Origin of the sequence: Mycobacterium sp. (assembly GCF_004298145.1) — a bacterium.
Lineage (GTDB): Bacteria > Actinomycetota > Actinomycetes > Mycobacteriales > Mycobacteriaceae > Mycobacterium.
The window spans coordinates 1-115,343 of record NZ_SCRH01000017.1 but is presented as its reverse complement, the minus strand read 5'-3'; the positions used below and the strand labels follow the sequence as shown (position 1 = coordinate 115,343).

The following is a 115,343-nucleotide window of genomic DNA, read 5'->3' as shown; positions in this document are numbered from 1 at the left end:
GCCGTAGCCGCCGCGTCCGGCGGTGGCCATCGAGGGCAGGCCGCCCGGCACGGCGGTCACCGGCGCGCCGTGGGGTGCGGCGCTGGTGAAGCCCGCGCCGACCAGCTGCGCCGGGGCCGGGTTCACCGACGGAACACCACCCGCCGCCCAGCTGGGTGGCACCGACAACGCGCCGATCGACGGCCCGCGACCCATGCTCGCCAGCACCGGCGCCGCACCCACGGCCGCGGGCGCCGCCGGCGCGGGCGCGGTCGCTGAGGTGAGACCCCCGGTGAAATTGGGGATCCCGGCCGCGCCGGGGACGGGAGCGAATTGCCCCTCGCCCAAGGTGATGAAGTCCGACGCCGCGGCGCCGACGCTCTGCCCCCACCCGATCCCGGTCCCGAGGCTGGTGGTTCCCGCGGGCGGCGCGGCGGCCGCCGCGCCCGGTGCGGCGTTGGGGGTGATTGCCTGCAACGTTGCGGCGCTGGTTGTCATCCTGTTCGCGGTTTCCGTCGCGCCATAGGAACCGGCGCTGGTATTCAGGTTCTTCACCATCGTCTGGTGGATCGCGCTCGCCTGCCTGCTGACCTGCTGGTATAAGACGCCGTAGGCGGAAAACTGTGCGGCCTGCAGCGCGGAGACTTCGTCGGCGGCCGCCGGAGCGATGCTCGTGGTCGGCGCTGCTGCGGCGGCGTTCTGCGCGTCCATCGACGAGCCGAGCGCTTCGAGCACGCTCGCCGCGGCCATCAGCGCATCGGGCCGAGTGGTGACAAAGGACATGGTTTTCTCCTTCTCTAAACGAGCCGGCCCCTTGCGGACCCGCGACGTTGGCTCTGCGCAACGCCCAGGACATGACCAGCCGATCCCGGGAGCGAGGTACCCCGAAACGGCAAGGTTCACGCGGTTGACCTGGCAAGACGGCTGACCTAGAAACGCACGATGCAGCGGATGCGCAGCGAGGGCCGAGTCACGTTGCGCGGGTCAGCTTTTCATATGCGGCCGCGCGGACGGTCCGTCGCCCCGGTGTGTCGGCCCACAAAAGCGCAGCTGATCGCGGCGTTTCGCGCGTCCCCCCCACCGGGGCGACGGACCCGCGGCGCAGGCCGGCAAGTACCCTGACCGCCGTGACAAGAGCAGCAGGTGCCGAAGGGATAGGCCTGGCGACGCTGGCCGCCGACGGGTCGATCCTCGACACATGGTTTCCCGCACCGGAACTGGCCGAATCGGGCACCGGTGCCACGTCGCGACTCGTGCTGTCCGACGTCCCGCCCGAACTGACCGCACTGATCGGCCGGGACGACGACCGCGGCACCGAGACCGTCGCCGTGCGCACGGTCATCGGCTCGCTGGACGACGTGGCCGCCGACGCCTACGACGCCTACCTACGGCTGCATCTACTGTCGCACCGGTTGGTGGCGCCGCACGGGCTGAACGCCGGCGGCTTGTTCGGGGTATTAACCAATGTGGTGTGGACTAATCGCGGGCCCTGCGCCGTCGAGGGGTTCGAGGCTGTCCGCGCCCGGCTGCGCCGCCACGGGCCGGTGACGGTTTACGGCGTCGACAAGTTCCCGCGGATGGTCGACTACGTGTTGCCGACCGGGGTGCGCATCGCCGACGCCGACCGGGTGCGGCTCGGTGCCCATCTGGCCCCGGGCACGACGGTGATGCACGAAGGCTTTGTCAACTACAACGCCGGCACGCTGGGGGCGTCGATGGTGGAGGGTCGCATCTCGGCCGGCGTGGTGGTGGGCGACGGCTCCGATATCGGTGGTGGGGCCTCGATCATGGGCACGCTGTCCGGCGGTGGCACCGAAGTCATTTCGATCGGCAAGCGTTGCCTGCTCGGCGCCAACGCGGGCCTGGGCATCTCACTGGGCGACGACTGCGTCGTGGAGGCCGGCCTCTATGTCACCGCGGGCACCAAGGTCATCACGCCCGAGGGTAAAGAGATGAAGGCGCGCGAGTTCTCCGGCGGCAACAACCTGTTGTTCCGGCGCAATTCGCTGAGCGGGGCAGTCGAGGTGGTGGCCCGCGGCGGCCAGGGCATTGCCCTCAACGAGGACCTGCACGCCAACTGAGGATCAAAGCGCCGTGCCGTTGGTTTCGGGCAGTAGATAGGTGCACACCACGCTGACCGACGTGAGGGCCGCCAGCATGAGCCCGATCGCCCAGCTGCCGTAGGTCACCAGCAGGGCCCCGGCGACCAGCGGCGGCGACGCGCTACCAACGATGCCGGCGAGGTTTTGCGCCAGCGCGGTTCCGCTGTAGCGGTAGCGGGTGGCGAACAGCTCGGGGATGAACGCCGCCGTCGGGCCGGAGCCGATCGCCGCGACTGTGCACATCCCGACGATCGCCACCGCATAAAGGACCGGTTGGCCCGTATCCAACAGCGGCATCACCAGAAATGACCACAGCAGACAACACGTCCACCCCACCAGCATGATGCGACGGCGCCCGAGCCGGTCGCACAGAACGGCCGAGGTCACCATGAACGTCATGCTTGCGAGCCCGCCCAGCGCGCCGACGAACCAGATGAAGTTGCGCGAATACCCCAGGTGGGAGTGCGCGTACATCGCCAGGTAGGTGTTGGCCATGTAGATGAACCCCAACGCGCCGAGGATGCTGCCCGCGGCCAGCGCGATCTCACGGCGTTGCAGGCGCAGCAGCTCCGCGAGCGGTGTTTTGGGTATCAGCTCACGCGCCTTCTCCTCCGCGAACACCGGGGTCTCCTCGATGTTCAGGCGCACATACAGGGCGAGCGCGACCAACACCGCGCTGAGCAGGAAAGGCACCCGCCAGCCCCACTGCAGAAACGCCGGACTGCCTTCACCGACGGTGACGTTCACCCCGAGAAAGGTTGCGCTGCTCAGCACGGCCGCGGTGCCGCCACCCAGCAACGTGAACACGCCGTAGCGGCCACGCTGGTCGGCCGGCGCGTATTCGGCGCTCAGCAACGCCGAGCCCGCCCATTCGCCGCCGACGGCGAACCCCTGCAACAGCCGAAGCGCCACCAAGATCAGCGGCGCCGCGGCACCGATCGCCCCGGAGCTGGGGATCAGGCCCACGCACACCGTCGACAGGCCCATGATCAGCAGCGTGGAGACCAGGGTCTTCTTGCGCCCCAGCCGGTCCCCGAAGTATCCGAACACGGCCGCGCCGAGGGGCCGGGACAAAAACGCCGTCGCAAACGTTCCCATCGAGGCAATCGTGGCGCCGGCAGTGCTCAGGTGCGGGAAGAACACCGTCGGGAACACCAGCGCCGCCGCGGTGCCGTAGATGAGGAAGTCGTAGAACTCGATCGCCGAGCCGACGAAACAGGCGGCCGCGATCCGCCTCATCGGCGTGGGCCCGATCACGACGGTCGTGGCGGCGCCACCCGGTGGTCGGTTCCGTCCTTGCACTTTTACGACGGTACCTGCCGCCCGTTGGACCGCGAGCGTATCGCGACTGCGAAGAATCGAGCTGGGTTTCGCAGTGTGGTTACGCCCGCGCGGAACGACGCTCAGCCCTCGGACAGCAGCTGCTTCTTGAGGACCTTGCCCATGGCATTGCGGGGCAGCGCGTCGACGACGCGCACCTCACGCGGCCGCTTGTGCACCGAAAGTTGTTGCGCGACATAGTCGATCAGTTCGTCGGCGCTCAGCTCCGCCGCTCCGACGATGTACGCGACGATGCGCTGCCCCAGGTCCGCATCGGGCATCCCCACCACCGCGGCCTCCTGCACGCCCGGATGCCCGAGCAGCACCGTCTCGATCTCGCCCGCGCCGATGCGGTAGCCACCGGACTTGATCAGATCGACCGACTCGCGCCCCACGATGCGGTGCATCCCCGCGGCGTCGATGACCGCGACGTCACCGGTGCGGTACCAGCCGTCGGCGTCGAACGCCTCGGCGGTGGCGTCCGGTCGATTCAGGTAGCCGTCGAACATCATCGGACCGCGAACGTGGAGCTTCCCGACGGTTTCCCCGTCGTGCGGCACCGGCCCGCCGTCGTCATCGAGCACCCGGGTCTGCACCCCGGCGAGCGGCAGACCCACCCACCCCGGGCGCCGCTCGCCGTCGGCCCGCGTCGAAATGGTGATCAGCGATTCCGAGGCGCCGTAGCGTTCGACGGGCTGATGCCCGGTCAACGCCGCCAACCGGTCGAACACCGGAACCGGCAGCGCTGCGCTTCCCGAGACCAAAAGCCGCGCCGGGCCCAGCGCCCGGGCGGCCGCCTCGTCGGCCACCACCCGCGACCACACCGTCGGCACGCCGAAAAACAGCGTGCCGCCGAAGTCGGTGCGGGCGTGGGCGTAGCCCGCCGGCGTCGGCTTTCCGGTGTGGATGAAGCGATTTCCGATCCGCAGCGAGCCGAGCAGGCCCAACACCAGGCCGTGGACGTGGAAGAGCGGCAACCCGTGCACCAAGACGTCGTCGGCTGTCCATTGCCAGGCTTGCGCGAGCGCGTCCAGGTCGGCGGCGATCGCTCGCCGGCTCAGTACCACCCCTTTGGGCAGCCCAGTGGTGCCGGAGGTGTAGATGATCATCGCGGTGGCGTCGGGCGACGGCTCGGGGTAGCGGTGCCAGGAGCGGGCGTGCAAGCGGACCGGGATGTGCGGCAGCCCTTCGGGCTTGTCCGGAGCCGCCCCAAGCCAGGCGTGCGCTCCGGAATCGGTGAGCATGTGGTGGCGTTCGGCCGCGCCGACGTCGGCGGGCACCGGGACGAAGGGCACTCCGGCGATCAGGCACCCGGTGACCGCCAGCACCGTCTCGGCGGTCGGGGCGGCCAGGATGGCGACCCGGCCCGCGCCGCCCACCCGCTCGGCCACCGAGGTGGCGGCACCGACCAGGTCGCTGCGGCTGAGCACGGTGCCGTCGATGCGCACCGCATCGTCGATATCGGTGGCGGTTACGACCGAGGGATCAAGGGACGCCAGCAGCACGTCAGCAGGCTACCCGGAGCCCGAAGGGTCAGTTCTGCTCGTCCCAGATCTTGATCAGGGTGGACAGGATCTCCTCGCCGCGACCCAGCCCGGCGAGGTGGCTTTCGCCGGGCAGCACGAACAGCTCGCAGTCGGGCAGCAGGGACACCACGTGCTCGCCATGGGCGAACGGCACGATGTGGTCACTGTCGCCGTGCCACCAGCGGACCGGGACCCTGACCTCGTCGAGCCGGAATCCCCAGTCCCGGGTGAACAGGATGATGTCGTTGAAGGGGGCCGCCAGCTGCTTGCGGCTGCCGTTGAGCAGGTCGTCGAGGAACATGGCTCCGAACTCGGGGCGGGTGAGCAGGCGCCGATCGGCCTCGGGCGATACCGCCGCGTACAGATACAGCGCGGTATTCGCGACCGGTCGGATCGCCCGGACCACCAGGCTGGCGCCGATCCGCAGCGGGTCACCGCCCAGCCGCAGCAGCGGCGCCACCCGCTTGCCCAGGTTCATCAGACCGCTGGTGATCCCCTCGTCGCCGAGGAACGGTGCGACACCGCCGAGCACGCCGGCCGCCACGACCCGGTCGGGCAGGACCGCGGCCGACGCGAGCGCGTACGGACCGCCGCCGGACAGGCCGATGACGGCCATTTTGTCGATGCCGAGCGTGTCCGCGATGGTCCGCAGGTCGTCGGCGAAAGCCCGGATGTTCTCGTACCGATGGGGTGTCGACGAGCCGATCCCGGGACGGTCCAGCCCGATCAGCCGGATCTTGTTGGTTTCGGCGTAGAGGCGCGCTTCGGTGGGAATCTGGCGGCGGGCGCCGGGGGTGCCGTGCAGCCAGAAGACCGCGCGGCCCTGCGGGTCCCCGAATTCGGCGAAGCCGATCTGGCGGTCTTCACCGACGGCGACGTTTCCCTCGAGTTTGGGGCGGGCGATCTCGATGGCCATGGCGAGCAGCTTGGCATGTCGTGCACGGTTTACCAAAGCGCAGTTACGCGTTGAGCACCCGCTCACCGATGACCCGCTGGTGACGCAGGTCGGTCACTTCAGCCCCGGACAAACCCAGCTCGCCCAGGATCTCGTCGTTGTGCTGGCCAAGCGTCGGCGGGGCGCTGCGGTGGTGGCGGTGCGGTCCGGGCGTGATGCGAAACGGCCAGCCGGGGTAGCGGTGCGGCCCGGTTACGGGATGTTCGAGCTCCTCGTAGTAGTCGCGGGCGTCGAGCTGGGCGATCTCATACATCTGGTCTCCGGTAATCACGCGCTCGGCCGGGATCCCTTGTGCGTGAAGGGCTTCCATGACAGACGCGGCGGTCTGCGTGCGGGTCCACCGGGCGACCATCTCGTCGAACGCGTCGTGGTCGATTGGCTGATCGGGCACGGACAGCGCCACCCACACCTCGTCGTCGGCGGTCGGGTAGACGCCTTGGAGATAGCCGCGCCGGCGGTTGCCCTCGCGCGGCCGCACCGCGCCGTTCATCGAGTATTCGATCACCGGCTCGGCGGTGACACAGGCGGCGACTTCGACCTGGGCGATCTCGATCAGTTGCCCGACCCCGGTGCGGGTGCGGTGCTCGAGGGCGGCCAGCAGCGCGACGCCGGCGTGCACGCCGACGATCGGATCCGCGGGCCCCTGCGGGTTGCACGGCGGGCCGTCGGGATAGCCGGTGATCGCCGACATTCCGGAGGTCTGCTCGAAGTTCAGGGCCCAGCCGACGTAGTCGCGCCACGGGCCCCGCAGGCCGTATCCCGGCATGCGGACCACGATGACGTCCGGCTTCAGCGCCACCAGGGAGTCGTAGTCGAGGCCGAACTGTTCGACCACGCGCGGCGAGAAGTTCTCCACCACGATGTCGGCCTGCGCGGCCAACTTTCGGGCGATGTCCAGGCCGCGTTGCGACGTCAGGTCGAGGGTGAGGTCGCGCTTGTTGAGGTTGGTGCCCTGCCAGATGGGGCTGCGCTCATACCAGTCGTCGCCCTCGTAGGCGAATGCCCCCGAGTAGCGGTGACCGTCGGGCCGCTGGATCGACTCGACCTTGACGATATCGGCGCCGAACGCGCCGAGGTAGCACGTCAGATACGCCCCGGCCCAAAACGTGGTCAGGTCGAGCACCCGCAGCCCGGCGAAGGGCAGCGATGCCGCTGCGGCCGAAAGCGACTGGCCGCCACCCGTCCAGGACCGGGCACGCGTTCCCAGGTGAGGCGCCCGATATGGCTGTGCCACAGGGGTTTTCGATAGCCTGAATGGCGGGCCGGGGCGCTGAAACGACCATCCGGGCCCACCGGCCGCCACGAAGAATCCGCGGGTGGCGTATTGCGGACAGTCGAGCACGGTGGCGCCGTCGTTGACCGGGGCGGCCGGAATCCGCAGCGCCTGACCGAGTTCCACGATCTCGGCGACGGTCTGGCCGGCCAGCCACGCCCCGGCCCTGGCGAAGAATTCGTCGCGCTGCGGACCGCCCATCATGATCGCGAGTTGGTGTTCGGCGAATTCGGGCAGACCGAGCATCGCGCACACGTCGAGCCAGTGCTGGCCTGTAAGACAGTTGATTCCCACCCAGCCGTCGGCGGCACGCACGACGCCCAGCATGGGCCCCGATCGCAGGTTGGCGGGCAAGCCGAGCCGTCGCATCCGCTGTGCCATCAACATCGGATAGGGCAGCGTCGACAACAACGATTCCAACTGCGAGACATCCACTTCCCTGATCCGCCCGCACGGCCGCAGCCGCAACGCGGTCAGCGCGCCCAGCGCGCCGTAGCCGCCCGCGACGTACTCGGCGATCCGGGCGCCGACCTGAACCGGCGGGCGCTGCGGATCCCGGGAGCTGATCCAGCCCGATGCCGCCTGCAGCGTCAGCGGTGTGGCCTGCCGACGATGCCACGGCCCCGATTGACCGAACGCAGAGATGCGCAGCAGCACCAGGTTTGGGTTGAGGTGCTGCAGGTTGTCGAGGTCGAGTCCCCATCCCCGCAGCGTCCCGGGCACGAGATCCTCTACCAGCAGGTGCGCCTGCCCAATAAGCTCGCGGGCGACCGCGAGGTCACGTGTTGTCGAGAGATCAAGTGTGGCACCGCGTTTGCCGGCGTTGAGATACTCGAACAAGCCGCAGCGATGCGGGTCGGCGACGCCTGAGGGGAACGGTCCCCACCGTCGCAGCGGGTCGCCGGCGGGCGGCTCGATTTTGATGACCTCGGCGCCCAGGTCCACCAGGAGCTTGGCGGCGTAGGGACCGGAGATCTCGCTTGCGATTTCGACGACGTGGAGCCCCGCAAGGGGTCCCGTCACGCGGGAACTCCGATGGCCATCGGCTCCATGTACTGGTGTATTCCGGCGATTCCCCCGCCCTCACGGCCCAAGCCGCTGAGCTTGAAGCCGCCGAACGGCGCTCCGCCGGGGCCGCAGCCGTTGACCGCGATCTGGCCGGTACGGATGCGGCGCGCCACGCCGACGGCACGGTCCACGTCGCCGCCCCACACCGCACCGGAGAGGCCGTATCGCGAGTTGTTCGCGATGGCGACCGCGTCGTCGTCGTCGCGGTAACGCAGCACCGTCAACACCGGGCCGAACACTTCCTCTTGCGCGATGGTCGAATTCGGCTCCACGTCGGACAGAATCGTCGGCTCGAAGTAGAAGCCGACGTCCAATCCGGCCGGGCGGCCACCGCCGGTCACCAGCGTCGCCCCGTCGTCGAGCGCACCGGCGACATGCGCCTCGACCCGATCCCGTTGCGCCGCACTGATCAGCGGACCCATCTGCACCTCGGGATCGGTGGGATCGCCCACCTTGACCTCGCGGGCCAACGCGGCGAGCCGGTCGACGACGTCGTCGTGCAGCGAATCGGGCAATAGCAGCCGGCTGTGCAGGATGCAGGCCTGTCCGGCGTGCAGCGAGCAGCAGTCGAACAGCATCTGCTGCAGCATTTCGTCGGTGACCTGCGCGTCGTCGAGGACGATGCTCGCGGACTTGCCGCCGAGCTCGAGCAGGATCCGCTTCATCGTGTCGCCGGCGGCGGACATGACCTGGCGGCCGACGACCGAGCTGCCGGTGAAGCTCACCATGTCGATGCGCGGATCGGTGGTCAGCAATTTGGCCGCCTCGACGCCGGACGGGGTGACGACGTTGACCACGCCGGGCGGGATATCGGTGTGTTCGTCGATGATTCGCGCGAGCGCCAGGCCTGCCAGCGGGGTCAGCGGCGAGGGTTTGAGCACGACGGTATTGCCCGCGGCCAGAGCATGATTCAACTTCATCACGTTGAGACAGTGCGGGAAGTTCCACGGCGTCAGCACCGATACGACACCCAGCGGCGCATGACGCAACAACGTGGTTCCGGCGCCCATGCCGGTGACCTCTTGGTCGGTCAGCTCGGTGGCGAGCTGCGCGGCGTGCAGGGACATGAAGCCGGCGCCGTCGATCTGCATGATGCGTTCGTTGGCGATGCAGCCCCACTCCGCCTGGGACAGTGCGAAGAAGTCGTCGGCGTGCTTCATCAGGGCGTCGCCCAGCTGACCCAGGCACCCGGCGCGCTGCTCGGCGCTCATGGTCCGCCAGGGTCCGCTGTCGAAGGCTCGGCGGGCGGCGGCGATCGCGTCACCGACCTGGGCGACGCTCGCGTCGGGTGCGGTGGCGATGACGGTTTCGGTGGACGGGGAGAGGTCGTCGTATCGGCCGTCCTGCGGCTCGACCCAGTTCCCATCGATGTAGAGCTCATAGGTCTCGACTAGCGCCTGTGAATCGGCCATGTGCTTCCTCCGGTCATCTGATCACTTGGTGTACACCCCGGTCACTTTCCCGTCAATCATCAAGCACGTGAATTCCAAGCTATTCAAGTATTTTGGCTTCGTATTGACAGTGCGCTGGGGTCCGAGTAGACACATTCCACAAGACAGATTGCCCTAATCTGTCGGATCGGGTGTCCTGCGAGAGGGGCTTGCCGTGCGAACTCATCCGCCGCTGCGCTCGCCGGAATTCCCGTTGCACTCCCCCGACTTCTACGCGGGCGACCCCTACCCCGCCTACCGGGAGCTGCGCGCCACGCGGCCGGTGTGCTGGAACGACGTCACCAACTTCTGGGCGCTGTTGAAGTACGAGGACATCCGGTACGTGTCGAGCAACCCCGCGCTCTTCTCTTCGACGAAGGGAATCACCATCCCGGACCCGGCGATGCCCAGCCCGGTGCAGGAGGGCAACCTCATCTTCAGCGACCCACCGCGACACCGCCAGCTGCGCAAGCTGATCAACTCGGGCTTCACCCGGCGACGGGTGGCCGTGCTCGAGCCGAAGATCCGCGAGATCGTCCGCGGCATTCTCGACGGCATCGAACCCGGTTCGGTGCACGAGTTCGCCGAAGAGATCGCGGCGCCGCTGCCCACCCGGATGATCGCCGAACTGCTCGGTGCCCCGCCCGACGACTGGGAGCAATTCCGGGCGTGGTCGGACGCGGCCACCGGAACCGCCGACCCCGAAATCGAACTCGACTCGTTCGTGGCCATGGGACAGCTCTTCGAATACTTCCAGAAGCTGATCGCCGCCCGCCGCGCCCAACCGCGCGACGACCTGCTGTCGGTGCTGGCCGAAGCCGAGATCGATGAGCACCGGCTGACCGACGAAGACCTGCTCAACTTCGCCTTCCTGCTGCTGGTGGCCGGCAACGAAACCACCCGCAATCTGATTGCGTTGGGCACCCTGGCGCTGATCGCGCACCCCGACCAATGTTGTTTGCTCATCGAGGATCCCGCGCAAATCCCGCTCGCCGTCGAGGAGATGTTGCGCTGGAACAGCCCCGTGGTGCACATGGCGCGCACCGCGACGGCCGACGTCGAGATCCGCGGTCAGCAGATCCGCGCCGGCGAGGTGGTGGTGATGCTCTACGGGTCGGCCAACCGGGATGAAGACATCTTCGGCCCCGACTCCGAGGAGTTCAGGATCACCCGCCACCCAAACCCGCACATCGCCTTCGGCTGTGGCGAACACTCCTGTGTGGGAGCACAATTGGCGCGCCTGGAGGCGACGGTGCTGTTTGAGGAGCTGCTGCGCCGCTTCCCGCGGCTGGAGCTGGTGGGCGAGGTGGACCGGATGCGGGCTACCATGGTACCCGGGGTCAAGCGCATGCCGGTTCGGCTGGGAGCCTGAGCCGATGGACCTCGAATACACGCCGGAACAAGAACGGTTACGCGCCGGGATGCGCGCGACCCTGGAAAAGGTGATGACGCCCGAACGCGTCGCCGCAGTCAGCGAGCACATGGAGGGCGGCCCCGCGGTGCGCGAATGCGTCCGCGCTTTGGCCGCGGCCAACCTGCTGGGGGTTGGGTGGCCCAAAGAATATGGTGGGCAGGGGTTCTCGGCGATCGAGCAATTCATCTTCTCCGAAGAGGCGCGCCGGGCCAGCGCTCCCATCCCGCTGGTGACACTCAATACCGTCGGGCCGACGTTGATGCACTACGGCACCGAAGAGCAGAAGCAGGCGTTTTTGCCGGCGATTCTCGACGGCAGCGTCGAGTTCGCCATCGGTTACTCCGAGCCGGCCGCGGGCAGCGACCTCGCCTCGGTGCGCACCACGGCCGTCCGCGACGGTGACGAGTATGTGATCAACGGCCAGAAGATGTTCACCAGCGGTGCGGCCTACGCCGATTACATCTGGCTGGCCGTTCGGACCGATCCGGATGCCAAGAAGCACAAGGGCATTTCGATCCTCATCGTGCCGACCTCGTCACCCGGATTCTCCTGGCAGCCGCTGCACACCATGCCGGGCGTCTCGACGTTCTACACGTTCTACGACGACGTCCGGGTCCCGGTCAGCGCGCTGGTGGGTGGCGAGAACCAGGGCTGGCAGCTGATCACCACGCAGTTGAACTTCGAACGCGCCGCCCTGGGCAATCTGGGCGCGCTCGAGCCGCTGTTCGAGAAGACCCTGGACTGGGCCACCACGACCGAGCTCGACGATGGTCGTGTCATCGACCAGCCGTGGGTGCGGCTGGCTCTGGCCCGGGTCGAAGCCCAAGTCGCCGCATACAAACTCGTCAATCTGCGGGTGAATGCGGCGATGACGAAGGGGGTCCTCAGCATGGGGGAAGCGTCGGCGGCGAAGGTGTTCGGCACCGAGCTCACCGGGCAGGTCGCCCGCCAGCTGCTCGAGGTGCTGGACGGCAACGGGGTGCGGCGCGGCGCCGACGCGCCGCTGCGTGGCGCGCTGGAATCCGCCTACCGGCAGGCCGTCATCAACACCTTCGGAGGCGGGGCCAACGAAATCCAACGTGACATCATCGCCATGGCCGGGTTGGGCATGCCCCGCGCCCCCCGCGACCTTCGGGCCGCGACATAGTCAGGAGGACAGAACCACGTGATTGACTCAGAGACCGTCAGCGCCAAGGTGCGGGCCCTCGTCGGTCAGCCGACCGGCGGCACCGGAAAACCGTCACTGGCGCCGGACCCGGTGAATCAGCCGATGATCCGGCACTGGGCGTATGCCATGGCCGACATGAACCCCGTTTACCTCGACCCGGAGTTCGCCGCCACGTCACGCTTCGGCGGCATCGTGTCGCCGCCGGTGATGCTGCAGACCTGGACGATGCCGTCGCCGAAACTGGAAGGGATCGGGGAACGAGGCGGGGCGCCTATCGAGATCCACAGCAACCCAACGGCATTCCTCGACGAGGCCGGCTACACCAGCACGGTGGCGACCAACTCGGAGTTCGAGATCGAACGTTACCCGCGCCTGGGCGACGTGATCAGCGCGACGACGGTCTACGAGTCGGTCTCCGACGAGAAGAAGACGGCGCTGGGCACCGGCTTCTTCCTGACCTGGCTGACGACCTACACCGACCAGAACGGCGAAGTGCTGGGCCGACAACGATTCCGGGTGCTGCGATTCAGGCCGGAAAACTGATGGCGGCCCGTTTGGCGCCGGCGATCACGCCGGACACCGAGTTCTTCTGGAATGGATTGCGGGAGAACAAGCTCCTGATCCAGCGCTGCGGTGGATGCGGGCAGCTGCGTCACCCGCCTCGCCCCATGTGCCCCAACTGCCGTTCGCTGGACTGGGAGGCGATCGAGTCGTCGGGCCGCGGCACCGTCTACAGCTACGTGCTGCCGCACGAGCCCCAGTTCCCTTTTTTCGACTACCCCTACGTCGTTGCGCTGGTGGAACTCGAGGAGGGGGTGCGACTGGTGTCCAACCTGACCGGCATCGACCCGAGCGAGGTGACACCCGGAATGCCCGTGGAGATTTACTACCAGACCTTCGATGACGACCTGGTGCTGCACCAGTTCCGGCCGAGCGCTTGAATCATGGACTTCACCTTCACCGAAGAGCAAGAGACGATCGCCAAACTCGCCCGCGACCTGTTCGAGCGCCGAGCCACACCCGAACGCCTGACCGAGATGGAGGCCGGCGATATCCGCTACGACGACGCGCTCTGGAGCGAGCTCGCGGCCGCCGACCTGCTGGGCACCGCGCTGCCCGAGTCGGTGGGCGGTAACGGCGGTGGCTTCCTGGAGCTCGGGGTGTTGCTGGCCGAGGTCGGCTTCAGCGTGGCACCGGTGCCGGCCTACGCGACGCTGGTGCTGGGTTCCGACCCGATCGCGCGGCACGGCAACCACGAACAGCAACAGCGGTTCCTGCCCGGCGTGGTCGCCGGAACCCACATCCTGACAGCCGGATTGGCCGAACCCGGCCGCTCCGACCCGGCGCGCCCGGCCACCACCGCCCGCCGCGACGGACCGCGCTGGCGCCTCGATGGCGCCAAAGAGCTGGTGCCGGCCGCCCAGCTCGCCGACACCATGCTGATTCCGGCCACCACTGCCGACGGTGACGTGGGCGTGTTCCTGCTGGGCCGCGACGCCGATGGCGTCGAGATTCGCCCGGTGGCGACCACCAATCGTGAACCACACGCGGACGTATTTCTCGATGGCGCAACCATTTCCGAGGCGGACAAGATCGTCGGCACCGGTCTGGTCGAATCGTTGTACACGCGCGCGCTGGTCGCACTGTGCGCGATCCAGCTCGGTGTCGCCGAGCGCGCTCTGCGCATCGCCGCCGAATACACCACGGGCCGTGAGCAGTTCGGCCGTCCGATCGGCAGCTTCCAGGCCGTGCAGCAGCGGATGGCCGATGCATTCATCGATGTCGAGGCGATCCGGTGGACCACCTGGCAGGCGGCATGGTTGATCGCGCGAGGAAGGCCCTTGGACGAGGCCCGCCGAGCCGCCCGAATCGCGAAATTCTGGGCGGCCGAGGCCGGCGCCCGTGTCGCCGCCACCGCCCAGCACGTGCACGGCGGCATCGGAATCGATATCACCTATCCCCTGCACCGCTATTTCCTGTGGGCCAAGCACAACGAGCTCACCCTCGGCCCGGCTGCCGCGCAACTGGCCCACCTTGGCGCAACCTATTCGGAAGGACTCTCATGACGACCACCGCCGGCCGGACTTCCCCGTCTAAGAAAACCCTGCGTTGGCGCGACATCGCGGTGGGAGACGAGGTCACGCCGCTCGAAATCCCGATCACCACCACGATGATCGTCGCCGGCGCGATCGCCACCCGTGACTTCATGCCGGTGCATCACGACCGTGACTACGCCAAGAAGCAGGGCTCGCCGAACTTGTTCATGAACATCTTGACCACCAACGGCTACTGCGTGCGCTTCCTCACCGACTGGGCGGGGCCCGAAGCGATGGTCAAGAACCTGTCGATCCGCCTGGGCGTGCCGTGCTTTCCCGATGATCCGCTGCGCTTCACGGGCAGCGTCACCGGCAAGAGTGAAGGCGTGGGAGGCGAGAACTTCGTCGAGGTGAGCTTGACGGGCGCCAACAGCCTCGGCGACCACGTTTCCGGCAGCGCGGTGCTCAGCCTGTTCGACGGTTCCGGCGCATGAGCAGGACGCTGCCGGGAGCCGCGGCCATCGTCGGGATCGGCCAGACCGAGTTCTCCAAGGAATCCGGGCGCAGCGAACTGCAATTGGCATGCGAGGCGGTCAGCGCCGCACTGGACGACGCCGGCCTGACGCCCGGGGACGTCGACGGCATGGTCACGTTCACCATGGATTCCAGCGATGAGATCGACATCGCCCGCAACGTGGGCATCGGCGACCTGAGCTTCTTTTCCCGCGTGCACCACGGCGGCGGCGCCGCCGCCGGCACCGTGGTGCACGCGGCGATGGCGGTCGCCACCGGCGTCGCCGACGTGGTGGTGTGCTGGCGTGCCTTCAACGAACGTTCCGGCTTCCGGTTCGGCGGCAGCGGACGCAGCATGGCGGAAACACCGGTGTTCATGGCGCACTACGCGCCGTTCGGACTGCTCACTCCCGCGGCCTGGGTGGCCCTGCACGCCCAGCGCTACATGTCGACGTACGGGGTCACCAATGAGGACTTCGGCCGGATCGCGGTCGTCGACCGCAAGCACGCGGCGACCAACCCCGATGCCTGGTTCTACGAGCGCCCGATCACGTTGGAAGATCACCAGAATTCGCGCTGGATCGTGGAACCGGTACTGCGGCTGCTGGATTGCTGCCAGGAGAGCGATGGCGGTGTCGCGCTCGTCGTCACCAGTGCGGAACGCGCCCGGGACCTGCGGCAGCCCCCGGCCATCATCACCGCGGCCGCGCAGGGAGCCGCCCACAACGGCGAGATGATGACCAGCTACTACCGCGACGACATCACCGGGCTCCCCGAGATGCAGGTGGTGGCGCGCCAACTGTGGCGCGATTCCGGCCTCAAGCCGCAAGACATCCAAACCGCGTTCATCTACGACCATTTCACGCCGTTCGTGTTCACTCAGCTCGAGGAGCTCGGATTCTGCGGGCGCGGGGAGGCCAAGGACTTCGCCACCGTTGAGCGGTTGTCGCTGGGTGGTGATTTTCCGATCAACACCAATGGCGGCCTGCTGGGCGAGGCGTACATCCACGGTATGAACGGCATCACCGAAGGGGTGCGCCAGGTGCGCGGCACCTCGTACAACCAGGTCGACAACGTCGAGCATGTGCTGGTCACCTCCGGAACCGGCGTGCCGACCAGTGGTCTGATCCTCGCACCGGCCGGCTGAGGGGACCCATCATGCCGAGGCTCGCGCTCCTGACCGCCCACGGCGGGCCCATTGAGCTGGCCGAATTCCCGCTGTCCACACCGGCACCGGGCACCGCGGCGCTGCGGCTGCGGATGGCCGGCATCTGCGGGTCCGACCTGCACATCTTTCGCGGTGAACTGCCGCTACCATGCCCGTTCGCCATGGGCCACGAAATGGTCGGCGAGATCGCCGAACTGGGTGAGGGACTGACCACCGACGCGACCGGTCAGCCGCTGACGATCGGCGATCGTGTTGTGGCACCGTACTTCTGGTTCTGCGGCCGTTGTCACGCGTGTGCGCGGGGACGGTCGTACGCGTGCCAGAACCTGATGGCCGGGGAATACCGCACCCACGAGCAGGCCCCGCACTTCGTCGCCGCCTACGGCGAGTACTACTACACCAGCCGGCGACAACCCCTCTATAAGGTGCCCCAGGACCTACCCGACGAGGCCGTCGCCCCGTTGAATTGCGCACTGGCTCAGGTGTTATTCGCGCTGCGCGATGTCCGGCTCGGTGACACCGTCGTCATCCAGGGCGCCGGCGGACTGGGCATCAACGCCGCGGCGGTCGCGCGGACGGCGGGTGCCGCCGCGGTCATCGTCATCGACAAGATCGCCGAACGCCTCGATGTCGCGGCCGATTTCGGCGCCACCCACTGCATCGACGCCGGCGGAATCTCGACCGCACAGGTCACCGAGCAGGTACACAAGCACACCGAGGGCGTCGGTGCCGACTGGGTGCTCGAGGTCGTCGGCGTACCGGGCGTCATCCCGGAGGGGATCGGGTTCCTCAACAACGGCGGGACGTTGCTCGAGGTCGGCAACGTCGGCATGGGACGCACCTTCGAGCTCGACCCGAGCGCGTTGGTCTACGGCAACAAATCCGTGCGCGGCGTGATGCTCTACGACCCGGCCACCCTGGCCACCGGCCTATCGTTCCTGCAACACACCGGTTTTCCGTTCGAGCGGCTGATGCCCAAGCCGTTCCATTTGGCCGACGTCAACGCCGCGTTCGCCTCGGCCGACGCCGGGCTGGTCCCTCGGGGGGCGTTGATTCCGTGACGACTCAGGCTTCTGTCTCCCATCAGGAGACCTCCACCCGCGAGCTCATCGTGGAGTCCGCGTTCGCGTGTTTCGGCAAGCAGGGATTGCAGAAGGCGACCATCGTCGACATCGCCAAGCGGGCCGGCGTGTCCCGCAGCACCATCTATGAATACTTCAGCGACAAGGCGGCGATCGTGGAGGCGTGTGCCGAGCACGCGTCCGAGCGCTTCTATCGCGAGATGGCCAAGGCGATAGATCGGGGCAGCAGCCTGGAGGACAAGCTGTGTTCGGCGGCGGTGTTCGTCACGCAGGCGCGACGAGTCATCGCTTCCGAGAAGTACTTCGACGAAGACGCGATCAGCCTGCTGCTCACCAAGGACGCCGCCGTGCTGCTGCGCGAATGCGTCGAATTCTTCGCCCCCTACCTTTCGGCCGCCAGGCTCACGGGTGAGGTGCGCAAGGATCTCGACGTCGATGCCGCCGGCGAGTGGTTCGCCCGCATCCTGTTCTCGCTCTTCAGCACGCCGTCCTCGACCCTGGATATGGACGATCCCGACGTGGCGGCGGAGTTCGTTCGCGCCCATGTGGTGCGCGGCTTCGCCAGCGACCGGCCGCGGCCACGCCGCGCTCAGTGACCCCGCTGGGCCAGGGCCCGCAGAAAGAACGCCAGGTTGGCCGGTCGTTCGGCCAGTCGCCGCATGAAGTATGCGTACCACCGGGTGCCGAAGGGGACATATACCCGCAGCTGGTTACCGGCCTCGGCGAGCCGTCGCTGCTCGTCGTCACGAATGCCGTACAGCATCTGGTATTCGAATTCACCGGCGCCGCGGCCCGATTCACGCACCAAATCGGGGACCGCGTCGAAGATCGCCGGGTCGTGGGAGGCCACCATCGGATAGCCGGACCCGGCCAGCAACACCCGAAGGCACTCCAGGTAGGAATGGGTGACCTCGGCGGGATCTCGATACGCCACCGATACGGGCTCGTCATAGGCGCCCTTGCACAACCGGATCCTGGCCCCGGCTGCGGCGAACTGTTCGCAGTCACCCAGCGTGCGCCGCAGGTAGGCCTGCAAAGCCACTCCCAGCCAAGGAAATTCGGCGCGCAGGTCACGCACGATCGAAAGCGTCGACTCGGCGGTGGTGTGGTTCTCGGCATCCACCGTCACCCACACGCCTGCGCGCTGGGCGGCGTCACAGATCGACCACGCGTTCTCCCGCGCGATCTTGTGCCCATCACGCCCCAGCGCCTGCCCCAGCGCCGTCAACTTGACCGAGACTTCCAGCGGCCGGACACCGTCACGCCCGGCATCGGGGCGGCCCAACTCTGCGATCAGATCCAGGTAGGTCTGCACCGCCGCATCGGCGTCGTCGGCGTCGGAGGTGTCCTCACCCAGGCAGTCGATACTGACGTATCGGCCCGAATCACGCAGCACAGCAACGCTATTCATGGCAGACTCGATGGTCTCCCCGGGAACGAAGCGGCGCACCACCCGACGGGTGACCGGTAAGCGCTCGGCGGCGCGACGCAATGCCTCGCCGCGTCCGGCGGCCAGGATCACCGGGCGCAGGGTGCTGGCGAACAGTCCGGCCATCAGTCGGCGCCCATATGCGGATAGGTGTGCTGGGTAGCCGGGATGAAGGTCTCCTTGATGGTGCGAGCCGACGTCCAGCGCAACAGGTTCAACATCGATCCGGCCTTGTCGTTGGTGCCCGAGCCACGCGAGCCCCCGAACGGCTGACGCCCGACGACCGCGCCGGTCGGCTTGTCGTTGATGTAGAAGTTCCCGGCGGCAAAGCGCAGCCGGTGCTGCGCGGCCAGCACGGCGTCCCGGTCGTCCGCGATGACCGCGCCGGTCAGCGCGTACCGCGAGCCGCTGTCGACGACGTCGAGGATCCGTTCGTAATCGTCGTCGGGGTACACATGCACCGAGAGCAGCGGACCGAAGTATTCGGTGGTGAACGACTCATCGGTCGGGTCATCGGACAGCAACACCGTCGGGCGCACGAAATAGCCTTCGCGGTCGTCGTATTCGCCGCCGACGGCGATGGTGACGTGCGGCGCGCCCTTCGCCCGCTCGATGGCGTCGACGTTCTTGATGAAGGCGCGGCGGTCAATCAGCGCGCCACCGAAGTTGGTGAGATCGGTGACATCGCCGTAGCGCAGCGCGGCCGTCTCCCCCAGGAAGCCGTCACCCATTCGGCGCCACACCGACTGCGCGATGAAGGCCCGCGACGCCGCCGAGCATTTCTGCCCCTGGTAGTCGAAAGCCCCGCGAATCAGCGCCGTACACAACACATCCGGGCGAGCCGAGGCATGGGCGACGACGAAGTCCTTACCACCGGTCTCGCCGACCAGTCGCGGATAGCTGCGGTAGTGGCCGATATTAGTGCCCACCTGGTACCACAGCCGCTGGAAGGTGGCCGTCGACCCGGTGAAGTGGATGCCTGCCAGCCGCCGATCGGCCAGCGCCATATCCGAAACCGCGAAGCCGTCGCCGGTGACCAGGTTGATCACCCCGGGCGGCAACCCCGCCGCCTCGAGCAATTGCATGGTCAGATAGGCCGACAGCGTCTGGGTGATGGACGGCTTCCACACCACGGTGTTGCCCATCAGCGCCGGCGCGGTCGGCAGATTGCCGGCGATGGAGGTGAAGTTGAAGGGCGTGATCGCGTACACGAAGCCGTCCAGCGGGCGGTATTCGCTGCGGTTCCACTCCCCGGGCCCACTGATCGGCTGCTGCGCCAGGATCTGTTGTGCGAACGCCACGTTGAATCGCCAGAAGTCGATCTGCTCGCACGGCGAGTCGATCTCGGCCTGATAGGCCGACTTGGATTGACCGAGCATCGTTGCGGCGGCGACTTTCTCCCGCCAGGGCCCGGCCAGCAGGTCGGCGGCGCGCAGGAACACCGCCGCCCGCTCATCGAAGGGCATTGCCGCCCAGCCGCTTTTCGCGGCCATCGCGGCCTCGATTGCCGCCGTCGCGTCGGCGTGTACGGCGTTGGTCAACGTGCCCAGCCTCGCGGCGTGCCGGTGCGGCTGGACGACATCGATGCGCTCACCATGGCCCATCCGGTGGGTGCCGCCGATGACATGCGGGAGGTCGATCGGGTGATCGGCCAGCGCGGTCAGTTCGGCGCGCAGCCGGGTGCGTTCCGGCGATTGCGGCGCGTAGTCATGGACTGGCTCGTTGGTCGGCGTCGGGACCTGGGTTATCGCGTCCATACCGCCAGGATCCTCGCGGCGACCCCGCATGGAATTAGCCGATCGGACAGGTCCCGCCCGTCTTCGTAGTAAAATCGGACAATATGACCGGTGTGGGGCTGGGTCAGCTGCTGCTCGCGTTGGACGCGACGCTGGTCAGCCTGGCCGACGCCCCCCGGGGGCTGGACCTCCCGGTGGCTTCGGCGGCGCTGATCGACTCCGACGATGTGCGCCTGGGGCTCGCGGCCGCGGCGGGCTCGGCCGACGTCTTCTTCCTGTTGGGGGTCGCCGACGACGAGGCGATGCGGTGGATGAGCAGGCAGGCGCGCGACCGCGTGCCGGTCGCCATCTTCGTCAAAGAACCCTCCGACGCGCTGGTGTCCACGGCCGTCACGGCGGGCTCGGCGGTGGTGGCCGTCGATCCGCGCGCCCGGTGGGAACGCCTCTACCAGTTGGTCAATCACGTCCTCGAACATCACGGCGACCGCGCCGACGCGATGGACGACTCGGGCACCGACTTGTTCGGACTGGCGCAGTCGCTCGCCGAGCGCATCCACGGCATGGTCAGCATCGAAAACGCGCAATCCCACGTCTTGGCCTATTCGGCCTCCAACGCCGAAGCCGACGAATTGCGCCGCCTCTCCATCCTGGGCAGGGCCGGGCCGCCCGAGCATCTCGAATGGATCGGCCAATGGGGCATCTTCGATGCGCTGCGATCGGGCACCGAGGTGGTGCGCGTCGCCGAGCGGCCCGAGTTGGGGCTGCGGCCTCGGCTGGCCATCGGGATCCACCAGCCCGCCGCCGACGCCCGGCGACCACCGGCGTTCGCCGGAACCATCTGGGTCCAGCAGGGCTCACAGCCGCTGGCCGACGACGCCGACGACATGTTGCGCGGTGCCGCCGTGCTGGCCGCCCGCATCATGTGGCGGCTGGCGGCCCGGCCGTCCATCCATGCCCGTCGGGTCCAACAACTTCTCGGTTTCACCGAGGCGGAAGGCCTTGCGCACGCCGACGTGGCGGCGGTTGCCGCCGAACTCGGTCTGGCCGCCGAGGGCACCGCGGCCGTGATCGGTTGGGATGCGGCCGACGGTTCGGCCCGTCATGCGCGGCTCGCCGACATCATTGCACTGAGCGCCAGCGCTTTCCGGCGCGACGCCCAGGTGGCCTCGAACGGTTCACGAACCTACGTGCTGCTCCCCCAGCCCCAGACCCAGACCCAGAGCCGGTCGGTCACCTCCTGGGTGCGCGGCACCATCGGCGCCATGCGCACCGAGCTCGGGGTGCAGCTACGGGCGGCCATCGCGGCGCCGGTCGCGGGCCTGGCGGGGGTTGCCGCGGCGCGCCTGGAGGTGGACCGGGTGCTGGACAGCGCTGAGCGCCACCCCATTTCGTTCGGGCAGGTGACGTCGCTGGACGAAGCGCGCACCACCGTCCTGGTCGACGAAATCGTGACCCTGGTCGGTGGCGACGAGCGCCTGATCGATCCGCGGATCGTGCGGCTGGGTGACGAGGATCCGGTGCTGGCCAAGACCCTGCGGACCTACCTGGATGCCTTCGGCGACATCGCCGCGGCCGCCCGGGCGTTGCAGGTGCATCCCAATACGGTTCGCTACCGCATGCGGCGGATCGAGAAGGTGCTGTCGGCGTCGCTGGCCGATCCCGAGGTCCGGCTGCTGTTCTCGCTGGGACTACGGATTCTGGAACGCCGCTAGCGGAAGAACATGGCGGTCGTCACCAACGGCCTTCGGTCGGTATGCCGACATTTGCTCCGAGTGGATGCAACAATGTCACCTCGTAAGGTGATGACGATGCAGGAAGCCGGTGCGAATCCGGCGCGGTCCCGCCACTGTCATCGGGGAGCGACCCTCAACGGCCACGGCTGAAAAGCTGGAAGGCGAGGCGAGCAGCGATCCGAGAGCCAGGACACTCGCGTCATCGCATCCTGCGACCCGGGGCGGGTGTACCCCGAGAGAGCTGTCAACGTCCATGTTTCGTCCGGCATGGGTGGCCGTCAACGCTGCCACCGATCTGGCGCCCAGCTGCCGCGCCTACTTCTTTCACACCGACACACGCACCCCGGTGCGGGCCCACCGAGAGCTTGGTATCTCGGGCCGGCACGATCCCATCCGATTAGCCGTTGCGGCAACGGATTTCGTCACGCCCGCCGGGAGCCATCGATGACCGCCCCGGTCTGGATGGCCTCGCCTCCGGAGGTGCATTCGACGTTGCTCGGCGCCGGGCCGGGGCCCGGCCCGCTGCTGGCGGGTGCGGCGACGTGGAGCTCGCTGAGCGTGGAATATGCCGAGTCGGCCCACGAGCTGGCCGCGTTGTTGGGCGCCGTACAGGCCGGGAGCTGGGACGGCCCTGCGGTCGTGGCATACGTGGCCGCGCATGCGCCCTATCTGGAGTGGCTCGTGCAGGCAAGCGCCGACAGCGCGACCATGGCCGCCCAGCAAGACGTCGTCGCCGCCGCTTACACCGCGGCGTTGGCGGCCATGCCGACGCCACCCGAGTTGGCCGCCAACCACGCCGCCCACGCCGCGTTGACGGCGACGAATTTCTTTGGCATCAACACCATCCCGATCGCGGTCAACGAAGCCGACTATGCGCGGATGTGGGTGCAGGCCGCCACCGTGATGAGCACCTACGACGGCGTGGCGACCGCCGCGGTGGCCGCCGCGCCGCCAACCGAACCGGCGCCGCAGGTCATGAAGGCCACCGCGCTGGCGGCCACGTCGGAACAGTCGTCGTATCCCCCGGACACGCAGAACCAGTGGCTGGACTGGTTGCAGCAGACCGGGTTCGTCGATTTCTACAACAGATACATCCAGCCGCTGATCGACCAGTTGATGAACAACCCGTTCTTCCAGTCGCTGTTTTCCGGTTTCGACCCATGGCTGCCGTCGCTCGGCAATCCATTGAGCTTCCTGAACCCGTTCAACATCGCGTTCGCCCTCGGCTACCCGATGGATTTCGGTTCGTATTTCGGCTATCTGGCGCAAATGTTCAGCTTCGTCGCGGCGGATCTTGCGGCGGCCTTCGCCTCGGGTAATCCCGCGACGATCGCGTGGACCCTGCTGTTCACCACCATCGAAGTGATCGGCACCATCATCACCGACACCATCGCGTTGATCAAGACGTTGCTCGAGCAGATGATCGTGCTGATCCCGCTCATCGTGCCGCTGCTGACCGTCGCCGTGGTTCCGGTGGTCGTTCCCGCCCTGGTGGGGGGTTTGGCGGGCCTGACGGGTCTGGCGGGGCTGCACGCGGTCCCGGTGGTGCCGTTCGTCCCCGCCCCGGCGCTCGTCCCGGTGGCACTGGCACCCACCCCGCCCCCCACGCCGGCCCCGGCGCCGGCTCCCGCGCCGGCCCCGGCCTCCGCGCCGGCCGCCGCACCCGCACCGGCCGCGCCCGGGGCTCCACCGCCCACACCGGCGGGGCCGCCGGCGGCCGCCATGCAGGGCCTCGGCTACATGGTCGGTGGCCTGGCCGCGGACGCGCGCAGGGCCGCGAGCACCAGCGCCCGCGCGAGGAGGGCGGCCGCGGCGGACATCGTCGAGGCCGAGGCGGTGGCACAGCCGGAGGAAGAGGAGACGACGAGGCGCCGGCAACGGGTCAAGGCCACCCAACCCGGCCGCGGGTACGAATACATGGATCTCGAACCCGAGCCCTCGACGACGGCCTCGGATCGGCCCGCGCCGACGATGGGGTTCGCCGGAACCATACCCACGAAGGCCGCCACCGCACCGGCGGGACTGAGTGCGCTGATCGCCGACGATGGCCCGCGCATGCCGATGATGCCGGGAACGTGGGATACCAATCCGACGTCATCGAAACCATAAGGGGCATAAGTTTTTTGGCCCGTGACGATTTCTCGCGTGCACGGCCGCCCGGCCGCCCCGCACGACCGGCATGCGCGAAATGCCCGAAGCGGTAACCTGGCCCGCATGCACCATTCGTCGGTTGTCTCGCTGCTGCGGGAACGCGCCGGTCTGCAGCCCGACGATTTAGCGTTCCGCTATACCGATTACGAGCAGGACTGGATGGGCGTCACCGAGTCTCTGACGTGGGCGCAGCTGTACCGGCGGACCCTGAATGTTGCGCACGAGATCAAGCGGCACGGCAGCACCGGGGACCGGGCCGTGCTGCTTGCGCCCCAGGGCCTCGCCTACATCGTGGCGTTCCTCGGTGCGCTACAGGCGGGGCTGATTGCGGTTCCGCTCTCGGTCCCGCAGCCCGGTACGCACGATGAGCGGGTCAGTGCCGTCCTGGCCGACACCAGGCCCACCGTCGTTCTCACCACCTCCGCGGCCGCCGCGACCGTCGGTGATTACCTGCAGCGGCCGGACGGAGCGGCCCCGGCCATCGTCGAGGTCGACGCACCCAGGCTCGATTATCCGAATCCACCGGGGATCCGCGTCAGCGGCGATCCGAGCACCGCTTATCTGCAGTACACGTCGGGCTCCACTCGTCTTCCGGCCGGAGTCATGATCTCGCACCGGAACCTTCACGTGAATTTCCAGCAGCTGATGGCCGCCTACTTTCCGGACTTCAATGGCGTGGCACCGCGCGACAGCGTCTGCGTGTCGTGGCTGCCCCTCTACCACGACATGGGTTTGATGCAAGGCGTCATCGCTCCGATCCTGGGCGGCTACCCCGGTGATCTGACGAGCCCGGTCGCGTTCCTGCAACGGCCGGCACGGTGGATCCAGGCGATGGCCCAAGCCAATCCGGTCTTCTCCGCCGCACCCAACTTCGCCTTCGAGCTGGCCGTGCGCAAGACAACGGACGAGGACATGACCGGACTCGATCTGGGCAACATCATCAGCATCGTGAGCGGTGCCGAGCGGATCCATCCCGCAACGCTCGACCGGTTCTGTAAACGGTTCGCCCCGTATAACTTTCGCGAGGACATGATGCAACCCTCCTACGGTCTGGCGGAGGCGACCGTCTACGTGGCCAGCCGCGCGCAGACCGGGGCCCCGAAAGTCGTTCACTTCGAACCGGAGAAGCTGTCGGAGGGCAGCGCCCAACGGTGCTCGGCAGAGACCGGCTCACCGCTGCTGAGCTACGGCACGCCGAAATCGCCGACGGTGGCAATCGTGGACCCCGACACCAGCACGCAGTGCCCGGACGGAACGGTCGGTGAAATCTGGGTCCACGGCGACAACGTGGCCGACGGCTACTGGCAAAGGCCGGAGGAAACTCAGCGCACCTTCGGCCGCGTCTTGACCGACCCGGCGCCGAACACGCCCGAGGGACCGTGGCTGCGCACCGGCGACCTCGGCTTCGTCTGGAACGGAGAGATGTTCATCGTGGGCAGGATGAAGGATCTGCTGATCGTCTACGGGCGCAACCACTATCCCGAGGACATCGAGTCGACGGTGCAGGCGATCACCGGGGGCCGCGTCGCGGCGATCTCGGTTCCGGTGGACGAGACCGAGAAATTGGTGACCATCATCGAACTGAAGAAGCGCGACGATTGTGGCCAGGACGCTCCGCACCGGCTCGACATCGTCAAAAACAATGTCACCGCGGCGATTTCGAACTCGCACGGACTCAACGTCGCCGACCTGGTGGTGGTGCCACCGGGATCGATTCCCACCACGACGAGCGGCAAGATCCGGCGGACCGCGTGCGTCGAGCTGTACCGACGGCAACAGTTCACCCGGTTGGACGCCTGAGGCGGCAACGGTATCTACGATGTTGTTCACCATCGGTGTGATCGCCATTGCCGTGAGCCTGGAACCCTTCCGGATCGGCATGACGGTGCTCATGCTGAATCGACCCAGGCCGTTGCTGCAATTGCTCGCGTTTTTGGCGGGCGGGTTCGCGATGGGGTTGACGGTGGGGGCGGCCGTCTTGTTCCTCTTCCGGCGCATCCTGCTGGGCTCGACATACTTCACGTTGCCTCGGGTGCAGATCCTCATCGGCGCACTGGCGCTGGTGGCCGCCGCCGTGCTGGTGGCGAAGATCGTCGCGGACCGGTTGAGCGGCCGCGACCCCGCCCCTCCCGACGACGACCGCCCCGGCCCGGGAAGCCTGATGACGCGGACCCGGCGGCGGCTGGACGGACAGTCGCTGTGGGTCGCCGCAGCCGCGGGGCTGGGGATTGCGCTGCCGTCAGTGGATTATCTGGCCGCGCTGGCGGTCATCCTGGCGTCCGGCGCGCCAGTCGCGACCCAAGTGGGAGCGCTGCTGATGTTCAATGCCATCGCGTTCTCACTCGTAGAGATTCCCTTGGTGGCTTACCTGTTGGCGCCGAAGGCAACTCACGCGGTGATGACCGCGCTGCAGAACTGGATCCGGGCGCGGCGTCGTGTCGAGGTCGCCGCATTGCTCGCGGGGGTCGGCGCTGTCCTGGTCGCGGTCGGCGGAGCGGGCCTGTGAGCGGGGCAGCCCACAGCGAAGGTTGAGCTGCGGCAAGCTCATTCGCCGCGCGAAAGAGCCACCCATCACTGGGCGATCCAGTAAGCTGAGCGGGTGCTCAAGCAGTTGATCGCCGGAGCCCTCGCCGCGTTGCTGGTGGGTTCGGTGGGCGGATTCGGACCCCACGTCGCGACCGGCGACCCCGGGTTCGGATGGCTGCCCCCGGTTCCGTCCCCGGTGGGCGGCGCCTCGACCACGAAGGTCGTCTACGCCGTCGGCGGCGCACGGCCGCCCGGCCTCGATTGGGCGTTCTACACCAACAAGGCCGGCGAGAACTTCTTCCCGGGCGCCCAGCGTGAGCTCATCGACTACCCCGCCGGGGCCATGTTTTCCTGGGTGCCGACGTTCGTCTTGCCCGGGCCCAGGGACATGACCTCGATCGGCAACGCCGCCGACGTGGCCGTGAACAACCTCGACACGACCGTTCACCACGGATCCGAGCCGGCCGCCGCCGTGGGCCTCTCCCAAGGTGGCCTCGCCTTGGACAAAGAGCAGGCGCGGCTCGCCAACGACCCGACGGCGCCACCGCCCGACAAGTTGACCTTCACCACCTTCGGTGACCCGAGCGGCACGCAGGGGTTCGGAACGAGCTTCCTGGCGAGCTTCTTCAAGCCCGGCGATTACATTCCGATCGTCGACTACACGATGCCGCAGCGGCCGGACAGCCAGTACAACAGCAACCGCGTGTTCGCCGCCTACGACGGCTTCGCCGACTTCCCCGACCGGATGGACAACCTGTTGGCGTTGATCAACAGCGCCTTCGGGGCGGCCATCGGTCACACCCCGGCCGCGTTCGTGCGGCCCGACCAGATCCCGCCGCAGAACATCAGGACCACGGTCAACTCCCGGGGAGCCACCGAGACGACGTACATGATTCCGTTGAATCATCTTCCGATGACCTTGCCGCTACGCTACCTGGGCTGGTCCGATGCGAAGGTGGACCAGATCGACGCGATCCTGGCGCCCCAGATCGATGCGGCCTATTCGCACAACGACAATCCGGCCACCAAGCCGATTGCGATGGATCCGGTGAACGGCCTGGACCCGTTAGGACCCGTGGATCCGGCTTTTCGTGACTCCATCCTGAATGCGTTCGCCCAGCTCCGGGCGATATTGCCGCCCCCGCCCTGAGCCGGCCCTACCCGTTGCCGTTGGCCGACTGCGTCTCCTCGAGAAAGCGGCCCATCACGTCGGGACCGGTGGAATGCATCGCGATGGACAGCTCTAAGAGCCTGTCCTTCGCCTTCTTGGGCAGCAGCTCGATGGACCGAGTGGTGGCGGAATCGTATTTCGACCCCGGATACCGTTGCAGGACAAGGTTTTTCTGCTCTTCGGTGGTGTAGATTTCCAGCAGCTTCATGCCTGCGAATGCCTCATTGGCCAGGTCCGCCATCCCGGCGTTCGCCAGCGCTTCCAGTCGCTCCTCGTTGATCCAGACGTTGATCTTGATCGTTTTCTCGTCGCTGCTCACGAACCCTCCCATTGGTTGAGCGTGAAGACGGGCCGTCTGTCCCTCAAATATTCCTCGGTGACGAACGGCGAGCCCTGACCATGCTCGGCGGCACACTCCATCACGACTTCGAACACCTCATGCCGCATCACCTTCTGCGTCGGCTTGACTTCGTCCGTCAGAATGCTTCTGATCAGGCTGCCGCTGAAACTTTGGGCTTGTGAATCATGGCCGCACAGAGCCGAGTTGGTGACTTCCAAACACACCGGGCAATACCAGTTTTCCCGCAGGAACACCGGCTTGATGTCCAGCTGGCTCCGGTATTGCTTGAGGATGTTCTGGGAGTCGTAGGGGTGATAGAAGTCGCCCACGCCCGCGTGGTCGCGCCCGAACATGTGATGTGTGCAGCCCAGGTTCGTTCGCAGGATCGCGTGGAAGATTGCCTCGCGGGGCCCCGCATACCGCATGTCCCAGAGGGTGAAAGACACCATGTGCACGTTCTCGCGGAAATATCCACTGGTCCGTAGCGCGTTTTGCGCCAACAGTATTGCCTCGTCGATGTAATCGCCCACGCGCTTTTGGCCGATGATGGCGTTCACCAGCACGCCGGTGTTCAGGTTGTCGACGGGCTGGTCCTCGTTCGCGGCCAGCCACGCTTGCTTCATCAACGCCTCGTGGCCGGTGTGCGGAACGTTTCTGGTCTGGTGAGCGACGACGCGCTGCCAATCCCGCTGGGCCAGCGCGTCCTGGTGCTGCTTCGGGGTGAGCCAGAAGCCCTTGAACGGCTCGTTGAAAACGGGTTCGTTGATCAGCGTGACATCCCCGCCGATGAAGCGGTTTTCATAGCCCAACGTCTTCTTGACGCCCGGATGCCGTGGATCGGTTGTGCCGTATGTCTTTTCGGCCATGCGCTCGAGGTCGTATTCGTAGATCTCGGTGACGTCGAAGATGGCCATGGGGGCATCGAGATAGTCGAGGACCACGCTGGCGCCCTCTTTGACATCGAACTTCGCGATGTCGTCCGCGGAGATGTCGAAGACGATCGGAATGCTCCACAGCGTCCCGTCCGGCAGCGCGAAGTCGTCCAAGGTGCCATCGACTTCGCGACGGCCCATGAATCCGGTCAGCGGGGTGAAGAACCCGTAGGAAAGGCTGATGACTTCGTGCGCGGTGGCCTTCGATATCGGAACCCGCGGCAGGCCCTCGATCCGGCCCGCCCCATCGTCGGTGGACACCCGTTCCACGATCGGCTTTCCGTTGTGACCCGTGTAGTTCATGCCGTGACCTCGTTACTCTCCAGGTTCCTTTCCCGGCCCTCGTGATCTCGGTCCGGGGTGCGGATGACGCCTGCCCGCTCGAGGTGGGCGATCACTTCCTCGGCCAGCGTGTCCGCGTCCTTCGTTCCGCCATCGAGCCGCAGTTCGGGGCGCGCCGGAGCTTCGTAGGGATCGTCGATCCCGGTGAATCCCTTGATTTCGCCGGCCCGGGCTTTCTTGTAGAGCCCTTTGGGATCGCGCTGTTCGCATACCTCAATGGGGGTGTCGACGAAGATCTCCTGGAAATCGCCATCGCCGAGCGTGGCTCGAATCGCGTCGCGATCACGGACGTAGGGGCTGATGAAGGCCGTCAAAACGATGACACCGGCCTCGCAGAACAGCTTCGCGACCGCGCCGATCCGGCGAATGTTCTCCTCCCGGTCCGCGGCGGAAAAACCCAGCCCGAACCGCGTGGCGAACTCGGGTCCATGGCGCTGTTCGAGCAGCTCCGGACCGGCGTTGAGCCCGTAGCGGACGTTGTCGCCGTCCAGGAGATAGCTTCGGATGCCCCGCTCGTAGAGCTTTTGCTCGACGACGTTGGCCACCGTGCTTTTGCCACTGCCGCTCAGCCCGGTGAACCAGACGACACAACCTTGGTGACCATTGAGTTTCTCGCGCTCGAAGCGGCTTATCTTGTGTTCGTGCCAGGTGATGTTGTTCGACATTTCCAGCTCCCGTTCACCATTTCTCGGCCGCGCGTCCACAGGTGCGGATGGGGTCGGAAGCGGCCGGCCATTGCATCCGTTCGGCGGCGACGCTCGCCTGCCGGGTCGATGCGCAGCTAGGGGCGCAGCGGCCACTGACCTTTCACCATGTTGTTTATCAATCAAACCGGATTAGAACCAGCCTACAAGTAAAGATGGCCAACTTAGGGGTGTTTTCTCGTGGGGCCGTCCCCGGGGCGGACCGGCGCCGGGCTAGCCGGAGTCGCCGGCCACCGCTTCGAACACCGTCTTCTTCTTGGGTGCGGCCTGCGGCGGGGCGGTGAGCCACGGTCGGGCGGGCCACCAGCTTGCCCGGCCCAGCAGCGCGGCGAGGGCGGGCACGGTGATGCTGCGCACCACGAAGGTGTCGACCAGGATGCCGACGCCGATCACGAAGCCGGACTGCACCACCGCCCCGATGCTGGAAAACAGCAGCCCGAACATCGACGCCGCGAAGATGAGACCGGCCGCGGTGATGACTCCCCCGGTGGAACGCACGGTGCGGATGACGCCGGTGCGCACACCGAACGGAGATTCATCCCGCAATCGCGACGCGAGCAGCATGTTGTAGTCCGCGCCCACCGCCACCAGCACGACGAAGGTCAATCCCGGGACACTCCAATGCAATTGCTGCCGCAGAATCACCTGGAACAGCAAGACTCCGACACCGACGGCGGAGAGATAGGACAAGATCACGGAGCCGACCAGGTACAGCGGCGCGACGATCGCACGCAGCAGAGCGATGAGGATCAGCAGCACCACGATGACGGTGAGGAACACGATGAGTCCGATGTCGCGGTTGTAGTAGTCGCGGGTGTCGCGCAGCGTGACGGGATACCCGGAGATCGAAATCGAGGCGTCCGACAGCGTGGTGTTCGGCTGCGCACCCTTGGCGGTGGACAGGATGGTGTTGACCTGATCCATGGCCTCGGTGCTGAACGGGTTCAGATCGGTTTGAATGAAGTAGCGCACCGAATGGCCATCCCGCGAGATGAACGTTCGCGCAAGCCTTTTGAAGTCCTGCGTGTCGAGCGCGCCGGGCGGGACGTTGAATCCGGCCATCGAAGGCTGCGAGGCCTCCTGCCCCATCTCCATCAGGAAACTCGACGCCTGGCCCAGGCCGAGCCCCATCCGCTTGACCTGGTCGACCAGCTGCTGCACCCCGTCGGCCACCTGACGGCCGGCGCCGGCGAGGTCGTTGGCGCCCTTTTGCACGACGGCGATCTGCGTGCGCGCCGCACCCGGGTTGTCCAGCCCCAGTCGGTGCAGCGACGCCGCCGCACCTTGCAGCGCTCGCTCGAGACCGTTCACGGTGGACGCCAGGGTCTGCGACGACTGCGTTGACTGCAGCTGCCGGAAGAGATCGCTGATCCGGCCCAGGGTGCCGTCGTCGCGGGCGGTGATCAGCCGGTGGAACTGGGTGCGCGCGCCGCTGCAGATCGAGCTGGCGTCACACACCGCGCTGGTGTCCAGCGCCGCGACCACGGCGTCGATCCACTCGAAGTTGTCCAGCATGGTGGAGAAATTGATCTGCAGGGTGTTACCGAGCACCCGGACGCTGCTGACAAGCTTTGTGGCGGTGTCTATTTCACCGATCGTTTTGCCGCCACCGAACGTCGCCGAAACCGTGGCCAGGGCGTCGACCAGGCCGCTGACACCCCCGATCGCCTGGCCCACCTGCGTGCGTATGTCGCCGAGCTTGTCGGCCAACAGACCCGCACCCGAGGACAACCTGTTGAGGTCACCGGTGCGCCGGCTGATCAGGTCGGACGCGCCGCCCAGCTCCTTGCCGACCTGACCGGCCTGATATGTCGCCTTGGCCTCTTCCAGCGACTGTCCGGTGGGCCGGGTGACGCCGCGGATCATGGCGACTCCCGGGATCTGGCTCACTCGTTGCGCCATCTGCTCCAGGTCGGCAAGGGCTCGCGGCGTGCGCAGGTCCTGCGGAGACTGGATGAACAGATACTCGGGAATCGTTTGATTCACCGGGAAATGGTGTTCCAGCGCGGCGTATCCGAGCGAGCTACCGGCCGAGGCCGGCAGCTGTTTGCGGTCGTCGTAGTTGAACCGGACCAGGGTCGCGCAGGTGCCCAGCGCGATCAGCACGACCAGGCTGGCCGCCAGATAGCGCGCGGGCCGCCGCACGATCCGTACCCCGATGCGCCGCCAGAACAGGGCGGTGCGCTCCTCGCGCGGCGCCACCCATCCGCGCGGCCCGGCCACCATCACGATGGCCGGCAACAGGGTGACCGCGGCCAGGAACGCCACCGCGATCCCGATCGCCAGCGCGGGGCCCACCGTCGAAAACACACCCAATTTCGCGAAGCCCATGCCCAGGAAGGTGATTCCCACCGTCCCCGCCGATGCCCCGATCACCTTCCCGATGGAGGCCATGGCCCTTTTGACGGCCCGCTGCGGATCCTCCCCGCGCCGGACGTAGTCGTGATAGCGGCTGATCAGGAAGACGGCGTAATCCGTTCCCGCCCCGGCGATCATCGCGGACAGCAACACGATCATCTGGTTGGAGACGGCCATCCCGGTCAGCATCGAAACACCGGAGACCACCGCCTGCGCGGTCAGCAGGGAGGCACCGATCGTGATCAGCGGCAAGAACATGGTGACCGGATTGCGGTAGATCACGACCAGGATGACCAGCAGGAGCACGGCGATCGCCAGCTCGATGGAAACCCGATCCTTCGCACCGGCGACGGTCAGGTCGGCAACCGTGGACGCGGGTCCGGTCAGATCGGCTTTCAGGGTGGACCCCGCCAAGGTTCGGTGCACGATGGCCGCGACGTCGTTGTAGGCGCGGTAGGACTGCGGGGTGCCCAACTCCCCGGCGAGGCCGATCGGCAGGATCCACGCCTTCTGGTCCTTGCTGCTCAGTACCTCCCGCAGTGCCGGCGTGCTTAGGAAGTCTTGCAGCATCACCACGTCTTTGGTGTCGCGCCGCAACCGGTCCACCAGTGCGCTGTAGACGTTTTCGTCGCCGGGCCCCAAGGCCTTGGCCCCGTTGTCCTTGGTCAACAGCACGATCAGCACGTTTTCCGAGCCGGCCTCGTGGAAGGCCGCGTTGATCTTCTTCGCGGTCACGGCCGACGGTGCGTCGGCGGGAAGGATGGCCACGGGGTGTCGCGCGGCCATCTCGGCCAACGACGGCACCGTCATGGGCAACACAACGGCGAACGCGGCCCAGCAGCCGATCACGATCAGTGGCCACCGCGCGACGAGCTCGCCTAGCCGGCCGAAGATGAGTTCATCTCCTCACCGCGCCCGCCATGCGTGCCATGAATCGGGCGACATTGCGCCAGTGCCCGCTTCGGCGACACGCTCGAACGCCGATGTCAGCGCCGCCAGGTACCACGTGACGGATTCGTGCGCCGCGGGGTTGCCGGGAAAGTTCGGCCGCGGTTCACCCAGCGTGGGCACCGCCTCGACCACCCGGTCGTCGGGCACTTCAGCCAATTCAACGCCCCTGTCGAAGGAAACCCGTGCGGCGCGCGCGACATCGGGAAACGACGAGCCGGCGATGGGCACGGTGACCGGAATCATGCCGGTGAACCGACCCTGGGTCAACGCGTCGGCCGGCGCTTTGCGGGTGTCGCGCGGGGTCCGAGCATAGTACGTTTGCACCCCGTCCAGGTCGTGTTCGGTCAGGCCGAAGCAGGCCGGTACCCCACCGATCAAACCGGGCGCCCGCCGCACGCCGGCTCGACGCGCGCGGTCTGCCGCTCGTCGAGCATCGTCGTGGAGCCGGTTCCCAGTCGAACAGCGTCCCCACACCCAACAGCCCGAGGTCAGGAAGCTGACGGTGCAGCGTCCAGGTCAGCCAGCTCGTCACACAGATGGTCCGCCAAACCGCGGACCGTGGTGATCCTGGTGGGACTGATGCGCACACCCGTTTCGGTTTCGATGCGGGTCCGCAGCTCCAGGTTCCCCAGCGAATCCAGACCGTAGTCCGATAACGGGCGATCAGGGTCGATTGTGCGCCGCAGCAAGAGGCTGATTTGACCCGATACCAGGCGCCGGATCGCCGACGGCCATTCCTCGCGCGGCAACGCCCGCAGTTCGGCGAGGAACTTGCCCGTGTCCGGTTTGCCCTGCCCCACCGATCCGAACGCCTCGGCGAAGCGGCTGCGTTGCGCGAAGGACGTCAACCACGGCGTGCCCATGATCGGCGCGTAGCCGGAGTACGGGCGGTCGTAGCGCAGCAGCGTCTCGAATGCGCGGAAACCCTCGGCCGGGTTGATCGCGATGCCGGCGTCTTCGGCCAGGGCGGTGGCACGGCCGACCTCCGACCACGCCCCCCACGCGATCGCGGTGGTCGGCAGGCCCTGGGCGCGCCGCCAGTAGGCGAACGCGTCCAGCCAGCTGTTGGCCGCGGCGTAGGCGCCCTGCCCCGGCGAGCCCACCAGCGCGGCGGCCGACGAGAAGGAGCAGAACCAATCCAGCGGCTGCCCCAGGGTGGCTTGGTGAAGATTCCACGCGCCGTACACCTTTGGCGCCCAACACCGGTCGATCAGTTCATCGGTGACGTTCGCCAGCGTGGCATCCTCGACGACGGCCGCCGCGTGCAGCACGCCCCGCACCGGTAGCCCGGTAGCCGTCGCGCATGCCACCAGGCGCTCGGCCGTCCGCGGCTCGGCGATGTCACCGCACTCCACCGCGATATCGGCCCCCGCGGCGCGCAGGCGCTCGATGGCTTGACGCGCCTGCTCGGTGGGTTGCGAGCGGGAGTTGAGCACGATCCGCCCACAACCCGCTCCGCCGCCCCGCGAAGCCATCTCACCGGCGAGGAACAGACCCAGGCCGCCGATACCGCCGGTGATGATGTACGCGCCGTCGGCGCGGAACGGCCGGGCCTTTTCCGGTGCCACCACCGCCACGCTGCTGCCCGCGCGGGGCACGTCGAGCACCACCTTGCCGGTGTGCCCGGCGGCGGCGACCAGACGCACCGCGGCGGCCGCGTCCTGGATCGGATAGCGCGTGGTGCGCGGCAATGGCAATTCGCCGGCGGCGGTGCGTTGGTACACGGTGGTCAGCAAGCGCCGAACGGTTTGCGGGTGGCTGAAGGTCAGCAGGGCCAGGTCGACGGCGAACAGCGAGAGGTTGCGGCGGAACGGGAACAGACCGAGATGGCTGTCGCCGTAGATGTCGCGCTTGCCCAGCTCGATGAAGCGCCCACCCAACGCCAGCAGGTCGATGCCCGCGCGTTGCGCGGCGCCGGGCAGCGAGTTGAGCACCACGTCGACGCCGTACCCGTCGGTGTCACGGCGAATCTCGTCGGCGAATTCCGTGCTGCGCGAGTCGTAGACGTGCTCGATGTCCATGTCGCGCAACAGTTGCCGGCGCTGCGGGCTGCCCGCGGTCGCGAAGATCTCGCAACCCGCGGCCCGGGCGATCGCGATGGCCGCCTGCCCGACACCCCCGGTGCCGGAGTGGATCAGCACCTTGTCGGTGGGTGCGATGCGGGCCAGATCATGCAGGCCATACCAGGCGGTCGCCGCAGCGGTCGGCACCGCGGCGGCGTCGTCCAACGGCACCTCGGCAGGCAGCGTGACCGCGTGCCGGGCGTCGGCGATGACGAAGGTGCCCCAACATCCGTTACGGGACATCCCGCCGACATGGTCGCCGACCTTGTGCTCGGTGACGCCCGGCCCCACGGCGGTCACCACACCCGCGAAATCGCCGCCCAACTGCTGCTGGTAACCCTCGAACGTCGGGTAGCGCCCGAAGGCGACGAGCACATCGGCGAAGTTGACGGTGGACGAGGTGACCGCCACCTCGATCTCCCCCGGCCCGGGCGGAACCCGGTCGAACGCGGTGAACTCCAGCGACTCCACGTCACCGGGAGTCCGGATCCGCAGCCGCATGCCGTCGCGCTCATGGTCGACGACGGTGGTTCGCCGCTCGGCCGGACGAAGCGGACCGGGCCGCAGCCGGGCGGTGTACCAGTGGCCGTCGCGCCAGGCGGTCTCGTCTTCCTCGGAGCCGCTTTTCAGTTGCAGCACAACCTGTCCGGGGTCGGTGGTGTCATCGACATCGATCTGGGTGGCGCTCAGATGCGGATGCTCCGAATCGATCACCCGCATCAGCCCGCGCAGCCCGGCCTGCGCCAGGTTCACCACATCGCCGGTGGTCACGCTGGCGGCGTGGCGGGTCACCACGAACAGCCGCGGTGATTCCCCGGGAAGCTCCGAGAGCTCACGGGCGATGGACGCGAGGTGCGACACGTAGTCCCGGCCCCGCCGGCGCCCGTGCGGGTCGTGCGAGCGGTCGTCGGAGGCCGCGGTCACCACGACCACGCCGGTGAGCCCCATCGGAACCCCGTGGACCCCCGGACCGCCGCCGGACAGCAGCGAACCCAGCCGCTCGGTGTCCACCGACCCGAGTGGCAGTGACGTCGTGTTGCATTGCGCGCCATCGGAATTCAAGATGTCGGCCAGTTGCGCCGTCAACCGGTCGCGGCCGTCGGAGCCGTCGTCGGACGCGCTGAGCAGCAGCCAGGATCCCGGCTCGCTCCCCGTCGCCGCGGGCAGTTCGCGGGGCTCCCATTCGATGGTCAACAACCGCTCGTTGAGCAGCCGATGGGCGTGTTCGTGTTCGGAGGTTCCGCCGGCCAGCCGCAGCCCCTCGATCCTCAGCAGCACCGTCCCGGAGTGGTCCAGCACGTCGAGGTCGGCCTCGCACTCGCCGGGGCGCGAGGCCGTGACCCGGGTGAGGCAGTATCGCGCGTTGCGCGTCGAGTGATAGTTGCGCAGCCGGCGCACCCCCACCGGCAACAGCAGACCGCCGGCGCCGGCCGTTTGCACCTCGGGTGCGACGATGACCGACTGGAAGCAGGCGTCGAGCAGGGCCGGGTGCGTGGAGTAGGCCGGCTGCTGCGATCGGATCGCCCCCGGCAACGCCACCTCCGCGAGCACCGTCGTGATACCCACGTCGCCGACCAGCACCGCGGCCAGACCCGAAAACGCCGGGCCGTACTGAATACCGGCCGCGTCGAAGGCCTTTCGCAGCTCGGCACCCTCCATGCGGGACGGATGGTTGGCGATCAGCGCGACCAGGTCGTGCGCGGGCGGCTGGTGCGGCTCGGGTCCGGCTTCTCCGTCGGAAGCGTGCAGGACCGCGCCGGCCCGGCGGATGCGTTCGCCTTCCTCGTGGGTGTCCACCGCGAAGTCGAGGACCCCGGGTGCGGTGACCGTCGCCGTCGACGAAGCCTGCGTCCGGTCCTCCAGTAACAACGTGCGCTCGAACTTGACGTCGCGGACCTCGGCGCCCTCACCGAGCGCCGCGCCGGCGGCCGCCAGCGCCATCTCGCAGTAGGCGGCGCCGGGAAACGCTGCCACGCCGTGAATTTGATGGTCGGCAAGCCACGGGTGGGCGTCGGTGCCGACCTCCCCTTGCCACACGTGGCGCTCGGGCTCCTCGAGTAGATGCACATGCGCCCCGAGCAGCGGGTGAACGGCCAGCAGCGAGGCGCCGTGCGCCTGCTCCACCGACTCGCGGCTGAGCATCAGCCGGCGGTGTGCCCATGTCGGCAGCGGCGCATCCACCAACCGCCCTGCCGGGTATTGGACGGAGAAGTCCACCAGCGCTCCGGCGCTGTGCACGTCGGCGACGAAGCCGCGCAAGCCGACTGGCAGCTCCTGCTCTCTGCGCATGGCCGCCAGCGCGGCGATGGGCATGTCCAGGCTGGCGGCGTTCTGCTCGACGGCGTGGGTGAGCAGCGGATGCGGTGCCAGCTCACCGAATACGCGGAACCCGTCCTTGAGGGCGGCTTGTACGGCCGCCGCGAATCGCACCGTGTACCGCAGGTTTTCGGCCCAATAATCGCCGGTGAACGACGGTCGCTCGCGAGGGTCCCACAAGGTTGCGGAGTAGTACGGAACCTCGGGCTCCCTGGGCTGCAGGTCCGCGAGGGCCTCGACCAGCTCGTCGAGGATGGGCTCCACCTGCGGTGCATGCGAGGCGACATCCACCGCCACCTCGCGCGCCATCACGTCCTGCTCCTGCCAGGCCGCGACCAGGTCGCGGATCGCCTGGGCGTCACCGCCGATGACCGTCGACGTCGGCGAGGCGACCACGGAGAGCACGACGTCGGAGATGCCGCGAATGGACAGTTCCGAAAGCACTTGTTGGCCCGGCAGTTCCACCGATGCCAGGGCACCGCTCCCGGCGATCCGTGCCATCAGCCGCGACCGGCGGCAGATCACCTTGACTCCGTCGTCGAGCGATAACCCACCGGCGACCACGGCCGCGGCGGATTCGCCGAGCGAATGCCCGATGACGGCGCCGGGGCGCACCCCATAGGACTTCATCGTCTCGGCGAGCGCGACCTGCATCGCGAAGATGGTGGGCTGGACTTTGTCGATGCCGGTCACCGTCTGCGGTGCCGACATGGCCTGGATCACCGAAAACCCTGATTCTCCGGCGATCAACGGCTCGAGGGCGGCGATCGTGGCGGCGAACACCGGTTCCTTGGTCAGCAGTTCGGCGCCCATCTGCGACCATTGCGAACCCTGCCCCGAGAACACCCACACCGGCCCGAGATCGTCGTGTCCCACGGCCGGCTCGTACGGGATGTCGCTCTCGGCGACCGCGCGCAGTCCCGCGCTCAACTCGTCAAAGCTGTTCGCCGCGAACACCGTCCGCACCGGCCGGTGCGCTCGGCGGCGCGCCAGCGTGTAGCCCAGATCCCGTAGGGCGGAGCCGCTTTCGCCGTCACGGGAAACACTGGGGTGCTCGTCGGCGCCGCGCCCCTCGAGCCAAGCCCCCAGGCGGGCGGCCGTGACGCGCAGCTGCTCGGCCGACGTGGACGACAGGGGAAACAGCAGTGGCCCATCGGCTTCGGGCGCAGCCGATCCATCGCGGGCCTGTGCCGGGGCTTCTTCCAGAATGGCGTGCACGTTGGTGCCGGACATCCCATACGACGACACCGCGGCGCGCCGCGGATGGTGGCCGTTGCCGGGCCACGGCGTATTAGTCTGCGGTACAAAGAGGTTCGTCTTGACCCGGGCCATCTCATCGGGCAACCGAGTGAAGTGCAGATTCTGCGGCACCACGCCGTGCTGTAGCGCGAGGATCGCCTTCATCAACCCCAGCGGCCCGGACGTCGACTGCATGTGGCCGAAGTTGGTCTTCACCGACCCCAGCACACAGGGCCCGTCGTTTCCATACACCGCGGCCAGGCTGGAGAATTCGATCGGGTCGCCGACGGGGGTGCCGGTGCCGTGCGCCTCGACGTAGCCGACGGTGCACGCGTCGACGTCCGCCACGCCCAATGCCGTTCGGTAGACGTCGATCTGAGCCGTCTCCGAGGGCGCCGCGATGTTCACGGTGCGGCCGTCTTGGTTGGCCGCGGTGCCACGCAGCACCGCCAGGATGCGATCGCCGTCGCGTTGCGCGTCATCGAGCCGCTTGAGCAGCAGCATGACGCAGCCCTCGCCAGACACGAAGCCGTCGGCGTGCACGTCGAAGGCGTGGCAGCGACCGGTCGGGGACAACATGCCTTGCAGCGAACCCGAAACGGACTTCCGCGGTTCCAGGGTCACCACCACGCCACCGGCCAGGGCGAGGTCGCTTTCGCCGCTGCCCAGGCTGCCGCACGCTTGGTGGACGGCCATCAGCCCGGACGAGCACGCCGTGTCCACCGTGACTGCCGGGCCGTGCAGCCCCAGCGTGTAGGCGACCCGCCCGGACGCGAAGCTGTTGCTGGTGCCGGTGAATCCGTACGGTCCTTCGGCCGCGCCGCAGTCGGCGGACAGCAGTTCGTAGTCGCCGTGCGTCAGGCCGACGAACACGCCGGTCTGCGTCTCGGACAGCGACGCGGGGTCGAGGCCGGCATGCTCGACGGCATCCCACGACGTTTCCAGCAGCAGGCGGTGTTGCGGGTCGATCGCGGTGGCCTCGCGCTCGGTCATCCCGAAGAAGTCGCAGTCAAATCCCCCGACATCGTCGAGGAACGCCCCCCACCGGGTCACCGATCGGCCGGGGACGCCGGGCTCGGGGTCGTAGAACAGGTCCGCATCCCACCGGTCGGTGGGGATCTCGCCGACGAAATCGTCGCCGCGCAACAACGCCTCCCAGAGGAGTTGCGGGGAATCGATCCCGCCGGGAAGCCGGCAGGCCATTCCGATGACGGCCACGGGTGTGGCGTTCGCGGCACGCAATGTGCAGCCCCCTGTCCTCGCCCGACGGCCCGTGAGCAGCGGCGCGCACCATCTCTTCTCACGTTGTTCGGGCGTAATTGTGCAGGCGTCAGTTTACCTACCCGAACCACGTCAGTTAGCGGGATTAAACAATTTCGTCCCGGTGCCGGAAAGATACCGGCAGGGCACCAGAAGCACCCCGGTGTCGTGAAACCCATGCCGTGACTTCGTAATTGCACAATTCTCACCCGCGTCTCACCTGCGCCGGCGCGGCACGACACCCAGCATCGCCCCGCGCCGGCCCGCCCGGACACGGGACATCGGGCGCGCGATTCAGCGATGCACCAGCCCGATGCGGCGCGCCCGGCCCCCGGAACCCTGCGCCATGGACGCGCACGTCCACGCTGAGGTATCGAAAACCCTTGGCTTCCAACGCATGCCACGCCGTATCCGCTCCTCATACGGATCGGCGGGAGGCGCTACGACTTGTCGGCCTGTTCGGCGTCCCCGGACTCGGCTTCCTTCGCCGGATCCTCGATGACCTGATAGGCCGGATCGACCATCGACAGGGAACGCTGGCCGGCCTGGCGGGCCTTACCGCTGATCCGCAAGAGTTGACCGGGCTGGATGTCGCCGCCCCCGCGTCCGGGGCGGAAGGTGACGGTGATTTCCCCGCTGCTGTCCCCCACGACGATCTGTCGCCGGGTTCGCCCGCGTTCGCTGACGTCTTCGACCTCGCTGACCCGTCCTTCGACGGTGGCGCGTTGCCCGGAGATCAGGCCGGCCACCATGATCACCGACGGCGGCCGTTCGGGGTGTTCGTAGGCGTCGACGTTCTCGTCCTCGTCCTGGGACACCCAGGCCTGGATCTTGTCAATTTCCTGCCCGATGCGCTGCTCGAACGAGTCGGGGTAGGCCTCCCTGATCCGCGATTCCACGTCGTAGGGCACGATCGTCGCCGCGGCGTCGGGGATGAGGCTGACGGCTTGGGCGATCTTGTCCGCGGTCCGGTCGTGCAGCAGCCGACCCAACAGCCGCGCGAATGTCCGGCGCGGCAGGAGGACCGTCACGTTGGTGTTGGGGTGTTCGGCGCGCGCCTTGGCGACCAGCAGCTGGGCCGACCTGCTGATCCGCCGGTCGGGGCAGTCCACGATCCGTAGCGGAGTGTCGAGAGTGAAGTGGTCCCAACGGTTTCGCAGTTGCGCGGCGTGGGCCGGGTCGACCATGAAGTGCACGGCAACCAGGTCGTCGGCCCGCAGCCCCCGGCCGTAGCGCAACGCTTCGATCACCGCCAGATCGACCGAGTCGACGAACACCAGCACCTTGTGTCGCGCATACTTCACCAATTCGGGGCGATCGGTGCGGAACATCTCGAGAATGGCTGCCTCGGCCCGGTATTCGCGGTTCAGCCGCGTCAGCACGAACACCAGTAGCGGGAACACGACGACCACCAGCCAGGCGCCCTCGGTGAACTTCGCCACCGCGAAGATGCCCACCACGATCGTCGACAGGATCGCCGCGGACAGGTTGATCGCCAGCCGGTGCCGCCATCCCGATTCACGATGCGTCAAATGGTGTTTGGTCATGCCGTAACCGGCCATCGAGAATCCGGTGAACACGCCGATCGCGTAGAACGGGACCAGCGCGTTGACCGAACCGCCAGTTACCACCAGCAAGGCCACCGACAGCGCCGTGAGGGTGATGATCCCGTTCGAAAACACCAGGCGGTGACCGCGTTTGGTCAGCTGCCTGGGCAGGAAGCGGTCTTCGGCGACGAAGCTCGCCAGCGCCGGGAATCCGTTGAAGCTCGTGTTCGCGCCGGTGAACAAGATGGCCGCGGTCGACGCCTGGACCAGCACAAAAAATACGTCGCCGACCATGCCGTTGCCGTAGACGGCCCGGCCGATCTGCGACAAGACCGACGGATATTCGGTCAGATACGGCGTGGCGTGGGTGACGTGGGCCAGATAGGCGACACCGGCCAGCAGGACGCCCAGGATGCTGGCCATCGCGGTGAGCACCCGACGCGCGTTGCGGCCCTGGGGCTTTCGGAAATAGTCGACCGTGTTGGAGATGGCCTCGACTCCGGTCAGCGAAGAACCTCCGTTGGCGAACGCACGCAACAACACCAGAATCGTCGCGCCCAGCACCAACCCGTTGCCCTGATGAACGGGCACTGCCCCGGGCGTGTGCGCGGAATCGTATACCGGTAAACCCCCGACCAGTACGCGGACGACGCCGACCAGGATGGTCAGTCCGACCATGGCGATGAAGGAGTAGGTCGCCACCGCGAACGGCATTCCCGCTTCGCGCAATCCACGCAGGTTCGCATAGCAGATGATCAGCACCACACCGACCGTGATCGCCAGGCTGTAGGGACCCAATGCGGGGATCGCCGAGACCACCGCGACCGTCCCGGCCGCCGATTGCACCGCAACGGTCACCACGTAGTCGATCAGCAGCGCCGCGGCGGCGATCTGCGCGACCCGGGGGCCGAAGTTGTCGCGCGCGACGATGTACGAGCCGCCGGCCCGGGTGTAGGCCATCACGACCTGCCGGTACGAGGCGGCCACCAACACCAGGATGAGCAGGATGACTCCGGTGATGGGAAGCAACAGGAGGAAAGCCGCCAACCCCGCATGGGGCAACAGTTCGATCAGGATCTGCTCGGGGCCGTAGGCGACCGATGACACCGCATCGGGCGAAAGCGCGCCCAACGCCACGCCATTGGACAATTTCTCGGCGGCGATGTCCTCGGTGATCAGTGGCTTTCCCAGGAACACACGCTTGGCGACGTCCCCGACCGAGAGCGGGATGCGCGGCTTGCCGGTCGAACTGGTCACGAGCACCGTCCTTACCCGAGATTCGAGAACGTGAAACGCCTCCCGATGCATTGTGCACGTTCGCCCACGTCGGGCGGCGCGCATCGTCACCGGGCTAGGCGAGATCGCCCGCCTCCTCCTCGCGCCACAAAGCGGCGCGCATCGTCACCGGGCTAGGCGAGATCGCCCGCCTCCTCCTCGCGCCACAAAGCGGCGCGCATCGTCACCGGGCTAGGCGAGCCGTCGCACCGCGGCGGCTATCCGCTCATCGCTGGCCGTCAGCGCAACGCGCACATGCTGTGCGCCGCGCGGGCCGTAGAAATCACCGGGCGCCACCAGGATGCCCCGCTGCGCCAGCCAGGCAACGCTGTCGTGGCACGGCTCGCCGCGGGTGACCCAGAGATAGAGGCCGGCTTCGGAATAGTCGACCGTAAAGCCGGCCGAACGCAGCGCAGGCAACAGGACGGCCCGGCGCCGCTCGTACCGCTGCCGTTGCGCCAGCTCGTGGGCGTCGTCGTCCAGGGCGGCCACCATGGCCGCCTGCACCGGCGTCGGCACCATCATCCCGGCGTGCTTGCGCACGGCCAGCAGCTCGGCGATGAGCTCGGAGTCGCCGGCGACGAAGCCGGCCCGATACCCGGCCAGCGACGAGCTCTTCGACAGCGAATGGATCGCCAGCAGCCCGGTGTGGTCGCCGTCGCAGACCGAGGGATGCAGGATCGACAGCGGCTGCGCATCCCAGCCCAACCCGAGGTAGCACTCGTCGGAGGCCACCAGGCAGCCCCGGTCGCGGGCCCATCCGACCACTTTGCGCAGGTGATCGACGCCCAGGACACGTCCGGTCGGATTGCTCGGGGAGTTCAAGTAGTACAGCGAGGGCGATTGCGGGCCCAGCTGCGTCAGCGAATCCGCCCGCAGCACCCGCGACCCGGCCAGGCGCGCCCCGACGTCATAGGTCGGGTACGCCAGCTCGGGAACCACGATCGTGTCCGCGGAGCCCAGACCCAGCAATGTCGGTAGCCAGGCGATGAGCTCTTTGCTGCCGATCACCGGGAGCACGTCCGACTCGGCCAGCCCGGCGACACCGAACCGGCGGGCCAGGGCGGCGACCGCCGATTCGCGCAGCCGGGCAGTGCCCGCGGTGGCCGGATACCCAGACGCCGAACCGGCCGCGGCCAGCGCGTCGGAGATCACCGGCGCCACCGGGTCGACCGGGGTGCCGACGGATAGGTCGACGATCCCGTCCGGATGGGCGCCGGCCCGCGCTTTCGCGTCGGCAAGCGTGTCCCAGGGAAACTCCGGCAGGGACGCCGACACGGCCGGCCGGTGCTTCCTGAGCTGGTGTGGCACCGGGCCGCTCAGTCGCCTTCGCCCTGGGGTGGCAGATCCTTGACCACCTGCGGGTCGTTCTCGGTCATGCCGACCTTGGCCGCGCCGCCGGGCGATCCCAGCTCGACGAAAAAGTCGGCGTTGATCTGCGTGTACTGGCTCCATTGGTCCGGTACATCATCTTCGTAATAGATCGCTTCGACGGGGCAGACCGGCTCGCACGCCCCACAGTCGACGCATTCGTCGGGGTGGATGTAGAGCATCCGGGCACCCTCGTAAATGCAGTCGACCGGACATTCCTCGACACAGGCCTTGTCCTTGACGTCGACACAGGGTTCGGCGATCGTGTACGTCACAGACGTCTCCTCCATGTAGTACTCAATGTGGGCTGCTGTTCAGCTCGCACCGACGCGTCCGACCGCTTCCGGTGAAGCTTTCGGTTACTGATACTAGACGTTGCAGATACAGGTCAACCATTTGGCGCGCCTGTCTGAACACAGATTTAAGACTGACGGTCTCGGACCCCGCGAACGGCCCCCGTTTCACCGAGGGCGAACACCGCGAATAACCCGCTGACCTGCGTAGAGTCACAACCCGGCGGTGGCCTCCGATATCTGTTGTGTTGCGAGTACGTTCACGGGGCCTGGTAATCTCGATCGGGAAGACGGCAACCGCTGGGCAGACGTTCTCGCCGTAATAGCGGTGCATTAACTGGGGAAGGTGTCCACACATGAGGGTGTCGTTGAGCAAATTGGGCGTTGCGGTCGGCAGCGCGGCAGTGGCGTTGACCGCAGCGGCCGGGATCGCAGCCGCGGATCCCACGGACGCGATCATCAACACGACCTGCAACTACGGACAGGTGATTGCGGCGCTCAACGCGACCGACCCGGCAGCTGCCCAGCAGTTGAACTCGTCGCCGATGGCGCAGTCCTACATCCGCAACTTCCTCGCCGCCCCGCCGCCCAAGCGCGAGCAGATGGCCCAGCAGATCCAGGCCATGCCGTCGGCGCAGAAGTACTACACCACCATCAACCAGGTTGCGGTCACCTGTAACAACTACTGAGCCGGTCGCTTCGCACGAAGCGGCTCAGTAACCGCCGAGCAGGCGGCGCACGCGTCCCAGGGCCTCCGGTCCCGCGCGGCTGCGAATGCGTGATGGATCGGCGGGCCTGCGCCCCCACAGCAGCAGCACGCGCGCGGCCGGGTCGGTTTCCAGGGTGGCCGGGCTGTCCGGCTCGGCGAACCCGATGGTGATCTGGTCCGGGTCGGCGGCCAGGGCAATGTCGTCGGTGCCGTCGGCTCGCAGCCGGGCCTCGAGCCGCTCGCCGGGCGCGAGCTGCGTGGCTCCTTTGGCCAGCAGCGGCCGGCCGACCGCGAGCACGCTGTGCGTCGTCATCCACGGCTGGGCCAGCCTCGCCTGGGCGGCCGGCTCGTCTCCGGTGATGTCCCACCCGTGCAGGACGAGTTCTTCGCGCATGTGCTCGGCGAACCAGGGCACCTTCATGGTGCGGCCGGTCCAGGCGACATCGGTGTCCGCGGGCACCCCGTCGGCCGCGACCGCGACATCGGCGAGGGTGCCCATCCGGTCCCACAGCGCGTCCCACAAGTCGGCATCGTTCAAGGCGCGCAGCGGGTCTTCGCGCTCGGCAAAACCCCGGGTGGCGACGGGGTGGCCGGCCAGGTGCGCGCCGAGCACCCGGGCGAGTTCTTCGGCATTTCCGGCCTGGTGGACGACGATATCGCGCACCGTCCAGGCCTCACACCAGGTTCCGGCATCCGGGCCGTGCCGTTGCGCGGCGTCCACGAACGGCCGCCACTCCGGGAAGCGGTCCTCGTCAATTCGTCGCTTCACGGCGTCGGGTATACCCGCCGCCCCTGACAAGCAAGCGGCTACACGGCCAACGAGGTGTAGTCGGTGGTGCGTTGGCGTGCGGGGCGCCCGATGCCTTCGGCGATCGCGGTCAACTCTGCCACCGTCTTGGCCGACCCGTGTTCCGAGCCGGCCATCCGCGAGATGGTCTCCTCCATCAGCGTGCCGCCCAGGTCGTTGGCGCCGCCGCGCAGCATCACCTGTGTGCGCTCGACACCGAGCTTGACCCAGCTGGTCTGGATCTGGGAAATGCGGCCGTGCAACATGATTCGCGCCAACGCGTGTACCGCGCGGTTGTCGCGATGGGTCGGCCCGGGCCGGGACGCACCGGCCAGATACAGCGGCGAGCTCTGGTGCACGAACGGCAGCGGCACGAACTCCGTGAAACCTCCGGTGCGGTCCTGGATGTCGCGCAGCACGTTGAGGTGACCAACCCAATGCCCCGGGTGATCGACGTGGCCGTACATCATGGTCGAGCTCGACCGCAGTCCCACCTCGTGTGCGGTGGTGACGACCTCGATCCACAGCGAAGTCGGCAACTTGCCCTTGGTCAGCACCCAGCGCACCTCGTCGTCCAGGATCTCGGCGGCGGTGCCCGGGATGGTGTCCAGGCCCGCTTCGCGCAAGCTGATGAGCCAGTCGCGAATGCTCAACCCGCTCTTGGTCACACCGTTGGCGATCTCCATCGGAGAAAACGCGTGCACGTGCATCGACGGCACCCGCGCCTTGACCGCGCGGACCAGGTCCGCGTAGCCGGTGACCGGCAGTTCGGGGTCGATGCCGCCCTGCATGCACACCTCGGTGGCCCCTTGCACGTGCGCCTCCCAGGCGCGGTCGGCGACCTCGTCGGTGGACAGCGAAAACGCATCGGCGTCGCCCTTGCGCTGCGCGAACGCGCAGAACCGGCACCCGGTGTAGCAGATATTGGTGAAGTTGATGTTGCGATTGATCACGAACGTCACGTCGTCACCGACCGTGTCGCGACGCAACGAATCCGCCAGTGCGGTAACCGCTTCCAGCGCCGGACCATCGGCGGTGGCCAGTGACAGATATTCGCTGTCGGTGCAGCCGGCGGGATCGCGTTCCGCCGAGCGCAACGCGGCAAACACATCGGTGTCTAGGCGTTCTGGCGCTTTGGCGCCTCGGGCGGCCAGCTCGCCCACGTGCGCGCGGATCGACTCCCAGTCCCCGAAAGCACTGTCGATGTCGCTGCGGGTTTCGGTGTTGCGGCCCTCGCTGTCGATCGCCGCATTGAGGTCGACCCGGCCCGAGGACCCTACGTCGTCCGGCTCCTGCCAGGGCAACCCCACGGGGTTGACATCGCGCGCCAGACCGGTCGCGGGATCGGCCAGCGCCCGCACATGTCCGGACACCCGCGGGTCGATCCAGGCCGCGCCGCCCAGCACGTATTTGGGTTGCGCGGTCAGCCGCTGGACCAGCTCGTAACCGGCTTCGGCGGTGACGGCGGCCAGCTCATCCAACGCCGGCCACGGCCGCTCTGGGTTGACGTGGTCGGGTGTGAGCGGCGATACGCCGCCCCAGTCGTCGACGCCGGCGCCGGCCAGCGCCAGGCACTCCTCACGCGAGACCAGGTTCGGCGGTGCCTGGATACGCATCCCGGGACCGAGCACCAGCCGCGCAACCGCCACCGTCGCCAGGTAATCCTCGATGCCCGCGTCGGGAACCGCGGCCATGGCGGTGTGTTCCTTGGCCCGGAAATTCTGCACGATCACTTCTTGCACATGGCCGAACTCCTTGTGCGAGCGGCGGATCGCGTGCAAGGTGTCGGCGCGCTCGGCGAGCGTCTCGCCGATACCGACCAGCAGACCGGTGGTGAACGGAATCGACAACCGGCCCGCGTCGGTCAAAGTGCGCAGCCGGACCGCCGGGTCTTTGTCCGGGCTGCCATAGTGCGCAAGGCCTTTCGTTTCGAACAGCCGCCGTGACGTGGTCTCGAGCATCATCCCCATCGACGGCGCCACCGGCTTGAGCCGCGCCATCTCCGACCAACTCATCACACCGGGGTTCAAGTGCGGCAACAATCCGGTTTCTTCGAGCACCCGGATCGCCATCGCCCGCACGTAAGACAGCGTCGAATCATAGCCCCGCTGATCGAGCCATTCGCGCGCTTCCGGCCAGCGATCCTCGGGCCGATCCCCGAGGGTGAATAGTGCTTCCTTGCAACCAAGTTCACCGCCGCGGCGGGCGATGTCGAGTATCTCGTCGGGCTCGAGGTACATGCCGGCGCCCTCGGCACGCAGCTTGCCCGGGACCGTGACGAAGGTGCAGTAATGACAGTTGTCCCGGCACAGGTGCGTGACCGGGATAAACACCTTACGGGAGTAGGTGATCGGCAGCCGTCCGCCGGGGCCGTGCCGCCCCGCCGATTCCAGGCCCGCGTCGCGCACCCGCGCCGCGCTGGCGCACAGATCCGCCAGATCCGCACCGCGGGCGGTCATCGCGACCGCCGCCTCGTCGATGTTCAGCGCAACACCATCTCGCGCCCGCCGCAACACCCGCCGCAACGCCGACGCATCGGCCTTCGACGCACTGGCCTTCGCCGGAATCTGAGGATCAGGCAGAGCGGTAGGCTCCTCGCCCGGAGTCAACAGCACCTTCGTGTAACTTCCCCACGATCGAATTTCATCCGTGCGTCCCAACATGTGAAATCGTGGCACCCATGGCGGGTCCCGTATGGGCAACAGTCAACAGTAGCGCCACACCCGTAGCGGCAAGCGGGCGACGTCCCGCCCGAAACGTCCACCCGGCGGAGGCGGACATCAGCGGCTGTGGCCGCGCCGCCACAGCACCCAGACCGGCGGTACGACACCGAGCACCACCAGCAGCAGCGCCGCATAAGCCATCAGGCCGCGACCGCCCAGGATGACGTCGTCGGCCGGGCCCCCCATGCTGATCACCGCCACCGTCAGCAGCCACGTCCACAGCGGCAGCGCGGCCAACCGCGGGGACCGGGTCCAGCGCCCGGCGGCCCACACCAGCGCCGCGTTGACCAGCCCGGAAATCAACCCGCTGATGGGAAACGGAATCGCCCCGATGTAGGAAGGCAGCAGCAGAGCCCCGGCTAGTGCGGAGAGAACCCCATCGACCGCCAAGAGTGCCAGCACAACGAAACGAATCGCGGGGTCGGTTGCGCCGCTGTCTTCAACGGACGCAACGCGTGGCTGGGTGTCAGTCAGGTCGGAACGCTGTCGACGTTGGACAATATCGAGCCGATTGCCCACTGCAGGCTGTCGAGTCGGTCCTGCCAGTGCTGCTGATTAGGGTCCAGGTCGGGGTCCATGCGAAATCCTTCCGTGGCTGCCTGTTTGGCAGCCTACCGCGTGCGGGCCGCGGTGAAACCAAGGCCGGCGAGCAGATCCGTTTCCCAGCCGCGCTCGTCTCGTTCCCCCGCGTCGCCGGCCGCCAAGACGTAATGCTCGTGCCCCAGGATCGGCAGCGCCACGTTGTTGGACAGGGCGCAGGCCCGGCCGGTGGGCCCGACAACCACCTGGGTGGCGTGCGCGGCGAGCGCCGCCCGCTTGGCGTCCCGGACGTCCGCGTCGGTCTCGACGACGGTGTCGATGTCGCCATCGGCGTACCCGAACGTGAACTCCTCCTCCGACGGGAGCGACCATTCGGGCCGCAGGTCCTCGGGCGTCAGCGCATCCAGGGCGGCCTCGAACGCCCGGGTCGCGAAGACCGACCAGTAGAACTTCGGCACGGCCCAAGGCTCGCCGGGAAATTCGGAGGCGGCGCCGGCCGACAAACCAGCCACGGCGACGGCGGCGGCCGTCACCGTGTGGGTGTGCACGTGATCAGGATGGCCGTAGCCGCCGGCGGGATCGTAGGTGACGACGACGTGGGGGCGCTGCTCGCGAATGAGGGCCACCAGCGCGCCGACAGTCTCACGCTCGTCGGCATCGATGAATCGTTGCCGACGCCGCTTGGGGGTGCCGCGCATGCCCGAATCGCGCCACCGGCCCGCGCCGCCGAGATAGCTGGGTTCGCCGACGCCCAGCGCATGCAACGCGGCGGTCAATTCGCCGATCCGGTAGCCGCCGAGTTGATCCGCGCGATCGGCGGCGAGCTCGGCCCACCGATCGCCGATCACCTCGCCCTCCTCGCCGAGCGTGCAGGTGACGACGCGGACGTCTGCCCCGCGGGCGGCGTAGTGGGCGATAGTGGCGCCGGTGCCGAGGCTTTCGTCGTCGGGATGCGCGTGGACGAACAGCAGCCGTGGCGTCTCAGGCATGGACGGCACCCTACCGCCAGCGGCGACGATATCGGCAGTCGAAGGGTTGCCGCCCGGCCGCTGCCTCACCGGCGGCAGCAGGTAGGAACGCGCACGGCTACTATCAAGAAATGCCTCAGCTCACGGACGCAGACCACACGGGCAGCCGAAGCCGTCGGCGAGGTGAGGTCCTCGAACGCGCCCTCTACGAGGCCACCCTGGCCGAACTGACAGAAGTCGGGTACGGCGGTCTGACCATGGAGGGAATCGCGGCGCGCGCCCACACCGGCAAGGCCGCGCTCTACCGGCGCTGGGACACCAAGTGCGAGCTGGTGCACGCCGCTTTGGTTTTCGCGCTGCCGCCGCTGCCGGAGCTGCGTTCCGGCCGTTCGGCCCGGGAGAACTTGCTGGCGATGTTCACCGCCCAGCGTGACCTGCTGGCCGGCAAGACCGGCTTTCCCAGCCTGGACGTCATCCATCAGCTGTTGCACGAGCCGGAAATGCGGGGCATCTTCGCCGATGCCGTGGTGCGGCCGCGCCTGAAAATCGTGGAATCGATCCTGCAAGCCGCCGTGGACGACGGTGACCTTGATCCGGAGGCGGTCACGCCGCTCACCGCCCGCATCGGGTCGGCGTTGATCAACCAGCACTTCCTGCTGAACGAATCGCCACCGAACCGCCGCGAGCTGGCGCTCATCGTCGACACCGTGATCCCGCCGCGGGCGTCGCGACCGCCCGCCGACTGACCGGCGCTCGCGGTTACGGCCCGGTTTTGATCCATTGGCCGGCATCACCGACGATGCCCACCGGAACCGCGCCGGACAGGCTGACGTTCTGCACGCTCGGCCCGACCGCGACGATCGTGGTGTCCTGCAGGATCGGCAATACCGTGGACATGTTCCACAGCCGCGGTTCGACCGCGGTGATGACGTCATTGATGCTCTTGGTGCCGTTGAGGGCGGCGTCGATGTTCGACTGGACGCTGCGATCGCAGATCCCGGTGAGGTTCGACGGCGCCTGGACCAGGGCGTTGGGATCCGCTGGCCGGCTGGGCGGCGGCGCCGACGTCGGCGTCGTGGACGCGGTGCCCGGCGACGTGGACGGCGCCGGGCCGGCGGGAGCGGACGAAGCCGGAGTCGCCTCGCTGGTGGCCGGAACCTGGGTCGATTGCAGCGCGGGACAGCCGTATCGGGAAGCGAGCCGGGTTGCCAGATTTCCACCCGCCTGATGCCAGCCGACGATCGCGTCGACCCGGCTGTCGTTCAGCGCATCGCGGTAGAGGGTGACAGGGTCCAGCGCCAGCACGGTCGCGGCGATGCCGACGTTGCGCAACTGGTCGGCGGCGGTGTTGGCCACCGCCACCGCGGTCGGGTCATTGGCCGCCACCCCGATGGCCAGCGACAGCTGTTGGCCGTCCTTGCTGATCCGGCCCCGGATGACTTCGGGCGGTCCAGTGTTCACCGGGGTCGGCGCGGGCGGGGCCCCTGAAGCCGAAGAGTTGGGTTCGACCCGGTATCCGGCCCCCTCGAGCAATGTCAGCGCGGCCGCCGTCGTCATCGCCGGTGGCGCGGTCGGCTCGTAGCCGGGGTCGCTCGGCGCACGGATCTGGGCCTGATCGAGGGTGACCGTGTTGTCGCTGCCCGCGCCCACGGCGGCGAGCAGGTCGACGTCGAGCAACCCCAAGATCGCCTTACGGACTTGTGTGTCAGTCAGTTTGGGCTCGGTGGCGCGCAGCGTGAGCTGCATGACCCGCGGTGTCACGATCCGGGCGGTCCGGACGTCGGGGATGGCGGACAGCTGCGCGAAGGCCGCCGAACCACCGTGTACTTGCGCCACCTGGGTGTCGCCGTTGCGCACGGAATCGGCCAGCGCGGCGGGCGCCCCGGCGCGCCGGAAGAGAATGAGCGCGGGCTTGGCCGGCGGCCCCCAGTACCGGTCGTTGCGGGCGACCAGGATTTCGTCGCGCTGCGGGTCGATGCTCTCCACCCGGAACTGCCCGCCCGTGACCGGAAGCGCCCGGGCCAGCCCGGCCGCGAAACCGCCGGGCACGTCCTTGACGATGTGCGCCGGAAGGATGTTGCTGAACAGCTCTTTCCACGCCGGATACGGCTGCGCGAAGGTGACCACCGCCTGCTTGCCGCCCTCGAGCGACTGCACGCTGGTGATGAGGTCATACCCGGCCGGGTCGACGACCCCGGGCTGGCTGACCATCTGGCGCCACAGATACCAGAAGTCGTCGGCGGCGATGGGGGCGTTGTCGGTCCACTGCGCCTCGGGCCGAATCTTGTAGGTCACCGTGAACGGGTTCTGGTTCGTCACGTCGGCGGAGACCAACAAGGTCGGGTCCATCTCCCAGCGTGAGCCGGCCGGCGTATTGGTGTCCGGAACCGGCCGAAAGGCGCTCGGCAGCACCAGCGCGCTGATCGCCGCGTTCACCGGGGACAAATCCGACAACAGGTGCGGATTGAACCCCGCCCCGATCGAGTCGATGCCCATGATGATCTCGCTGACCCGGGGCGGCGGCGGAACGGAGTTGCGCGGCGTATCGGTGCTCTGCGGCGCCGGCGGCGGGTTGACCGTGCACGCCGAGAGCACCAGCCCGACGACCGAGATCATGCCGCCCAGCACCATGAACAAACGGCGGACGCGTCTCGGCACGCTGATCAGGGTAGCGAGCAGCCGCGCAGCGGCCCGTTCGACCACCAGAGGTTAGCCCCGAGCCTTGGCGCGCGACCGGCTGCGCGCCCGGGAGGTGGCGTCCAGCTCGACCTTGCGCACCCGCACGATCTCCGGAGTCACCTCGACGCATTCGTCTTGCGCGCAGAATTCCATGGCCTGCTCCAGATCGAGCTCGAGGGGCTTGGCCAACGTCTCGATGACATCGGCGGTCGAGGACCGCATGTTGGTCAGCTTCTTCTCACGGGTGACGTTGATGTCGAGATCCTCTGCGCGCGGGTTGATTCCGACGACCATGCCCTGGTAGGTGTCCTGGCCCGGCTCGACGAAGAACTGACCCCGGTCGGCGAGCTGGATCATCGCGAACGGCGTGATGCTGCCCGCGCGGTCGGATACCAGCGACCCGGTGTGGCGGGCCCGGATCTCCCCCGCCCACGGCCGGTAGCCGTCGAACACGGCGTTGGCGATGCCGGTGCCGCGGGTCAGCGTGAGGAAGTCGGTGCGGAAGCCGATCAGGCCGCGGCTGGGCACGATGAAGTCCATCCGGACCCAGCCGGCCGCGTGGTTGGTCATCTCTTCCATGCGGCCCTTGCGGGCGGCCATCAGCTGGGTGATGGGACCGACGAATTCGTCGGGGCAGTCGATCGTCATCGCTTCGGACGGCTCGTGCAGCTTGCCGTCGATCGTCCGAGTCACCACCTGCGGCTTGCCGACCGTGAGCTCGAAGCCCTCCCGGCGCATCTGTTCGACCAGGACGGCCAGGGCGAGCTCGCCGCGGCCCTGCACCTCCCAGGCGTCGGGCCGGCCGATGTCGACGACCCGGATCGACACGTTGCCGACCAGCTCGGCGTCCAGCCGGCCGCGGACCATACGTGCGGTCAGCTTGTGACCGGAGACCTTGCCCGCCAGCGGCGAGGTGTTGGTACCGATGGTCACCGAGATCGCCGGCTCGTCGACGGTGATGCGCGGCAGCGCGTGGGCGTGCTCGGGATCGGCCAGCGTGTCGCCGATCATGATGTCGGGCATGCCCGCCACCGCCACGATATCCCCAGCCGCCGCCTCCTCGGTGGCGCTGCGCTCGACGCCCTCGGTCGCGAGCAGTTCGGTGATCTTGGCGCTGGTGATGACCGGCAACCCGTCGACCTCGCGCATCCACGCGACCTGCTGGCCCTTGCGCAGCTTGCCGTTGTAGATGCGGATCAGGGCGAGCCGGCCGAGGAACGCCGACGCGTCGAGGTTGGTCACCAGCGCCTGCAGCGGGGCCTCCGGGTCGCCCAACGGCGCCGGGATGTGCTCCATCAACACATCGAACAGCGGGTCCAGGTTGTCGCCCGCGGGCTCCTCGCCGTCGGCGGGCTGCTCGGTGCTCGCGATGCCCGCGCGCCCGGACGCATACAGCGTCGGCAGGCCCAGCGCGTGCTCGGCCGCCGCGGCCGCCTCGTCGTCCAGGTCCGATGCGACGTCGAGCAACAGGTCGTGGCTGGCCTCGACGACCTCGGCGATGCGCGCGTCGGGCCGGTCGGTCTTGTTGACGACCAGGATCACCGGAAGGTGGGCGCCCAACGCCTTGCGCAGCACGAACCGGGTCTGCGGCAACGGGCCCTCGGACGCGTCGACCAGCAGCAGCACCCCGTCCACCATGGACAGCCCGCGCTCCACCTCACCGCCGAAATCGGCGTGGCCGGGGGTGTCGATCACGTTGATCACCGTGACGGTGCCATCGGGGTGATGGCGGTGCACCGCCGTGTTCTTGGCCAGGATGGTGATGCCCTTTTCGCGCTCCAGATCACCGCTGTCCATGATGCGTTCCTGGGTGTCGTCACCGCGGTGATGCAGCGCGCCGGACTGCCGCAGCATCGCGTCGACGAGGGTCGTCTTGCCGTGGTCGACGTGGGCGACGATGGCGACGTTGCGGAATGGCACGTCGGTGATTGTGGCAGCGGGGGGCCGAGATAGCGAACTGGCTGGCGACCAGCGCCGGTTACCGGTCGCCTACCAGCCCCGGCGGCGCGGTGCCGTGGCGACCATTTGGCCCTTGGCCGCCACCTCGCGGCTGCGGTAGACGATGTAGGGCCGGAACAGGTAGACGATCGGGGCGCTGAACGCGTGCACCAGCCGGGTGAACGGCCACAGCGTGAACAGCACCATGCCGATCAGGGCGTGCAGCTGGTAGTCCAGCGGCGCGTTGATCATCACCTCGCCGTGCGGCTGCAGTATCCAGATCCGGCGGAACCACACACCGACCGTGTAGCGGTAGTGGAACTCTCCGCCGTGCGGGCCGGTGCCGATCAGGTCGCAGTACAGGCCCACCAGGATCGCCAGCACCAGCACCACATACATCACCTTGTCGCTGCGGGTGGTGGCCATGGACACCGCCGGGCGGGTGAGCCGCCGGTAGATCAGCAACCCGATCCCGATCAGCGTGGCGATACCGGCCATCGACCCGGCGATGACCGCCTGCAGGTGGTAGACGTGGTCGCTCATCTTCAACATGTGCGTGACCCGCGGCGGGATGAACAGCCCCATCACGTGCCCGGCGAAAACCGCCAGGATTCCGAAATGGAACATCGGGCTGGCGATGCTCAGCACCCGTGACTCGTAGATCTGCGAGGACCGGGAGGTCCAGCCGAACTTGTCGTAGCGGTAGCGCCACCAGGTACCCACGATCAGAACCGACAGCGTGACGTACGGGGCGATATCCCAGAACAGGACGTTGCTAAACACCTGGCGTTCCTTTACGGGGTGGCACGGTCAAGGTAAAAGGTTGCAGCCCAACGGCTTCCGCGGGTGGCCCGGCCTGCGCCAGCCGCTCGGCGCGGCGCACCTCCTGATCGGTGGCGGCGGGCAGGGTCTCGCAGACGGCCGCCACGGCCGGCTCATACGGTGACCTGGCGTCGGCCAGGGCACCGCGCAACACGTCGATCGGCACTCGGTGCTGGCTCAGCAGTCGCCGGCCGACCTCGGGATCGACGGTGGCGCCGAATTCGAGCACCACGGCCAAGTGATCGGGCGCCTCACCGCCCGGCGGCTGCGCACCCGCCTCCCGGTAGGCGGTGGCGAACGCCAGCATCTCCCGGCCGCGGTTGCGGGTGTCCCCCGCCGTCCAGTACGTCAGATACATCGTGGCGCGCCGGCGCATATCGAAAGTCGCGACGTAGTCCATCGCGGCGGCCATCGGCTCACGGGCACGCAGCGCCGCGATCGTCTGCCCGAGAAGCGCCGCCGCGCGCCCGCTGATGTGGCCGAGTATTTCGTCGACGGCGTCCAGTCGCTCGGTGAAGCCGTCGTCCGGGTAGGCCAGCAGCAGCGATGCCGCCTGCCACACCAGGCGATCCTGCATCGCCCGGCCGGCGGACCGCTCGCGGAGCTGAGCCAGCAGCCTCATCGCTTCTGCTCCTCGGGGAACATTCCGGCGGGCACCTGGCCGCCGTCCCAGTTGAGCAGGTTCACCCGGGCCCGCGCGTTGCCGCGTTCGTCGCCGCCACGCTTGAGCGCGTGGAAGGTTTCCACGGACACCGGGACCGGCTCCGATTCGTACATGCCCGGGCCGCCGTCGCCCGTCAACGAGCAGCCCATCTCCTCGAGGTTGCGGGCCTGCGGAGCGAAGGCGGTCGGAATCACGTAGCGGTCTTCGTATTTCGCGATGGCGAGCAGCCGGTACATCTCGTAGATCTCTTCTTCGGTCATGCCGACCGAATGCGGGATGTGCGGCTGGGTGTCGCGGCCGAGGTTGATGTCGCGCATATAGGAGCGCATCGCGGCCAGCCGCCGCAGCACCCCTTCGACGACGGCGGTGTCGCCGGCGGTGAACAGTTCGGCCAGGTATTGCATGGGAATGCGCAGCGCGTTCAGCGCGCCGAACAGGTTACCGATGTCCTCCCCGTCGTGGCCGTCGCGGCTGACCGCGTCGACCACCGGTGACAGCGGCGGGATGTACCAAACCATCGGCATGGTGCGGTATTCCGGGTGCAGCGGCAGCGCCACCTTGTAGGTGTGGATCAGCGCATATATCGGGGAACGCTGCGCGGCTTCGATCCACTCGTCCGGGATGCCCTCTGCCCGGGCGCCGGCGATCACCTCCGGATCGCCCGGGTCCAGCAGGATCTCGCACTGCGCCTCGTAGAGATCGGTGTCCTTTTCCACCGACGCCGCTTCGAGCACCCGATCGCCGTCGTAGAAAACCACGCCCAGGTAGCGCAGCCGCCCCACGCAGGTCTCCGAGCAGATGGTCGGCAGGCCGACCTCCAATCGCGGATAGCACAGCGTGCACTTCTCGGCCTTGCCCGTCTTGTGGTTGAAATAGACCTTCTTGTAAGGACATCCGGACACGCACATCCGCCAGCCGCGGCAGCGGTCCTGGTCGACCAGCACGATGCCGTCCTCGCTGCGCTTGTACATCGCGCCCGACGGGCACGACGCCACGCACGAGGGGTTGAGGCAGTGCTCGCAGATCCGCGGCAGGTAGAACATGAAGGTCTCTTCGAGCGAAAGTTTGATCTCCTCGTTGACCTTCTTCAGGATCGGGTCCTCGGCCAGGATCTCCGACGAGCCGGCCAGGTTGTCGTCCCAGTTCGGTCCCCACGAAACCTTCATCGGCTCACCGCTGATCAGGCTTTTGGGCGCGGCCGTCGGGAAGGTGTCACCCGCGGGTGCCGTGGTCAGGTTTTCGTAGTCGTAGGTCCACGGCTCGTAGTAGTCGCCGATGACGGGCAACTTCGGATTGGCGAAAATCCGCAACAGCTTGTGGATGCGGCCGCCGTCGCGCAACCGCAGCCGGCCCTTCTTGTCACGAATCCAGCCGCCGCGCCATTTCTCCTGGTCCTCGTAAGTGCGCGGATAGCCTTGGCCGGGACGGGTTTCGACGTTGTTGAACCACACGTATTCTGTGCCGGGCCGGTTGGTCCAGGCCTGCTTGCAGGTCACCGAGCAGGTGTGACACCCGATGCACTTGTCGAGGTTCATCACCATCGCCAACTGGGCCATGACTTTCATCGCGAACTCCCTTCGCGCACCCCATCGGCGCTCATCAGTACCGCACCTCCTGGCTGCGGCGACGCACGACGGTCACCTCGTCGCGCTGGTTGCCGGTCGGCCCCAGGTAGTTGAACGCAAACGCGTGCTGAGCGTAGCCGCCGGCCAGGTGGCTGGGCTTGATCCGCACCCGGGTGAGCGCGTTGTGGTTACCGCCACGCTTGTTGTTGGTTTCGGTGCGCGGTGTGTCCACAGTGCGCTCCTGCACGTGGTAGACGTACACCACGCCGTCGGGCATCCGATGCGAGACGATCGCCCGGCACACATAGATGCCGTTGACGTTGACCGCCTCGACCCAATCGTTGTCGTGCACTTGAATTTTCGCGGCGTCGCCCGGGCTCATCCACATCGTCGGTCCGCCACGCGACAACGACAGCATGTACAGGTTGTCCTGGTAGGTGGAGTGGAACGACCACTTCGAGTGCGGCGTCAGGTATCGCACGGTGAGCCCGATTCCATCCTCGGTCGGGCCCAGCTGTGGTTGGCCGAACAAGCGCGCCATGTCCAGCGGCGGCCGGAAAACCGGCAGGTGCTCGCCGAGTTCCTCGACCCAGTCGTGGGCCAGATAGAAATGCATCCGCCCGGTCAGGGTGTGGAACGGCTTGAGGTTCTCGATATTGATGGTGAACGGCGCGTAGCGACGGCCGCCGGTTTCGCTGCCCGACCATTCCGGGCTGGTAACCACGGGAACGGGCCGCGCCTGGGTATCGGCATAGCTGATCCGCTTGTCCTCGCTGCCCTCGGCCAGATGTACCAGCCGCTGACCGGTGCGCTTCTCCAGTTCGTGGAAGCCCTCGACCGCCAGCCGGCCGTTGGTCGTCCCCGACAGCAGCAGTAGCACATCGGCCATCCGCGCGGCGGTGGTAATGGCCGGACGGCCCGCTGCCACACCGGATTTCAGCACGCCGAATTTGGCGGCGAGCTCCTCCACCTCCGGGAACGGGTGCACGGTGATGCCCTTGGTGGTCAAGCCGAGTTGGTCGACCAGCGGGCCCAGCGTCAGCCACTTGTCGTAGATGGCGGTGTAGTCACGGTCCACCACGGTGAGCTTGCCCATGGTGCGGCCCGGCACCGGCGTCGCACCGGTGCGCAGCCAATCCTGTTCGATGCCATCGGGATAGGCCATCGCGTCCGGTGTGTCGTGCTGCAGGGCACTGAGCACGACGTCGGTGCGGGTTCCCAGATGCTCCTTGGCCATCGCGCTGAAAGCACGTGCGATCGCTCCGAAAGCGTCGAAGTCCGAACGTGTTTCCCACGGGGGGTCGGTCGCGGCGCTGAACGCGTGCACGTAGGGGTGCATGTCCGTGCTGGAGATGTCGGCCTTTTCGTACCAGGTCGCCGCCGGCAGCACGACATCGGACACCAGCGTGGTCGAGGTCATCCGGAAGTCGATCGACATCATCAGGTCGAGCTTGCCCTCGGGGATGTCCCCGTCACACGTCACGTCGACGGGTCGCACCCCGTCCTCGGGCGGCAGCGCCGACGCGTTGGAGTCGGTCCCCAGCAGATGCCGCAGGAAGTATTCGCCACCCTTACCCGACGAACCGATCAGGTTGGCGCGCCAGACGGTAAGGACCCGGGGCCAGTTGACGGGGTTGTCGGGATCGGTCACGGCGAGCTTGAGGTTGCGCTGGCCGAGCTGCTCGGCGACGTACTCGGCGACATCGCGACCTGCGGCGCGGGCCTCGTCCACGACATCCAGACTCGACCGGTCGAACTGCGGGTAGTACGGGCTCCACCCCATGGCCACCGCGGACGCCAGCACGTCCATGGTGTGCTTGCCGGCAAACCTGCCGCGGCCCACCGGGCTGGCCAGCTTGTCCGCGCCGTAACCGTCGTAACGCCACTGGTCGGTGTGCGCGTACCAGTACGAGGCGCCGGGCACCTGCCGCGGCGGGCGCACCCAGTCCGTTGCCATCGACATCGTCTGAAATCCGGTGAGCGGACGCACTTTTTCCTGGCCGACGTAGTGGGCCCAGCCACCGCCGTTGCGGCCCATCGACCCGGTCAACATCAGCAGCGCCAGCACCGCACGGTAGATCGCGTCGCTGTGGAACCAGTGGCAGATGCCGCCGCCCATGATGATCATGGAGCGGCCGCCGGATTCCTGGGCACTGTGCGCGAATTCCCTTGCCACACGGATGACTTGGGCGGCCGACACGCCGGTGATCACTTCCTGCCAGGCCGGGGTGTTCTGCTGGGACGCGTCGTCGTAACCGGTGGGCCATTCGCCGGGCAATCCCGGCCGCGCCACGCCGTACTGCGCGAGCACCAAGTCGAAGACGGTGCACACCATGTGCTTGCCGATGCGGCGCACCGGGACACCGCGCGCCACGGTCGTGCCCTCGCCGTCGACGGTGTCGAAGCTGGGCAAATGCACGAGCGCGGTGCTGCCCTCCCCGTTCGAGCTGTGCGCGTCTCGCACACTGAGCGCCGGCACCAGGTCACCGAGATCCAGGTTCCACTTTCCGACCCCGGATTCGCCGTACCGGAAGCCCAGCGAGCCATGCGGCACCACAACCGAATTGGTGGATTCGTCCAATACCGCGGGCTTGACTGCCGCGTTCTCGACCGCCTCCCCCAGGTCTGCCGCCGTCAGGTTCTTCCCCGGCACCAGCATGTCGCCGCGTTCTTCCAGTTTGATCAGGAACGGCAGATCGGTGTAGCGACGCGAATAGTCGGAGAAGAACGGAACCTGCTTTCGCACATAGTATTCCGAGAGGATGACGTGACCCATCGCCATGGCCAGCGCCCCATCGGTGCCGGCCGCGCACGGCATCCATTCGTCGGCGAACTTGGTGTTGTCGGCGTAGTCCGGGCTGACGGTGACCACCTTGGCCCCGCGGTAGCGCGCCTCGGCCATCCAATGCGCATCGGGGGTCCGGGTGATCGGGACGTTGGAACCCCACATCATCAAATACGCTGCATCCCACCAGTCCCCGGATTCGGGGACGTCGGTCTGGTCACCGAACACCTGCGGTGAGGCCACCGGAAGGTCGGCGTACCAGTCGTAGAACGACGTCATGGGGGCGCCGATCAGCTCGAAGAACCGCGAGCCGGCGGCGTAGGACACCATCGACATCGCCGGGATCGGTGAAAACCCGGCGACCCGATCCGGACCGTAGGTCTTGATGGTGTGCACGTGGGCGGCGGCGATCAGCTCTGTGGCCTCGGCCCAGGTGACCCGGACCAGTCCCCCCTTCCCGCGGGCCTGCTGATAGCGCCGACGGCGGTCGGGATCGGACTGGATGTCGGCCCATGCGAGCACAGGATCGCCGAGCCGCGCCTTGGCTTCCCGGTACATCTCGACCAGGACGCCGCGGGCGTACGGGTAGCGCACCCGGGTGGGCGAGTAGCTATACCAGGAAAAAGAAGCGCCGCGGGGGCAACCGCGCGGCTCGTACTCGGGCCGGTCCGGGCCCACCGACGGATAGTCGGTCTGCTGGGTTTCCCAGGTGATGATCCCGTCCTTGACGTAGATCTTCCATGAGCATGATCCGGTGCAGTTCACCCCGTGCGTGGAGCGAACCACCTTGTCGTGGCTCCAGCGGTCGCGGTAGAACACGTCGGCTTCGCGGCCGCCCCGCCGGGTCACGGTGCGCAGGTCGGCCGAGATCTCGCCCGGTGTGAAGAACCGCCCGCTGCGCTCCAAGAGCTCCTCGAGCACTCCACCGATGCGAGGTGTGGCAGTCAAGAAGTACTCCTCCTAATCGGTAGCGTCGCGCCTCGTCGCCCGGCCGTGCGTGGGATCCCAGTTGAGTTGCGCTCGGCAATACGCCCGGTGATCCGCCCGTCCGCACAACCTCGGATCGGCTCAACCATCGCCATTTCGGGCCCGCGGGCTGGGCGGGGATACCGCACAGCATAGGTCGACGTGGATGGGGCAATCACATCCGCCGCGCCTGGCCGCGCATGAAAAACGCGGTCATGGGCATCGGTTTTCGCGGTTGCGAAAGCCTCCCGGTCGGGCACCGAAGCCGGGACGGCAGGGTCTGTACAACCATCTGGCTCGCTGTCGGCGCGCACATCCAAGGCAGATTCGTGTGGCGTTACTACAAGTCATATTGTGGTGTTCAGTTCACTCTAGCGACCTGCAACGCGGCTGTGAGTAAGCTGCGGGAACTCTGTGGACGTGTCATGAGGGCCGTTCACAGCGCACCTGTCAGATCCGCCAACCAGCCCCGATCGGCCGGCACCCAGTCGAGATCGTGCAGCTCAGCGGCCGTGACCCAGCGCAACGCCCGATGATCACGCGCATCCGGCTCACCGCTGAGCAAACGCACCCGGTAGGCCCGCAGCGTGATCCCGCCGTCCACCGTGATGTCCGCGCCGAGCCGGTCGCCCACCGCGACGTCGCCCACCGCCAAGCCCAGCTCCTCGGCCAGCTCGCGGGCCAGCGCGTCGCGCTCGGCCTCACCCGGCGCGACCTTGCCACCGGGCAGCTCCCAACGGCCGGCCAGCTCCGGCGGGCGGACGCGCTGCGCCACCAAGACGTGCGCGTCGCAGATGAGGGCGCCGGCGACGACGATCTGGGTCGGCATGGCCAGTGACGGTATACCGTCGGGTCATGGCTGTGTTACGGCCTGCCAACGTGCCCGGCTACCTACGTGAACATCGGAAGGCGGCGGGTCGCCCGGCTGGTCGCCGCCGCAGGCAGCGGGGTGCGTCACCGCTGCGGGCGAAATTGAGCGGCGCAGGTGCGGATTGCTGCTATCGGGCGGACATTCCGTTCGGACGACTACCAAATGGTGCCAGATGGGCGCACGCATGCGCGAACCTTGGACCGCAGCCGTGCCGGTCGGCGATCCCTGGTGATATGAATCGAATTCCCTTGCGGCACAATAACTATCTTACGGTTTAAGCATCATCGTGGAATACTCGACTACTAGTCAGTACCAGGCACTTCCAGGATGGGAGTTGGCGATGATCACCGAACCCGCAAATTCGTTTCCTCGCATTTTCAGGGGCTATGACCCGGCTGCGGTCGATCCCTACATCGAGGTGTTGCTCACCAAGGAGAAATTGCTGATCGACGAAGTGCATAGCCTCAGGGCCCATCGAAACGAATCCGGCGACGAAGCAGCCGCGCTGCGGATTGAGGTCGCCTGCCTCGAAGATGAAGTTGCCGCCCTCTCGGACACCTCGCCGTCGCCCTACGCGATGCAACACCGGATGGCGAAGATGCTGCGGCGTGCGCTCGATGAGATTTCCCGGATGCAGGCCGAGGCGCGGGCCGAGGCAGACTCGGTGATCGCGGGGGCCGCTGCCGAGGCCGAGGCCGCGCAGCAAGAGTACCGAGAGCTGTTGGCGCACATGGCTGCCCAGCGAAAGGCTCTGGAAACGGAATGTGAACAAACCAGGAAAGAGCTCGACACCGAACTCGCCGGGATGCGTGCTGAGGCCCAATCGTTGATCGATGAGGCGTGGCAGGAAGCCCAGCATAAGCGTGAGCAACTCCTCGCCGACGCAAAGGAGAAGGCTCATCATTTCGATGAGCGAGTCCACCGCGCGATGGACGAGGCGAATCAGGAACGAATCATGATCCTGGAAGAGCTGATGGACGTAGCGCGCGACCTACAGGGAGTTCCGGCCAGCCTCGAGTCCGCATACCAAGAACGAAAGAATCTGCCGGAGGCGGGCGTCGTGGTGCCGTTGGACCAGAAAAATCAAGCACCGGGTAATCCCGCCGTAGCCTCGTAGGTGACCGCCCCTTCGGGGATTGGCGGACATCTTTAGGGCTACCCCTCGGTTGACCCGTTATCGAAAAGAGAGGATGAGTCCGGTATGGCCGTGCTAACGGATGAGCAAGTAGACGCCGCACTGCCCGATCTGGATGGATGGGAGCGTGCCGGCGGCGCCCTGCGCCGGTCGATCAAATTCGGAAGCTTCCTGGCCGGCATCGATGCGGTGCGCCGGGTGGCCGACCATGCGGAAAGCAAGGATCACCACCCCGATATCGATATCCGCTGGCGGACAGTGACTTTCGCTCTCGTCACGCACTCCGAGGGCGGTATCACAAAAAACGATGTCGAGATGGCCCGCGATATCAACGGGATCGTCGACAACTAGCCCGCGGTGGGGCCCTTGTCGTCGGCCGGCACGTGTCCCCCGCTTACGGGCGACCCGCGCAGCTCGCGGTCGCCGATGGCCGCAGCCCAGATCAACGTCGCCACCGCCGCCGCCGTGTAGATCAGCCCCGCCCAGGCCAGATACCACGGTCGGCTTATCTGCCAGATGGTCGGTTGAGCGAAGCTCAGCAACCACGGCACGCCGATCAGGGTGAGCACCAACCAGCCCCAGCCCACCATGCGCGCACCGCGCAGCGTGCGGCCCGCGCCGTGGATGGCCCAGATCATCAGCGGCACCAGCCACACCCAGTGGTGGGTCCAGGAAATCGGTGAGAGCAGCAGCCCGAACACCTCCACCACGATCAGCCTGCCCAGCTGGTCGGAGGAGTCCAGCGCGCGCCAGGCCAGGACGGCCAGCACCGCGGTGACCGCGAGGGTGGCGACCAGCAGCGGACCGAATCCCACATCGTGGCCCAGGATCCGCGAGATGGCGCCGCGCCAGGACTGATTGAACGACGTGGCGATGGGACCCACCCGGTGGGCGTCGCCGAGCAGCTCGGTGAAGTAGTAGCGGGTCTGATCGCCGACTACCAGGACCGAAATCCCAATGGTGGCAACGAAAACGACCACCGAAAACACGGTCGCGGCCCAGCGCCGCGCGCCGGCCAGATAGACCCCGGAGATGGCGGGCGTCAATTTGATGCCGGCCGCCACGCCGACCAGCAGCCCCGACAGCCACCATCGCGTCGTGTAGACCGCCCACAGCACGGCGGTCATCAGCAACACATTGACCTGGCCGTAGTCGAATGTGCTGCGCAACGGCTCGATCCAGATGGTGATCGCCGTCCAGCCCATCGCGAGGCGGCGGCCGCGGGCGCCGGCCGGCACGCCCGTCAGGCGCTGGCTGATCCGGATCGCGACGTAGAGGGCGGCGATGGTCGCGATCTGCCACAGGAATGCGACGAGGCCGAACGGCAACAGGTGCAGCGGGTAGAAGACGACGGCCGCGAACGGCGGGTAGGTGAACGGCAGCGGGAAGTCCGGTGTCTGGTCGGCGTAGACGTAGCTGTACAGGCTGCCGGGATGGTCGATCGCGGCGGCTCCGCCGAGGTAGACGTGCAGGTCGACGAAGTTCGCGCCGTTGGGGGCTAGGTACGTCCAGGCCAGCCTCGCGGCGACGCTCGCGATGAGCAGCATCGGCGCGGCCGCTTCGAGGAGACTCGCCAACCGCTGCGTGATGGGTGCCGCCGGGGCGGCCGAGATGGTGTCTATCCGCCCGACTTTAGCGATCGGGCCATGCGCCGCCGCCCCGTCGGTCCCCTGACATCTGTTCAGGGAGCTCATTTTCAACCGTTCGGTCACCGCTCTCATTCATATCCGTAACGAATACATAAATGCCACACGTGTCACTTGAGTCCCATCTGCATCAAAGTAACTTCGGCCCGGAGACCTGTAATCAATCAATCAGGGAGAGTCATGCCAACCATCTGGACTTACATGCGTGCAGCCGCCGTCGTGGTCGGTTCGTCCGCAGCACTAATAGTGGGCGGTCTCGCGGGGTCAGCCCACGCCGACCCCGTGCCGGCCCCGGCCCTGCCGAACATTCCGCAGCAGCTGATCAGTTCGGCGGCCAACGCGCCGCAAATCCTGCAGAACCTCGCGACCGCACTCGGCGCCACGCCGCCCGCGGCACCGGCGACGCCGGGCATCAGCTTCCCGGGTGTTCCGGCGGCCGCTTCGCCGGCATCGGCGGCATCCACGGCGGGTATTCCGTCGATCCCCGGCCTGACCCCGGCGGCCACACCCGCCGCTCCGGCGTCATCCCCGGCGGCGTTCCCCGCCATTCCGGGGCTGACGCAGTCGGCGACGCCCGCCGCACCGGTGTCATCCCCCGCGGCGACCGGCCTTCCGGGGATGATCCAGGGCCTGACCGGCGCGCAGCCGGCGGCCGCGTCTCCGGGCGTTCCGGCCGCCTCGTCGATCCCGGGCCTGCCCGCGATCCCGGGGTTGTCGGCACCGACCGCACCGGCCACACCGCCCGCCCCGCAAATCCCGCAGGCGCAGGTCAACATGCCGGCGATGCCGTCGGGCCTGCCGGTCAACGTGCCTTCGCAGGTGCGGCTTCCGCAGGATCTGCCGGCGCTGGCTTCGGGGCAGACCCCGGCGGCCCCGGCGGCCCCGGCCGCGGCCGCGCCGGCGGCCAGCCCGGCCGGACCGGCAGCGCCGCTGCTTGCCGCCCTGCCTTGAGCAGCGTCGTCGTCGGCCTAACCCACCACTGAGAACCGGAGGACACCGTGGCAACCACTTGGAATCTGTCCAAAGGTTTGGCCGCTGTCGTCACGGCATCGGTTGCCGCGTTCGGGCTCTGCCCGAGCGCGGCAGCCGACCCGGCGGCGCCGCAGCCGACACCACCATCCAGCGCGGCCCAACAACTGCCGGGTCTGCCTGCCTTGTCGCAGCTCAGCCCGCTCATCCAGCAAGCGGCCGGCGACCCGCAGCAAGCGACACAGCTGCTCATGGCCGCCGCGCAAGCCTTCGCCCACAGCCCGACCGCTCCCAGCGAGTCCAAAAACGTTGCCGCGGCCGTGAATCAGTTCGTCCAAGAGCCCACCGCGCCGGTGCAGCACGTGCCCGCGACGGGCATAGAACCCGGTTTGCAGGCGCACCTGCCGGCCGGTATCGACCCGGCACACGCGGCCGGTCCGGCGCCCGCCGCCGCTCCGGCACCGGGGCCCGCCCAACCCGCCAATGTGCCCGTCGCGGCACCGGTTCCGGTGCCCCCAGCGCCGGCCGCGGCGCCGCCGGCGACCCCTCCCGCACCGGAGGCCGCCGCACTGCCCGCCCCGGCACCCGCGGCTGCGCCGGACGCCGCCCCCACGGCGGCCGCTCCGGGATTCGGCGCTGACGCGCCGCCCACGCAGGACTTCATGTATCCGTCGATCGGCACCAATTGCCTGGCGGATGGCAGCAGCGCCATCGCCACCGCGCTGTCGGTCGCGGGGCCGGCCAAGATCCCGCTTCCCGGCCCGGAGGCAGGCCAGACCGCCTACGTGTTCACCGCGGTCGGCACCCCCGGACCCGCCGAGGTGCAGAAACTGCCGCTGAACGTCACGTGGGTGAACCTGACCACCGGCAAGTCCGGGACCGTCACCCTCAAGCCGCGATCGGACATCAACCCGGACGGGCCAACGACGTTGAGCGCGATCGCCGACACCGGTTCGGGCAGCATCATGTCGACGATCTTCGGGCAGGTCACCACCACGGAAAAGCAGTGCCAGTTCATGCCCACGATCGGCTCGACGGTGGTGCCGTAACAGACCGGCGCCGCCACCGTTTCGCCACTGCGAACGCGCGTGTCCCCGCACCGGGGTGCGCGCGTTCGCTTCTAGTAGGCCATGAACAGGATCGCGTCGCGGTCGTACTCGAGGCCAGGATGAACGCTGGCGAGGTGAGCTTGAGTCAATTCGACCAGCTCATCCTCGTCCTTGCCGACGATGGCCTCGCCGCACGGACACGTGAGGTGTGTCTTCACGTTGCTGCCCTTCCCTTCTGGTGACCTACTACTTCGCCGCCTTGGCTGCTGCTTTCATCTGCTTCTTGTACGAACGCACCTCGCCCATCGATCGGGCGTCGACGATATCGGCGACGGAGATGTGCGTGCCGTCCTTGCCGAACTGCCCGGCCGCCGCGCGCCAGCCTTTCGGCGTCACCCCGTACTGCTTGCCCAGCAGCGCCAGGAAGATCTGCGCCTTGACCTCGCCGAAACCGGGTAGCCCCTTGATTCGCCGCAGCAGCTCCGCGCCGTCGGGGTCGCCCGCGGTCCACAAGCCGGCGGCATCGCCGTCGTAACGGTCCACGATGATCTGGGCCAGGGTCTGGATACGTTTGGCCATCGATCCCGGAAACCGGTGTATCGCCGGCTTTTCCGAGCACAGCGCGGCGAACTTGTCGGGGTGGTACTCGGCAATTTCATGCGCACCGAAGCCGCCCATCCGGTCCGCGATCTTCTTCGGTCCTGCGAAGGCCGTCTCGAAAGGTACCTGCTGATCAAGAACCATCCCGATGAGCAGGGCCAACGGGTCGCTGGACAGCAGCTTGTCGGCCTCGGGATCTTGAGCGAGCCACAGTTTCACTGTCAACGACCAACCTTTCGCTGAGCGCCCTAGGACCGATGACCTATGTGTTCGACAGACTACCTACCGGAAAGCCGCTGACGACCAGCGGATAACCACGGAGTTATCGTGACGTGGTGGTGGATGAGGCCCGATTGGCACTGATGCTGGCCCGCGACGAACTGCATGCGCTCGTCACTTCCTATTGCCGGGCCGTCGACCGCGCCGACTATGAAGCGCTGCGCAGCCTGTACCACCCCGAGGCCACCGACTCGCACGGCTCATTCGCCACGGGCGGCGTCGAACAGTTCATCGCGCAGTTGCAGGCTGCCGAACCGTATGTGCGTGTCTCCCAACACAACATCACCACCACGAACTTCGTCATCGAGGGCGAGGACGCCCGCGGCGAGATCTACTGCCTGGTGTTTCACACCTTCGCCGGTCCCGAACACGACATCGACGTCATCATCGGCGGCCGGTACCTGGACACCTACGCCCGGCACGACGGCCGCTGGAAGTTCAGCCGGCGCACCATCGTCGCGGATTGGGCATACCGAAACGACCCGTCCCAACTGGATTTCTCGCATCCCAGCACCCGGGGAAGCCTGCGCGGCCAACCAGGCCAAGCCGACCCTTCGATCGGCCTATTCACACCGTCCCAAGGCTGAACCCCCGCGGAAAACCACTGGCGCGCACCATGATCCGCCCCGTCGGCCCGACCCCTCGACGGCCGCGATCCTCAGCCGCTCTTGCGGCGGAATTCGCGACGGTTTCCCACCGCGCCGTGCGACCGGGACTGCTTGCCGGCGCCGTCTTTGTGGTCGGATCCACCCGAGGATTTCGCCATCTTGCGGTCGAGGGCCGCACGGAACTTGCGCTTGGTGTCCTCGTCTGACCCGGGCGATTCAGAAGCCCCCGAAGACTTGGACGACTTTGAACCCTGCCGAGCATTCGATTCAGCCATACGGGCAGCTTAGCTCCGGTTTGCCGGCATGCTGGTGGACGGTGCGGCTACCGCATGCCCGGGGGCATGCCGTACACATGCGAGATCGGCAACGTCAGCAGCACCCGGCGATCGGTGACCATCGCCTGACGGTATTCACCCCAATCCGGATGTTCACCGGCGATGTTGCGGTACAAGGCAATCAGCGCCTCCACGGTGTCATCGCCGGGCGCGGCCGCCGGCGGTGTCAGTTCGGCGGTGCCCTCGGCGACGGCATAGGACCATCCGTCGTCGGCGTCGACCAGGATCGACGCCCGCGGGTCGCGACGCAGGTTGCGCGTTTTGGCGCGCGGCTCGGTGATCGATACCTGGATCAGAAGGCTGCGCGGGTCGAAGTGGTAGCTCACGTTCGACAGCTGCGGTCGCCCGTCGCGCTTGATGGTGGCCAGCACCCCGAGGGAATGCCCGCTTATCAAGGCCAGCAGCTTGTCGTCGAAGACTTGGCGTCCCATGGCGAAAGCCTACGTCGCACGCCGCCCCGACGGCCCGGGATGGCGGTTCGGAGGGCGGGCTGGTGGAATCGGGGCATGACCAAGTACGCGGCGTTTCTGCGTGGCGTCAACGTCGGAGGCGTCAATCTCAAGATGGCCGAGGTGGCCGCCGCACTGACCGACGCGGGCTTCACCGGGGTGCGGACCGTGTTGGCCAGCGGCAACATTCTGCTGGAGTCGGCGGCCGGGGTGACGTTGGTGCGCAAGAAGGCGGAGGCCGCGTTGCGCGAACGGTTCGGCTACGACGCCTGGGTGCTGGCCTATGACATCGGCACCGTGCGCGACGTGGTCGACGCGTATCCGTTCGAGCGCGAGGCCGACGGCTACCAGTCCTACGTCACGTTCGTCGCCGATGAGGCGGCGCTCGACGAGCTCGCCGCGCTGGGCGAGGGCACCGGTCCGAACGAGAGGATCAGCCGGGGCGAGGGCGTGGTCTACTGGCAGGTCCCCAAGGGCAGCACCCTGGACAGCACCATCGGCAAGACGATGGGCAAGGCGCGCTACAAGCCGTCGACCACGACGCGCAATCTGCGCACGCTGGACAAGGTGTTGCGCTGAGCCCCGCTCGCACACATTCGGCGCGCCAACGCTTTTCGACACCGAACGAGGCTGCTCACTCGTCAGGCACGGATTCGATGTAGCGCAGGGCATCGGCCTTGTCCAGCCCGAGTCCGCGCGCTACCCGGACGTACTCACGCGCGGCGGCCGCCATCGCGGCGTCGGTCGGATCGTAGCGGGCGATGAATGTGCCGAAGCGGCCCCGAGTTTCGATGATGGCGGAGGTTTCCAGCTCGCGGTAGGCGCGGGCCACGGTGTTGACGGCGACCCCGAGTTGGCCGGCCAGATCCCGCACGGTGGGCAGGCGGGTGCCGGGCGGCAGCGCGCCCTCGCGGACTCCATCGATGACCTGCGTCCTGAGCTGGTCGAACAGCGGCTTGCCCGCCTTCACGTCGACCCGCAACCAGTCACCCAGCTCCACCGGTTCAGTATCCCCCAGCCCCGGCTATCTTGGTGGGATGCGCGTAGCGGTGCTCAGCGGCGCGGGGATCTCCGCGGAGAGCGGCGTGCCGACGTTCCGCGATGACAAGAACGGGTTGTGGGCCCGCTTCGATCCCTACGAGCTCTCCAGCACCCAGGGGTGGCGGGACAACCCCCAGCGCGTCTGGGGCTGGTATCTGTGGCGCCATTACCTGGTCGCCGATGTCCACCCCAATGCGGGTCATCGCGCCATCGCCGCCTGGCAAGACGACGCCCAGGTCAGCGTCATCACCCAGAACGTCGACGACCTGCACGAGCGCGCCGGCAGCGAGTCCGTCCACCACCTGCACGGGAGCCTCTTCGAATTCCGTTGTGCGCGTTGCGCTGTGCCGTATAGCGGCGCGCTGCCCCAGATGGCCGAACCGGCGCTGGAGGTGGAGCCCCCGGTGTGTCATTGCGGTGGCCTGATCCGGCCCGACATCGTGTGGTTCGGCGAACAGTTGCCCGACGAGCCGTGGCAGCGCGCCGTGGAGGCGACCGAGTCCGCCGACGTGATGGTGGTGGTCGGGACCTCGGCGATCGTCTATCCGGCGGCCGGCCTGGCGGAGCTGGCGCTGTCCCGCGGCGCCGCCGTCATCGAGGTCAATCCCGAAGTCACGCCGCTATCGGCCAGCGCCACCCTCAGCATCCGTGAGACGGCGAGCGCGGCGTTGCCCGGCCTGCTGCAGCGGCTGCCGGCTCTGTTGAAGTGAGGGTCAGGGCCGGCGCGCGCGGCCCAGCAGCAACTCCGACACCGGCATCGGCGCCCAGGCCGGCAGCGTCCACTCCCGCCTCGACGTGTCGACTTCGAATCCCGCCTCGACGATCGAGCGTTCGGTGTCACGATGGGTGTGACAGTTGCCGAACAGCCGCGGCCACAGGGTCGCATCGACGAGACGCTGGAAGCGGCCCCGCGCACCGGCGCTGGCGATGTGCTCGAGGTAGCGCAGTTCCCCGCCCGGCCGCAGCAACGAGTACAGGTGCCGCAGCACGCTGCCGGGGTCGCGCACCGAGCACAGCACCAGCGAGCACACCACCGCGTCGAACGGCTCGGAGCCGCTGAGGCTTTCGGCCGTCTCGCCGGAAACGATCACGCGTGCGGGCACCGCGTCCGCCGCGGCGCGGGCCCGGGCCGCCAGCCGCGGTTCGGGCTCGACCGCGACCACCTCGTCGACCGACTCCGGATAGTGCGGAAAGTTCGTCCCGATCCCCGCGCCGACTTCCAACACCCGGCCGGACAAGCCGGCCAGATTCTCCCGCCGCAGGGCCCGGATCGCCTCGGCTTCATGGCTGGCGACGACGGGCCAGAGGCGCGCAAAGAAGGGATTGTCGACCACGGTTGTCATGCGTATGTGAACCTTCCAACTTGGATGAGGCCCAGAATAGGGTTCGGCGACCGGATCGGTCGGCCGTTAACCGATATTGGGCACCGGTTCCCCGCGCGGGGGCCCAGGGAGTTCGGCCTGTTCGGTGGCCGGCTCGAGGTGTGCGGGTTCTTCGGCGCCCGCCTCGCTGATGCCGAACCGATCGTGCAGCCACGCCAGGGGCCTGGGCGCCCACCAGTTCCACCGGCCCATCACATGCATGAAGGCCGGGACGACGACCATCCGCACCAGGGTGGCGTCGGCGAAGACGGCAAGCACCAGGCCCAGGCCGAACATCCGCATGAACGAGACATGCGCGGCGATCAGCGCGGCGAAGGACATCGACATCACCAACGCGGCCGCGGTGATCACCCGCCCGGTGCGGGCGACGCCGAGCGCCACGCTCTCGTCGTTGGCGGCGTGGGCCTGCTTCGGGGTCGGCCGGGCCGGGCGAGCGGCGCCGGACGCCAGCCAGTACTCGCGGATCCGGGAGAGCAGGAAGACCTCGTAATCCATCGACAGCCCGAAGGCGATGCAGAACAGCAGCACCGGCATGTTGGCCACCAACGTCCCGCTCGGCGTGGTGCCGAGCGCGCCAAGATGGCCGTCCTGGAAGATCCACACCAGCGCACCGAACGCCGCGGTCAGCGACAGGAAGTTGCAGGCGAGCGCCTTGAGGGGCAGCAGCACGCTGCCGGTCAGCAGGAACAGCAATACGAACGTGATCGCGGCCATCAGCCCGAGGACCAGGGGAAGTCGTTCCGTCACCGCATCGACACTGTCGCGGTTGACCTGTGCCACCCCGCCCATCTCGACGGATCGGCCCGCGGGGCCGGGGACCTCGTGCAACCGCCGGAGCTGGGCGTCGTTCACCGCGGAAAACAGCGGCGCCGTGCTGCTGACGGTCAGGAACGCGCTGCCGCGGGCCAACCCTGTCGCCCCGGCCGCAGGTCCCACCCGGTTTCCCCCGGCGAAGGTGCCCCCGGGCGCTGACACCGCCGCCACGTCAGGCACCCGCGACAGATCGGCGGCGTACTTGTCGAAATCCCCCGGATTCAGGCCGGCGGCGTCGGCGACGACGACGGGCACCGACGTCGCGGAATCGTTGGCGAAATCGCTGCGCAACCGGTCGCCGACCTGATGCGCCGACGCCGAACGTGGCAGCACCCGGTCGTCCGGGAAACCCCACTTGACCGAGAAGAACGGCAGCCCGAGCAGCAGCAGCAGGCCCACGACGGCCAGGCCGATCGGCGCCCAGCGGCGCATCACGAACTTGCTCGACCGATACCAGAACAATTGCTCGACGGGCTTGTGCACCGGCTCGGGTCGCCCAAGCGCGCGGCGCAACAGCCGGCGCACGTCGAACGCGTCCAGCCGGTCGCCCAGCAGCACGATCGCGGCCGGGGTGATCACGATCGACGCGGTGGCGACGAACGCGACCGTGGCCACCCCCGCGTAGGCGAACGACTTGAGGAAGTACATCGGGAACGCCACCGTCGCCGACATCGACAACGCCACGGTGACCGCGGAGAACAGCACCGTGCGGCCGGAGGTGGCCATGGTCCGGACGAGCGCCTCGTCTCGGTCGCGGCCCTCGGCCAATTCGTCGCGATAGCGGCTGACGATCAGCAGCGTGTAGTCGATGGCCAGCGCCAGGCCCAGGGCGGTGCTGAGGTTGAGGGCGAAGATCGACACCTCGGTGGTGAAGGTGATGAGGCGCAACACCGACATCGAGCCGACGACGGCCAACGCACCCAACGCCATCGGCAGCGCGGCGGCCAGCAGCCCGCCGAACACCCAGATCAGCACCAGGAAGCTCAGCGGCAGCGCGATCATCTCCATCACCAGCAGATCGTCCTGGTTCTGCTTGTTGATCTGGGCGTACTGCATGGCCGCGCCGCCGGCGCGGACGGTGACACCGTCACGGTCGTGGACGAACTGGTCCGACAAGGTCTGCGCGTTGTGCTGAACGAAGTTTTCGCCGCCTTTGAGGTTGACCACGATGAGGCCCGACTTGCCGTCGCGGCTCACCAGGTCGTCTGACGCCCCCGGGCCGCCGTCGGCAACGGGCCCGGTCCACGGCGAGGAGGCGTTGTAGACCAGCGGGGACCGCTGCAACTGGTCAACGAGGTCGGTGCCCACCTTGCGGGCTTGTGCGCTGTTGGTGCCGCCGGGGGCCGTCACCAGAATCAGCATCTGCTGACCGCTCTGCCCGAACTTGTCGGTCAACACGCCGATGGCGCGGGCGGACTCCGAGTCCGGATCTTGGAAACCGCCGGGCGACAAGCTCTTGGCGACGGGAATGCCGAAGACGGCCGCGGCGATGAAAACCAGCACCCCCACTGCGATGATCCGGCGCGGCGCCGCGATGGCGACTCGGGCGATTTTCTGCAGCATTTTCGAGCCCTTCCGCTGCCGGTGCCCCTTTGCGCTGGCCGCTGGCTATCCGCGACAACGTAACAAACGCTAATTCTCACGCGTCGAACAGTGTTCTCTTTAAGCACGCAGGCGGGCTGGCGCACCGTTCAACGCAGGGTTCAAACCGTGGGGACGGTAAGAGTCCGGCCAGAAAAATGTGTCGTAAGTAAGCAGCTCACGGCCCAATCCCAGCGGAAACGGCGGGCGAACCTACCCGTCGGTAAATTGCCATCATTTTCCGAATCGCGACTCAAAGATTCCTTAATGGTGGCCCATACGCTCAGTGTCATGTGGATCGACGACACAAGTGCCGACGTCATCAAGGTCGACTTCGAGGCCCTCTACCACGGCGATGTGCTGGTGGAAGGCGAGACCTCGGAGCAGTTCGACGAACTGCAAGCGGCGAGCTGAGCCAGACGATGAGCATGCTCGCACGGCTGTTAATGGCCGAACCCGCCGTCAGTCGATGGTTCCGCAAGTAACCATCGATCCTTTGTCACGAAAGCCCCCCGCCGATGCGGGGGGCTTTCGTTTGTCGACGGGTGCGTGCCTCAGCGAGGCGCCATGCGAATGGCGCCGTCCAGGCGGATGACCTCGCCGTTGAGCATCGGGTTCTCCACGATGTGCACGGCCAGCGCGCCGTATTCGTCGGGATCGCCCAGCCGGGCCGGGTGCGGCACCTGCTTGCCCAGCGAGGCCTGCGCCTCCTCGGGCAGCGAACCGAGCAGCGGCGTCTTGAACAATCCCGGTGCGATGGTCACCACGCGGATGAGCTCGCGGGACAGGTCACGGGCGATCGGCAGCGTCATGCCGACCACGCCACCCTTGGACGCCGAGTAGGCGGCCTGGCCGATCTGGCCCTCGAACGCGGCGACCGAGGCGGTGTTGATGATGACGCCGCGCTCCTCACCGACGGGTTCGGTTTTGGCGATGCGCTCGGCGGCCAGCCGCAGCACGTTGAACGTGCCGATCAGGTTGACCCCGATCACCTTCTTGAACGCGTCCAGGGGGAACGGGCCGTCCTTGGACAGGGTCTTGATGGCATTGCCGATGCCCGCACAGTTGACGTTGATGCGCAGCGTGCCCATCCCCTCGGCGGCATCCAGCGCGGCGCCGACGGCGGCCTCGTCGGTGACGTCCGCCTCGACGAAGCGGGCGCGGTCACCGAGTTCGCGCACCGCTTCCCCGCCGCGCAGGTCGATCACGACGACCTGCGCGCCGCGGTCGAGCAGCCGCTTGGTGGTGGCCAGGCCCAGGCCTGAGGCACCCCCGGTGACGACGGCGACGGCGTCTTTGATCTCCATGCGAGTCCTTCCCTGATCTCCTCGAGTCCAGCCAACTGGTTGGTTGGGACTATACCCAGTCGTTGAGTACCGCTTCGGCGTCGGTCACCGGCGCCGCGGGGCGCGGTGTCTCCGGCGCGGTGCGGGAGAAGCGCGGCGCCGGGCGCGGCTGCAGACCGCCGTCGACTTCGTAGAAGGTGTTCCGCTCGGTGATGTGCGGCTCGGTCTGCACCTCGCCGAAGGCCAGCACCGGCGTCACGCACGCGTCGGAGTCGGCGAACACCTTGGCCCAGTGTTCGCGGTCCTGGCCGGCGAACTTCTCGGTCAGCGCGGCCCGCAGTTCCGGCCAGCGGCCGACGTCGTTCTGCCCGGGCAAGTCCGCGCCCTCCAGGCCCAGCCCGGTCAGCATGGCGGCGTAGAACTGCGGCTCGATGGCGCCAACCGCGACGTAGCGTCCGTCGGCGCATTCGTAGGTGTCGTAGTAGGGCGCGCCGCCGTCGAGCAGGTTGGTGCCGCGCGCGTCGGTCCACATGCCCGAGGAGCGCATCTGCCACATCATCTGGACCAGCATGCTCGAGCCGTCCACCATCGCGGCGTCGACGACCTGCCCCTTGCCGGAGGTTTGCCGCTCCCACAGCGCGGACAGGATGCCCAGCAGCAGGAACATCGAACCGCCGCCGAAGTCACCGACAAGGTTCAGCGGCGGGACCGGCCGCTCGTTCACCCGGCCGATGGAGTGCAGGATGCCGTTGAGCGAGATGTAGTTGATGTCGTGGCCCGCCTGCTGGCTGCGCGGGCCGGTTTGACCCCAGCCGGTCATCCGGGCGTAGACAAGCCGGTCGTTGACCTTGGCGCAATCGTCGGGGCCCAGACCGAGCCGCTCGGTGACGCCCGGACGGTAGCCCTCGATCAGCACGTCGGCTTTGGCGATCAACTTCAGGACGAGTTCGCGCCCTTCGTCGGACTTCAGATCGGCGGTCACCACCCGCCGGTTGCGCATCATGGCGTCCTTGGCTGCGCCTCCGCCGCCGCCGGCGGCAGAAGACGACGGGCGATCGACGCGCACCACGTCTGCACCCAGATCCCCCAGGATCATCGCGGCGTGGGGGCCCGGCCCGATGCCGGCCAACTCGACAACGCGCAGTCCCTTCAACGGTCCAGCCATGATCTACCGACCTTTCGTCCGCTCCGACGCCTTTGACCGTTGGTGCTCAAACAACCGGTCGTTCGACATCTTCGCAGCCGTGCCCGTGGCCCGCGCACCCCGGTCACTTATGGTGAGCCCATGCCTTCATCCGCGATCGCCACCCTTACACCAGTCGCAGGCCTCGACGTCACGCTGTCCGGCGGCGTGTTCTCGGTGACCATCAACCGGCCCGACAGCCTGAACTCGCTGACCATTCCGGTGATCACCGGGATCGCCGACGCGATGGAATACGCGGCCACCGACCCCGAGATCAAGGTGGTGCGGCTCGGCGGCGCCGGACGCGGCTTCAGCTCCGGCGCGGGGATCAGCGCCGACGACGTGTCCGACGGCGGCGGGGTCCCACCGGACGAGATCATCCTCGAGATCAACCGGCTGGTGCGCGCGATCGCCGCGCTGCCCCACCCGGTGGTCGCGGTCGTTCAGGGTCCGGCGGCCGGGGTCGGCGTTTCCATCGCCCTGGCCTGCGACGTCGTATTGGCCTCGGAGAGCGCGTTTTTCATGCTCGCTTTCACCAAGATCGGGTTGATGCCCGACGGCGGCGCGTCGGCGTTGATCGCGGCCGCGATCGGCCGTATCCGCGCCATGCGGATGGCGCTGCTTCCCGACCGGTTGCCGGCCGCCGAGGCGCTGTCCTGGGGGCTGGTCACCGCGGTCTATCCGGCCGACGACTTCGAGGCCGAGGTGGACAAGGTGATCGCACGGTTGTTGGGTGGCCCGGCCGTGGCCTTCGGCAAGACCAAGCTGGCGATCAACGCGGCCACGCTCACCGAATTGGATCCGGCCCTGCAGCGTGAATTCGACGGACAGTCGGTGCTGCTGAAGTCCAACGACTTCGTCGAGGGCGCAACGGCCTTCCAGCAACGCCGCACCCCGGACTTCACCGATCGCTGAATGTCGTTGCGCTGACTCAGACGCCGAACATCGGCGGCAGCACCAGCACCATGATCAGACCCCAGCCGACGTGGGTCAGCACCGGCGCCAGCACGCCGCCGCTGGCCCGGCGCTCCAGCGCGCACACCGTCCCTAGGATGAGCGCGGCGAAACCCAGCATGGGGTTGCCGCTGGCCATGGTGGCGAGGGTGTACAGCAGGGTCGAGATCAGTACCGGGTGGTACCTGCCCAGCGCGGTGTAGAGCGCGCCGCGAAAGAACAGCTCTTCGGCGGCGCCGTTGATCACGGTGATCAACACGACGAGCAGAAACGACCCTTGGTGGGCGAACAGCAGCACCCGGGTGATCAAGTCGGAGACGGCCGGGATCTGCCGGGCGATCAGCCCGCCCACGATGAACGCGCCACCGACCAGCAGGCCGACGGTCACCCCCGTGATGACCGGCCGTTGGTTACGGCCTCGCCAGCAGAGCCCACCCAGGTGCAGCGGACCGGAGACCAGCGCGCCGGCGGTCCACACGGCCGCAAGCGCCAGGGTCAGCCAGTAGAAGCTGGCCTCCCCCGGATGGCGCCGCAGCGAATACCCCAGCACCGCGGCGCCGACCACCAGCGTGATCGCGACGATGATCCGCCGGCGCCGCACGACGGACGGCGGTTCATTCTGTGGCACAGCAACATTGGTGACCGCGCGACGCAACTCGGCGAAGACGCTGGTGTGGTAGGGGGTTGTTGACTGGCTCATGCGGGACGCACCTTCGGGGTCAGGGCGATCAGGATGTCGAGGCCGGTGCGAAGCGCTCCGGCAACCGGACCGGGGACCCTGTTCACCAGTCCCAGGGTCGGCCGCACGATGGAGGGTGTGACGCGCTGCGCGAGTTGTCTTAGGCGCCGCGCGTCTCCCCCGGCCCAGGCGGCATCGGTGTTCGCGAGGTGGTGCGGATCGGCCAGGGCGTTGACCGGGCGGGGCCGCTGATTCGACCGGTCGCCCAGGGCCAGGGCGATGGCGTTATCGATGTCGAGCAATCCCCCGGGCGGATCGGGCACCCGGTCGCGCAGGTCGCTGATCGATGCCACCATCGGATGGTCCAGCGACTCGACCAGATCGCCGGCCAGGCCCGGCGGTACCGGCAGCGCGACGCCGGTGATCAGCGAGGCCAGCCCGGTGCCGACCCTGCCCACCGACAGGCCGGCGTGCCATCGACCGGAGATATGGGCATACGTCTTGAGCAGCCGCCGGTAGGAAGTGGTGTCGGGGCCGGAGATGTCGTACGCGCCCGCGGGCACCAGGTCCCGATCGGCCGCGGCGACGAGATAGTGCAGGACGTCGCGGATGGAGATCGGGTCGATCGGGTTGTCCATCCAGCTCGGTATCGGGATGAGCGGGAAGCGATCTCCCACGTAACGCATCATCTCGAACGACGTCGAGCCGGCGCCGATGATCATCGCCGCGCCCAGCCACACCAGCTCCGGGCCGTCGGGGACGGTGAGCGCCTCGGCCACCTCGGCCCGGCTGGTCAAGTGCTCGGATAGCGCCTCGCCGGCGGGCACGAAGCCGCCCAGGTAGACGATGCGCCGCACCCCGGCGTCCCGGGCCGCGGCCGCGAGGTTCGCGGCCGCGGCATTGTCGGCGTCGCGGAAACCGGGCTGACCGATGGCGTGCACCAGGTAATACACCACGTCAATGGGGTCTGAGCCGGCGAAGGCGGAGCGCAGCGACTCCGGGTCAGACGCGTCGAGGGTGACCGGCGTGATGTCGTCGAACCACCCGAAACGCTTGAGAAGCGGTGGATTTCGAGTTGCGGCCACGACCTGATGCCGGTTTTCCAGCAGCGCCGTGACCAGTCGTGATCCCACATAGCCGGTGGCACCGGTGACCAGAACCCGCATACCCCCGACCCTAACCCGACGGTCCGGCCGATGGCCCGCGACGCGTACGTAACGCCGCCGCGTTTGAGGCCCGATTTTCGCCGTGGCGTACGAGCGCGACGCAAACACGCATTTGAACCGATGCGGCGACGACACCGTCACCGGTGCATGGAGAAGATCAACGGGAACATCGCGGTGACAAATCCGTCCATTGCCGGCGTGGCGGTGAAGTTCCCGCCCAACCGCTATACGCAGCACGAAGCCATCGGCGCGCTGACCGACATCGCCGGTCCCGATTTTCGCCGTTTCGCGCTCAGCAGCGGCGTCGAGTCCCGCAATATCGCATTGCGGCTGCCCCGCTACCGCGAGCTGAGCGGATTCACCGAGGCCAACGCCGCCTATCTCGACGTCGCGCTCGACCTGGGCGAGCAGGCGCTGGTGGCGGCCCTCGACGAGGCCAGGGTCAAGCCGTCGGAGCTCGACATCGTGTTTTCGACGACGGTCACAGGGCTCGCCGTTCCGACCCTGGAGGCGCGCTTGGCGAAGCGGGTCGGGCTGCGGCCGGACGTCAAACGCGTCCCGCTGTTCGGGCTGGGCTGTGTGGCGGGTGCGGCCGGAGTGGCGCGCATGCACGACTACCTGCGCGCCTTCCCCGACCACACCGCGGCACTGCTCGCGGTCGAACTGTGCTCGCTGACCATCCAGCGCCAAGACACTTCCGTCGCCAACCTGGTCGCCACCAGCCTTTTTGGCGACGGCGCGGCCGCGGTGATCACCGAAGGCGCCCAGCGGGCCGGCCGGGAACACACCGGCCCCCGGGTGCTGGCCACCCGTAGCCGGATCTATCCCGACACCGAAGAAGTCATGGGCTGGAAGATCGGTGGCGACGGATTCCGGATCGTGCTGTCGGCCGACGTCGCCATCATCGCCGAGAAATATTTGGGCGACGATGTCCGCGAATTCCTCGCCGACCACGGTCTGAGTCCGTGCGACGTGAGCACCTGGGTCTGCCACCCGGGCGGCCCTCGGGTGATCGAGGCCGTCGAGGACGTCTTGGACCTGCCCGCGGACGCGCTCGATCACACGCGAAACTCGTTGCGCGAGAACGGAAACCTGTCGTCGGTCTCGGTGCTCGACGTGCTTGCGGCCAATATGGCCGATCCGCCGTCGCCGGGTTCGATCGGCTTGATGATCGCGATGGGCCCGGCGTTCTGCTCCGAGCTGGTGCTGCTGGCCTGGTAGGGCTGGTAAAGACTGTAGCCATGTATTACCTGCTGGTGCTGGCCGTCGGGCTCGAGCGCGTCGTTGAGCTGGTGGTGTCCACCCGAAACGCGCGATGGTCGTTTACCCAGGGCGCCAAGGAGTTTGGTCGATCGCACTATCCGGTGATGGTGGTCATTCATACCGCGCTGCTGGCCGGCTGCCTCGTCGAACCGTGGGTGCTGCACCGGCCTTTCATTGGATGGCTGGGCTGGCCGATGCTGGCGGTGGTGGCGGCCAGCCAGGGGTTGCGCTGGTGGTGCATCACGACGTTAGGCCGGCGCTGGAATACCCGGGTGATCGTGCTGCCGCGGGCCCCGCTGGTGCGACAGGGTCCCTACCGCTGGTTACACCACCCGAACTATGTTGCAGTGGTGGCTGAGGGGTTGGCGTTGCCGTTGGTGCACACGGCGTGGCTGACCGCGGCCGTTTTCACGCTCGCCAACGCGGCCTTGCTCAGGGTGCGGCTGCGGGTGGAGAACTCCGCGTTGGGCTACACGTGAGCGACCGCGCTGGCGACGATGCAGTGGGGGCACCCCCAGCCGCGAAGCGGCGAGGGCGACGAAGCGATGAGGAGGAGCGGCGCTCATGTCCTACGACGCGGACTTGCTGATCGTCGGCGGCGGTCCGGGCGGGCTTGCGACGGCGTTACACGCTCGCCGGCAAGGACTTTCGGTGATCGTGGCCGAGCCGCGCGAGAGCCCCATCGACAAGGCGTGCGGCGAGGGGCTGATGCCCGGCGGCCTGGCCGAACTGATCGCACTCGGTGTCGACCCGGCCGGCATGCCTTTCCACGGGATCGCCTACGTGAGCGAACAACGGCGCGCCCAGGCGCGGTTTCGGTGCGGGCCGGGTCGCGGCGTGCGTCGCACGACGTTGCATGCGGCGCTGGCCGCGCGAGCCAAAGAGCAAGACACCGACTGGATCCGCACGCGGGTGACCAGCGTCGCGCAGGACGCGCACGGCGTCTCGGCCGCCGGGGTGCGCGCGAAATGGTTGGTGGCCGCCGACGGGCTGCATTCACAGGTCCGGCGGGCCGTCGGCATCGCGGCGGCGGCGGGAACGCCGCGGCGCTACGGCGTGCGTTGGCACTTCCGGGTGCCGGCGTGGACCGATTTCGTCGAGGTGCACTGGTCACGCTGGGGCGAGGCATACGTGACGCCGGTCGAGCCCGATCTGGTGAGCGTCGCGATCCTGTCTCGCGGACGACCCGACCTGGCCTGGTTCCCGCGACTGGCCCACCAGCTGCACGGCACCCGCCCCGGACAACCCCGCGGCTGCGGCCCCTTGCGGCAGGTGGTTTCCCGGCGCGTCGCGGGGCGTGTCCTGCTGGTCGGCGACGCCGCCGGTTACGAGGATGCTCTGACCGGCGAGGGCATCAGCCTTGCCCTCAAGCAAGCCGCCGCGGTGGTGGACGCCATCGTCGACGAGACGCCGTCGTCATACGAGAAGGCGTGGCACCGGATCACCCGCGACTACCGGCTGCTCACCCGCGCGCTGGTGCTGGCGAGCACGAGGCCGGTGGTGCGACGCGCCGTCGTGCCGGCGTGCACGCTGTTTCCGGCGGTGTTCGGCCGCGGGGTGAACATCCTGGCGCGCTGACGCCGATGAGAACGCGCGGCGCTAGCGCGCCTTCCAGACCGGCTCCCGCTTCTCGGCGAACGCCAAAGGCCCTTCCTTGGCGTCCTCGGAGCGGAGCAGGACCCGCATCTCGCGTACGGTGCGTTCCCAGCCCGGCTCGTCGCCGACCACGACCCCGTCGTCGACGCCGTAGGCGACCCGCTTGCTGGCCTGCACCGACAGGGGCGCGTTGACGGTGACCCGCGCGGCCAGCGCCAGCGCGGCGTCCAGCACCGAGCCCTGCGGGGCGACCTCGTTGATCAGCCCCCATTCGCAGGCGGCGGCCGCGGTGAGCGGCTCGCCGGTCAGCAGTAGCCGCATCGCCACCTTGCGGGGCAGCTGCTGCGCGATGCGGAAGACGCCACCGGCGGCGGCGATCAGCCCCCGCTTGACCTCGGGGAGCCCGAACTGAGCCCGCTCGTCGGCCACCACCAGGTCACTGGCCAGCGCCAGCTCGGTGCCGCCGCCCAGGGCGGTTCCGTTCACCGCCGCGATCGTGGGCTTGTCGATGAAGTGATGGACGTATCCGGCGAAGCCCCACTCGGGATGGTCGGGGTGATACAGGTTTTCCCGGCGCGCGATCGCCTTGAGGTCGGCACCGGCGCAGAACGACTTGTCGCCTGCGCCGGTGAGCACCACCGCCCGCACCTCGGGATCGTGTTGCGCCGCTTCCAGCGCATCCCCGACGCCGATGCTGACCGCGGCGTTGACCGCGTTGCGGGCCTCCGGGCGGTTGATGGTTATCACCATCACGTTGCCCCGGCGCTCGGCCAGGGCCCCCCTCTCAAGGGCATCAGCCTCGGTCACAACAGTTCCACGATGGTGGCGTTGGCCTGGCCGCCGCCCTCGCACATGGTCTGCAGGCCGTAGCGAATTCCCTTGTCCCGCATGTGATACAGCAGGGTGGTCATGATCCGGGCGCCGGATCCCCCGAGCGGGTGGCCCAGCGCGATCGCGCCACCGTTGGGGTTGAGCTTCTTCTCGTCGGCGCCGATCTCCTTGAGCCAGGCCAGCGGAACCGGCGCGAACGCCTCGTTGACCTCGTAGGCACCGATGTCGTCGATGGACAGCCCGGATTTCTTGAGCACCTTCTGCGTCGCCGGGATGGGCGCGGTCAGCATGATCACCGGGTCGGCCGCGGCCACCGACGCGGTGTGCACCCTGGCGATCGGCGTGAGCCCGAGCTCCTTGGCCTTCTCGGCCGACATGAACAGGAGCGCCGCCGAACCATCGGAGATCTGCGACGAGTTGCCGGCGTGGATCACGCCGTCCTCCTTGAACGCCGGCTTCAGCGAGGCCATCTTCTCCATCGGCGTACCGCGGCGGATGCCCTCGTCCTTGAGCACCGCATTGCCGTCCTGGTCCTTGATGCCGACGATCTGGTCGTCAAAAGCACCGGAATCCTGTGCGGCCGCGGCCTTTTCGTGCGAAGCCAACGAGAACTCGTCGAGCGCGGTGCGGTCGAACCCCCACTGCTGGGCGATCATCTCCGCGCCGATGCCCTGGTTGGGGATCTGGCCGTCGTAGCGGTCCAGGAAGGCCTTGGAGAACGGCCGGCCACCGTTGGCCAGCGACGCTCCCATCGGCGTCCGCGACATCGACTCGACACCGCCGGCGACGACGACGTCGTAGTGTCCGGCGATCACCCCGGCGGCAGCGAAGTGGATGGACTGCTGGCTCGACCCGCACTGGCGGTCGACGGTCACGCCCGGGACGGTCTCCGGCCAGCCGGCGGTCAGCAGCGCGGTGCGGCCGATGTCGAGGGCCTGTTCCCCGGCCTGCATGACGCAGCCCCAGATGACGTCGTCGACGATGCCCGGGTCGACGCCGACCCTGTTGACCAGTCCGTTGAGCACCTGCGCGGAGAGATCCGCCGGGTGTACCCCGGACAATCCGCCGTTGCGCTTCCCGATCGGTGAACGCACTGCCTCGACGATGACGGCTTCAGCCATGGTCTTGTCTCCTTTGACACGTGGACTTCGAAAAAGAGTTGAGCCTTGCCTCGATTGTCAACCAAGGGGTTGGGAGGGCGAAGCCCGGGGTGCTTCTCGCCCACCAGCCGGAGGCCGACGCGGTCGCCTCCCGGCGGTCACGACGGCCGCATGAGTATCGAGCCGAGGTGACCAAATGCCGCGTCGCATGCGCTATCGCATGTGCCAGCGGATTTCGAGAGCCACGTAATGGTCGCTGACACAGCCGCTTTGGGTGGCGCGCCCAAGGCGCGCCCATCTCAGCCGGCGGGGTATGCGACCGACTTGATCTCGGTGTACTGGTCGAAACCGGCCACGCCGTTCTGGCGTCCCACGCCGCTTTCCTTGTAGCCGCCGAACGGCGTGTCGGCCCCGTACGGGGCACCACCGTTGACGCCCATGAAGCCGGCCTTGATCCGGCGGGTCACCGACAGCGCGCGCTCGAGCGAACCCGCAAACACGTTGCCGGCCAACCCGTACACGCTGTCGTTGGCGATCCGGATCGCGTCCTCCTCGTCGTCGAAGGGGATGACGGAGAGCACCGGACCGAAGATCTCCTCCTGGGCGATGGTCATCTTGTTGTCGACGTCGGTGAAAAGCGTTGGCCGGATGAAGTATCCCTTGTCGAAACCGGTTTCCGCGCCGGGGCCGCCGACCAGCGCGGTGGCGCCCTCTTCCACACCCTTCTTGATGTAGTCCGTCACGCGGTCGAACTGTCGCTGCGAGATCACCGGCCCGCACAGCGTTCCGGGGTCCTGCGGGTCACCGCACGTGACGTTCTCGTAGATGTTCTTCAGGATCTGGACACCCTCGTCGTAGCGGGACCGCGGCAGCAGCAGCCGGGTCGGGTTGGCGCACCCCTGCCCGGCATGCATGCACGGCGCGATGCCGACCATGCAGGCCGTCCCGAAGTCGGCGTCCTCCAGCACGATGGTCGCCGACTTGCCGCCGAGTTCCAGGAAGAGCCGTTTCATCGTCGCGGCGCCCTTCTCCATGATCCGCTTGCCGACCACCGTCGAGCCGGTGAACGAGATCAGGTCGACCTTCGGTGACAGCGTGAGTTCCTCGCCCACGAAGTGATCGGACGCGGTGACGACGTTGACCACACCGGCCGGGATGTCGGTCTTCTCCGCGATCAGCCGGCCGAGCCGGGTCGCGTTGAACGGCGTGTTCGGCGCGGGCTTCAGCACCACCGTGTTACCCGTGCCCAGCGCCTGGCCGAGCTTGTTGATGGTGACCTCGAACGGGAAGTTCCACGGCACGATCGCCCCGACCACGCCCACCGGTTCCCGCCACACCTTGCGGGTGGTCAGCGTGCCGGTCAGGCTGATCACCTTGTCGCCCAGGTCGGTCTCCCACGCGTATTCGTCGATCAACCGGGCGGGGTACTTCAGCCCGTCCTCCAGCGGGGCGTCCAGCTGCGGGCCGAACGTGATGGCCCGGGGCGAGCCGGCCTCGAGGATGAGCTCCTCGCGCAGCTCGTCGATCTCGGACTCGATCGCCTCGTGCAGCTGCAACAGGCAGCGCTTGCGCAACTCCTTGTTGGTCGACCAGTCCGTCTCGTCGAAGGCGCGCCGGGCGGCGTCGATGGCCCGGTGCATGTCCGCCTTCGAGGCGTCGGCGACCTCGCCGAGCGACTCCTCGGTCGCCGGGTTGATGTTCGTGAAGGTGCCGGCCTGCCCGTCGACGAGCTTGCCGTCGATCATCATCTTCGGCTCGAAGCGGACCTTTACAGCCTCAGTCATATCTGTCACTCTCTTCTGGGTCGTTGCGGGGCTACGGAGAGCCTTACCGGAAACTAGCCGATTGGCAAGGTGCAACCGGTCGCGGGGCCGGTTATCGGGGGTCGAACAGCACCGGCACCGACGTCGGCGACCGGAAGACCTGGCCGCGGATATGGGGGTCGTCCCCGTCGGGGTCCAGCCGAAGGTTCGGCAGCCGGTCGAGCAAAAGGTTGATGGCGGTGCGCATCTCGAGGCGCGCCAGGTGCATGCCGAGGCAGACGTGCACGCCATACCCCCAGGCCAGGTTGGCCTTGGGTGTGCGGAAGATGTCGAACGTGTCCGGATCGGGGTAGCGGTCTTCCTGCCGGTTGGCGGCGCCCAGCATCGGCATCACGGTCGAGCCCTCCGGGATCGGCACCCCGCCGAGTTCGGTGTCGCGGGTGGCGACCCGGGTGATGGTCAACAGGGGCGGTTCCCACCGCACGCCCTCCTCGATGGCCTGCGGCAGCAGCGAGCGGTCGGCGCGGATGGCGTCGAGTTGCGCGGGGTCGGACAGCAGTGCCAACAGCAGGTTGCCCAACGCCCGGTAGGTCGTCTCCACCCCGGCGGGCAGCAGCAGACGCAGGAACGAGTAGATCTCCTCGTCCTCGAGCTTCTCGCCGTCGATCTCCGCTTGCGCCAGCCCGCTGATCAGATCGTCCCTGGGCTCGGCGCGGCGGGATGCGAGGATCGGCGCGAAGTAATCGCACAGCGCGGCCGAGGCGGCAAGACCGCGTTCGGGATTCAGGATCCAGCTCAGCAGCGAGATGGACCAGCGCTGAAACTGCGGGTAGTCCTCCTGCGGCAGGCCCAGCAGTCCGGCGATGATCTGGCTGGGATAGTCGAAGGTGAATTCCTTGACCAGATCGGCCTTCCCGTTGGCCGCGAACTTGTCGATCAGGCTGTTGCCCACGCGTCCGACCAGTTCGTCTTCCCATCGCGCCAACGCCTTCTGCGAGAAGGCCTTTGACACCAGCGAGCGCAGCCGGCCGTGCACCGGCTCGTCCATGCCGAGCATGACGCGCTCCCCCAGCACGGGGCCGAACGCGGCGATGACGGCCGCCGAGGAGAACGTCTCGTTGTCGCGCAGCATCTGCTGGGCTTCCTCGTGGCGGTAGACGATGAAGACGGGTTTGGATTCCTCATGCGGCATCCCCGAGATGTCGAGGCGCTGGATGGGTTCCTCGCGGCGTAGCCGGGCCAATTCGGTGTACGGGTCGCGCACGTCGCCCGAGACCGCGTCGTCGAAGGCGCCGAAGTCTTCCAAGTCGTCGAAAAGTTGTTCCATGATTGTCCTCTAATCCCCTTGTTGCGCCGCGTTCTTCGGCGACGAAAACCGCCCCGCCACTGCGGCCAAGCGCTGCAATACCGGCTGCGGAAGAACACGCGCGGCGACCACCATCGCCCGCTGGCCCACTGTCAGTGGCCAGGCCCCCCCGCGCATCGAACCTTGTCTGGGTATGCCCAGCACGACCCGCGAGATGTGGTGCATGCCCGACGCCGGCAGGATCCTGTTGGCCACCAACAGCATCGACGCATCCGGGCCGATGCCGCGGCGGCGGAAGGGCACCCGGTCGTCCAGCGCCTTCAGCAGGCCGTCGGTGAACCGCTCGGGTGGCCGTGCCATTTTCATCGCGAAGCGCCCGCGGCTGTTCATGGTGTTGTGCAGGCGGGCGTAGGGGCCGTTGAAGTTTCGGTCATCGGTGGTGCCGGCGTCGGTGATGATCTCGGTGTCATACATGCCGGCCACCACGACGGTGACCCCGAGACCGAACGGCGCGATCTCGCAGGCCATCGATTCCCCCCACCGCTCCAGCGCCCCCTTGGCCGCCGAGTACGGCGCGGTGGCGGGCTGGCCCCGCACCCCGGCCGCGCTGGACACCAGGACGATCCGCCCCTGACCGGCCGCCCGCATCGACGGCAGCAGAGCCTGGGTGAGCGTGACGGGGCCCAGGACGCTGGTGGCGAGCATTCGCTGCCACAACTCCATATCGGTCTCCTCCACCATTCCGGCGGCGGAGATGCCCGCGTTGTGCACCAGCGCGTACGGTGCGCCCACGGCTTCCTCGATTGCCTTGGCCGCCGTGGCGATCGACGCGGTGTCCGTCAGGTCGAGCTGCACGCCGATCAACCGTTCGTCGTCGGGCTCCGGCAGCCCCTGGTCCCCAATGGCCTGCCGGAGCAGCGGAATCCCCGTGTCGGGTGTCCGCATGGCCGCGACCACTCGCCACCCTTCCCGATACAGACGCATCGCCGAGGCGAATCCCAGTCCGCGGGACGCACCGGTGATGACGACCGTGCGCGGCTCAGCCATTCTTGCTCGGCGCGGTAGTCGCACAGGCACCTTCGCCGGGCGGTGGCGGTTGCACATCAGGCCGGCCATTGGGTTGCCCGCTCATCCAGGTCGACCAGATGCCGACCGAGAATGGACCTCGTGCGCCCGCCTTCTCGTAAAAGCCCTGCGGGTCATACACTTTGGCCTCCGGATAGGGCCACGGGCAGGCGACGGCGGTGGCCGCCTTGGTGGCCTTGATGACGGCGAACCACGCACCGTAGGCGAAATAGGACACGTTGATGATGGCGAACATCACCAGGAACGTGCCGAGCACCGGACGCGTCGGGAAGAGCCTGGCTTTCGCGGACAGCTTCTCGGCCACCGATTTCCCGGTGTCGTCGCGGTAGCACAGGATCGCCGCGGGCACCATCACGAAGGTCACCGAGAACGACTCCCAGATCAGCGGGAACTGGAATGTCGTGCCGGTGAAGAGCGAACCCCAGGGGATCACCTGCGAGTAGATGTACATACCGGTGTGGACGAGCTGGATCTCCAGCCACGCGTCGAAGATGAAGCCGATCACACAGGTCAGCACGCCCAGGCTGACCAGCGGGTGCCGCGAGAAAAAGGCCTGAGGTCCGTACTTCGCCTGGAGCTTGCGCAGGATCCAGATCGCCGGGAAGTAGGGTCCGAAATAGAAAGTCACATAGCCGAATACGACGAAGGGCTCGACGGTCGGCGACAGCGACACCAGCGGCCACGACTCCGGCCAGTGGATGAGGTCGGGGTTGTACACCGCGAACGGGGCCCAGTTCATGATCGGGTCCTGCCACACGATCAGCGTGGTGCACAGGAACATCAGCATCACCGGACTGCCCGGATTGCGGCGCCAGCCCCTGATGAACACCACCAGCAGCACGATCAGCATGATGACGGTGGAGATCTGCAGGAAGGCGATGTAGTCCAACCCGAAGATGAACTTCACCGGGCGGGGCCGGCCCTGCACGTTGGGGTTGGCGACGCGCGGGTCGAGGGCCACCCGGCAGTTCGCGACGAACACCAGCACGAACGCGGCCAGCGCGGCGCCGGCGACCCAACCGCCCCAGCCGCGCTTACCGATTCGCTGCGGGGAGGCCGGTTCCTGCTGCGCGGCAGGCGGTGTGGACTGTTCGGTGGACATCGCGGTCAGCCTTCCTCGCCGAAGCGGTCAACCAGGTGCGAGTTGACACCGTCGGCGTCGAGCGTGCGGGCCACCAGATAGCCGGCGCCCATCCATGCCCGTCGCGTCCACTTGCCGAACGACACCCGCGTACCCGGCGCGCCGCTGGCCGCGGGCAGCATCTTCACCCGCTCCAGCGCCTCTTTGACCCCGCGCGGGCTGAGCGGGTGTGCGTCGGTGAACGCACGCACGAGCGTGGCGGCGACGTCGCGGTTCACCACGGTCACGCAGAACTCGGGGCGGCTGCCGTTGTATTTCTTCGCGTAGGTGTCGAGGAAGTCCTGGCCGATCCGATTCGCCTCGTCGTACTGGTCGACACCGGTCCAGCCCATGAACGCGTTCCACATGATCGGGTTCACCCATGCGTTCTGCCACGCGGTGGTGGTGAAGCGGGGTGGGTCCCAGCCGATGCTCTCGAGCGCCGGGTTGACGAAGACGATTCCGAATCCGAATCCCAGGTGCACGATCGCCTCGGAGTTCGCCTCATGGAGTGTGCGCACCGCAGCGTTGATGTCCTGAGCCGTCTGGGCGATTGAAACTTCCGCCACGATCCGAATACCCTTGCGCCGACAGGCACTTCGCAGGTTCTTCAGGTAGCTCTCACCAATGAGGCTCTGCTCGACCAGGACGCCGATCCCGGTGAGTCCGCGTTTGGCGATGAGGTCGGCCAGGAAGATGGGTTCATCGGTCATGGACCCCTGCGGGAAGGAGAAGGTCCACTCGCCGAGCCAGTCGTCGGTGCCGGTCACGCTGATCGCGGGCACCTTGAACCGTTCCTCGATCGCTTCCCGCAACGGCACGCAGTTATCGGTGATGTTCGGACCGAAGACCACCAGGCAGCCCTCGTCGACCAGTTCGCCATACGCATCGATCACCGCCTTGACCGAACCCTTGGGCAGGCCCTCCACCTCGCGGTAGATCATCTGCACCTGGCGGTCCATCAGGCCCTGGGTGACCGCCTCCTCGAAGATGAGGTCGAAAGTCTGGGTGAAGGAGGCGAACAGATCCTCGGGAAACCCCGGTGGCAGCTTGAAGTCCATCAGATAGCCGACCTTGATCGGCTCTGCGCTGCTCTCGTAGGACATCTGACCTCCCCGGTGACACACCCGCGCGCACCGATCATAAAACCTAATATTTGTTCAGACCCTAGCGGGGGCGGTATGCAGCGTCAATCATCGGGTCCGTCAGGCCCGCACAGATAAATCTCGATCATCTCGCCGAGGGCCTTGCCCACCGCCACGTCGTCGGTGAGCGGCCCCGCGATCGCGGCCCGGGCCGCCTCTCGCATGCTCAGGCCCTCGGCGACCAGCCTGCCCGCCGCGATCAGCACGCGCGTCGACGCGACCTCGCGCAGCCCGCCCGTCTCCAGCCGGCGAATGGCCTGACCGAAACGGACCAGCTCGGCCGCGGTGGCACCGTCGACACCCGCTTCGTGCGCGACGATCCCCTCTTCGATATCGGCTGCGGGGAAACCGAATTCGATCGCGACCATGCGCTGGCGTGTCGAATCCTTGAGGTCCTTGAGCACACTTTGATATCCGGGGTTATACGACACGACCAGCCCGAATCCGGGGGCGGCGTCCAGCGTGACGCCAAGTCGCTCGATGGGCAGCTGTCGCCGGTGGTCGCCCAGCGGATGCAGCACCACGGTGGTGTCCTGCCGGGCTTCGACCACTTCGTCGAGGTAGCAGATCGCTCCCTCGCGCACCGCCCGGGTCAGCGGGCCGTCCACCCACACCGTCTCGTCGCCGCGCAGCAGATACCGCCCGACCAGGTCCGCGGTGGTGAGATCGTCATGACAGGCGACGGTGATCAGCGGCCGGCCCAGGTCATGGGCCATCGCCTCGACGAATCGGGTCTTGCCGCAACCCGTCGGGCCCTTCAGGACCAGCGACAGGCCCTGGCGGTACGCCGCCTTGAAAACGGCCTCTTCGTTGCCGACCGCTTGGTAGTAGGGCCGTACCGCGCCCCTTCCGTCCGTATCGGACGGAAGGCCCTTGACGTATGCGAGCCCGGACTCGTTGGCCATAGCTTCCCTTCAGATCGCCCGGCGATTGGAGCCTAGCCGGAACAGATGTTTGTTTCAAGTACCCCGACGAGTGGGGTCGACAGTCGTGTGCGCCAACTGTGTTCTGGGACTTGCCTTCCGGGACACACTGCGGCGAACCTCCGCGGAACGCAGCGCGGACCGAAACAGCGGTCCGATCACACCGGCCAGCTGATCGGGGCGCGCGATCGTCGCGTGCGCGGTGCTGCCGAACACTCTGCGCAGCGATTGCACGTCGGTTCCCGCGCCGATCGTCAGGCACACACAGCCCGTCCCCCGGCGGCGTGCCTCGGTCAGCGCGCGGCGCGCGTCCGCGGCGCCGTAAGCCCGTTCGTACCCGTGGTCGTAGGCAAGCCCGTCGGAGAGCACCACCAACAGCCGCCGCGATGTACCGCCCCGCGCCTCCAAGGTCGCCGAGCCATGGCGGATGGCCGCACCGAGGCGTGAATACGCGCCGGGTTCCAGGCTGTTGAGGCGCCGGATGACCTGGGCGTTCAGGTGATCGTCGAAGCGCTTCACGGGCACCATGCTCACCGCGCGCCGGCCCTGCGAGTAGTAGGCGTAGAGCGCGACCCGGTCGCCCAGGTCGTGCAGCGCCACGGTGAGATTGGAGACCGCCGCGCGCTGTTGTTCGTGCACCGTCCGCCCGAGCGTCCCGGGCTCGCCCGCCGACCCCGACACATCGAGAAGGAGCAGCACCGACAGGTCGCGCCGGCGCCGCAGGCTGTCGAGGTACACCGCCTCGTCGGGCACCGACCCGGCCCGCACTTCGACTCGGGCTTCGACGGCCGCGTCGATGTCGATGTCGTCGCCCTGCGCCTGTCGGTGACGACGGTGCAGACCCATGCCGAGTCGCGACAGTGGCCGGCGCACACCGATGGCGTCGTCGATCGCCTGGGTGGCCGACCGCCGGATCGTCGGCTCGACCTCGCGCACGGTGCACCATGCGGGCCGGTAGCTCTTGCGTGCCACATCCCATTCCGGATACCGCACGCCGTCCGCGGCGGCCTGCCCGCCGTGGTCCCTGTCGTCCCCGTCGTCGCCACCGGAGGTCGACGCCAGCGAGGCGACGGCGTAGGCACCGCGCTTGGCGGAGTTGGTGCGGTGGGTCGGGCTGTCCGCGCCGGGCGGGCCGCCGCCGCTCCCGGTCTTCCGTGCCGAGGAAAGCAGCTTTTTCAACCACTTTCCGATGAACCCGCCGCCCCCCACCGGGCTGGTGAACAAGTCCGGGTCGTCGGAGTCGTCGACCTCGCCGTCGTCGAGCTCCTCCAGTTCCTGTGTGGGCTTCTGGTTGCCCGGGTTTCGCGGAATATGCTGGGGTTCGGCCTGATTCCGTGGTGCGCACACCCGGGCGGCCGCGGCCAGCACCTTCGCCGCGCGGATCACCCCGAACTCCGGTGCCGGATCGTCGATCGCTTCCCGGCCGGAGGCGATGCGCAACGACGCCGCGGGTGAGTCACTGCGACCGGCGATGTCGCGATCACCGACCGACGCCAGGATGCCCGGCAGCAGGTCGGCGTTGCTCACCAACGCGCGGTGCCCCTCGATGGCCAGATAGCGTCTGGCCAGCCGCGGGTGGCGCACCAGGGGACGCACCACGTCGGGATCCAGGCTGCCGGCCGCGATCATCGAGGCCAGCACCGCAACCGACTCGAACCGGGCGCGGCCTCGCGCGCCGGCATCGACGTAAATCGTCTGGCCGTCCGTCCACGCGGGTTCGCCCGGTTGCAGTTCGGCGACCGCCACCGGCCGACCCGCCAGCGCCGAGGCGAGCATGCCGAGCCCCTGCACCCGGTCGCCACGAGCGTCGTCTGCCACGCCCGACCTCCGAACCCGTCGTTGACCAAATATCTGTTCCACCGTAAAGTCCGGCGTGAGCGCAGTCAATCGCATCGGCGCGTCCGTTGTATAGGGGCCGCCGTCAACGACGGGTAGGACACGAGTTAGTCGGGAGTACTTCATGATTGAGTTCACCGGCCAGGTGGCGGTGGTCACCGGTGCCGGTCGCGGACTCGGTCGGCTGTACGCGCTGGACCTCGCCCGCCGCGGCGCCGCGGTGGTGGTCAACGACCTCGGCGGCGGAATGCGCGGCCTTCCAGACGAAGCTGCCGACGCGGGCGTGGCCGATCGGGTGGTCGAGGAGATCAGGAGGGCCGGTGGCACCGCGATCGCGTCATACGACTCGGTGGACAGTCCCGCCGGCGGCCGGGCGATCGTCGACGCCGCCGTGCACGCCTTCGGGCGCCTGGACGCGGTGATCAGCAATGCCGGCATTTTCGGCAGCGCGCCCTTCGAGGACATCTCGCACGACGACTGGACGCGAATGCTGCGCGTGCATCTCGACGGCGGCTTTCATCTGTCGCAGCCCGCCTACCGCGTGATGAAGGACAACGGGGGCGGCCGATTCGTGTTCATCTCGTCGTCCGCCGGGATCTTCGGTCAGCCGATGGAGGCCCACTACGCCGCGGCCAAGGCCGGCCTGGTCGGGTTGACCAACGTGATCGCGATCGAAGGTGAAGCGCACGGGATACTCGCCAATTCCGTTATGCCGACCGGCTTCTCGCGCATGGTCACCGAGACCGTCGGCGACGAGAAATTCCTCGCCGAATCCGGGTTCATGCAGGCCATCAGGCCCGAACTCGTCGTGCCGCTGGTGACCTTTCTCGCCAGCGGCGCCTGCACGTTCACGCACCGCAACTATTCGGCCTCGGCCGGGCGCTATGCGCGGGTGTTCGTCGGCCTCACCGAGGGATGGCTCGCCGACGCCCGGGATCGGCCCACCGCGGAGGACATCGAGGCACATCTCGAGGAGATGTCGGCGGAGAGGTTTTTCGTGCCGGCATCGATCGTCGACGAGGTGCTGGACGTGTGCGAGCGGCGCGGTGTCAGCCCGATGCCGGGTGGCACCGAGATCGAATTTCCGCAACCCCAACGCAACGGGAGCTGATGGTGGACGACGAATTGGCCGGCCAGGTCCGGCGGCTGGCCGATCGCGCGGATATCCACGACTGCATGCAGCGCTACGCGCGTGGAATCGACCGGCAGGATCGCGCGCTGCTGCGATCCGCCTACCATGCCGGCGCCATCGACGACCACGTCGGATTCGTCGGCGAGGTAGACGATTTCATCGACTGGGCGCTCGCCTATCACGGTAGCCAGACGCGATACCAGCACTATCTGCTGAACTACACCGCGGACATCGACGGCGACGAAGCCCACGCCGAAACCTATTACCTGTTCGTCGGGACCGACCGCGAACCGGCGAACCACATGACGATCTCCGGTGGTCGCTATGTCGACCGGTTGGAGCGGCGCGACGGACGTTGGGCGATCGTCGATCGCGTCTGCCTGGTGGAGTTCATCAACGAATCGCAATCGCTGCTCACCGAGGAAGCCATCGCCACGGTCCCGGGGACACGCACGCCCCGCCACGATGCGACGGACGCCTCTTACGATCGGCCGCTCGGGGCGTCCCGCGTGGCCGCGGGCGTCATTGACCAAGTATCTACTCGAACGTAGAGTCCGGCTTGGCGGCAAGGGGACGCGAGACGCAAAAAGATAAGGCAACGTGGACTTTTCATATCCGGCGGAAGTGGAACGGTTCCGCATCGAACTGCGCGACTGGTTGTCCGGGAACCTGACCGGCGAGCTGGTGGCCGCCCGCCGGTCCACCGGGCGCGACGACACCGCGTTCGAGATGCTGCGCGGGTGGGATGCGACGATGGCCGACGCGGGGTGGGCCTGCGTGGCGTGGCCGCGCGAATACGGCGGCCGCGGCGCGACCGTGCTCGAGCAACTCGTTTACACCGAGGAGACCACCCGTGCCCGAGTCCCGGTGCCGCTCAATGTTATTGGGTTGAACAACATCGCACCGGCCCTGATGCAATACGGCACCGAGTCCCAGAAGCTCACCCTGCTCCCCCGCATGATGCGGGCCGACGACATCTGGTGCCAGGGAATGTCGGAACCCGAAGCGGGCTCCGATCTCGCGGCGCTGCGTACCCGCGCCGTGCGTGACGGTGACGACTTCGTGGTCAACGGCCAAAAGATCTGGACGTCGCTGGGGCATCGGGCCGACTGGTGCCAGCTCTACGTGCGCACCGATCCCGACGCCCCCAAGCACAAGGGGATCTCCTGCCTGATCGTCGACATGACACTCCCCGGTATCGAGGCGCGTCCACTGGTCACGCTCAACGGCGACGCCGATTTCGCCGAGGTGTTCTTTCGCGACGTGCGGGTGCCGGTAGACGCGTTACTCGGGCCGCTCGATGCGGGCTGGCAGGTGGCCACCACCACGCTCAGCCACGAGCGCGCCGGAGCCGCCAGGTTGTACGCGGAGATGCAGGTGCGGCTCGAAGAACTGGTGGACGATCTCGCCACGGCCGACACCGGCGCCCTGGACGACCCGGTGACGCTGCGGCGTCTCGGCGAAATCGCGGTCCGCATCAAGTATCTCGAAGTCCTGTGTCAGCGGTCGATCTCGGCCACGATGCATGGCGGGCCGGAAATCGTAGCGTTGGGGTCGGCCAGCCTCGCGAAAACGGTGTGGGGTGAGATCGGGCAGGATCTCGCCGCCCTGGCCTTTGACGTGCTCGGCGCCCGCGGCCAAGGCGCGCCGTGGGCGAACTACCGACTGACGTCGCGCGCGCTGACCATCGCGGGCGGCACCAGTCAGATCAACAAGAACATCACCGCGCAACGGGTACTGGGGCTGCCGCGGAAATGAACCTCGAACTCACCGACGAGCAGGCGGCGCTGCGCGACACCACCCGGCGTTTTCTCTCCGAAAAGGCATCGATCTCCGATCACGTTCGCCCACTGCTCGACGACCCGACCGGAACCGACCAAGCCGTGTGGCACGGGCTCGTCGGCCTGGGCACGACCGGTCTGCTGGTGCCCGAGGACTGCGGCGGCTCCGGCATGACGATGGTCGAGGCCGGAATCGTCGCCGAGGAGCTGGGCGCCGCGCTGCATCCGGGACCGTGGTTGTCGACCGCGGTGGCCGCCCCGCGGGCGCTGAACCGGTTGGGCGCCAACGACACCGCAGCTGAACTGTTGCGCGGGATCGCCGACGGCACCACGATCGTCGCCGTCTGCTTCCTGGATCTGGACAGCGCTTCCGTCGTCGCGAGCCGGCAGGGTGACGGCATGGTGCTGCGCGGCGAGGTCGCCGCGGTGCCCGACGCCGCGGCCGCCGACGTCCTACTCGCGGTCGCCGAGGATGCGCACGGCACCGGGCTTTTCGCGGTGCGGACCGGCTCGCCCGGGGTTTCGGTCGCACCCGAGCCCGGCATCGACCCCACCCGCAAGCAGTTCCGGATCACGTTCGACACGGCGCCCGCACAACGACTGGCCGCGGTCTCCAAGGCAGACCTGGCCGCGGTGATCGACGACGTGCTGATCGCGGCCGCCGCCGATGCGCTCGGCGCCGCGCGCGCCGTCATGGACCTCGCGGTCGAATACGCAAAAACCCGAAGGCAATTCGGTCAGCCGATCGGCTCGTTCCAGGCGGTGCAGCATCTGTGCGTGGACATGTATGAGGCCGTCGAGCTGGCCCGCAGCGGGGTGCTGCACGCCCTGTGGGCCGGCGACGCATTCCCGGCCACCGACGGCCAATCTGGCGGCGAGCGGCATCTTGCCGCGCTGCGGGCGAAGGCGTTCGCCGGGCGTCTGGCCGCCGTGGCCGACACCGCCATCCAGGTCTTCGGCGGGATCGGCTACACCTGGGAGCACGACGCTCACCTTTATCTCAAGCGCTTGCTGGGCTGGAGCGCGTTTCTCGGCGGGCCCGACCATTACCTCACCGAACTCGGTGTGCGCCTTGCGAAGAGAGGCCGTCAATGATGGACATCGAGTATTTGCTCACCGCGACCCCGTCGGCACGCAAGTCGCTGGACCTGGACGCGCCCGTCAACGTCGCTGACATCCGCGAGTGCCTGCGGATCGGCCTGCAGGCCGCGAACGGGTCGAACGCCCAGTCGTGGCGCTGGCTGGTGGTCGCCGATCCGGCACTGCGCGCCAAGATCGCCGAGCTGTATCGCGAGGCCTATCTGCGGCGGGTCGGTGGGCAGCTGCTTGCCGACCTCATCCCGGCGGGAACACCCGAGAGCCGGGTGATGTCATCGACGGAGTGGTTGGTCGAGAATATGGCGAAGGTGCCGTTACTGGTAATCCCTTGCTATGAGCCCTACTTGCCGCGCATCGACGGCGACGAATCATTCCACCTGGCCACGCTGTACGGTTCGATCTTCCCGCCGGTGTGGAATTTTCAGCTGGCCTTGCACACCCGGGGATACGGGACCTGCATCACGACCCTGCACCTGCATCACGAAGAAGAAATCCGAAAACTGCTCGGAATCCCGCAAACCTACGTTCAGGGTTGCCTGCTGCCGGTGGCCCGCCTCCGCGCGGGCCGCACCTTCCGGCCCGCCCCACGGCGGCCGATCGATGAGGTGGTCGCGTGTGACCGCTGGGATGGCCCGGCGCTCTAGAATGGGGTTTCACCGCTTTGTGCAGCGCGTTCATCGGGCCCGGTCTGATAGCCTCTAACAAAGATTTGGTTCGGCACGAAAGGACGAATGCGTATGTTCGCCAAGCCGCAGTCGTCCGGATTCGCACACCGCTGATCATGGCGAAAGCCGAGTCATTGCGGGCCAGCGGCACCACCGATTCCCCGACGCGCCGGGCCGAGATCCTGGCGACCGCGGCGTCGCTCATCGCGTCCTCGGGATTGCGGACGTCGCTACAAGAAATCGCCGATGCCGCAGGCATTCTTCCCGGCAGCTTGTATCACCATTTCGAGTCCAAAGAGGCGATCCTCGTCGAGCTGATCCGGCGCTATCAAGACGATCTGGAGCGTATCGGTCGGTCCGCCCAGGCCAGGTTGGACAAACCAGACCCCCGTCCCGTCGCCGAACAGATCATCGAGCTGGGATCGGCGATCGCCAATTGCGCCGTCGAACATCGCGCCGCCTTGCAGATGTCGTTCTACGAGGGGCCCAGCACGGATCCGGAGCTGATCAAGCTGACGCAGCAGCGGCCGGTGGCGATTCAGGAGGCGATGCTGCAGACGCTGCGCGCCGGCCGGTGGAGCGGCTATATCAAGCCCGACATCGATCTGCCCACGTTGGCCGACCGCATCTGCCAAACCATGCTGCAGGTCGGCCTGGATGTCATGCGCCACAAATCCGCCACCGACCAGGTTGCCGGGCTGCTCTGCCGAATCATTCTGCACGGGTTGGCAACTCGGCCGCCGACCGACTCGGCGCTGGACCGGTCGAGGGCCTTCGCCGCCGCCGACGACGTCATCGCCACCTGGTCCGACGACAGCGACGCCGACCCCAGCGACAAGGCGGCACTGGTGCGCGCGGTGGCACGAACGGAATTCGGCCGCAGAGGTTATGAAGTCACCACCATCAGGGACATCGCGTCTGCGGCCGGCCTTGGCACCGGAACGGTCTATCGGGTGATCGGATCCAAGGACGAGCTGCTCGCAGCGATCATGGAATCCTTCGGCAGGAAGGTGGAGGCGGGCTGGGTCAACGTCCTGCGCTCGGATGCCACCGCTATCGAAAAGCTGGACGCGCTGAGCTGGGTCAACGTCAATGCGCTCGACCGGTTTTCCGACGAGTTCAGGATCCAGCTCGCCTGGATGCGCCAATCGCCCCCGGACACCCCCAACCCGGGCTGGCTGTACGCCACCCGGCTGCGGCAAATGAAAACGCTTCTTTCCGAGGGGATCCGGGCGGGGGAAATCGGCGTCGACGCGCCCTCCACCGCGATGTTGTCGCGCTGCGTGGTCGGCCTGCAGTGGATACCCGAGAACATCCTCGCGGACGTCGGTAAGCGCGCGGGTTTGGTGCACGCGCGGGACACGGTGCTGCGCGGCGTCGCGGTCCGCGGCAAGTAGACCTCAATTAACCGCCCCGGTATTGAACCAAATAACTGTTACCCATACAGTTGAGCAGTTAGAACCGCGTTGGCATTATCCGAGAAGGGGATTTCCATGACCATTGTCGATCGGTTGCGCTACGACGGCAAGCGCGCTCTTGTTGTCGGCGGCGCGACTGGCATGGGCGCCGCCGCGGCCAAGTCAGCGGCCGAACTCGGCGCCGAAGTCATCGTGATGGACTACGCGCCGGTGGACTACAAGGTCGCCCAGTCCGTCCAGGTGGACCTGCGCGACCCCGCGTCCATCGATTCCGCCCTCGAGCAGGTCCGCGGCCCCATCCACGCGGTATTCTCGGCCGCCGGCGTCGCCGACGGAACGATCGACCTGATGAAGATCAACTTCATCGGCCACCGCCACTTGATCGACCGCCTGCTGGAGAAGGACCAACTGCCCAACGGATCGGCCATCTGCTTCATCTCCTCGGTCGCCGGCATGGGCTGGGAGAACGACCTGGACCTGATGCTGGAATTACTGGCCACGCCGGACTTCGCGGCGGCCGAGGCATGGTGCCAGGCGCACGAGGCCGAAGGGATCAACCACTACGGCACCAGCAAGAAGGTGATCAATACCTACGTGGCGACCCAGGGCTACCCGCTGGCGAAGAAGGGCATTCGCATCAACGCGATCTGCCCCGGCCCGACCGACACCCCGCTGGCCCAGGCCAACGCCGATCTGTGGCTGTCCTTCGCCCAGGACTACCGCGACGAGACCGGCTCCAAGGTGCACACACCCGAGCAGATGGGCGACGTGATGGCCTTCCTCAACAGCGAGGCTGCCTGCGGCGTCAGCGGGATCACCCTGCTCGTGGACTCGGGCCACACCATGGCCTCGATGACCGGCGCCTACGCGCCGGGCAAGCCCATCATCGACATCATCATGGGCAAGGTGAAGCTCTAAGCCATGTGCCGCGAGACTGCAACTGCCAACGGCACTACTCGGCGTTTGCGTCGGTAGTTGCAGTCTCGCGGTGAAGTACCTTCGGAGGCATGGCACGCATCGTCGTGATCGGCGGCCACGGCAAGGTCGCCCTGCAGCTGGCCCGCATCCTGACCGAACGCGGCGACGAGGTGAGCTCGGTCTTCCGCAATCCGGATCACTCCGACGACGTCGCCGCCACCGGCGCCAAACCGCTGGCGGCCGACATCGAGCGGCTCGACACCGACGCGCTGGCCGGCGTGCTGGCCGGGCATGACGCGGTCGTCTTCTCCGCCGGGGCCGGCGGCGGCAACCCGGCGCGGACCTGTGCCGTCGACCGCGACGCGGCGATCCGGGTGATCGATGCCGCCGCGCAGGCGGGCGTCAAGCGGTTCGTGATGGTGTCGTACTTCGGCGCCGGCCCCGATCATGGTGTGCCGCAAGATGATCCATTCTTCGCCTATGCGGAGGCCAAGGCGGCCGCGGACGCCCACCTGCGCGCCAGCGGTCTGGACTGGACGGTGCTGGGGCCGGGCCGGCTCACCCTCGAGCCGGCGACCGGGCGGATCGCGGTCAGGCCGGCGCAAGGCGCCGAAAATGGCTCAGTGTCGCGCGCCGACGTCGCGCTCGTCGTGGCGGCCGCACTGGCGGACGACGCCACCATCGGCCGCACCATCGAGTTCAACAACGGTGACACCCCCATCGCCCAGGCACTGGCTCGCTGACCCCGGCCACCAGCGGGGTAGGCTGCGCTACGCAGCTGGTCTGCCGTCGCCGCACGACGTGGCGCCGGCATCGAGCGAGACATGTTAGCCATGCTTCGCGAGAGGGAACCCCGGTGAGAGTCCGGGACTGTCCCGCAGCGGTGTGCAGGAACGACCGCCGTCACGAGCACTGGTCTTACAAGGTTTCAAAGACTGGGAAGCGACGGCCATTAGGAGCACCACCCGGTGCGTGCCTGCGAGTCCGAAGACCTGCCGGCTGTGCCGGACGCGCCGCGTTCGGCGGGCTCATCGCCTCGTGGAATGGGCGTTCGACCGCAACCGTTGAGGTTTGTGTGCCGGTGGTACACCCGCCGAGATGGTTCGGCTTCGCGTCCGCCGGCGGTGACCAGACCGTTGATTAAAGGACGAAAACGTGACCTCTCAACCATTCACCGCCACGGTTACCGGCTCGCCGCGCATCGGCCCGAAACGCGAACTCAAGCGCGCCACCGAGGGCTACTGGGCCGGCCGCACCAGCAGATCGGAACTGGAGTCCGTCGCCGCGACACTGCGCCGCGACACCTGGGCGAGCCTGGCGGCCGCCGGGCTGGACTCGGTGCCGGTGAACACCTTCTCCTACTACGACCAGATGCTGGACACCGCGGTGATGCTCGGCGCGCTGCCGGCCCGTGCCGCGCAGGTGCTCGACGACCTGGACCGCTACTTCGCCGCCGCGCGCGGCAACTCCGACGTCGCGCCGCTGGAAATGACCAAGTGGTTTGACACCAACTACCACTACATCGTTCCCGAGATCGCACCCACCACGAAGTTCGCGCTGAACCCGGACAAGGTGCTCTCGGAGCTGAAAGAGGCGCTGGGACAGGGTATTCCCGCGCGGCCGGTCGTCATCGGGCCGGTGACCTTCCTGCTGCTCAGCAAGGGCGTCGACGGCGCGGGCGCACCCGTCGAGCGACTCGAAGAACTGGTCCCCATCTACTCCGAGCTGTTGTCGCTGCTCGCCGACAACGGCGCGCAGTGGGTGCAGCTCGACGAGCCGGCGCTGGTGACCGACATCTCCCCCGACGCGCCCGCGCTGGCCGAGGCCGTCTACAACAAGCTGGGCGCGGTGAGCAACCGGCCGTCCATCTACGTCGCCACCTATTTCGGTGATCCCGGTGCGGCGCTGGCCGGATTGGCCCGCACGCCCGTCGAGGCGATCGGCGTCGACCTGGTCTACGGAGCCGGCACCGCCGTTGCCGCGGTGCCCGAACTGGCCGGCAAGATTCTGGTGGCCGGTGTCGTGGACGGACGCAACATCTGGCGCACCGACCTACAGGCGGCGCTGGGCAAGCTGGCCACCCTGCTGGGTTCGGCTGCCGGCGTTGCCGTCTCGACGTCATGCTCGACGCTGCACGTGCCGTACTCATTGGAGCCGGAGTCCGAACTGGACGAGGCGCTGCGCAGTTGGCTGGCCTTCGGACAGGAGAAGGTCGCCGAGGTGGTGGTGCTCGCCCGCGCCCTGCGCGAGGGGCGCGACGCCGTCGCCGACGACATCGCGGCCTCCAATGCCGCGGTGGCCTCCCGCAAGAGCGACCCGCGCCTGCACGACAACCGCATCCGGGCCCGCATCGACTCGATCGTGGCGTCCGGTGCGCACCGGGGTGACGCGGCTGCGCGCCGGGCCAGCCAGGACGCGCGGCTGCAGCTGCCGCCGCTGCCGACCACCACGATCGGGTCGTTTCCGCAGACCGTCGCGATCCGCAAGGCCCGCGCCGCGCTGGTCGCCGGCGAGATCGACGAGGCCGAGTACCAGAAGCGGATGAAGCAGGAGATCGCCGACGTCATCAAGCTGCAGGAGCGCCTCGGGATCGACGTGCTGGTGCACGGCGAGCCGGAGCGCAACGACATGGTGCAGTACTTCGCCGAGCAGCTGGACGGCTTCTTCGCCACCAAGAACGGCTGGGTGCAGTCCTACGGCAGCCGCTGCGTGCGTCCGCCGATCCTCTACGGTGACGTGATCCGCCAGCACCCGATGACGGTGGAGTGGGCCAAGTACGCGCAGTCGCTGACCGACAAGCCGGTCAAGGGCATGCTGACGGGTCCGGTCACGATTCTGGCGTGGTCGTTCGTGCGTGACGACCAGCCGCTGGCCGACACCGCCAACCAGGTGGCGCTCGCCATTCGTGATGAGACCGTGGACCTGCAGGCCGCCGGCATCGCGGTCATCCAGGTCGACGAGCCGGCGCTGCGTGAGCTGTTGCCGCTGCGTCGCGCGGACCAGGACGACTATTTGCGTTGGGCCGTAGGGTCTTTCCGGTTGGCCACCTCCGGTGTCGCGGACTCCACGCAGATCCACACCCACCTGTGCTACTCGGAATTCGGTGACGTGATCGGTGCGATCGCCGATCTGGACGCCGACGTGACGTCGATCGAGGCGGCGCGCTCGCACATGGAGGTGCTCGACGACCTGAACTCGATCGGCTTCTCCAACAGCGTCGGCCCGGGCGTCTACGACATCCACTCGCCTCGGGTGCCGAGCACCGAGGAGATGGCCGAGTCGCTGCGCGCGGCGCTGCGGGCCGTTCCCGCGGAACGCCTTTGGGTGAACCCCGACTGTGGGTTGAAGACCCGCAATTCCGACGAGGTGAGCGCGTCGCTGAAGAACATGGTCGCCGCCGCGCAGGAGGTTCGCGCCGGGGCCTAAGGTTTCGCGAGCGTAACCCCACTGCGATTTCCGCGCGATTATTTCGCAGTGCGGTTACGCTCGCGGACCTATTGCGACTCCGTCACCACCTCGACCGGAACGTCGTCGGCCCAGGGCTGGCGGGTGACCATGTCGGCGACGCGGACGATGCCGCGCTCGAATTCACCGGTCGCCGCGTCGACCAACCGATACTCCTGTGTCTGCTTGTGAATCGGCTGCGCGTCAAGCAGCACGACGCGGACCTCGCCCGGCTCGAAGTGGCAGCGCTCCTGCAACGCGGCGATCAGTTGCTCGTTGTGCATGTGGCCGTCGCCGAAGTTCCAGCCGATCGCGGTGCTGCAGACCCGCTCGCCGTCGGTGAGGACATAGTCGTCCTCGTTCTGTCCCGCCATGGCGCGGTGCGCCAGCGTAAACAGCGCCCGGCCGTGAGTGTTGAAGCCGCGGAACGCATATCCCATGTAGAGCGGAATCTGCGCCGCCTCCGGGCTGCCGTAGAACCGTTCCAGCTGGGCCTGCGGCATGCTGGCGATCGCCACGACGCCCCTGCCGATCTTGTCGTCGGCCGACGGTTTGATGCACCACAGCGTGGTGTCCCAGTTGCCGGCGTAGTAACGCATCCCGGGTAAAAACGAGATCTTGCGGGGAAACATGTTGCCCAGCAAGACGATTCCCGCGATGACGACAAACAGGATCGCCACCACCACCGGGTGCTTCAGGTCCGCAAGGCCGATGTGGGTGTGCGCGACGAACAACGACAACAGCCCGAAGATCATGAAGACGTTCCACTCCAGCGGCACGCCCATCGGGATCGAGACAAGGATCCCCAGGTGGAAACACACCATGACGACGGCGGCCACCGTGACGGGCCAGCCGCCGTGACAAAAGAACAGCGGTAACGGCACGAGCATCTCGATGGCGGTGCTCAGGTGCGCCAGCCACCGCGACAGCCGCCCGGGCCGCAGATCATCGGGGAACTTCTCGAAGAAGCGCCGTTTCAGCCAGCGGGGCCGCACCAGCGGGTTGTTGGACATCATCGTGGAGATGACGAACGGGAAGTGTTTGTTGAGCTTGGATGTCGCCGCGCCCATCCAGATCACCAGGAACACCACCTTGGACCCGACGATCATGTCGGGCGCGGCGAACAGGAACGTCACCGCCATGATCGCGTAGACCTCACCACGCGCGGCCAGGAAGATCACCTTGTCGCGCAGCCCGACCACCGCCAGAAGCAGCAGGATCAGCACGACCTTCCATGCGGGCAACAGCCCGACCGTCGTTCCCAATTCGGGGATCGGCCCGGTGCCGTCCGCGAACAGCGCCGCCAGCGTCACCAGAAGAAACAGCGCGTACAGGGCGACGTCGATCGGGGTACGTTTGGTGCCCTTGGTCAGCGGTACGCGGTCCGGCCACGGTGGCAGCCGGATGGTGCCGAAGCGCATCCAGTACAGAACAGAGCCCATCGGCGGGAAGAACCGGTTGTTCAGCGGCCCGAAGCCACAGCCCAAACCGATCACCTCGAAAAGCATCGTGTAGAGCACGACCTTCTCGAACACGATCGGCTCCGACCACCACGACGCGACCTGCGTGAACCCGCCGAGACCGCGGGTGGTCGAGGCGAACAGCCACGCGCCAAGGATGTAGAGCAGGATTTTGACGACGTAGAACAGGTGCAGTGCGAGCGGCGTGCCGAAGCCGACCTCGGCCCAGTGCTTGGCCATCGGGCGGATCTTGTCGCTGCGGCTGCCCTTGTTCCATTCGGCCATGTCGAGCTGCGGTAGCTCGGGCTTCAGAAATCCCATGGTTTCACAGACTAGAACGTGTTCCAGGCGGGTGGCATGCGTTGGGGCAGAACTCTGCCGGCGGATGTCTCACCGGATACCGCCGATTGCCTGGTACGTGCGGAGAAGAGGTCCGCTCTCACGTCGGCAGCCGGGATTTCACTGACTGTGCTGACCGGTTCGGGGCGCCGTGCATGATGATGGCGCGGACCTGATTCTCGGCGGTGCTGCTTGCGACGAACAACATTTCGTCGCCGGCCTCGAGCACGTCGTCGGGCTGCGGCAAGATGACGCTGGCGCCGCGCAGCACGGTGATCAATGCGGTGTTCTCCGGCAGGGCCAGGTCACAAACCCGCTGGCCGACAAGCGGGTTGTCCGCCGGCAGTGTCAGTTTCGACAGGTTGACCTGACCACGCGCAAGGCCCATCAACTGCACGAGGTGGCCGACATCGATGGCCCCCTCGACTCCGGCCACCATGGCGCGAGGCGTGGAGACCGCCACATCGACGCCCCATGCCTCGCTGAACAGCCACTCGTTTCTCAAGTCGTTGACGCGGGCCACCACTCGGGCGACCCCGAACTCGGTCTTGGCCAGCAACGCCGCCGCGAGGTTCACTTTGTCATCGCCGGTGGCCGTGATGACGACATCGCACAGCTGCAGTCCGGACTCTTGGAGCGAAACCAGCTCACACGCGTCGGCGAGCAACCACTCCGCCTCGGGCGCAGTGTGCGGTGCGTAGTGGTCGACGTTGCGCTCGATCAGCAAGACCCGGTGACCGGCCTCGAGGAGCTCGCGCGCGACCGACCGACCGACCGCCCCCGCGCCGGCAATCCCGATGCGCACGTCCACTCTCCTGACCGCCGTTCAGCGTGTACCCAGCTTGTCATTAGTGTTACTAGTGATTCTCTCGCACACAACCCGACTTTGCTGACCGAGCCGCGACCGAACGGCGATGAATATGACCTTGCAGCAGCTGTACGTGACGCTGCTGGTCGGGGGGCTCGTGCTGCTGGCCAGCATCGTCGCGACCCGGGTGGCCGCCAAAGTCGGGTTGCCCAGCCTGCTGCTGTTCCTGGGGGTCGGCGTCGCCCTCGGCAACGACGGGCTGGGGCTGGAATTCAACAACGTTCTACTGTCCAGCGACCTCGGCACGACGGCACTGGCCGTCATCCTGGTCGAGGGCGGCCTGACGACCCGGTTTGCCGATATCCGCAAACTGTTGGCGCCTGCGGGTGTTCTGGCCACCGTCGGGGTGGGCGTCAGCATGATGGTCACCGCCGCGGGCGCGCACCTGCTGCTCGGCATGAACTGGCAGCTCTCACTGCTACTCGGCGCCATCGTTTCGCCCACCGACGCTGCCGCGGTGTTCTCGGTGCTGCGCGTCCTGCCGTTGCCCAGGCGCGTCGCCGGGCTCCTCGAGGCCGAGTCCGGATTCAATGACGCGCCCGCCGCGATTCTCGTGCTCATGTTCAGCACGACGCCGCTGACCCTTGCGCCGGGAACCGCCGCGACCGGCGTGGTGTACGAGCTGGTCGTCGGGGTTGCGGTCGGATTGTTCAGCGGGCTCCTCGGCGCGTTCGCACTGCGCAGGGCGGCGCTACCGGCCTCCGGGCTCTATCCGTTGGCGACGTTTGCGCTGGGCATGGTGGCGTTCGCGGCGGCGGCCAGCGCTCACGCCAGCGGGTTCATCGCCGCGTATCTGTCCGCCGTGATGCTGGCGAACTCGGGTTTGCCCCATCGCTCGGCCACCCGGTCTTTCGCCGAAGGGCTCGGCTGGCTCGCCCAGATCGGGCTGTTCGTCCTCCTCGGTCTGTTGGTGAGCCCGAGCCAGTTGCGCGGCGAGCTGATACCGGCCATCGTCGTCGGCGCGGTGCTGCTGTTGCTCGGTCGGCCGCTCTCGGTGCTGATCTCCCTCGCCCCGTTCCGGGTGCCGTGGCGCGAGCAGGTGTTTCTCTCGTGGGCCGGCTTGCGTGGCGCGGTCCCGATCGTGCTGGCGACATTTCCCATCGTCGAAGGTGTCGCGGACAGCTATCGGCTGCTCAACATCGTGTTCATTCTGGTCGTGGTCTTCACCCTGATCCAGGGTCCCGGGTTGGGCCTGCTCGCCCACAAGCTCGGGCTGATCTCCGGTGAGGCCACCCGTGAGATCCAGGTGGAGGCGGCTCCCCTGGACGTGCTGGAGGCCGAACTGTTGACGATGACGGTGTCGCCACCGTCCCGGCTGCACAACGTCTCGGTGCTCGAATTGCGGCTACCGGACCCCAGTGTCATCACCCTGATCATCCGGAAGGGCCGCACGTTCGTCCCCGCGCCCCACACCCGTATCCAGGCCGGCGATGAACTGCTCATCGTCACCACACCCAAGACGCGTGCCCCCACCGAACGCAGACTCCGTGCGGTGAGTCGCCGCGGCAAACTGGCGTACTGGTTCGACGAGTACGGCGAACCGGACTGATCTACTGCTGATGCCGGCGGCGGGCGCCATTGTGGTCACGAGGCCGCCGAGCGGCTGAAAACCCTTGGCGCCGCGGAGGTTATCGGCCGGCTGCCCGCCGATCCCGACGCCGGGCCGCGGCCGCTCGGCAAGGCGCGCCGGGTGGGCGGGTGGATTGCGCCGGGGTGATCGATCAGGTGCGCGCCGGCAAATTCTCCCCGGGGCGGTGGTGCGGGTCGCGGGCGGTTTTTGAGGCGGCAGTAGGCTGGTCGAGCGCTTATCTCGAGTGCAATGACGACGGAGGTGGCATGCGCGCGGTACGGGTGACGCGGCTCGATGGTCCAGACGCGATCGAGTTGGCCGACATCGACGAGCCGGCGGGTGACGGGGTCGTCGTCGACGTGCACGCCGCCGGGGTGGCGTTCCCGGATGCCCTGCTCACCCGGGGCCTCTACCAATACCGACCGGAGTTGCCGTTCGTGCTCGGCGCCGAGATCGCCGGCGTGGTCAGATCGGCCCCCGAGGGCGCGCACGTCCGTCCCGGCGACCGGGTGGTCGGGCTCACGATGTTGTCCGGCGGCATGGCCGAGGTCGCGGTGCTGGCCCCGGACCGGGTGTTCAAGCTGCCCGACAACGTGAGCTTCGAGGCGGGCGCCGGCCTGCTGTTCAATGACCTGACGGTGTACTTCTCGCTGACCGTGCGGGGCCGACTGCAGCGCGGCGAGTCGGTGCTGGTCCACGGCGCGGCCGGCGGCATCGGGACCTCGGCGCTGCGGCTGGCGCCTGCGCTGGGGGCCTCGCGCACCATCGCCGTGGTCAGCACGCCGGACAAGGCCGATATCGCCACGGCCGCCGGCGCGACGGACGTGGTGCTGGCCGACGGCTTCAAGGACGCGGTGCACGAGTTGACCCACGGCCGCGGCGTCGACATCGTCCTCGACCCGGTCGGCGGCGACCGGTTCACCGATTCCCTGCGCTCGCTTACTCCCGGCGGACGACTGCTGGTCGTCGGGTTCACCGGTGGTGAAATCCCCACCGTCAAGGTAAACCGATTGCTGCTCAACAACATTGACGTCGTCGGTGTGGGCTGGGGCGCGTGGGCGGGGACGCATCCGGGCGCGCTGGCCGAGCAGTGGGCCGGGCTCGAGCGACTGCTCACCTCGGGGGAGTTGGCCCCGCCCGCGCCGGCGACCTACCCGCTGGACGAAGCCGCGGCCGCGGTCGCCTCCCTGGAGAACCGCACCGCCAAGGGCAAGGTCGTGCTCCGCGTCCGCGATTGACGGATTCAGCCGGAGGTGTTGACCCTCAGACTCCTCGGCGGCACCGCTTCGAGAACGCTGACCGTTCCGCTGGACGCGTCGAGGCGCAACCGCATGCCTGTCGACAGGCGCGAGACGGCATCTTTGGTGTTCACGATGCACGGGATACCCATCTCGCGGGCGACGATCGCAGCATGGCTCAACGGCCCACCGATATCGACGACCATGCCCGCGACCAGCGGGAACAGCGCACACCATGCCGGATCGGTGACCTCGCAGACCAAGATCTCATCCTCTTCGAGATCCTCGGCGACGTCCAGTGTGGCGGCTACTCGGGCGAACCCTTCCACCACACCGTTGGTGATGGACACCCCGGTGATGACATCACCGGGCTGCGCATGCGCACCGGCGGTGGCGATCTGCGCCTCGGGGTTACCCTCCCAGCGGTCCGGGATGATCAGGGATTGGTACTCCCTACGCTTGGCTCTGCGCCATGCCGCCACGTCGGCGATGTCGGCGTCACCCGCCAGACCGCGCAACACCTCGTCCGCGGTGAACGAAAAGATGTCATCGGCGGCGGCGAATTCGCCTGAGCGCGCCAGTTCCTCGCCGTGGCGGCGCGCCGCGAACCGTGCGACATCCAGCGCCATCAGATAGGCGGCTTTGCCGACTTCGCGAAGGGGCAGGTATCGCTGGGCGAGCCGCAGTAACATTCTGGCTTTGATGCGTTGAGCCGCAGGTAATTTGGCCAGCAGCTTCCGTTCGGCCGTCACCCGGCGCGCGCGCCTGGCATCCTGGGCCGCGGCCCCATCCTCGACACCGCGGTCCGCGTACTTCCTGGCGATGACGCTCGCCTGATTCGGATCCTCGCGCCACGAGGTCGCGGAGATCTCTCCTTCCTCCGGGCCGTGGAACCCGTAGCGCGACACGAATTCGTCCACCGAGAGCAGGCCCCGCGACACCTGCCACAACGCGGTCACCATATCGGCTTCCTCGAAATTGCCGTAACCACCGGCTAACTCATTAATCAGCCCCGGTTCACCCGCGACTTCGGCAAGCCGGCTCAACTGGTCGAAGAGCGCCTGAGTGACGGCGACACCGATGACGTGGACACACATCGCGCTGTCGAAGCGTTCGACCGCGTCGGCGAGCAGTGCCACGCTGTCGCGCGGGCGGACACCACTGGTCTCGTCGGACCACCAGCGATGTTGATCGGTGTAGAGGTTGCGTAACTGGGACGGCAGACGGGCTGCTTCGAAGGGAAATTTCACAGCGACGAAGGGCAACCGGCGCAAGGAGTTATGGCTGGCGACGCCGCTGCGCACCGAACCGAGCAGCTGTGCCTCCATCGCGTCACCAGAGGTGCCCGGGGTCAGGTCGGCGACCCCGCGCAGTCGGGTCACGTTCATCGCCGCACGACCGTAGAACACCGCCGCGAACCGGTCGTCGATGCGCTCCGCGCGCACCATCTCCCGGCGCGCAAACACACCCATCCGAAAATAGGTGCGCGGCACCGACACCTCGTTGCCGATGGCGAATATCGACCAGGACAGGGGCGTCGGCACCCCCGGCATCGCCTCGCCGACGTTGACCGTGGTCCAGTAGGTCCGCGCAGCGCTGTGCTCATGCAGAGGGTCCGGCCATCTCAGCTCGTCAATCGAAGGCAACGCTTCATTCATTGAGTGGCTCCCTCGTGCGTGTCGTGAGCGATCGTTAACAGGGTATTTTGGCTGACGCACCACGCCCTTTGCAAATATGAGACACGACTGCTGAAAATTCCGTAACCTTTACCCGACCGCGCCGATGAGGAGCGCGAGAACCTGACCTCTAGGCAAGGAAAAGGGCTCATGGGCATTCGTACGCAGAAAATCAGCGCCTACCTCGGTTTCGCCTGGGTCGCCTTGTTTTTTCTCGGTTTTTGGGGCATCGCTCGTTTCGTTCCGCCGCCGTCACCGCAGTTGGGTCCGCAGGAGATCAAGGAGTTCTTCGCGAGCAACACCTCCGGTATCCGTATCGGAATGCTCATCAACATGTTGGCGGGAGCGTTGATGCTCCCGTGGTGTGCGGCGTGGGCAGTTCAGATGAAACGGATCGAGGGCCGCACCTCGCCGCTGACCTACACCATGCTGATGTGCGGAGCGTGCCTGGTACTCGAACTGATCTTCCCGTGCGCCTTCTGGCAGGTCGCTGCATTCCGCCCCGAAGGGGACGCGGAGATCATTCAGCGCCTCAATGACCTGGCCTGGCTGCCGTTCCTGGGCATCCTGTCGACTGCGGTTGTCCAGGGCTTCGTGATGGGCGCAGCGATCCTGAAGGATGCTCGGCCGGTACCGGCGTTCCCCCGCTGGGCCGGCTATTTCAACTTCTGGATCGTGATGATGTTCTTCCCCGCCTCGTTGATCTACTTCTTCAAGACCGGCCCATTTGCCTGGAACGGCCTGCTCGCCTGGTGGCTGATCGTGTTCGTGTTCGCCGCATGGATCCTGGTCGACACCGTGCTGCTCCTCGGAGCCGTCCGGCATCAGGAGACTCACCCGGACACGCCAGGTAAAACGCTGGACGACCTCGCCGCGGAGGTCGAGCTGCTGCTCAGAGAACGATCGTTCAACGGTGACTAAGTCCGTTGGGGCCCAGACGGATGGCGGGGTTGGAACTTGGCTATGACGGCCACCCGTCACACCGGCCTCACGTCTGGGAGACGCTTCCCAGCTGCGGCGGGCGTCTCATGAAGTGGCGGATGTAGTCCGCACCTTGCACTTCTTGGAAATCGCCGTAGGACACCCGACCGTCGAGTTCCCAGCGCGCCAGGCAGTACGCCGCGTCGAAGTTCTGCCAGGTTCGCCAATTTCCACCTGCGAGAGTCTGTGCGCTGAGGTTGTACTCGCGTCCGTGTGCGTCCACGAATGCCAGCTCGGCGGACATCGGGAGTAAGGAATCAAAATCGCGACGGGTCAGCTTTCGTGTGACCGACGTGATCGCGACAAGTTCGCCGTCCCGCCAGACCCAGCCGTTGATAAGGCTGTCCTCCACCGGGCGCGGCAAGGTGTCTTCCCATTCGGGGTTGGTGTCGGGTGTGTCCAGCGCCGTGCAGGCGAAGATCAGGTCATCGCCGAAGACGCAGTTCATCCACGTGAACGGGGCAAACGGCTGAATATGCTCGGGGCGCACGGCGCCCCAGGACCGGTCGCGGACATTGAAGCAGTCGACCGAGTGCGCCTCCCCCGCCAAGGTCACCGTCCCCACTGCACGCATCCCCTGTTCAAAGTGCAACCCGCCCTTGGTAAGTGCGGGCGGCATCAACGCCTCGAACTCGAGATCGATGTGATTGCCGCGACGGTCATCGGCGTAGCGAACTCTGTGCCGTTTGAGTGGTTCGATGACGTTTGTGCGGTATCCGTTAGAGAGACGGACGTCATGCAAGTCCTGTGCCAGGCAACGATCGTTCTCGTAGGTGACGAAATCGAAGACCTGAGACTGCAAGTTGTGGCGCACAAACCCCTGCGTCACCCAGGCGCCGCCTAGGACCACACCGAGCTTGGGGTGGTGCCATAGGTATAGGAGGCCGTAGATCCGCTTGTCTGGGATGTTGAATCCGAAGTATTGAGTCTCCGAGACCGAGTCGCCTTCGACCCGCGCGTTGGCGTCGGGGTGCAGAAAGTCGTCCGCCGCAGTGGGCTCGAAGAAAATCGAGTCTTTGCTCTCCCACCAAGGCGTCTGCCGATTCTCCACTGTCATGGCGCATCCTTCCGCCGATGGCGCAGCTCCACCGCTCTGTCGAAGAGGAATCAACACGCGCGTCCTCGGCTCCAACTAGCGTTGAGTCGCGCGGGGTCACGAATAAATATACACGTTGTCTCGGAATGTTGTATGACATAGCAGTGGACTCTTACAACGACCCGGCGGGTGACCTGACATGGACGAGTTCAAACTTTGCCGAAGTCATTCCGGGTGTGCAGACCCCTCTTAGCGCCTCGATGTGGACTCAAACGATCGAGCGTTCCACGCGCGAGACGATGTTTCGGATCGGCGTGATCACCGCTGCCGAACGTGATGGCGATCTGCCGTCCCCGCTTCGATCACCATTGATGCGAAGGTTCTACGGCCGAGTTGCCGTGCAGGTGGGCATTTTTGCCGTCATCGGCGACCGCCTTCCCGGCGCAACCGGCGAGGGAGCGGTAGCGGCGATGCTGGGCCGCACGCCCGAAGGGATGGTGTACCACCCCACCCGGTCACGCTATCCGATGGTAGCGCTGCGGGTGCCTTATCTCGTGGCCACGATGAGCGGCCGCATTCGGCGGGTCAACAAGAGGACCACAGACTGGTACCTGCGGGAGTGTGCGCGGATACCCGAGCTTCCTTTAGCCGCTGCGCTGGCGTCATTCCGGTTGGCGTGGCGGCGTTTTGACCGGGCGGTAGCCCTCCAGGCGATGACCACGCTGGCCGTTGTCCAACCCCTGTATGAAGCGGTAGAAACGTTGACACAACGCACGGGAGTCGGCGACACCGGGGTTTTCAGCGGTTCAGGTTCCCCGGAGGTCGCCGGTCTCATCAACGGTATCTGGAATGCCTCGCGAGGCAAATGTGACATCAACGAAGTGCAACGGCGTTACGGCTATCACGGACCGGCCGAAGGTGAACTCAAAAGTGAGACATGGCGTGAGGACCCCGGCCCGCTCATCGCGCTCCTCGAGCGGTATGCCCGACTCGATGATGACGCCGACCCCGGGTTGGCCGACAGGGCACACCGCCGGCGCAGAGCCGCGTTGACCCGCGAGCTTCTCGGCACGTTGACGCCAGCGAAACGACCTGCCGCGTTGGCGATCCTGTGGTTGGCCGCCCGACGGATTCCACTGCGAGGCGCAGCCAAAGAAAGCTTCCTGATGGCATTCGACGTCGCCCGAGCCGCCGCTCGCCGCGCCGGTGTTTGTCTCGCCGAGCGGGGCGACATCGCATGCCCCGATGATATTTTCTTCCTCACAACCGACGAATTTCTCGGTCGCATCCCATCGAATGTTCGGGAACTGATAGATGAGCGACGCACTCAAAGGGACTTGTACCAAGGGTATTCTGCCCTCCCTTCGCATTGGACAGGTTCTCCACCTGAGGTCGATCACGCCGACCTGTCGGTGGACAGCTCGATCGTTTCGGGAATCGGCGTTAGCCCGGGTGTGAAAGTCGGTACGGCCCGTGTCCTTACCGACCCCGATTTTGAGGAAGTCGAACCGGGCGAAATCCTCGTCGCGACGTTTACCGATCCAGGCTGGGCATCGGTGATGTTCATATCGGCCGCGCTCGTCGTCGACATCGGTGGGGCCCTCAGTCACGCGGCCGTTGTTGCGCGTGAACTTCGCCTGCCGTGCGTTGTCAATACGCAGAATGGCACCAAACTCATCCGAACCGGCGACGAAGTTCGCGTCAACGGTCAAACGGGCACCGTAGAGATCCTCTGTCGGGCAGCTGATCGGAAACTCTGCGCTCTCGACTAACGGTGATAATTGTGGTCGCGGTGCCGTTGTGCGCG

The 115,343-nt window shown here is 67.4% G+C and carries 95 protein-coding genes and 2 riboswitches (1 of these 97 running past the window's edge); of the genes, 42 read left to right on the top strand and 53 right to left on the bottom strand.

The genetic code is table 11. The features are described from left to right. A protein-coding gene (locus EPN51_RS07460; RefSeq protein WP_293039411.1) for a PE domain-containing protein crosses the window boundary here: on the bottom strand, positions 1–762 show its 5' portion. Its footprint begins 57 nt before the window's first position; the window shows 762 of its 819 coding nt (coding positions 1–762); it begins with the start codon at positions 760–762; its stop codon lies beyond the left edge, outside the window. 344 nt (positions 763–1,106) lie between these two features. Here EPN51_RS07460 and dapD point away from each other — a divergent pair, with 344 nt between their 5' ends. Beyond that, complete coding sequence (dapD, locus tag EPN51_RS07455) at positions 1,107–2,060, top strand: 2,3,4,5-tetrahydropyridine-2,6-dicarboxylate N-succinyltransferase (protein WP_293039408.1); 954 nt, start codon at positions 1,107–1,109, stop codon at positions 2,058–2,060. Between the two features lie 3 nt (positions 2,061–2,063). On the opposite strand, the gene EPN51_RS07450 is transcribed toward dapD, so the two are convergent. The 5 genes from EPN51_RS07450 to EPN51_RS07430 form a co-directional block, all read right to left on the bottom strand. Further along, the gene (locus EPN51_RS07450) at positions 2,064–3,320 is read right to left on the bottom strand and encodes an MFS transporter (protein ID WP_293039764.1); all 1,257 of its coding nucleotides are present in this window, start codon (positions 3,318–3,320) and stop codon (positions 2,064–2,066) included. A 164-nt stretch (positions 3,321–3,484) separates the two neighbouring features. After that, the gene (locus tag EPN51_RS07445) at positions 3,485–4,906 is read right to left on the bottom strand and encodes an acyl-CoA synthetase (protein WP_293039405.1); all 1,422 of its coding nucleotides are present in this window, start codon (positions 4,904–4,906) and stop codon (positions 3,485–3,487) included. Positions 4,907–4,934: 28 nt separating this feature from the next. Then, positions 4,935–5,843, bottom strand: coding sequence for an alpha/beta hydrolase (locus EPN51_RS07440; RefSeq protein ID WP_293039402.1), 909 nt, complete (start codon positions 5,841–5,843; stop codon positions 4,935–4,937). A gap of 43 nt (positions 5,844–5,886) precedes the next feature. After that, positions 5,887–8,178 carry a CoA transferase gene (locus EPN51_RS07435; RefSeq protein WP_293039399.1) on the bottom strand — a complete coding sequence of 764 codons (2,292 nt, stop codon included), beginning with the start codon at positions 8,176–8,178 and terminating at the stop codon, positions 5,887–5,889. Then, entirely contained in the window at positions 8,175–9,635 is a 1,461-nt protein-coding gene (locus EPN51_RS07430) for an aldehyde dehydrogenase family protein (protein ID WP_293039396.1), read from the bottom strand. Before EPN51_RS07430 ends, EPN51_RS07435 begins: the two co-directional genes overlap by 4 nt. Before the next feature lie 193 nt (positions 9,636–9,828). Here EPN51_RS07430 and EPN51_RS07425 point away from each other — a divergent pair, with 193 nt between their 5' ends. From EPN51_RS07425 to EPN51_RS07385, 9 genes are read left to right on the top strand one after another with little or no spacing between them, the layout of a single operon-like run. Beyond that, a complete protein-coding gene (locus EPN51_RS07425) occupies positions 9,829–11,025 on the top strand; it encodes a cytochrome P450 (RefSeq protein WP_293039393.1) in 1,197 nt (398 codons plus the stop codon). Between the two features lie 4 nt (positions 11,026–11,029). Then, on the top strand, positions 11,030–12,214 hold the full coding sequence (locus tag EPN51_RS07420) for an acyl-CoA dehydrogenase family protein (RefSeq protein WP_293039390.1): 1,185 nt from the start codon (positions 11,030–11,032) through the stop codon (positions 12,212–12,214). 18 nt (positions 12,215–12,232) lie between these two features. Continuing rightward, positions 12,233–12,778 (top strand): MaoC family dehydratase N-terminal domain-containing protein, encoded by a 546-nt coding sequence (locus EPN51_RS07415; RefSeq protein ID WP_293039388.1) that lies wholly within the window; start codon positions 12,233–12,235, stop codon positions 12,776–12,778. Beyond that, entirely contained in the window at positions 12,778–13,176 is a 399-nt protein-coding gene (locus tag EPN51_RS07410) for a Zn-ribbon domain-containing OB-fold protein (RefSeq protein WP_293039385.1), read from the top strand. Before EPN51_RS07415 ends, EPN51_RS07410 begins: the two co-directional genes overlap by 1 nt. Before the next feature lie 3 nt (positions 13,177–13,179). Further along, positions 13,180–14,301 carry an acyl-CoA dehydrogenase family protein gene (locus EPN51_RS07405; RefSeq protein WP_293039382.1) on the top strand — a complete coding sequence of 374 codons (1,122 nt, stop codon included), beginning with the start codon at positions 13,180–13,182 and terminating at the stop codon, positions 14,299–14,301. Further along, complete coding sequence (locus EPN51_RS07400; protein WP_293039379.1) at positions 14,298–14,765, top strand: MaoC family dehydratase; 468 nt, start codon at positions 14,298–14,300, stop codon at positions 14,763–14,765. The genes EPN51_RS07405 and EPN51_RS07400 overlap by 4 nt, the downstream gene beginning before the upstream one ends. Next, positions 14,762–15,931: a lipid-transfer protein gene (locus EPN51_RS07395; protein WP_293039376.1), complete on the top strand. Its 1,170-nt coding sequence runs from the start codon at positions 14,762–14,764 to the stop codon at positions 15,929–15,931. The genes EPN51_RS07400 and EPN51_RS07395 overlap by 4 nt, the downstream gene beginning before the upstream one ends. A gap of 11 nt (positions 15,932–15,942) precedes the next feature. Then, entirely contained in the window at positions 15,943–17,013 is a 1,071-nt protein-coding gene (locus tag EPN51_RS07390) for a zinc-binding dehydrogenase (RefSeq protein WP_293039373.1), read from the top strand. Then, complete coding sequence (locus EPN51_RS07385; RefSeq protein ID WP_293039370.1) at positions 17,010–17,630, top strand: TetR/AcrR family transcriptional regulator; 621 nt, start codon at positions 17,010–17,012, stop codon at positions 17,628–17,630. The genes EPN51_RS07390 and EPN51_RS07385 overlap by 4 nt, the downstream gene beginning before the upstream one ends. Here EPN51_RS07385 and EPN51_RS07380 read toward each other — a convergent pair. Together EPN51_RS07380 and pruA are read right to left on the bottom strand one after the other, a co-directional pair. Next, on the bottom strand, positions 17,624–18,589 hold the full coding sequence (locus tag EPN51_RS07380) for a proline dehydrogenase family protein (protein ID WP_293039367.1): 966 nt from the start codon (positions 18,587–18,589) through the stop codon (positions 17,624–17,626). The two genes, EPN51_RS07385 and EPN51_RS07380, sit on opposite strands and share 7 nt — an antisense overlap. Then, positions 18,589–20,220: an L-glutamate gamma-semialdehyde dehydrogenase gene (gene pruA, locus EPN51_RS07375; RefSeq protein WP_293039364.1), complete on the bottom strand. Its 1,632-nt coding sequence runs from the start codon at positions 20,218–20,220 to the stop codon at positions 18,589–18,591. The genes EPN51_RS07380 and pruA overlap by 1 nt, the downstream gene beginning before the upstream one ends. An 83-nt stretch (positions 20,221–20,303) precedes the next feature. Between pruA and EPN51_RS07370 the strand changes: the two genes are divergently transcribed. From EPN51_RS07370 to EPN51_RS07350, 5 genes are all read left to right on the top strand, one after another. Further along, positions 20,304–21,911 (top strand): helix-turn-helix domain-containing protein, encoded by a 1,608-nt coding sequence (locus EPN51_RS07370; RefSeq protein ID WP_293039361.1) that lies wholly within the window; start codon positions 20,304–20,306, stop codon positions 21,909–21,911. A gap of 55 nt (positions 21,912–21,966) precedes the next feature. After that, positions 21,967–22,149: riboswitch (cobalamin riboswitch) on the top strand. Between the two features lie 227 nt (positions 22,150–22,376). Then, a complete protein-coding gene (locus EPN51_RS07365; protein WP_293039358.1) occupies positions 22,377–24,041 on the top strand; it encodes a PPE family protein in 1,665 nt (554 codons plus the stop codon). Between the two features lie 105 nt (positions 24,042–24,146). Then, positions 24,147–25,883, top strand: a complete 1,737-nt coding sequence (gene fadD21, locus EPN51_RS07360; RefSeq protein WP_293039356.1) for a fatty-acid--AMP ligase FAAL21/FadD21 — start codon at positions 24,147–24,149, stop codon at positions 25,881–25,883. 19 nt (positions 25,884–25,902) lie between these two features. Further along, positions 25,903–26,589 (top strand): GAP family protein, encoded by a 687-nt coding sequence (locus tag EPN51_RS07355; protein WP_293039353.1) that lies wholly within the window; start codon positions 25,903–25,905, stop codon positions 26,587–26,589. Positions 26,590–26,682: 93 nt separating this feature from the next. Continuing rightward, the gene (locus EPN51_RS07350) at positions 26,683–27,759 is read left to right on the top strand and encodes a PE-PPE domain-containing protein (protein ID WP_293039350.1); all 1,077 of its coding nucleotides are present in this window, start codon (positions 26,683–26,685) and stop codon (positions 27,757–27,759) included. Positions 27,760–27,766: 7 nt separating this feature from the next. Here the strand turns inward: EPN51_RS07350 and EPN51_RS07345 are convergent, their stop codons facing one another. The 9 genes from EPN51_RS07345 to fdxA all read right to left on the bottom strand — a co-directional run bounded on the left by EPN51_RS07345 (position 27,767) and on the right by fdxA (position 44,753). After that, positions 27,767–28,099 (bottom strand): hypothetical protein, encoded by a 333-nt coding sequence (locus EPN51_RS07345; protein ID WP_293039347.1) that lies wholly within the window; start codon positions 28,097–28,099, stop codon positions 27,767–27,769. Continuing rightward, positions 28,096–29,355: a sulfate adenylyltransferase gene (sat, locus tag EPN51_RS07340; protein WP_293039344.1), complete on the bottom strand. Its 1,260-nt coding sequence runs from the start codon at positions 29,353–29,355 to the stop codon at positions 28,096–28,098. The genes EPN51_RS07345 and sat overlap by 4 nt, the downstream gene beginning before the upstream one ends. Beyond that, on the bottom strand, positions 29,352–30,059 hold the full coding sequence (cysC, locus tag EPN51_RS07335) for an adenylyl-sulfate kinase (protein ID WP_293039762.1): 708 nt from the start codon (positions 30,057–30,059) through the stop codon (positions 29,352–29,354). Before cysC ends, sat begins: the two co-directional genes overlap by 4 nt. Before the next feature lie 252 nt (positions 30,060–30,311). Next, entirely contained in the window at positions 30,312–33,308 is a 2,997-nt protein-coding gene (locus EPN51_RS07330; RefSeq protein ID WP_293039760.1) for an MMPL family transporter, read from the bottom strand. 54 nt (positions 33,309–33,362) lie between these two features. Next, positions 33,363–33,803 (bottom strand): hypothetical protein, encoded by a 441-nt coding sequence (locus EPN51_RS07325; protein ID WP_293039341.1) that lies wholly within the window; start codon positions 33,801–33,803, stop codon positions 33,363–33,365. A gap of 92 nt (positions 33,804–33,895) precedes the next feature. Next, positions 33,896–40,267 (bottom strand): sulfolipid-1 biosynthesis phthioceranic/hydroxyphthioceranic acid synthase, encoded by a 6,372-nt coding sequence (gene pks2, locus EPN51_RS07320; protein ID WP_293039338.1) that lies wholly within the window; start codon positions 40,265–40,267, stop codon positions 33,896–33,898. A gap of 458 nt (positions 40,268–40,725) precedes the next feature. Beyond that, positions 40,726–43,089: an amino acid permease gene (locus tag EPN51_RS07315; RefSeq protein ID WP_293039335.1), complete on the bottom strand. Its 2,364-nt coding sequence runs from the start codon at positions 43,087–43,089 to the stop codon at positions 40,726–40,728. A 210-nt stretch (positions 43,090–43,299) separates the two neighbouring features. Continuing rightward, the gene (gene dapC / locus EPN51_RS07310) at positions 43,300–44,385 is read right to left on the bottom strand and encodes a succinyldiaminopimelate transaminase (protein WP_293039758.1); all 1,086 of its coding nucleotides are present in this window, start codon (positions 44,383–44,385) and stop codon (positions 43,300–43,302) included. Between the two features lie 41 nt (positions 44,386–44,426). Further along, entirely contained in the window at positions 44,427–44,753 is a 327-nt protein-coding gene (gene fdxA, locus EPN51_RS07305) for a ferredoxin (RefSeq protein ID WP_293039332.1), read from the bottom strand. Positions 44,754–45,127: 374 nt separating this feature from the next. Here fdxA and EPN51_RS07300 point away from each other — a divergent pair, with 374 nt between their 5' ends. Further along, a complete protein-coding gene (locus EPN51_RS07300) occupies positions 45,128–45,460 on the top strand; it encodes a hemophore-related protein (protein ID WP_293039330.1) in 333 nt (110 codons plus the stop codon). 24 nt (positions 45,461–45,484) lie between these two features. Here the strand turns inward: EPN51_RS07300 and EPN51_RS07295 are convergent, their stop codons facing one another. The 4 genes from EPN51_RS07295 to mshB form a co-directional block, all read right to left on the bottom strand. Next, positions 45,485–46,249, bottom strand: coding sequence for a maleylpyruvate isomerase N-terminal domain-containing protein (locus tag EPN51_RS07295; protein ID WP_293039327.1), 765 nt, complete (start codon positions 46,247–46,249; stop codon positions 45,485–45,487). 38 nt (positions 46,250–46,287) lie between these two features. Continuing rightward, on the bottom strand, positions 46,288–48,879 hold the full coding sequence (locus EPN51_RS07290; protein WP_293039756.1) for a bifunctional FO biosynthesis protein CofGH: 2,592 nt from the start codon (positions 48,877–48,879) through the stop codon (positions 46,288–46,290). 168 nt (positions 48,880–49,047) lie between these two features. Continuing rightward, a complete protein-coding gene (locus EPN51_RS07285; RefSeq protein WP_293039324.1) occupies positions 49,048–49,509 on the bottom strand; it encodes a hypothetical protein in 462 nt (153 codons plus the stop codon). Between the two features lie 92 nt (positions 49,510–49,601). After that, on the bottom strand, positions 49,602–50,519 hold the full coding sequence (gene mshB / locus EPN51_RS07280) for an N-acetyl-1-D-myo-inositol-2-amino-2-deoxy-alpha-D-glucopyranoside deacetylase (RefSeq protein WP_293039321.1): 918 nt from the start codon (positions 50,517–50,519) through the stop codon (positions 49,602–49,604). A 110-nt stretch (positions 50,520–50,629) separates the two neighbouring features. Here mshB and EPN51_RS07275 point away from each other — a divergent pair, with 110 nt between their 5' ends. Next, the gene (locus EPN51_RS07275) at positions 50,630–51,244 is read left to right on the top strand and encodes a TetR/AcrR family transcriptional regulator (protein WP_293039318.1); all 615 of its coding nucleotides are present in this window, start codon (positions 50,630–50,632) and stop codon (positions 51,242–51,244) included. Positions 51,245–51,257: 13 nt separating this feature from the next. Here EPN51_RS07275 and EPN51_RS07270 read toward each other — a convergent pair whose 3' ends face one another. The 7 genes from EPN51_RS07270 to EPN51_RS07240 form a co-directional block, all read right to left on the bottom strand. Further along, positions 51,258–53,162: an ABC transporter substrate-binding protein gene (locus tag EPN51_RS07270; RefSeq protein WP_293039754.1), complete on the bottom strand. Its 1,905-nt coding sequence runs from the start codon at positions 53,160–53,162 to the stop codon at positions 51,258–51,260. 45 nt (positions 53,163–53,207) lie between these two features. Beyond that, positions 53,208–55,097 (bottom strand): translational GTPase TypA, encoded by a 1,890-nt coding sequence (gene typA, locus EPN51_RS07265; protein WP_293039315.1) that lies wholly within the window; start codon positions 55,095–55,097, stop codon positions 53,208–53,210. Between the two features lie 69 nt (positions 55,098–55,166). Continuing rightward, a complete protein-coding gene (narI, locus tag EPN51_RS07260) occupies positions 55,167–55,898 on the bottom strand; it encodes a respiratory nitrate reductase subunit gamma (protein ID WP_293039312.1) in 732 nt (243 codons plus the stop codon). After that, positions 55,891–56,559 (bottom strand): nitrate reductase molybdenum cofactor assembly chaperone, encoded by a 669-nt coding sequence (gene narJ / locus EPN51_RS07255; RefSeq protein WP_293039309.1) that lies wholly within the window; start codon positions 56,557–56,559, stop codon positions 55,891–55,893. Before narJ ends, narI begins: the two co-directional genes overlap by 8 nt. Beyond that, the gene (gene narH / locus EPN51_RS07250) at positions 56,556–58,166 is read right to left on the bottom strand and encodes a nitrate reductase subunit beta (RefSeq protein WP_293039306.1); all 1,611 of its coding nucleotides are present in this window, start codon (positions 58,164–58,166) and stop codon (positions 56,556–56,558) included. The genes narJ and narH overlap by 4 nt, the downstream gene beginning before the upstream one ends. Before the next feature lie 34 nt (positions 58,167–58,200). Beyond that, positions 58,201–61,899 carry a nitrate reductase subunit alpha gene (locus EPN51_RS07245; protein ID WP_293039303.1) on the bottom strand — a complete coding sequence of 1,233 codons (3,699 nt, stop codon included), beginning with the start codon at positions 61,897–61,899 and terminating at the stop codon, positions 58,201–58,203. Between the two features lie 454 nt (positions 61,900–62,353). Next, positions 62,354–62,746, bottom strand: a complete 393-nt coding sequence (locus EPN51_RS07240; RefSeq protein WP_293039300.1) for a (deoxy)nucleoside triphosphate pyrophosphohydrolase — start codon at positions 62,744–62,746, stop codon at positions 62,354–62,356. 382 nt (positions 62,747–63,128) lie between these two features. Here EPN51_RS07240 and EPN51_RS07235 point away from each other — a divergent pair, with 382 nt between their 5' ends. Both EPN51_RS07235 and EPN51_RS07230 read left to right on the top strand, forming a co-directional pair. Further along, on the top strand, positions 63,129–63,905 hold the full coding sequence (locus EPN51_RS07235) for a cell division protein DivIVA (RefSeq protein ID WP_293039297.1): 777 nt from the start codon (positions 63,129–63,131) through the stop codon (positions 63,903–63,905). An 84-nt stretch (positions 63,906–63,989) separates the two neighbouring features. Beyond that, entirely contained in the window at positions 63,990–64,274 is a 285-nt protein-coding gene (locus tag EPN51_RS07230; RefSeq protein ID WP_293039294.1) for a 4a-hydroxytetrahydrobiopterin dehydratase, read from the top strand. Here EPN51_RS07230 and EPN51_RS07225 read toward each other — a convergent pair. Continuing rightward, a complete protein-coding gene (locus tag EPN51_RS07225) occupies positions 64,271–65,617 on the bottom strand; it encodes a mannosyltransferase (RefSeq protein ID WP_293039291.1) in 1,347 nt (448 codons plus the stop codon). The two genes, EPN51_RS07230 and EPN51_RS07225, sit on opposite strands and share 4 nt — an antisense overlap. Before the next feature lie 132 nt (positions 65,618–65,749). Between EPN51_RS07225 and EPN51_RS07220 the strand changes: the two genes are divergently transcribed. Both EPN51_RS07220 and EPN51_RS07215 read left to right on the top strand, forming a co-directional pair. Next, the gene (locus EPN51_RS07220) at positions 65,750–66,520 is read left to right on the top strand and encodes a hypothetical protein (protein WP_293039288.1); all 771 of its coding nucleotides are present in this window, start codon (positions 65,750–65,752) and stop codon (positions 66,518–66,520) included. Positions 66,521–66,567: 47 nt separating this feature from the next. Then, the gene (locus EPN51_RS07215; protein ID WP_293039285.1) at positions 66,568–67,587 is read left to right on the top strand and encodes a hypothetical protein; all 1,020 of its coding nucleotides are present in this window, start codon (positions 66,568–66,570) and stop codon (positions 67,585–67,587) included. A gap of 71 nt (positions 67,588–67,658) precedes the next feature. Here the strand turns inward: EPN51_RS07215 and EPN51_RS07210 are convergent, their stop codons facing one another. After that, positions 67,659–67,805, bottom strand: coding sequence for a hypothetical protein (locus tag EPN51_RS07210; RefSeq protein WP_007169078.1), 147 nt, complete (start codon positions 67,803–67,805; stop codon positions 67,659–67,661). Between the two features lie 28 nt (positions 67,806–67,833). Beyond that, complete coding sequence (locus tag EPN51_RS07205; protein ID WP_293039752.1) at positions 67,834–68,406, bottom strand: HhH-GPD-type base excision DNA repair protein; 573 nt, start codon at positions 68,404–68,406, stop codon at positions 67,834–67,836. A 113-nt stretch (positions 68,407–68,519) separates the two neighbouring features. On the opposite strand from EPN51_RS07205, the gene EPN51_RS07200 reads away from it, so the two are divergent. Next, positions 68,520–69,053: a nuclear transport factor 2 family protein gene (locus EPN51_RS07200; RefSeq protein ID WP_366509401.1), complete on the top strand. Its 534-nt coding sequence runs from the start codon at positions 68,520–68,522 to the stop codon at positions 69,051–69,053. Between the two features lie 71 nt (positions 69,054–69,124). On the opposite strand, the gene EPN51_RS07195 is transcribed toward EPN51_RS07200, so the two are convergent. Both EPN51_RS07195 and EPN51_RS07190 read right to left on the bottom strand, forming a co-directional pair. Continuing rightward, a complete protein-coding gene (locus EPN51_RS07195) occupies positions 69,125–69,349 on the bottom strand; it encodes a DUF5302 domain-containing protein (RefSeq protein WP_293039240.1) in 225 nt (74 codons plus the stop codon). A gap of 47 nt (positions 69,350–69,396) precedes the next feature. Next, complete coding sequence (locus EPN51_RS07190; protein WP_293039237.1) at positions 69,397–69,840, bottom strand: PPOX class F420-dependent oxidoreductase; 444 nt, start codon at positions 69,838–69,840, stop codon at positions 69,397–69,399. Positions 69,841–69,915: 75 nt separating this feature from the next. On the opposite strand from EPN51_RS07190, the gene EPN51_RS07185 reads away from it, so the two are divergent. Next, positions 69,916–70,437, top strand: coding sequence for a DUF1697 domain-containing protein (locus tag EPN51_RS07185; RefSeq protein WP_293039234.1), 522 nt, complete (start codon positions 69,916–69,918; stop codon positions 70,435–70,437). 55 nt (positions 70,438–70,492) lie between these two features. Here EPN51_RS07185 and EPN51_RS07180 read toward each other — a convergent pair whose 3' ends face one another. Beyond that, complete coding sequence (locus tag EPN51_RS07180) at positions 70,493–70,858, bottom strand: GntR family transcriptional regulator (protein WP_293039231.1); 366 nt, start codon at positions 70,856–70,858, stop codon at positions 70,493–70,495. 37 nt (positions 70,859–70,895) lie between these two features. On the opposite strand from EPN51_RS07180, the gene EPN51_RS07175 reads away from it, so the two are divergent. Next, positions 70,896–71,609 carry an NAD-dependent deacylase gene (locus EPN51_RS07175; protein ID WP_293039228.1) on the top strand — a complete coding sequence of 238 codons (714 nt, stop codon included), beginning with the start codon at positions 70,896–70,898 and terminating at the stop codon, positions 71,607–71,609. A gap of 3 nt (positions 71,610–71,612) precedes the next feature. On the opposite strand, the gene EPN51_RS07170 is transcribed toward EPN51_RS07175, so the two are convergent. Next, positions 71,613–72,242, bottom strand: coding sequence for a class I SAM-dependent methyltransferase (locus tag EPN51_RS07170; RefSeq protein ID WP_293039225.1), 630 nt, complete (start codon positions 72,240–72,242; stop codon positions 71,613–71,615). 66 nt (positions 72,243–72,308) lie between these two features. Beyond that, positions 72,309–74,657, bottom strand: coding sequence for an MMPL family transporter (locus tag EPN51_RS07165; RefSeq protein ID WP_293039223.1), 2,349 nt, complete (start codon positions 74,655–74,657; stop codon positions 72,309–72,311). Between the two features lie 309 nt (positions 74,658–74,966). Between EPN51_RS07165 and EPN51_RS07160 the strand changes: the two genes are divergently transcribed. Continuing rightward, positions 74,967–75,089, top strand: coding sequence for a hypothetical protein (locus tag EPN51_RS07160; protein WP_003878506.1), 123 nt, complete (start codon positions 74,967–74,969; stop codon positions 75,087–75,089). A gap of 140 nt (positions 75,090–75,229) precedes the next feature. Here the strand turns inward: EPN51_RS07160 and EPN51_RS07155 are convergent, their stop codons facing one another. After that, the gene (locus EPN51_RS07155) at positions 75,230–75,982 is read right to left on the bottom strand and encodes a 3-hydroxyacyl-CoA dehydrogenase (RefSeq protein ID WP_293039220.1); all 753 of its coding nucleotides are present in this window, start codon (positions 75,980–75,982) and stop codon (positions 75,230–75,232) included. 49 nt (positions 75,983–76,031) lie between these two features. Further along, a complete protein-coding gene (locus EPN51_RS07150; RefSeq protein ID WP_293039217.1) occupies positions 76,032–77,126 on the bottom strand; it encodes a CaiB/BaiF CoA-transferase family protein in 1,095 nt (364 codons plus the stop codon). Between the two features lie 120 nt (positions 77,127–77,246). Here EPN51_RS07150 and EPN51_RS07145 point away from each other — a divergent pair, with 120 nt between their 5' ends. After that, on the top strand, positions 77,247–78,059 hold the full coding sequence (locus tag EPN51_RS07145; protein ID WP_293039214.1) for an enoyl-CoA hydratase: 813 nt from the start codon (positions 77,247–77,249) through the stop codon (positions 78,057–78,059). Positions 78,060–78,075: 16 nt separating this feature from the next. Here EPN51_RS07145 and EPN51_RS07140 read toward each other — a convergent pair whose 3' ends face one another. Then, entirely contained in the window at positions 78,076–78,798 is a 723-nt protein-coding gene (locus EPN51_RS07140; RefSeq protein ID WP_293039211.1) for a type II CAAX endopeptidase family protein, read from the bottom strand. Then, positions 78,795–79,943 (bottom strand): NAD(P)H-binding protein, encoded by a 1,149-nt coding sequence (locus tag EPN51_RS07135; RefSeq protein WP_293039208.1) that lies wholly within the window; start codon positions 79,941–79,943, stop codon positions 78,795–78,797. Before EPN51_RS07135 ends, EPN51_RS07140 begins: the two co-directional genes overlap by 4 nt. A 147-nt stretch (positions 79,944–80,090) precedes the next feature. Here EPN51_RS07135 and EPN51_RS07130 point away from each other — a divergent pair, with 147 nt between their 5' ends. The 3 genes from EPN51_RS07130 to EPN51_RS07120 all read left to right on the top strand — a co-directional run bounded on the left by EPN51_RS07130 (position 80,091) and on the right by EPN51_RS07120 (position 82,784). Next, positions 80,091–81,164: a type III polyketide synthase gene (locus tag EPN51_RS07130; protein ID WP_293039205.1), complete on the top strand. Its 1,074-nt coding sequence runs from the start codon at positions 80,091–80,093 to the stop codon at positions 81,162–81,164. A gap of 20 nt (positions 81,165–81,184) precedes the next feature. Next, positions 81,185–81,685: an isoprenylcysteine carboxyl methyltransferase family protein gene (locus EPN51_RS07125; protein WP_293039202.1), complete on the top strand. Its 501-nt coding sequence runs from the start codon at positions 81,185–81,187 to the stop codon at positions 81,683–81,685. Between the two features lie 85 nt (positions 81,686–81,770). Then, the gene (locus EPN51_RS07120; protein WP_293039199.1) at positions 81,771–82,784 is read left to right on the top strand and encodes an NAD(P)/FAD-dependent oxidoreductase; all 1,014 of its coding nucleotides are present in this window, start codon (positions 81,771–81,773) and stop codon (positions 82,782–82,784) included. Positions 82,785–82,805: 21 nt separating this feature from the next. Here EPN51_RS07120 and EPN51_RS07115 read toward each other — a convergent pair whose 3' ends face one another. From EPN51_RS07115 to EPN51_RS07075, 9 genes are all read right to left on the bottom strand, one after another. Further along, entirely contained in the window at positions 82,806–83,609 is an 804-nt protein-coding gene (locus EPN51_RS07115; protein ID WP_293039196.1) for a crotonase/enoyl-CoA hydratase family protein, read from the bottom strand. Beyond that, the gene (locus tag EPN51_RS07110) at positions 83,606–84,754 is read right to left on the bottom strand and encodes a thiolase family protein (RefSeq protein WP_293039193.1); all 1,149 of its coding nucleotides are present in this window, start codon (positions 84,752–84,754) and stop codon (positions 83,606–83,608) included. Before EPN51_RS07110 ends, EPN51_RS07115 begins: the two co-directional genes overlap by 4 nt. A 278-nt stretch (positions 84,755–85,032) precedes the next feature. Then, positions 85,033–86,517: an aldehyde dehydrogenase family protein gene (locus EPN51_RS07105; RefSeq protein ID WP_293039189.1), complete on the bottom strand. Its 1,485-nt coding sequence runs from the start codon at positions 86,515–86,517 to the stop codon at positions 85,033–85,035. A 91-nt stretch (positions 86,518–86,608) separates the two neighbouring features. Continuing rightward, entirely contained in the window at positions 86,609–87,823 is a 1,215-nt protein-coding gene (locus tag EPN51_RS07100; RefSeq protein WP_293039186.1) for a cytochrome P450, read from the bottom strand. A 9-nt stretch (positions 87,824–87,832) separates the two neighbouring features. After that, entirely contained in the window at positions 87,833–88,849 is a 1,017-nt protein-coding gene (locus tag EPN51_RS07095) for an SDR family oxidoreductase (protein WP_293039183.1), read from the bottom strand. Further along, positions 88,842–89,990, bottom strand: coding sequence for a spirocyclase AveC family protein (locus EPN51_RS07090; RefSeq protein ID WP_293039180.1), 1,149 nt, complete (start codon positions 89,988–89,990; stop codon positions 88,842–88,844). Before EPN51_RS07090 ends, EPN51_RS07095 begins: the two co-directional genes overlap by 8 nt. Positions 89,991–89,995: 5 nt before the next feature. Beyond that, a complete protein-coding gene (locus tag EPN51_RS07085; RefSeq protein WP_293039177.1) occupies positions 89,996–91,114 on the bottom strand; it encodes an ABC transporter substrate-binding protein in 1,119 nt (372 codons plus the stop codon). Between the two features lie 83 nt (positions 91,115–91,197). Then, positions 91,198–92,058: a CbbQ/NirQ/NorQ/GpvN family protein gene (locus EPN51_RS07080; protein ID WP_293039174.1), complete on the bottom strand. Its 861-nt coding sequence runs from the start codon at positions 92,056–92,058 to the stop codon at positions 91,198–91,200. A gap of 54 nt (positions 92,059–92,112) precedes the next feature. Continuing rightward, the gene (locus tag EPN51_RS07075) at positions 92,113–93,894 is read right to left on the bottom strand and encodes a VWA domain-containing protein (RefSeq protein ID WP_293039171.1); all 1,782 of its coding nucleotides are present in this window, start codon (positions 93,892–93,894) and stop codon (positions 92,113–92,115) included. Positions 93,895–94,036: 142 nt separating this feature from the next. Here EPN51_RS07075 and EPN51_RS07070 point away from each other — a divergent pair, with 142 nt between their 5' ends. From EPN51_RS07070 to metE, 9 genes are all read left to right on the top strand, one after another. After that, positions 94,037–95,023 carry an SDR family NAD(P)-dependent oxidoreductase gene (locus EPN51_RS07070; RefSeq protein ID WP_293039168.1) on the top strand — a complete coding sequence of 329 codons (987 nt, stop codon included), beginning with the start codon at positions 94,037–94,039 and terminating at the stop codon, positions 95,021–95,023. Further along, entirely contained in the window at positions 95,023–95,595 is a 573-nt protein-coding gene (locus EPN51_RS07065) for a nuclear transport factor 2 family protein (protein WP_293039165.1), read from the top strand. The genes EPN51_RS07070 and EPN51_RS07065 overlap by 1 nt, the downstream gene beginning before the upstream one ends. Before the next feature lie 49 nt (positions 95,596–95,644). After that, positions 95,645–96,802 carry an acyl-CoA dehydrogenase family protein gene (locus EPN51_RS07060; protein ID WP_293039162.1) on the top strand — a complete coding sequence of 386 codons (1,158 nt, stop codon included), beginning with the start codon at positions 95,645–95,647 and terminating at the stop codon, positions 96,800–96,802. Continuing rightward, the gene (locus EPN51_RS07055; RefSeq protein WP_293039159.1) at positions 96,799–97,920 is read left to right on the top strand and encodes an acyl-CoA dehydrogenase family protein; all 1,122 of its coding nucleotides are present in this window, start codon (positions 96,799–96,801) and stop codon (positions 97,918–97,920) included. Before EPN51_RS07060 ends, EPN51_RS07055 begins: the two co-directional genes overlap by 4 nt. Beyond that, positions 97,920–98,567 (top strand): nitroreductase family protein, encoded by a 648-nt coding sequence (locus EPN51_RS07050; protein WP_293039751.1) that lies wholly within the window; start codon positions 97,920–97,922, stop codon positions 98,565–98,567. Before EPN51_RS07055 ends, EPN51_RS07050 begins: the two co-directional genes overlap by 1 nt. Positions 98,568–98,704: 137 nt before the next feature. Next, entirely contained in the window at positions 98,705–99,985 is a 1,281-nt protein-coding gene (locus EPN51_RS07045; protein ID WP_293039156.1) for a TetR/AcrR family transcriptional regulator, read from the top strand. Between the two features lie 96 nt (positions 99,986–100,081). Next, positions 100,082–100,924, top strand: a complete 843-nt coding sequence (locus EPN51_RS07040; protein ID WP_293039154.1) for an SDR family oxidoreductase — start codon at positions 100,082–100,084, stop codon at positions 100,922–100,924. Positions 100,925–101,013: 89 nt separating this feature from the next. Then, on the top strand, positions 101,014–101,667 hold the full coding sequence (locus EPN51_RS07035) for an SDR family oxidoreductase (RefSeq protein ID WP_293039152.1): 654 nt from the start codon (positions 101,014–101,016) through the stop codon (positions 101,665–101,667). 48 nt (positions 101,668–101,715) lie between these two features. Next, a riboswitch (cobalamin riboswitch) is annotated at positions 101,716–101,939 on the top strand. A gap of 140 nt (positions 101,940–102,079) precedes the next feature. Beyond that, positions 102,080–104,350, top strand: a complete 2,271-nt coding sequence (metE, locus tag EPN51_RS07030; protein ID WP_293039149.1) for a 5-methyltetrahydropteroyltriglutamate--homocysteine S-methyltransferase — start codon at positions 102,080–102,082, stop codon at positions 104,348–104,350. Positions 104,351–104,418: 68 nt separating this feature from the next. Here the strand turns inward: metE and EPN51_RS07025 are convergent, their stop codons facing one another. Together EPN51_RS07025 and EPN51_RS07020 are read right to left on the bottom strand one after the other, a co-directional pair. Then, on the bottom strand, positions 104,419–106,149 hold the full coding sequence (locus EPN51_RS07025) for a DUF3556 domain-containing protein (protein WP_293039146.1): 1,731 nt from the start codon (positions 106,147–106,149) through the stop codon (positions 104,419–104,421). Between the two features lie 118 nt (positions 106,150–106,267). Continuing rightward, positions 106,268–106,972 carry a TrkA family potassium uptake protein gene (locus EPN51_RS07020; RefSeq protein WP_293039143.1) on the bottom strand — a complete coding sequence of 235 codons (705 nt, stop codon included), beginning with the start codon at positions 106,970–106,972 and terminating at the stop codon, positions 106,268–106,270. A gap of 115 nt (positions 106,973–107,087) precedes the next feature. Here EPN51_RS07020 and EPN51_RS07015 point away from each other — a divergent pair, with 115 nt between their 5' ends. After that, entirely contained in the window at positions 107,088–108,584 is a 1,497-nt protein-coding gene (locus tag EPN51_RS07015; RefSeq protein ID WP_293039140.1) for a potassium/proton antiporter, read from the top strand. Positions 108,585–108,871: 287 nt separating this feature from the next. Next, entirely contained in the window at positions 108,872–109,843 is a 972-nt protein-coding gene (locus tag EPN51_RS07010; protein WP_293039137.1) for an NADPH:quinone oxidoreductase family protein, read from the top strand. A 5-nt stretch (positions 109,844–109,848) separates the two neighbouring features. Here EPN51_RS07010 and EPN51_RS07005 read toward each other — a convergent pair whose 3' ends face one another. Further along, positions 109,849–111,501, bottom strand: coding sequence for a PEP-utilizing enzyme (locus tag EPN51_RS07005; RefSeq protein WP_293039134.1), 1,653 nt, complete (start codon positions 111,499–111,501; stop codon positions 109,849–109,851). A gap of 168 nt (positions 111,502–111,669) precedes the next feature. On the opposite strand from EPN51_RS07005, the gene EPN51_RS07000 reads away from it, so the two are divergent. Beyond that, positions 111,670–112,440 (top strand): hypothetical protein, encoded by a 771-nt coding sequence (locus tag EPN51_RS07000; protein ID WP_293039131.1) that lies wholly within the window; start codon positions 111,670–111,672, stop codon positions 112,438–112,440. A gap of 67 nt (positions 112,441–112,507) precedes the next feature. Here the strand turns inward: EPN51_RS07000 and EPN51_RS06995 are convergent, their stop codons facing one another. Continuing rightward, positions 112,508–113,557, bottom strand: coding sequence for a hypothetical protein (locus EPN51_RS06995; protein WP_293039128.1), 1,050 nt, complete (start codon positions 113,555–113,557; stop codon positions 112,508–112,510). Between the two features lie 143 nt (positions 113,558–113,700). On the opposite strand from EPN51_RS06995, the gene EPN51_RS06990 reads away from it, so the two are divergent. After that, positions 113,701–115,308, top strand: coding sequence for a PEP-utilizing enzyme (locus tag EPN51_RS06990; RefSeq protein ID WP_293039125.1), 1,608 nt, complete (start codon positions 113,701–113,703; stop codon positions 115,306–115,308). Positions 115,309–115,343: the final 35 nt, after the last annotated feature.

Excerpts from the sequence above, each read along its gene's own strand:
- EPN51_RS07450 (WP_293039764.1), bottom strand. The coding sequence starts at position 3,320 with ATGAGGCGGATCGCGGCCGCCTGTTTCGTCGGCTCGGCGATCGAGTTC.
- EPN51_RS07440 (WP_293039402.1), bottom strand. The coding sequence starts at position 5,843 with ATGGCCATCGAGATCGCCCGCCCCAAACTCGAGGGAAACGTCGCCGTC.
- EPN51_RS07430 (WP_293039396.1), bottom strand. The coding sequence starts at position 9,635 with ATGGCCGATTCACAGGCGCTAGTCGAGACCTATGAGCTCTACATCGAT.
- EPN51_RS07420 (WP_293039390.1), top strand. The coding sequence starts at position 11,030 with ATGGACCTCGAATACACGCCGGAACAAGAACGGTTACGCGCCGGGATG.
- EPN51_RS07410 (WP_293039385.1), top strand. The coding sequence starts at position 12,778 with ATGGCGGCCCGTTTGGCGCCGGCGATCACGCCGGACACCGAGTTCTTC.
- EPN51_RS07405 (WP_293039382.1), top strand. The coding sequence starts at position 13,180 with ATGGACTTCACCTTCACCGAAGAGCAAGAGACGATCGCCAAACTCGCC.
- EPN51_RS07400 (WP_293039379.1), top strand. The coding sequence starts at position 14,298 with ATGACGACCACCGCCGGCCGGACTTCCCCGTCTAAGAAAACCCTGCGT.
- EPN51_RS07395 (WP_293039376.1), top strand. The coding sequence starts at position 14,762 with ATGAGCAGGACGCTGCCGGGAGCCGCGGCCATCGTCGGGATCGGCCAG.
- EPN51_RS07390 (WP_293039373.1), top strand. The coding sequence starts at position 15,943 with ATGCCGAGGCTCGCGCTCCTGACCGCCCACGGCGGGCCCATTGAGCTG.
- EPN51_RS07380 (WP_293039367.1), bottom strand. The coding sequence starts at position 18,589 with ATGGCCGGACTGTTCGCCAGCACCCTGCGCCCGGTGATCCTGGCCGCC.
- pruA (WP_293039364.1), bottom strand. The coding sequence starts at position 20,220 with ATGGACGCGATAACCCAGGTCCCGACGCCGACCAACGAGCCAGTCCAT.
- EPN51_RS07370 (WP_293039361.1), top strand. The coding sequence starts at position 20,304 with ATGACCGGTGTGGGGCTGGGTCAGCTGCTGCTCGCGTTGGACGCGACG.
- EPN51_RS07365 (WP_293039358.1), top strand. The coding sequence starts at position 22,377 with ATGACCGCCCCGGTCTGGATGGCCTCGCCTCCGGAGGTGCATTCGACG.
- fadD21 (WP_293039356.1), top strand. The coding sequence starts at position 24,147 with ATGCACCATTCGTCGGTTGTCTCGCTGCTGCGGGAACGCGCCGGTCTG.
- EPN51_RS07355 (WP_293039353.1), top strand. The coding sequence starts at position 25,903 with ATGTTGTTCACCATCGGTGTGATCGCCATTGCCGTGAGCCTGGAACCC.
- sat (WP_293039344.1), bottom strand. The coding sequence starts at position 29,355 with ATGAACTACACGGGTCACAACGGAAAGCCGATCGTGGAACGGGTGTCC.
- cysC (WP_293039762.1), bottom strand. The coding sequence starts at position 30,059 with ATGTCGAACAACATCACCTGGCACGAACACAAGATAAGCCGCTTCGAG.
- EPN51_RS07300 (WP_293039330.1), top strand. The coding sequence starts at position 45,128 with ATGAGGGTGTCGTTGAGCAAATTGGGCGTTGCGGTCGGCAGCGCGGCA.
- mshB (WP_293039321.1), bottom strand. The coding sequence starts at position 50,519 with ATGCCTGAGACGCCACGGCTGCTGTTCGTCCACGCGCATCCCGACGAC.
- EPN51_RS07275 (WP_293039318.1), top strand. The coding sequence starts at position 50,630 with ATGCCTCAGCTCACGGACGCAGACCACACGGGCAGCCGAAGCCGTCGG.
- narJ (WP_293039309.1), bottom strand. The coding sequence starts at position 56,559 with ATGAGGCTGCTGGCTCAGCTCCGCGAGCGGTCCGCCGGCCGGGCGATG.
- narH (WP_293039306.1), bottom strand. The coding sequence starts at position 58,166 with ATGAAAGTCATGGCCCAGTTGGCGATGGTGATGAACCTCGACAAGTGC.
- EPN51_RS07240 (WP_293039300.1), bottom strand. The coding sequence starts at position 62,746 with ATGCCGACCCAGATCGTCGTCGCCGGCGCCCTCATCTGCGACGCGCAC.
- EPN51_RS07235 (WP_293039297.1), top strand. The coding sequence starts at position 63,129 with ATGATCACCGAACCCGCAAATTCGTTTCCTCGCATTTTCAGGGGCTAT.
- EPN51_RS07230 (WP_293039294.1), top strand. The coding sequence starts at position 63,990 with ATGGCCGTGCTAACGGATGAGCAAGTAGACGCCGCACTGCCCGATCTG.
- EPN51_RS07225 (WP_293039291.1), bottom strand. The coding sequence starts at position 65,617 with ATGAGCTCCCTGAACAGATGTCAGGGGACCGACGGGGCGGCGGCGCAT.
- EPN51_RS07220 (WP_293039288.1), top strand. The coding sequence starts at position 65,750 with ATGCCAACCATCTGGACTTACATGCGTGCAGCCGCCGTCGTGGTCGGT.
- EPN51_RS07195 (WP_293039240.1), bottom strand. The coding sequence starts at position 69,349 with ATGGCTGAATCGAATGCTCGGCAGGGTTCAAAGTCGTCCAAGTCTTCG.
- EPN51_RS07190 (WP_293039237.1), bottom strand. The coding sequence starts at position 69,840 with ATGGGACGCCAAGTCTTCGACGACAAGCTGCTGGCCTTGATAAGCGGG.
- EPN51_RS07185 (WP_293039234.1), top strand. The coding sequence starts at position 69,916 with ATGACCAAGTACGCGGCGTTTCTGCGTGGCGTCAACGTCGGAGGCGTC.
- EPN51_RS07175 (WP_293039228.1), top strand. The coding sequence starts at position 70,896 with ATGCGCGTAGCGGTGCTCAGCGGCGCGGGGATCTCCGCGGAGAGCGGC.
- EPN51_RS07170 (WP_293039225.1), bottom strand. The coding sequence starts at position 72,242 with ATGACAACCGTGGTCGACAATCCCTTCTTTGCGCGCCTCTGGCCCGTC.
- EPN51_RS07165 (WP_293039223.1), bottom strand. The coding sequence starts at position 74,657 with ATGCTGCAGAAAATCGCCCGAGTCGCCATCGCGGCGCCGCGCCGGATC.
- EPN51_RS07160 (WP_003878506.1), top strand. The coding sequence starts at position 74,967 with ATGTGGATCGACGACACAAGTGCCGACGTCATCAAGGTCGACTTCGAG.
- EPN51_RS07155 (WP_293039220.1), bottom strand. The coding sequence starts at position 75,982 with ATGGAGATCAAAGACGCCGTCGCCGTCGTCACCGGGGGTGCCTCAGGC.
- EPN51_RS07150 (WP_293039217.1), bottom strand. The coding sequence starts at position 77,126 with ATGGCTGGACCGTTGAAGGGACTGCGCGTTGTCGAGTTGGCCGGCATC.
- EPN51_RS07145 (WP_293039214.1), top strand. The coding sequence starts at position 77,247 with ATGCCTTCATCCGCGATCGCCACCCTTACACCAGTCGCAGGCCTCGAC.
- EPN51_RS07140 (WP_293039211.1), bottom strand. The coding sequence starts at position 78,798 with ATGAGCCAGTCAACAACCCCCTACCACACCAGCGTCTTCGCCGAGTTG.
- EPN51_RS07135 (WP_293039208.1), bottom strand. The coding sequence starts at position 79,943 with ATGCGGGTTCTGGTCACCGGTGCCACCGGCTATGTGGGATCACGACTG.
- EPN51_RS07130 (WP_293039205.1), top strand. The coding sequence starts at position 80,091 with ATGGAGAAGATCAACGGGAACATCGCGGTGACAAATCCGTCCATTGCC.
- EPN51_RS07125 (WP_293039202.1), top strand. The coding sequence starts at position 81,185 with ATGTATTACCTGCTGGTGCTGGCCGTCGGGCTCGAGCGCGTCGTTGAG.
- EPN51_RS07120 (WP_293039199.1), top strand. The coding sequence starts at position 81,771 with ATGTCCTACGACGCGGACTTGCTGATCGTCGGCGGCGGTCCGGGCGGG.
- EPN51_RS07110 (WP_293039193.1), bottom strand. The coding sequence starts at position 84,754 with ATGGCTGAAGCCGTCATCGTCGAGGCAGTGCGTTCACCGATCGGGAAG.
- EPN51_RS07105 (WP_293039189.1), bottom strand. The coding sequence starts at position 86,517 with ATGACTGAGGCTGTAAAGGTCCGCTTCGAGCCGAAGATGATGATCGAC.
- EPN51_RS07100 (WP_293039186.1), bottom strand. The coding sequence starts at position 87,823 with ATGGAACAACTTTTCGACGACTTGGAAGACTTCGGCGCCTTCGACGAC.
- EPN51_RS07095 (WP_293039183.1), bottom strand. The coding sequence starts at position 88,849 with ATGGCTGAGCCGCGCACGGTCGTCATCACCGGTGCGTCCCGCGGACTG.
- EPN51_RS07090 (WP_293039180.1), bottom strand. The coding sequence starts at position 89,990 with ATGTCCACCGAACAGTCCACACCGCCTGCCGCGCAGCAGGAACCGGCC.
- EPN51_RS07085 (WP_293039177.1), bottom strand. The coding sequence starts at position 91,114 with ATGTCCTACGAGAGCAGCGCAGAGCCGATCAAGGTCGGCTATCTGATG.
- EPN51_RS07080 (WP_293039174.1), bottom strand. The coding sequence starts at position 92,058 with ATGGCCAACGAGTCCGGGCTCGCATACGTCAAGGGCCTTCCGTCCGAT.
- EPN51_RS07070 (WP_293039168.1), top strand. The coding sequence starts at position 94,037 with ATGATTGAGTTCACCGGCCAGGTGGCGGTGGTCACCGGTGCCGGTCGC.
- EPN51_RS07065 (WP_293039165.1), top strand. The coding sequence starts at position 95,023 with ATGGTGGACGACGAATTGGCCGGCCAGGTCCGGCGGCTGGCCGATCGC.
- EPN51_RS07055 (WP_293039159.1), top strand. The coding sequence starts at position 96,799 with ATGAACCTCGAACTCACCGACGAGCAGGCGGCGCTGCGCGACACCACC.
- EPN51_RS07050 (WP_293039751.1), top strand. The coding sequence starts at position 97,920 with ATGGACATCGAGTATTTGCTCACCGCGACCCCGTCGGCACGCAAGTCG.
- EPN51_RS07045 (WP_293039156.1), top strand. The coding sequence starts at position 98,705 with ATGGCGAAAGCCGAGTCATTGCGGGCCAGCGGCACCACCGATTCCCCG.
- EPN51_RS07040 (WP_293039154.1), top strand. The coding sequence starts at position 100,082 with ATGACCATTGTCGATCGGTTGCGCTACGACGGCAAGCGCGCTCTTGTT.
- EPN51_RS07035 (WP_293039152.1), top strand. The coding sequence starts at position 101,014 with ATGGCACGCATCGTCGTGATCGGCGGCCACGGCAAGGTCGCCCTGCAG.
- EPN51_RS07025 (WP_293039146.1), bottom strand. The coding sequence starts at position 106,149 with ATGGGATTTCTGAAGCCCGAGCTACCGCAGCTCGACATGGCCGAATGG.
- EPN51_RS07015 (WP_293039140.1), top strand. The coding sequence starts at position 107,088 with ATGACCTTGCAGCAGCTGTACGTGACGCTGCTGGTCGGGGGGCTCGTG.
- EPN51_RS07010 (WP_293039137.1), top strand. The coding sequence starts at position 108,872 with ATGCGCGCGGTACGGGTGACGCGGCTCGATGGTCCAGACGCGATCGAG.
- EPN51_RS07005 (WP_293039134.1), bottom strand. The coding sequence starts at position 111,501 with ATGAATGAAGCGTTGCCTTCGATTGACGAGCTGAGATGGCCGGACCCT.
- EPN51_RS07000 (WP_293039131.1), top strand. The coding sequence starts at position 111,670 with ATGGGCATTCGTACGCAGAAAATCAGCGCCTACCTCGGTTTCGCCTGG.
- EPN51_RS06995 (WP_293039128.1), bottom strand. The coding sequence starts at position 113,557 with ATGACAGTGGAGAATCGGCAGACGCCTTGGTGGGAGAGCAAAGACTCG.